107 protein-coding genes (2 of these 107 cut by a window edge) are annotated in these 114,540 nt (G+C 67.8%); 73 read left to right on the forward strand and 34 right to left on the reverse strand.

The window, feature by feature from the left end:
- Positions 1-566, reverse strand: partial view of a thioredoxin family protein gene (locus tag ACOGW9_RS14260; RefSeq protein ID WP_419912375.1) — the 5' portion only. 943 nt of this gene lie to the left of the window's left edge; the window shows 566 of its 1,509 coding nt (coding positions 1-566); it begins with the start codon at positions 564-566; the stop codon falls past the left edge of the window.
- A 48-nt stretch (positions 567-614) separates the two neighbouring features.
- Here ACOGW9_RS14260 and ACOGW9_RS14265 point away from each other — a divergent pair, with 48 nt between their 5' ends.
- Complete coding sequence (locus ACOGW9_RS14265) at positions 615-1,109, forward strand: flavin reductase family protein (protein WP_419912377.1); 495 nt, start codon at positions 615-617, stop codon at positions 1,107-1,109.
- A gap of 24 nt (positions 1,110-1,133) precedes the next feature.
- On the forward strand, positions 1,134-1,508 hold the full coding sequence (locus ACOGW9_RS14270) for a MauE/DoxX family redox-associated membrane protein (protein WP_419912379.1): 375 nt from the start codon (positions 1,134-1,136) through the stop codon (positions 1,506-1,508).
- Positions 1,509-1,542: 34 nt separating this feature from the next.
- Here ACOGW9_RS14270 and ACOGW9_RS14275 read toward each other — a convergent pair whose 3' ends face one another.
- A complete protein-coding gene (locus tag ACOGW9_RS14275) occupies positions 1,543-3,768 on the reverse strand; it encodes a S9 family peptidase (RefSeq protein WP_419912381.1) in 2,226 nt (741 codons plus the stop codon).
- 73 nt (positions 3,769-3,841) lie between these two features.
- On the opposite strand from ACOGW9_RS14275, the gene ACOGW9_RS14280 reads away from it, so the two are divergent.
- The 11 genes from ACOGW9_RS14280 (at position 3,842) to ACOGW9_RS14330 (ending at position 12,776) form a co-directional block, all read left to right on the forward strand.
- On the forward strand, positions 3,842-4,360 hold the full coding sequence (locus ACOGW9_RS14280; RefSeq protein WP_419912383.1) for a gamma carbonic anhydrase family protein: 519 nt from the start codon (positions 3,842-3,844) through the stop codon (positions 4,358-4,360).
- A 69-nt stretch (positions 4,361-4,429) separates the two neighbouring features.
- Complete coding sequence (locus tag ACOGW9_RS14285) at positions 4,430-5,335, forward strand: LLM class F420-dependent oxidoreductase (protein ID WP_419912385.1); 906 nt, start codon at positions 4,430-4,432, stop codon at positions 5,333-5,335.
- A gap of 57 nt (positions 5,336-5,392) precedes the next feature.
- Positions 5,393-6,805: a Fe-S cluster assembly protein SufB gene (gene sufB / locus ACOGW9_RS14290; RefSeq protein ID WP_419912387.1), complete on the forward strand. Its 1,413-nt coding sequence runs from the start codon at positions 5,393-5,395 to the stop codon at positions 6,803-6,805.
- Entirely contained in the window at positions 6,805-7,878 is a 1,074-nt protein-coding gene (locus tag ACOGW9_RS14295) for an HpcH/HpaI aldolase/citrate lyase family protein (protein ID WP_419912389.1), read from the forward strand. The genes sufB and ACOGW9_RS14295 overlap by 1 nt, the downstream gene beginning before the upstream one ends.
- Before the next feature lie 17 nt (positions 7,879-7,895).
- Positions 7,896-8,771: an HpcH/HpaI aldolase/citrate lyase family protein gene (locus tag ACOGW9_RS14300; protein WP_419912391.1), complete on the forward strand. Its 876-nt coding sequence runs from the start codon at positions 7,896-7,898 to the stop codon at positions 8,769-8,771.
- A gap of 14 nt (positions 8,772-8,785) precedes the next feature.
- Positions 8,786-9,199 carry a hypothetical protein gene (locus tag ACOGW9_RS14305; protein WP_419855739.1) on the forward strand — a complete coding sequence of 138 codons (414 nt, stop codon included), beginning with the start codon at positions 8,786-8,788 and terminating at the stop codon, positions 9,197-9,199.
- Positions 9,200-9,264: 65 nt separating this feature from the next.
- Positions 9,265-10,515 (forward strand): Fe-S cluster assembly protein SufD, encoded by a 1,251-nt coding sequence (sufD, locus tag ACOGW9_RS14310; RefSeq protein WP_419912393.1) that lies wholly within the window; start codon positions 9,265-9,267, stop codon positions 10,513-10,515.
- A gap of 57 nt (positions 10,516-10,572) precedes the next feature.
- Entirely contained in the window at positions 10,573-10,905 is a 333-nt protein-coding gene (locus ACOGW9_RS14315) for a non-heme iron oxygenase ferredoxin subunit (protein WP_419912396.1), read from the forward strand.
- Positions 10,902-11,801: a Fe-S cluster assembly ATPase SufC gene (sufC, locus tag ACOGW9_RS14320; protein ID WP_419912398.1), complete on the forward strand. Its 900-nt coding sequence runs from the start codon at positions 10,902-10,904 to the stop codon at positions 11,799-11,801. Before ACOGW9_RS14315 ends, sufC (ACOGW9_RS14320) begins: the two co-directional genes overlap by 4 nt.
- Before the next feature lie 113 nt (positions 11,802-11,914).
- Positions 11,915-12,211, forward strand: a complete 297-nt coding sequence (locus tag ACOGW9_RS14325) for a 4a-hydroxytetrahydrobiopterin dehydratase (RefSeq protein ID WP_419912400.1) — start codon at positions 11,915-11,917, stop codon at positions 12,209-12,211.
- A 10-nt stretch (positions 12,212-12,221) separates the two neighbouring features.
- Positions 12,222-12,776 carry an NUDIX domain-containing protein gene (locus ACOGW9_RS14330; RefSeq protein ID WP_419912402.1) on the forward strand — a complete coding sequence of 185 codons (555 nt, stop codon included), beginning with the start codon at positions 12,222-12,224 and terminating at the stop codon, positions 12,774-12,776.
- Between the two features lie 23 nt (positions 12,777-12,799).
- On the opposite strand, the gene ACOGW9_RS14335 is transcribed toward ACOGW9_RS14330, so the two are convergent.
- The 5 genes from ACOGW9_RS14335 to ACOGW9_RS14355 form a co-directional block, all read right to left on the reverse strand.
- On the reverse strand, positions 12,800-13,957 hold the full coding sequence (locus ACOGW9_RS14335) for a hypothetical protein (RefSeq protein ID WP_419912404.1): 1,158 nt from the start codon (positions 13,955-13,957) through the stop codon (positions 12,800-12,802).
- Positions 13,958-14,141: 184 nt separating this feature from the next.
- Positions 14,142-14,642, reverse strand: a complete 501-nt coding sequence (gene sufU, locus ACOGW9_RS14340; RefSeq protein WP_419912406.1) for a Fe-S cluster assembly sulfur transfer protein SufU — start codon at positions 14,640-14,642, stop codon at positions 14,142-14,144.
- Positions 14,643-14,672: 30 nt separating this feature from the next.
- Complete coding sequence (locus tag ACOGW9_RS14345) at positions 14,673-15,920, reverse strand: SufS family cysteine desulfurase (protein ID WP_419912408.1); 1,248 nt, start codon at positions 15,918-15,920, stop codon at positions 14,673-14,675.
- Positions 15,917-16,711: a Fe-S cluster assembly ATPase SufC gene (gene sufC / locus ACOGW9_RS14350; protein ID WP_419912410.1), complete on the reverse strand. Its 795-nt coding sequence runs from the start codon at positions 16,709-16,711 to the stop codon at positions 15,917-15,919. The genes ACOGW9_RS14345 and sufC (ACOGW9_RS14350) overlap by 4 nt, the downstream gene beginning before the upstream one ends.
- Positions 16,712-16,788: 77 nt before the next feature.
- On the reverse strand, positions 16,789-18,162 hold the full coding sequence (locus ACOGW9_RS14355; RefSeq protein WP_419912412.1) for a M20/M25/M40 family metallo-hydrolase: 1,374 nt from the start codon (positions 18,160-18,162) through the stop codon (positions 16,789-16,791).
- A 39-nt stretch (positions 18,163-18,201) separates the two neighbouring features.
- On the opposite strand from ACOGW9_RS14355, the gene ACOGW9_RS14360 reads away from it, so the two are divergent.
- From ACOGW9_RS14360 to ACOGW9_RS14370, 3 genes are read left to right on the forward strand one after another with little or no spacing between them, the layout of a single operon-like run.
- Entirely contained in the window at positions 18,202-19,647 is a 1,446-nt protein-coding gene (locus ACOGW9_RS14360) for an amidase (protein ID WP_419912414.1), read from the forward strand.
- A 60-nt stretch (positions 19,648-19,707) separates the two neighbouring features.
- Entirely contained in the window at positions 19,708-20,715 is a 1,008-nt protein-coding gene (locus tag ACOGW9_RS14365) for an ATP-binding cassette domain-containing protein (protein ID WP_419912416.1), read from the forward strand.
- The gene (locus ACOGW9_RS14370; RefSeq protein ID WP_419912418.1) at positions 20,712-21,557 is read left to right on the forward strand and encodes an ABC transporter permease; all 846 of its coding nucleotides are present in this window, start codon (positions 20,712-20,714) and stop codon (positions 21,555-21,557) included. Before ACOGW9_RS14365 ends, ACOGW9_RS14370 begins: the two co-directional genes overlap by 4 nt.
- Positions 21,558-21,577: 20 nt before the next feature.
- On the opposite strand, the gene ACOGW9_RS14375 is transcribed toward ACOGW9_RS14370, so the two are convergent.
- Positions 21,578-22,219 (reverse strand): MBL fold metallo-hydrolase, encoded by a 642-nt coding sequence (locus tag ACOGW9_RS14375; protein WP_419912420.1) that lies wholly within the window; start codon positions 22,217-22,219, stop codon positions 21,578-21,580.
- A gap of 30 nt (positions 22,220-22,249) precedes the next feature.
- Complete coding sequence (locus ACOGW9_RS14380) at positions 22,250-23,995, reverse strand: molybdopterin-dependent oxidoreductase (RefSeq protein WP_419912422.1); 1,746 nt, start codon at positions 23,993-23,995, stop codon at positions 22,250-22,252.
- A gap of 262 nt (positions 23,996-24,257) precedes the next feature.
- On the opposite strand from ACOGW9_RS14380, the gene ACOGW9_RS14385 reads away from it, so the two are divergent.
- From ACOGW9_RS14385 to ACOGW9_RS14400, 4 genes are all read left to right on the forward strand, one after another.
- A complete protein-coding gene (locus ACOGW9_RS14385) occupies positions 24,258-25,370 on the forward strand; it encodes an acyl-CoA dehydrogenase family protein (RefSeq protein ID WP_419912424.1) in 1,113 nt (370 codons plus the stop codon).
- Between the two features lie 66 nt (positions 25,371-25,436).
- A complete protein-coding gene (locus ACOGW9_RS14390) occupies positions 25,437-25,919 on the forward strand; it encodes a hypothetical protein (RefSeq protein ID WP_419912426.1) in 483 nt (160 codons plus the stop codon).
- 38 nt (positions 25,920-25,957) lie between these two features.
- On the forward strand, positions 25,958-26,179 hold the full coding sequence (locus ACOGW9_RS14395; protein ID WP_419912428.1) for a hypothetical protein: 222 nt from the start codon (positions 25,958-25,960) through the stop codon (positions 26,177-26,179).
- A gap of 62 nt (positions 26,180-26,241) precedes the next feature.
- Positions 26,242-27,006 (forward strand): alpha/beta hydrolase family protein, encoded by a 765-nt coding sequence (locus ACOGW9_RS14400; RefSeq protein WP_419912430.1) that lies wholly within the window; start codon positions 26,242-26,244, stop codon positions 27,004-27,006.
- Here the strand turns inward: ACOGW9_RS14400 and ACOGW9_RS14405 are convergent.
- Both ACOGW9_RS14405 and aceE read right to left on the reverse strand, forming a co-directional pair.
- The gene (locus tag ACOGW9_RS14405; RefSeq protein WP_419912432.1) at positions 27,003-27,485 is read right to left on the reverse strand and encodes a MaoC family dehydratase; all 483 of its coding nucleotides are present in this window, start codon (positions 27,483-27,485) and stop codon (positions 27,003-27,005) included. The genes ACOGW9_RS14400 and ACOGW9_RS14405 overlap by 4 nt on opposite strands.
- A 58-nt stretch (positions 27,486-27,543) precedes the next feature.
- Positions 27,544-30,246, reverse strand: coding sequence for a pyruvate dehydrogenase (acetyl-transferring), homodimeric type (gene aceE, locus ACOGW9_RS14410; protein ID WP_419912434.1), 2,703 nt, complete (start codon positions 30,244-30,246; stop codon positions 27,544-27,546).
- Positions 30,247-30,267: 21 nt separating this feature from the next.
- Between aceE and ACOGW9_RS14415 the strand changes: the two genes are divergently transcribed.
- A complete protein-coding gene (locus ACOGW9_RS14415) occupies positions 30,268-31,335 on the forward strand; it encodes an RNase H family protein (protein ID WP_419912437.1) in 1,068 nt (355 codons plus the stop codon).
- Positions 31,336-31,378: 43 nt separating this feature from the next.
- Here the strand turns inward: ACOGW9_RS14415 and ACOGW9_RS14420 are convergent, their stop codons facing one another.
- The 3 genes from ACOGW9_RS14420 to ACOGW9_RS14430 all read right to left on the reverse strand — a co-directional run bounded on the left by ACOGW9_RS14420 (position 31,379) and on the right by ACOGW9_RS14430 (position 32,469).
- On the reverse strand, positions 31,379-31,843 hold the full coding sequence (locus ACOGW9_RS14420) for an SRPBCC family protein (protein ID WP_419912439.1): 465 nt from the start codon (positions 31,841-31,843) through the stop codon (positions 31,379-31,381).
- Positions 31,844-31,851: 8 nt separating this feature from the next.
- Positions 31,852-32,082 carry a hypothetical protein gene (locus tag ACOGW9_RS14425; RefSeq protein ID WP_419912441.1) on the reverse strand — a complete coding sequence of 77 codons (231 nt, stop codon included), beginning with the start codon at positions 32,080-32,082 and terminating at the stop codon, positions 31,852-31,854.
- A 63-nt stretch (positions 32,083-32,145) separates the two neighbouring features.
- Positions 32,146-32,469: a hypothetical protein gene (locus ACOGW9_RS14430; protein ID WP_419912443.1), complete on the reverse strand. Its 324-nt coding sequence runs from the start codon at positions 32,467-32,469 to the stop codon at positions 32,146-32,148.
- A gap of 216 nt (positions 32,470-32,685) precedes the next feature.
- On the opposite strand from ACOGW9_RS14430, the gene lpdA reads away from it, so the two are divergent.
- Genes lpdA through ACOGW9_RS14450 form a run of 4 tightly spaced genes read left to right on the forward strand, consistent with a single transcriptional unit; the run spans position 32,686 to position 38,140 of the window.
- Entirely contained in the window at positions 32,686-34,149 is a 1,464-nt protein-coding gene (gene lpdA / locus ACOGW9_RS14435) for a dihydrolipoyl dehydrogenase (protein WP_419912445.1), read from the forward strand.
- A gap of 39 nt (positions 34,150-34,188) precedes the next feature.
- Positions 34,189-35,580, forward strand: coding sequence for a dihydrolipoamide acetyltransferase family protein (locus ACOGW9_RS14440; protein ID WP_419912446.1), 1,392 nt, complete (start codon positions 34,189-34,191; stop codon positions 35,578-35,580).
- A 14-nt stretch (positions 35,581-35,594) separates the two neighbouring features.
- On the forward strand, positions 35,595-37,256 hold the full coding sequence (gene lipA / locus ACOGW9_RS14445) for a lipoyl synthase (RefSeq protein ID WP_419912448.1): 1,662 nt from the start codon (positions 35,595-35,597) through the stop codon (positions 37,254-37,256).
- A 32-nt stretch (positions 37,257-37,288) separates the two neighbouring features.
- On the forward strand, positions 37,289-38,140 hold the full coding sequence (locus tag ACOGW9_RS14450) for a hypothetical protein (protein ID WP_419912450.1): 852 nt from the start codon (positions 37,289-37,291) through the stop codon (positions 38,138-38,140).
- A gap of 21 nt (positions 38,141-38,161) precedes the next feature.
- Here the strand turns inward: ACOGW9_RS14450 and ACOGW9_RS14455 are convergent, their stop codons facing one another.
- Complete coding sequence (locus ACOGW9_RS14455) at positions 38,162-39,010, reverse strand: enoyl-CoA hydratase/isomerase family protein (RefSeq protein WP_419912452.1); 849 nt, start codon at positions 39,008-39,010, stop codon at positions 38,162-38,164.
- A 137-nt stretch (positions 39,011-39,147) separates the two neighbouring features.
- Here ACOGW9_RS14455 and ACOGW9_RS14460 point away from each other — a divergent pair, with 137 nt between their 5' ends.
- From ACOGW9_RS14460 to ACOGW9_RS14485, 6 genes are all read left to right on the forward strand, one after another.
- On the forward strand, positions 39,148-40,533 hold the full coding sequence (locus ACOGW9_RS14460) for a 4-hydroxyphenylacetate 3-hydroxylase N-terminal domain-containing protein (RefSeq protein ID WP_419912454.1): 1,386 nt from the start codon (positions 39,148-39,150) through the stop codon (positions 40,531-40,533).
- 56 nt (positions 40,534-40,589) lie between these two features.
- Complete coding sequence (locus ACOGW9_RS14465; RefSeq protein ID WP_419912456.1) at positions 40,590-41,528, forward strand: ABC transporter ATP-binding protein; 939 nt, start codon at positions 40,590-40,592, stop codon at positions 41,526-41,528.
- Positions 41,525-42,475 (forward strand): hypothetical protein, encoded by a 951-nt coding sequence (locus tag ACOGW9_RS14470; RefSeq protein ID WP_419912458.1) that lies wholly within the window; start codon positions 41,525-41,527, stop codon positions 42,473-42,475. Before ACOGW9_RS14465 ends, ACOGW9_RS14470 begins: the two co-directional genes overlap by 4 nt.
- Positions 42,472-43,509, forward strand: a complete 1,038-nt coding sequence (locus ACOGW9_RS14475) for an ABC transporter ATP-binding protein (protein ID WP_419912460.1) — start codon at positions 42,472-42,474, stop codon at positions 43,507-43,509. The genes ACOGW9_RS14470 and ACOGW9_RS14475 overlap by 4 nt, the downstream gene beginning before the upstream one ends.
- Positions 43,506-44,306 carry an ABC transporter permease gene (locus tag ACOGW9_RS14480; RefSeq protein WP_419912462.1) on the forward strand — a complete coding sequence of 267 codons (801 nt, stop codon included), beginning with the start codon at positions 43,506-43,508 and terminating at the stop codon, positions 44,304-44,306. The genes ACOGW9_RS14475 and ACOGW9_RS14480 overlap by 4 nt, the downstream gene beginning before the upstream one ends.
- A gap of 124 nt (positions 44,307-44,430) precedes the next feature.
- Positions 44,431-45,429 (forward strand): glycosyltransferase family 2 protein, encoded by a 999-nt coding sequence (locus tag ACOGW9_RS14485; protein ID WP_419912464.1) that lies wholly within the window; start codon positions 44,431-44,433, stop codon positions 45,427-45,429.
- On the opposite strand, the gene ACOGW9_RS14490 is transcribed toward ACOGW9_RS14485, so the two are convergent.
- Entirely contained in the window at positions 45,426-47,189 is a 1,764-nt protein-coding gene (locus ACOGW9_RS14490) for an acetyl-CoA carboxylase biotin carboxylase subunit (protein ID WP_419912466.1), read from the reverse strand. The two genes, ACOGW9_RS14485 and ACOGW9_RS14490, sit on opposite strands and share 4 nt — an antisense overlap.
- A 142-nt stretch (positions 47,190-47,331) precedes the next feature.
- On the opposite strand from ACOGW9_RS14490, the gene ACOGW9_RS14495 reads away from it, so the two are divergent.
- Both ACOGW9_RS14495 and ACOGW9_RS14500 read left to right on the forward strand, forming a co-directional pair.
- Positions 47,332-48,204, forward strand: coding sequence for a biotin--[acetyl-CoA-carboxylase] ligase (locus tag ACOGW9_RS14495; RefSeq protein WP_419912468.1), 873 nt, complete (start codon positions 47,332-47,334; stop codon positions 48,202-48,204).
- Positions 48,205-48,333: 129 nt separating this feature from the next.
- The gene (locus ACOGW9_RS14500) at positions 48,334-49,833 is read left to right on the forward strand and encodes a leucyl aminopeptidase (RefSeq protein ID WP_419912470.1); all 1,500 of its coding nucleotides are present in this window, start codon (positions 48,334-48,336) and stop codon (positions 49,831-49,833) included.
- 47 nt (positions 49,834-49,880) lie between these two features.
- Here the strand turns inward: ACOGW9_RS14500 and ACOGW9_RS14505 are convergent, their stop codons facing one another.
- Positions 49,881-50,615: a hypothetical protein gene (locus ACOGW9_RS14505; RefSeq protein ID WP_419912472.1), complete on the reverse strand. Its 735-nt coding sequence runs from the start codon at positions 50,613-50,615 to the stop codon at positions 49,881-49,883.
- A gap of 162 nt (positions 50,616-50,777) precedes the next feature.
- On the opposite strand from ACOGW9_RS14505, the gene ACOGW9_RS14510 reads away from it, so the two are divergent.
- From ACOGW9_RS14510 to ACOGW9_RS14540, 7 genes are all read left to right on the forward strand, one after another.
- A complete protein-coding gene (locus tag ACOGW9_RS14510) occupies positions 50,778-51,575 on the forward strand; it encodes an SIR2 family NAD-dependent protein deacylase (RefSeq protein WP_419912474.1) in 798 nt (265 codons plus the stop codon).
- Between the two features lie 105 nt (positions 51,576-51,680).
- Positions 51,681-52,844: a molybdopterin-synthase adenylyltransferase MoeB gene (gene moeB / locus ACOGW9_RS14515; protein WP_419912476.1), complete on the forward strand. Its 1,164-nt coding sequence runs from the start codon at positions 51,681-51,683 to the stop codon at positions 52,842-52,844.
- 63 nt (positions 52,845-52,907) lie between these two features.
- The gene (locus tag ACOGW9_RS14520) at positions 52,908-54,275 is read left to right on the forward strand and encodes an FAD-dependent oxidoreductase (protein WP_419912478.1); all 1,368 of its coding nucleotides are present in this window, start codon (positions 52,908-52,910) and stop codon (positions 54,273-54,275) included.
- A complete protein-coding gene (locus ACOGW9_RS14525; RefSeq protein WP_419912480.1) occupies positions 54,272-55,876 on the forward strand; it encodes an LCP family protein in 1,605 nt (534 codons plus the stop codon). Before ACOGW9_RS14520 ends, ACOGW9_RS14525 begins: the two co-directional genes overlap by 4 nt.
- Positions 55,873-57,237, forward strand: a complete 1,365-nt coding sequence (locus ACOGW9_RS14530) for a UDP-glucose dehydrogenase family protein (protein WP_419912482.1) — start codon at positions 55,873-55,875, stop codon at positions 57,235-57,237. The genes ACOGW9_RS14525 and ACOGW9_RS14530 overlap by 4 nt, the downstream gene beginning before the upstream one ends.
- A 54-nt stretch (positions 57,238-57,291) precedes the next feature.
- Complete coding sequence (locus ACOGW9_RS14535) at positions 57,292-58,140, forward strand: hypothetical protein (RefSeq protein WP_419912484.1); 849 nt, start codon at positions 57,292-57,294, stop codon at positions 58,138-58,140.
- Positions 58,141-58,164: 24 nt separating this feature from the next.
- Positions 58,165-59,196, forward strand: a complete 1,032-nt coding sequence (locus tag ACOGW9_RS14540) for a sugar phosphate nucleotidyltransferase (RefSeq protein WP_419912486.1) — start codon at positions 58,165-58,167, stop codon at positions 59,194-59,196.
- A gap of 10 nt (positions 59,197-59,206) precedes the next feature.
- On the opposite strand, the gene cofE is transcribed toward ACOGW9_RS14540, so the two are convergent.
- From cofE to ACOGW9_RS14555, 3 genes are read right to left on the reverse strand one after another with little or no spacing between them, the layout of a single operon-like run.
- Complete coding sequence (gene cofE / locus ACOGW9_RS14545; protein ID WP_419912488.1) at positions 59,207-59,917, reverse strand: coenzyme F420-0:L-glutamate ligase; 711 nt, start codon at positions 59,915-59,917, stop codon at positions 59,207-59,209.
- Positions 59,918-59,933: 16 nt separating this feature from the next.
- Complete coding sequence (gene cofD, locus ACOGW9_RS14550; RefSeq protein WP_419912490.1) at positions 59,934-60,896, reverse strand: 2-phospho-L-lactate transferase; 963 nt, start codon at positions 60,894-60,896, stop codon at positions 59,934-59,936.
- Entirely contained in the window at positions 60,893-62,398 is a 1,506-nt protein-coding gene (locus ACOGW9_RS14555) for a cell wall-binding repeat-containing protein (protein WP_419912492.1), read from the reverse strand. The genes cofD and ACOGW9_RS14555 overlap by 4 nt, the downstream gene beginning before the upstream one ends.
- A gap of 141 nt (positions 62,399-62,539) precedes the next feature.
- Between ACOGW9_RS14555 and ACOGW9_RS14560 the strand changes: the two genes are divergently transcribed.
- From ACOGW9_RS14560 to ACOGW9_RS14580, 5 genes are all read left to right on the forward strand, one after another.
- Entirely contained in the window at positions 62,540-63,520 is a 981-nt protein-coding gene (locus tag ACOGW9_RS14560) for a GDP-mannose 4,6-dehydratase (RefSeq protein WP_419912494.1), read from the forward strand.
- A 140-nt stretch (positions 63,521-63,660) separates the two neighbouring features.
- Positions 63,661-65,832, forward strand: coding sequence for a SpoIID/LytB domain-containing protein (locus tag ACOGW9_RS14565; protein WP_419912496.1), 2,172 nt, complete (start codon positions 63,661-63,663; stop codon positions 65,830-65,832).
- Positions 65,833-65,840: 8 nt separating this feature from the next.
- Entirely contained in the window at positions 65,841-69,095 is a 3,255-nt protein-coding gene (locus ACOGW9_RS14570) for a glycosyltransferase family 2 protein (protein WP_419912498.1), read from the forward strand.
- Positions 69,092-70,792 (forward strand): hypothetical protein, encoded by a 1,701-nt coding sequence (locus ACOGW9_RS14575; RefSeq protein WP_419912500.1) that lies wholly within the window; start codon positions 69,092-69,094, stop codon positions 70,790-70,792. Before ACOGW9_RS14570 ends, ACOGW9_RS14575 begins: the two co-directional genes overlap by 4 nt.
- A gap of 7 nt (positions 70,793-70,799) precedes the next feature.
- The gene (locus ACOGW9_RS14580) at positions 70,800-71,213 is read left to right on the forward strand and encodes a hypothetical protein (protein ID WP_419912502.1); all 414 of its coding nucleotides are present in this window, start codon (positions 70,800-70,802) and stop codon (positions 71,211-71,213) included.
- Positions 71,214-71,228: 15 nt separating this feature from the next.
- Here the strand turns inward: ACOGW9_RS14580 and ftsH are convergent, their stop codons facing one another.
- A complete protein-coding gene (gene ftsH, locus ACOGW9_RS14585; protein ID WP_419912504.1) occupies positions 71,229-73,322 on the reverse strand; it encodes an ATP-dependent zinc metalloprotease FtsH in 2,094 nt (697 codons plus the stop codon).
- A gap of 76 nt (positions 73,323-73,398) precedes the next feature.
- On the opposite strand from ftsH, the gene ACOGW9_RS14590 reads away from it, so the two are divergent.
- Positions 73,399-76,716 carry a glycosyltransferase gene (locus tag ACOGW9_RS14590; RefSeq protein ID WP_419912506.1) on the forward strand — a complete coding sequence of 1,106 codons (3,318 nt, stop codon included), beginning with the start codon at positions 73,399-73,401 and terminating at the stop codon, positions 76,714-76,716.
- Between the two features lie 5 nt (positions 76,717-76,721).
- On the opposite strand, the gene ACOGW9_RS14595 is transcribed toward ACOGW9_RS14590, so the two are convergent.
- A complete protein-coding gene (locus ACOGW9_RS14595) occupies positions 76,722-78,302 on the reverse strand; it encodes a KamA family radical SAM protein (RefSeq protein ID WP_419912508.1) in 1,581 nt (526 codons plus the stop codon).
- A gap of 136 nt (positions 78,303-78,438) precedes the next feature.
- Between ACOGW9_RS14595 and manB the strand changes: the two genes are divergently transcribed.
- The 11 genes from manB to ACOGW9_RS14650 all read left to right on the forward strand — a co-directional run bounded on the left by manB (position 78,439) and on the right by ACOGW9_RS14650 (position 90,957).
- A complete protein-coding gene (manB, locus tag ACOGW9_RS14600; RefSeq protein WP_419912510.1) occupies positions 78,439-79,797 on the forward strand; it encodes a phosphomannomutase/phosphoglucomutase in 1,359 nt (452 codons plus the stop codon).
- A gap of 75 nt (positions 79,798-79,872) precedes the next feature.
- Positions 79,873-80,121, forward strand: a complete 249-nt coding sequence (locus ACOGW9_RS14605; protein WP_419913093.1) for a Trm112 family protein — start codon at positions 79,873-79,875, stop codon at positions 80,119-80,121.
- Positions 80,114-81,142: a bifunctional phosphoglucose/phosphomannose isomerase gene (locus ACOGW9_RS14610; RefSeq protein ID WP_419912512.1), complete on the forward strand. Its 1,029-nt coding sequence runs from the start codon at positions 80,114-80,116 to the stop codon at positions 81,140-81,142. Before ACOGW9_RS14605 ends, ACOGW9_RS14610 begins: the two co-directional genes overlap by 8 nt.
- A 39-nt stretch (positions 81,143-81,181) precedes the next feature.
- The gene (gene ahcY / locus ACOGW9_RS14615) at positions 81,182-82,648 is read left to right on the forward strand and encodes an adenosylhomocysteinase (protein WP_419912514.1); all 1,467 of its coding nucleotides are present in this window, start codon (positions 81,182-81,184) and stop codon (positions 82,646-82,648) included.
- Positions 82,649-82,793: 145 nt separating this feature from the next.
- Complete coding sequence (locus ACOGW9_RS14620) at positions 82,794-83,348, forward strand: ComF family protein (protein WP_419912516.1); 555 nt, start codon at positions 82,794-82,796, stop codon at positions 83,346-83,348.
- Between the two features lie 65 nt (positions 83,349-83,413).
- Complete coding sequence (gene hpf, locus ACOGW9_RS14625) at positions 83,414-84,013, forward strand: ribosome hibernation-promoting factor, HPF/YfiA family (RefSeq protein WP_419912518.1); 600 nt, start codon at positions 83,414-83,416, stop codon at positions 84,011-84,013.
- A gap of 84 nt (positions 84,014-84,097) precedes the next feature.
- The gene (gene secA, locus ACOGW9_RS14630) at positions 84,098-86,920 is read left to right on the forward strand and encodes a preprotein translocase subunit SecA (RefSeq protein WP_419912520.1); all 2,823 of its coding nucleotides are present in this window, start codon (positions 84,098-84,100) and stop codon (positions 86,918-86,920) included.
- Between the two features lie 138 nt (positions 86,921-87,058).
- Positions 87,059-88,186, forward strand: a complete 1,128-nt coding sequence (prfB, locus tag ACOGW9_RS14635; protein WP_419913095.1) for a peptide chain release factor 2 — start codon at positions 87,059-87,061, stop codon at positions 88,184-88,186.
- Positions 88,187-88,321: 135 nt separating this feature from the next.
- Entirely contained in the window at positions 88,322-89,059 is a 738-nt protein-coding gene (gene ftsE, locus ACOGW9_RS14640) for a cell division ATP-binding protein FtsE (protein ID WP_419912522.1), read from the forward strand.
- On the forward strand, positions 89,056-89,949 hold the full coding sequence (locus ACOGW9_RS14645) for a cell division protein FtsX (RefSeq protein ID WP_419912524.1): 894 nt from the start codon (positions 89,056-89,058) through the stop codon (positions 89,947-89,949). Before ftsE ends, ACOGW9_RS14645 begins: the two co-directional genes overlap by 4 nt.
- 108 nt (positions 89,950-90,057) lie before the next feature.
- Positions 90,058-90,957, forward strand: a complete 900-nt coding sequence (locus ACOGW9_RS14650) for a crotonase/enoyl-CoA hydratase family protein (RefSeq protein WP_419912526.1) — start codon at positions 90,058-90,060, stop codon at positions 90,955-90,957.
- Here the strand turns inward: ACOGW9_RS14650 and ACOGW9_RS14655 are convergent.
- Together ACOGW9_RS14655 and ACOGW9_RS14660 are read right to left on the reverse strand one after the other, a co-directional pair.
- Positions 90,950-92,212, reverse strand: a complete 1,263-nt coding sequence (locus ACOGW9_RS14655) for a CynX/NimT family MFS transporter (protein ID WP_419912528.1) — start codon at positions 92,210-92,212, stop codon at positions 90,950-90,952. The genes ACOGW9_RS14650 and ACOGW9_RS14655 overlap by 8 nt on opposite strands.
- 64 nt (positions 92,213-92,276) lie before the next feature.
- Positions 92,277-92,888, reverse strand: a complete 612-nt coding sequence (locus ACOGW9_RS14660) for an EthD domain-containing protein (protein ID WP_419912530.1) — start codon at positions 92,886-92,888, stop codon at positions 92,277-92,279.
- A gap of 40 nt (positions 92,889-92,928) precedes the next feature.
- On the opposite strand from ACOGW9_RS14660, the gene ACOGW9_RS14665 reads away from it, so the two are divergent.
- Entirely contained in the window at positions 92,929-93,273 is a 345-nt protein-coding gene (locus tag ACOGW9_RS14665) for a metallopeptidase family protein (RefSeq protein ID WP_419912532.1), read from the forward strand.
- Between the two features lie 96 nt (positions 93,274-93,369).
- On the opposite strand, the gene ACOGW9_RS14670 is transcribed toward ACOGW9_RS14665, so the two are convergent.
- Genes ACOGW9_RS14670 through thpR form a run of 4 tightly spaced genes read right to left on the reverse strand, consistent with a single transcriptional unit; the run spans position 93,370 to position 96,714 of the window.
- Positions 93,370-94,494 carry an acyl-CoA dehydrogenase family protein gene (locus ACOGW9_RS14670; protein WP_419912534.1) on the reverse strand — a complete coding sequence of 375 codons (1,125 nt, stop codon included), beginning with the start codon at positions 94,492-94,494 and terminating at the stop codon, positions 93,370-93,372.
- A gap of 12 nt (positions 94,495-94,506) precedes the next feature.
- Positions 94,507-95,631, reverse strand: coding sequence for an alpha/beta hydrolase family protein (locus ACOGW9_RS14675; RefSeq protein ID WP_419912536.1), 1,125 nt, complete (start codon positions 95,629-95,631; stop codon positions 94,507-94,509).
- 19 nt (positions 95,632-95,650) lie between these two features.
- On the reverse strand, positions 95,651-96,175 hold the full coding sequence (locus ACOGW9_RS14680) for a VOC family protein (protein ID WP_419912538.1): 525 nt from the start codon (positions 96,173-96,175) through the stop codon (positions 95,651-95,653).
- Positions 96,176-96,210: 35 nt separating this feature from the next.
- The gene (gene thpR, locus ACOGW9_RS14685; protein WP_419912540.1) at positions 96,211-96,714 is read right to left on the reverse strand and encodes an RNA 2',3'-cyclic phosphodiesterase; all 504 of its coding nucleotides are present in this window, start codon (positions 96,712-96,714) and stop codon (positions 96,211-96,213) included.
- A gap of 100 nt (positions 96,715-96,814) precedes the next feature.
- Between thpR and ACOGW9_RS14690 the strand changes: the two genes are divergently transcribed.
- A complete protein-coding gene (locus ACOGW9_RS14690) occupies positions 96,815-97,540 on the forward strand; it encodes a hypothetical protein (RefSeq protein ID WP_419912542.1) in 726 nt (241 codons plus the stop codon).
- A 114-nt stretch (positions 97,541-97,654) separates the two neighbouring features.
- Positions 97,655-97,834, forward strand: coding sequence for a hypothetical protein (locus ACOGW9_RS14695; protein WP_419912544.1), 180 nt, complete (start codon positions 97,655-97,657; stop codon positions 97,832-97,834).
- Between the two features lie 12 nt (positions 97,835-97,846).
- Here the strand turns inward: ACOGW9_RS14695 and ACOGW9_RS14700 are convergent, their stop codons facing one another.
- Complete coding sequence (locus ACOGW9_RS14700; RefSeq protein ID WP_419912546.1) at positions 97,847-98,626, reverse strand: indole-3-glycerol-phosphate synthase; 780 nt, start codon at positions 98,624-98,626, stop codon at positions 97,847-97,849.
- 262 nt (positions 98,627-98,888) lie between these two features.
- Between ACOGW9_RS14700 and ACOGW9_RS14705 the strand changes: the two genes are divergently transcribed.
- The 3 genes from ACOGW9_RS14705 to ACOGW9_RS14715 are packed head-to-tail and all read left to right on the forward strand — an operon-like array spanning position 98,889 to position 99,987.
- Positions 98,889-99,311, forward strand: a complete 423-nt coding sequence (locus ACOGW9_RS14705; RefSeq protein WP_419912548.1) for a hypothetical protein — start codon at positions 98,889-98,891, stop codon at positions 99,309-99,311.
- Entirely contained in the window at positions 99,308-99,673 is a 366-nt protein-coding gene (locus ACOGW9_RS14710; protein ID WP_419912550.1) for a DUF5615 family PIN-like protein, read from the forward strand. Before ACOGW9_RS14705 ends, ACOGW9_RS14710 begins: the two co-directional genes overlap by 4 nt.
- A gap of 59 nt (positions 99,674-99,732) precedes the next feature.
- Positions 99,733-99,987 (forward strand): hypothetical protein, encoded by a 255-nt coding sequence (locus ACOGW9_RS14715; RefSeq protein ID WP_419912552.1) that lies wholly within the window; start codon positions 99,733-99,735, stop codon positions 99,985-99,987.
- Positions 99,988-100,236: 249 nt separating this feature from the next.
- Here the strand turns inward: ACOGW9_RS14715 and ACOGW9_RS14720 are convergent, their stop codons facing one another.
- The gene (locus tag ACOGW9_RS14720; RefSeq protein WP_419912554.1) at positions 100,237-100,656 is read right to left on the reverse strand and encodes a cupin domain-containing protein; all 420 of its coding nucleotides are present in this window, start codon (positions 100,654-100,656) and stop codon (positions 100,237-100,239) included.
- Between the two features lie 90 nt (positions 100,657-100,746).
- On the opposite strand from ACOGW9_RS14720, the gene ACOGW9_RS14725 reads away from it, so the two are divergent.
- Entirely contained in the window at positions 100,747-101,217 is a 471-nt protein-coding gene (locus ACOGW9_RS14725; RefSeq protein ID WP_419912556.1) for a hypothetical protein, read from the forward strand.
- 16 nt (positions 101,218-101,233) lie between these two features.
- On the opposite strand, the gene ACOGW9_RS14730 is transcribed toward ACOGW9_RS14725, so the two are convergent.
- Positions 101,234-101,848, reverse strand: coding sequence for a PQ-loop domain-containing transporter (locus tag ACOGW9_RS14730; protein ID WP_419912558.1), 615 nt, complete (start codon positions 101,846-101,848; stop codon positions 101,234-101,236).
- Positions 101,849-102,045: 197 nt separating this feature from the next.
- Between ACOGW9_RS14730 and ACOGW9_RS14735 the strand changes: the two genes are divergently transcribed.
- The 3 genes from ACOGW9_RS14735 (at position 102,046) to ACOGW9_RS14745 (ending at position 105,683) form a co-directional block, all read left to right on the forward strand.
- Positions 102,046-103,362, forward strand: a complete 1,317-nt coding sequence (locus tag ACOGW9_RS14735) for an MFS transporter (protein WP_419912560.1) — start codon at positions 102,046-102,048, stop codon at positions 103,360-103,362.
- Between the two features lie 174 nt (positions 103,363-103,536).
- A complete protein-coding gene (locus tag ACOGW9_RS14740) occupies positions 103,537-104,736 on the forward strand; it encodes a glycine betaine ABC transporter substrate-binding protein (protein WP_419912562.1) in 1,200 nt (399 codons plus the stop codon).
- Between the two features lie 77 nt (positions 104,737-104,813).
- Positions 104,814-105,683, forward strand: coding sequence for a formate/nitrite transporter family protein (locus ACOGW9_RS14745; protein WP_419912564.1), 870 nt, complete (start codon positions 104,814-104,816; stop codon positions 105,681-105,683).
- A 28-nt stretch (positions 105,684-105,711) separates the two neighbouring features.
- Here ACOGW9_RS14745 and ACOGW9_RS14750 read toward each other — a convergent pair whose 3' ends face one another.
- Positions 105,712-106,173: a nitroreductase/quinone reductase family protein gene (locus tag ACOGW9_RS14750; RefSeq protein ID WP_419912566.1), complete on the reverse strand. Its 462-nt coding sequence runs from the start codon at positions 106,171-106,173 to the stop codon at positions 105,712-105,714.
- Positions 106,174-106,259: 86 nt separating this feature from the next.
- Between ACOGW9_RS14750 and ACOGW9_RS14755 the strand changes: the two genes are divergently transcribed.
- From ACOGW9_RS14755 to ACOGW9_RS14765, 3 genes are all read left to right on the forward strand, one after another.
- Entirely contained in the window at positions 106,260-106,496 is a 237-nt protein-coding gene (locus ACOGW9_RS14755; RefSeq protein ID WP_419912568.1) for a hypothetical protein, read from the forward strand.
- Positions 106,493-107,290: a HugZ family protein gene (locus ACOGW9_RS14760; protein ID WP_419912570.1), complete on the forward strand. Its 798-nt coding sequence runs from the start codon at positions 106,493-106,495 to the stop codon at positions 107,288-107,290. Before ACOGW9_RS14755 ends, ACOGW9_RS14760 begins: the two co-directional genes overlap by 4 nt.
- Positions 107,291-107,354: 64 nt before the next feature.
- A complete protein-coding gene (locus tag ACOGW9_RS14765) occupies positions 107,355-108,179 on the forward strand; it encodes a hypothetical protein (RefSeq protein WP_419912572.1) in 825 nt (274 codons plus the stop codon).
- A 92-nt stretch (positions 108,180-108,271) separates the two neighbouring features.
- Here the strand turns inward: ACOGW9_RS14765 and ACOGW9_RS14770 are convergent, their stop codons facing one another.
- A complete protein-coding gene (locus ACOGW9_RS14770; protein ID WP_419912574.1) occupies positions 108,272-109,297 on the reverse strand; it encodes a sterol desaturase family protein in 1,026 nt (341 codons plus the stop codon).
- A gap of 132 nt (positions 109,298-109,429) precedes the next feature.
- On the opposite strand from ACOGW9_RS14770, the gene ACOGW9_RS14775 reads away from it, so the two are divergent.
- Entirely contained in the window at positions 109,430-110,722 is a 1,293-nt protein-coding gene (locus tag ACOGW9_RS14775; protein ID WP_419912576.1) for a DUF3644 domain-containing protein, read from the forward strand.
- Positions 110,723-110,729: 7 nt separating this feature from the next.
- Here the strand turns inward: ACOGW9_RS14775 and ACOGW9_RS14780 are convergent, their stop codons facing one another.
- Positions 110,730-113,087, reverse strand: a complete 2,358-nt coding sequence (locus ACOGW9_RS14780) for an ATP-binding protein (RefSeq protein WP_419912578.1) — start codon at positions 113,085-113,087, stop codon at positions 110,730-110,732.
- A 195-nt stretch (positions 113,088-113,282) separates the two neighbouring features.
- On the opposite strand from ACOGW9_RS14780, the gene ACOGW9_RS14785 reads away from it, so the two are divergent.
- The gene (locus ACOGW9_RS14785) at positions 113,283-114,170 is read left to right on the forward strand and encodes an alpha/beta fold hydrolase (RefSeq protein WP_419913097.1); all 888 of its coding nucleotides are present in this window, start codon (positions 113,283-113,285) and stop codon (positions 114,168-114,170) included.
- A gap of 100 nt (positions 114,171-114,270) precedes the next feature.
- Positions 114,271-114,540, forward strand: partial view of a SagB/ThcOx family dehydrogenase gene (locus tag ACOGW9_RS14790; protein ID WP_419912580.1) — the start only. It continues 480 nt past the right edge of the window; 270 of the gene's 750 nt are visible here — the first part of the coding sequence; the start codon lies at positions 114,271-114,273; the stop codon falls past the right edge of the window.

A 114,540-nucleotide genomic window follows, 5' to 3' on the forward strand; every position in this document is an offset into this window, starting at 1 on the left:
GCCAGCATCGCTGCGACTCGCTCAACGGTCGGTGGCACCAGCGGCAGGCCGTCCGACCATCCCCGGTCGAACATCGCCTCGTGGAGGTCTTCCTGGCTGCCGAACTCGACGCGGCGAGCGCTCAGGCCCGAGCCGCCGAAGCGAGCCTCCAGGGCGTCGACGTGGGCCGGATCGACCGACAGCGAACCGCAGCCGGGACGATGTTCGGGCAGACCGGCACCCAAGCTGCCGAGTCCGCTGAACGATTCCCACTCGGGTCGCGACCAGCCGACGATGCGTCCGGTCTCGGCACCGTCGGCGAACCGCATCAGCGTCGGCACGGTCTCGATGTCGTGATGCCATGAGAAGCCAAGGTCGGCGTCGTGCACTCTGGCTGCGACCGCCTCGGGAAAGGCGGGATCGTCCTGGGTGAACACCGTCAGCGAGCCGCGGGATTCGATGTCTGCCAGCACCGGCCCGATGAGTTCGCACGTCGGGCAGTCCCGCTTCACGATGGCCACCAGACCGTCGCCTGGCACCTCCGCCACCGCGTTGTCGGCTTGGTTCTCGTCTGCGCTCGAAGCCATGGCGGGAGGCTACGTCGCGCACCTGGCGGCGTGTCTAGGGTTGGCGCCGTGACTGACGCGAGCGACCAGCCCTCCATAGACAGCAGGCTCTTTCGGGATGTGCTCGGGCACTTCCCGACCGGCGTCACCGCCGTCACCGCCGTGAACGAGGGTCGGCCGGTCGGCATGGCCATCGGTTCGTTCACTTCGGTGTCGCTCGAGCCGCCGCTCGTGGCGTTCCTGCCCACCAAGGACTCGTCGTCGTGGGGCGATATCCGTACAGCGGGCAGCTTCTGCGTGAACATCATGGCCCAGGACCAGATGGCCACTTGCGGCGTGATGGCCAGCCGGGCCGATGACAAGTTCGCCGACGTCGAGTGGCGGCCGGGACCGACCGGCGCCCCGATCATCGAGGGCTCGATCGCCTACATCGACTGCACGATCGAAGCCGTGTACGACGGCGGCGATCACGACATCGTCGTCGGGCGGGTGGTCGAGCTCGAAGTGCTCGACGCGAAGGATCCCCTGCTGTTCTGGAAGGGTGGCTACGGCACCTTTGCGTGACGTCCGGCTGATGAGCGGGCTGCGGTGATCGGCACCGTCGCACGCATCGCGCTGGGTGTGCTGTTCCTGGCGTCGGGCGCGCTGAAGCTGAGCGATCCGTCGTGGCCTGGCGCGGCCCGGGCGATGGGCGCTCCCCGGTGGACGGTCCCGTTGTTTGGCCCAGTCGAGATCGTGCTCGGGGCAGGCTTGGCGGCTGGCGTTGCCAAGCCGTGGCCGGCGTGGCTGGCGTTGATGCTGCTAGCGGCATTCAGCGCGGCACTGGCGCGGATGCTGCGACGCCCGCGTGAAGAGCGGCCCGCGTGTGCGTGCTTCGGCCGCTGGTCGGCGAAGCCTGTGGGCGCTAGCTCGCTGTTGCGCAACGGATTGCTGGAGGCACTTGCCGTGCTGGCGCTCTTCTAGGCCGCTCACGGCACCCGTGCCGTCTGCGCGTGGCTCACGCCACGCCGAGCACGTCGCAGATGAACGCCAGGATGAACGCTTCATCGCGCCAGGCGTCGTAGCGGCCTGAGGGTCCGCCATGGCCGGCACCCATCTCGGTGCGCAGCAGGATCGGCTTGGTCGAGGTGGTGGTCTCCCGTAGCTTGGCCACCCACTTTGCGGGCTCCCAGTACTGCACCCGCGGGTCGGTCAGGCCTGCAGTGACCAGCAGGGCAGGGTGGTCGGCCGCCTCGACGTTCTCGTACGGCGCATACGACCGGATCGTCTCGAACGCCACCGGGTCGTTCGGGTCGCCCCACTCGTCGTACTCGGTAACTGTCAGGGGGATGGCTGGGTCGAGCATTGTGTTCAGCACATCCACGAAGGGCACTTCGGCCACGATGCCGCAGAACAGCTCAGGATGGCGGTTCACCATTGCCCCCATCAGCAGGCCGCCGGCGCTGCCTCCCCGCGCGCAGATCCGCTGCGGGTCCGCCCATCTCTTCGAGGCCAGGTGCGCGGCGCAGGCGGCAAAGTCATCGAACGTGTTGTGCTTGCTGGCCAGCTTGCCGCCCTCGTACCAGGCCCGCCCCAACTCGCCGCCGCCGCGCACGTGAGCGATGGCAAACAGCACTCCGCGGTCCAGCAGCGACAGCCGGACCGTCGAGAACGACGCCGGCATGCCGATCTCGTAAGCCCCATAGCCGTACAGCAGGCAGGGCGCTGGCCAGCTGATTTCGCCCGGCTTCCACACCAGGCTGATCGGCACCGCCGTGCCGTCGGGCGCCGTGGCAGAGATGCGCTCGGTCGTGTAGGCGCTCAAGTCGACATCGCCGAGCACTGGCAGCTGGTCGAGCAACTCCCGCTCGCCGCTGTCGAGGTCCAGCTCGAAGATCGACGGCGGCGTCACCATCGAGGTGTAGCCGAAGCGGTAGCGCCGGGTGTCGAACTCGGCATTCGCCCCGCCGCCCGCCTCATAAACCGGCTCTGGCATCTCGATCTCAAATGCAGGGCCAAGCTCGCCCGGGTTCGCATCGCCGCGTCCGTCGGTGCCGGTACCTGAAGTGCCGACACCGGCACCGTTCGGGCTCAACCCGCTCGGCTGGGCATCGCGAGTGTCATGAACCCGCAGCCGGACCAGACCGTGCTGGCGCTCGTGAACAACCACGAAGTCCTGGAAGCAGTCCAAGCCGTCGATGCGGATGCCTTCGCGCGCGCCGATCAGCTCACGCCATGTATTGCCTTCGCCCGGGGTATCGCTTCTGGCCGGTTCGTCGTCGGTGTCAGGGGACTCGCCCGTAGCCGGTACATCGCTTGCACTGGGCACGGGGGCCTCGACCAGCCGGAAATCCAGCGCTCCGTCGTTGGTGACGATGAGCAGCCGCTCGCCCTGGTGATCGACGCCGTATTCGATGCCCTCGGTGCGTGCCCGCGCTACCAGCGGCTCGGCATCAGGCCGGTCGGCATCCACCAGGCGGTGCTCGGAGGTGATCTTCGACTGCGAGCCGATCACCACGAAGCGCTCGCTGCTGGTGGCCCCCACGCCCACCCAGAACCGCTCGTCGTCGTCCCGGTAGACCTCGACGTCGCCGGCGGGATCAGTGCTCACGACGTGGCGGATCACCCGGTTGGGACGCTGGGCGTCGTCGGTGCGAACGGCGAACAGCGTCGAGTTGTCGTTCGCCCACACCAACCCGTAGCTGAGCTCGCTCAGCCCGCACGTCGGTGCGGGTACGTCGGGGCCGTCCAGCACCTGGCCGGTCGCGATGTCGACGACCGTCAGCGTGTACTTCTCGTCGCCGTCGGTGTCGGTGGTGTAGGCGAGTAGGCGGTGATCGGGGCTGACCGCCAGGTCGCCCACGGCGAAGTACTCGTGGCCCTCGGCCAGCTCGTTCTCGTCGAGCAGCACCGTCTCGTCATCGTCGGTGCCGCCCCGGGGGCGCCGCACGTGGATGACGTACTGCAGGCCCTCCACCGTGCGGGCCCGGTACTCCCAGTCGTCCTTCGGCGTCGGCAGCGACTGGTGGGTCTCCTTGGTGCGAGCCTTGATCTCGCCGAAGATCTGCTCGCGCAGATCTGCCAGGTGAGCAGTCGCGGCTTCCGCATAGACATTCTCTGCCTCGAGGTACCCCCGCACCGCGGGGTCGTCCCGATCACGCAGCCAGTGCCAAGGATCGTCGGTCTCGGTGCCGTGAATCCGCCGCACATGCGGCCGCTGCGGTGCCACCGGAGCTTGCGTCATGGAGCTCGCACCGTAGCGCCCGAGCTGCGTCGATCACTCCGTCAATTCGGAGGCTGACCACTAGCGTGGCGGCGTGCCGATATACGCGCTTGGCGGCTACGAGCCCGACATCCATCCCGACGCCTTCGTGATGCCTGAGGCGATCATCATCGGGCGGGTGACGATCGGCCCGGAGGCGTCGATCTGGTCGGGCGCGGTGCTGCGCGGCGACGACAACGACATCTTCGTCGGCGGAGGAACTTCCATTCAGGACAACGCCGTGCTGCACGTGACCCCCGAATGGTCGACCACCGTGGGGGAGCGCTGCACCATCGGCCACCTGGCCCACATCGAGGGCGGCGTGGTGCACGACGAGGCCTTGGTGGGCACCGGCGCAATCGTGCTGCACGACGCCGAGATCGGCGAGCGAGCGCTGGTGGGCGCCGGGGCCGTCGTGCCGGGCGGCATGAAGGTCCCGCCGGGCACCATCGCGGTGGGCACGCCCGCCAAGGTCCGCGAAGGTGTCGACACCGAGCCGCTGATCATGCCCGGCGTGCAGAACTACCTCGACCGCCGCGTCCGCTACATGGGCGAACTCCGCCGCCTCGACTGATACCGCGCTTCGCTTCGCCCCGGTCGACACCCTGACGCGCCGCAAGCTGCGGCGGTAGCGTCACGACCCATGAGCATGGGAAGCATCGACTTGGGACGCATCGGCATCTGGACGGGGGTGCTCGACGCACTGCCGTCCGCGCAGGGCGTGGAGTTCGTGGCCGAGGCCGAAGAACTGGGCTACGGGGCGTTCTGGATCCCCGAGGCCGTCGGGCGTGACCCGTTCGTGGCCGCCGCCCGGCTGCTGGAGGGCACCAGCACCATCAAGATCGCCACCGGCATCGCCAACATCTACGCCCGCGACCCCATGACGATGGCCAACACCCTGCGCACCATCGACGAAGCCCACCCGGGACGCTTCCTGCTGGGCCTCGGCGTCAGCCACCACCATCTCGTCGAGTACATCCGCAAGCACGACTACTCCAAGCCGCTCAGCTACATGCGCGAGTACCTCGAGCGCATGGGCAAGGCCCGGTTCATGGCACACGGCCCCCAGGAGCTGCCCGAGATCGTGCTGGCGGCGCTCGGCCCGAAGATGCTCGAGCTGTCGGCCACCGCAACCGCCGGCGCCCACCCCTACTTCGTGCCGCCCGAGCACACGGCGGTAGCCCGCGACACCATGGGGCCCGACGCAGCGCTGTACCCCGAGCAGATGGCGATTCTCGACACGAACGCCGACTCGGCCCGTGCGCTGGCCCGCAAGAACATGGCGATCTACCTGGGCCTGCCGAACTACGCCAACAACCTGCTGCGGCTGGGCTTCACCCAGGCCGACATCGACGGCGGCCCCGACGGCGGACCGTCCGACAAGCTGGTCGACGCCATCGTGGCCTGGGGCACCGAAGACGACGTCAAGGCCCGTGTGGACGCCCACTTCGACGCCGGCGCCGACCACGTCTGCGTGCAGATCCTGGCCGACGACCCCCAAGCAGCTTTCGACGGCTGGCGACGCCTCGCCGCCGCCCTGCTGAATTGACCGCTCCGCCCCGCCACTGCACTCCGACCCCGACGGGGGCGGCGTTAGGCTGAGGTTGTGACTGACATCGCCGAGCCAACCGTCGGAATCGACCTCGGCAAGTACAAGCTGGGGTGGAGCGACGAGGAGGACTACGTCTTCAAGCCGCGCAAGGGCTTGGACGAAGAGATCATCCGCGAGATGTCGAGTCTCAAGAACGAGCCCCAGTGGATGCTCGACTTCCGCCTGCGGGCCTACAAGACCTTCCTGCGCAAGCCCATGCCCAACTGGGGCGGCGACATGTCGGAGATCTACTTCGACGACATCTACTACTACATCAAGCCCACCGAGGGTCAGGTCGACGCCTGGGAAGAGCTGCCCGACTCGGTCAAGGACACCTACGAGAAGCTGGGCATCCCCGAGGCCGAGCGCAAGTACCTCGCCGGGGTCACCGCCCAGTACGAGTCGGAAGTGGTGTACCACCGCAACCGGGAAGACCTCGAGGCCCAGGGCGTGCTGTTCAGCGACATGGACTCCGCCGTCAAGGACTACCCCGAGATCGTGCAGCGCTACTTCGGCACGATCATCCCCCCGGGCGACAACAAGTTCGCAGCGCTGAACTCGGCCGTGTGGTCGGGCGGGTCGTTCATCTACGTGCCGCCCGGCGTCGAGGTGGAGATGCCGCTGCAGGCCTACTTCCGCATCAACGCCGAGAACATGGGCCAGTTCGAGCGGACGCTGATCATCGCCGACGAAGGCGCCACGGTGCACTACATCGAGGGCTGCTCGGCGCCGGTGTACACCACCGACTCGCTGCACTCGGCCGTGGTCGAGCTGGTGGCACTGCCGGGCGGGCGCATCACCTACACCACCATCCAGAACTGGTCGAACAACGTGTTCAACCTGGTCACCAAGCGGGCCGCCGCCTACGACGAGGCCCACGTGGAATGGATCGACGGCAACATCGGTTCCCGGCTCACTATGAAGTACCCGGCCGTGTACCTGATGGGTCCCAAGGCCTCGGGCGAGGTGCTGTCGGTGGCGTACGCCGGCAACGGCCAGCACCAGGACGCCGGAGCCAAGATGGTGCACGCAGCGCCCGAGACCACCTCCAAGATCGTGTCGAAGTCGATCTCGAAGGACGGCGGGCGCACCACCTACCGCGGCCTCGTGCGGGTGGAAGACGGCATGAGCGGCTGCCGCAGCCACGTGCAGTGCGATGCGCTGCTGCTCGACCAGGACAGCCGCTCAGACACCTACCCGTACCAGGAGATCGGTTCACGAGACGCCGAGATCGGCCACGAGGCCACGGTGTCGAAGGTGGCCGACGAGCAGCTCTTCTACCTGATGAGCCGCGGCCTGTCGGCCGAGCAGGCCATGGGCATGGTGGTGAACGGCTTCATCGAGCCCGTGACGCGCACGCTGCCGATGGAGTACGCCGTCGAATGGAGCCGGCTGATCGAGCTTCAGATGGAGGGATCGATCGGCTGATGCGCAGTCCAAAAGACTTCTTCGCCCCGCTGGCGCTCGGGGCGCCTGCTCCGCTGCGCGAGATCCCCTTCCGGCCGGCTCGCATGATCCACTTCTTCGACCCGTCGAATGATCGGATGCGGGCCAAGGTGCCCGACATCGCCCCCACGGTGGACGTGTTGCTCGGCAACCTCGAAGACGCCGTGTCGGCCGACAGCAAGGACGCCGCCCGCGCCGGGTTGATCGAGGTAGGCAAGGCGTGGGAGCGCGGCCACACCCAGCTCTGGACCAGGGTGAACAGCCTCGACTCGCCGTGGTTTCTCGACGACGTGTGGGCGCTGTGCCACGAGATCGGCGACAAGCTCGACGTGATCATGGTGCCGAAGGTGGAGGGCCCGGAGGACATCCACTACGTGGACCGGTTGCTGGCTCAGCTTGAAGCCCGGGTGGGCATCGAGCAGCCGCTGCTGGTGCACGCGATCCTCGAGACCGCCCGCGGCGTGGCCAACGTGGAGTCGATCTGCCTGGCCAGCCCTCGCATGCAGGGCCTGTCGCTCGGGCCGGCCGACCTGGCTGCCGACCGTCGCATGAAGACCACCCGGGTGGGCGGTGGGCACCCCGGCTACCTGGTGCGCACTGATCCGGTGCCCGAGGGCGACGGCGCAGACGCAGGCGACATGGCACGCACTGCCTTCCAGCAGGACCTGTGGCACTACACGCTGGCGCGCATGGTGGACGCCTGCGGCACTGCCGGGATCCTGCCCTACTACGGGCCGTTCGGCGACATCGCCGACCCCGTCGGCTGCGAGGACCAATTCCGCAACGCCTATCTGCTGGGTTGCGTGGGCGCGTGGAGCCTGCACCCCAGCCAGATCGCCATTGCCAAGCGGGTCTTCAGCCCCGAGCCCGCCGAAGTGGCGTGGGCGCAACGGGTGGTGACCGAGATGGGCGACGGCACCGGCGCCGTGATGATCGACGGCAAGATGCAGGACGATGCCACGGTGAAGCAGTGCCGGGTGGTGCTGCAGCTCGCTCGTGACCTGTCGGCGGCCGATCCTGAGCTGGCCGCCGCCTACGGGCTCGAGACCGCCTGAGAAGGTCTGGACGCCATATGAGCGCTGCTGCCGCCAGCCCCCGTCCGCGCCGATCGGTGCTCTACATGCCGGCGGCGAACGCCCGGGCGCTGGAGAAGGCCAAGAGCATCGGCGCCGACGCACTCATCTTCGATCTCGAGGATGCGGTGGCGCCCGATGCCAAGGAAGCCGCCCGCGAGGGCGCGTGCGCCGCCGCATCATCGGGCGAATACGGCTACCGCGAGCTGACCATCCGCTGCAACGGGCTCGACACCCCGTGGGGTCGCGACGACATCAGGGCCGCGGGTGCAGCAGCTCCCTCGGCCGTCGTCATCCCCAAGGTGTCGAGCGCCGCACATCTCGCTGCCGTGTCCGATCTGCTGGACACCGCGGGCGCCCCCGACTCGGTGCGCATCTGGGCCATGATCGAGACACCTGCGGGCATCGCCCATGCCCGCGAGATCGCCGGCTTCGAGCGAACCGAAGCGGTCGTCATGGGCACCAACGACATGGCCAAGGAACTGCACGCCACCATCACGCCCGACCGGGCAGCGCTGGTGCCGCACCTCGCGACATGCTTGGTGGCTGCCCGGGAGGCCGGCGTCACCGCCCTCGACGGCGTCTACAACGACATTCGCGATGCCGACGGGTTCGCGGCCGTGTGCCGCCAAGGCGCCGACCTGGGCTTCGACGGCAAGACGCTCATCCACCCCAGCCAGGTCGACCCCGCCAACGGAGCCTTCTCGCCGAGCCTCGACGAGCTCGATTTCCACCGCCAGGTGATCGAGGCATTCGAGGCGGCGGTGGCAGATGGCCGTGGGGTGGTGACCGTAGACGGCAAGATGGTTGAGAATCTTCATGTTGACGAGGCTCGGCGGGCCATAGCGCTGGCCGAGGCGATTTCGCAGCGCTGAAGGAGGCGACTGCCATGCCGATGCGGACGAACTGTCGCCACTACGAGAGCCGGTCCTACCCCAACGGCGACACCGTGCGAAAGTGCAACCTCGACTTGGCCCCCGAGGCCCCGTGGCGCTGCCCCGAAGACTGTCCGTCGTATTCGCCTCGACGGCTTGACGCCGGCTGGCAGCACGGCTCGCTGGGTGTGCGTAACTTCGCCACCGAGCCCGAAAGCATCGGCGTGGATGAATCCATCGGCGACCTTCTCGACGCTGCCGAGGACATCCTGAACGAGGCCGGTCCGCGAATCCTCGAAGAGGTTGCCGCAGAGCAGTCCCGGCGCAAGGGCATCCGCATCAGGTCCAAGAATCGCAAGGCTGCCCGCAAGGCAAAGCGTGTGAAGCGTCGTGCGGACCGCGACGATCGCAAGGACGGCGAGGTCTGAGCACGGTTCGGAGCGGGCCGCTCCGGCCCGCTAGGCCCTGACGGGCCGCCGGTAGCCTCCGCAGCGTGTTCAGCCCCGACCTCGTCGACGCGCTCGACGGTTCCGACGCGTTGGCCAAGCGGCGCCGCGCGGCAGCGGATCGGGCAGTCGCGACGGGCCAGCCGTCGTTCACCGAAGAGGTGTGGCGCTACACCCCGATCGACGATCTCGACCCAGCGCGATATGCGTTTGCCGCGCCGGGCGGCGTTGCGGGGCCCGCTGGCTTGATGAGCGGCGTCGACGACGGCGCCGCAGCGGTCGTACACATCTCCAACGGAGCGGTCGTCGATGTGTCGGTGCGGGCCGACGGCGTCCGCGTCGACACGCTCGGCAACGGAGCCGACGACCTGATCGGCACGGTGGCGCCCGAGGGGCCGGATGTGTTCGGCGACTGGAACCTCGCGCTCGCCTCGGCTCCGGTGGTGGTCAGCATCGATCCGAATGCCGTGGTCACGGAACCGATCGTGGTGCACGTCCATACCGATGTCGAGGGGCTGGCATGGTTCCCGCGGCTTGTCGTGATGGCCGGCCGCACCAGCCAGGCCACGGTGATCGAGCATCACACCGGTGGTGACGCACTGGCGCTGATCAGCCCGTTGACCGAGCTGAGCGTGGGTGATGGTGCACACCTCGGTCACGTCACGGTGCAGGAGCTGGGCGAGGCCGCCTGGCAGATCGCCAACCTCTGCTCGGACGTCGGCCGCGACGCCAATTTGCGGATCGGTCATGTGGCGATGGGCGGCGACTACGCACGGGCCCGCATCGGAACCGACATGACCGGCCGGGGCGGCCACAGCGAGATCGACGCCGTGTACTTCGGCCGTGGCACCTCCACGCTCGACTTCCGCACGTTCCAGACCCACGTCGCGCCGCACACCACATCTGCCCTGCTGTTCAAGGGGGCGGTCGATGACTACGCCCGGGCCGTCTACACCGGGCTGATCCGCATCGAAGCCGACGCCTCGAACGTCATGGCCGATCAGACCAACCGGAACCTGAAGCTGTCCCCGAATGCGTGGGCTGAGTCGGTGCCGAACCTGGAGATCGAGAACAGCGACGTGCAGTGCAGCCACGCCTCGTCGATCGGTCCGGTCGACGCCGACCAGCGCTTCTACCTTGAGAGCCGGGGCGTGCCCACCGACGTGGCCGAGGCACTTGTGGTGCGCGGGTTCTTCGACGAAGTGCTCGATGCGCTGCCGTCTGAGCAGATCTCGGCATCGGTGCGCCAGCGCATCGACGAGCTGGTGTCCGACGCCGACTTCACGGCGGCGCTGTGATGAGCTCGACCGCCATGAAGGCGGTGCGATGAGCTCGACCGCCATGGAAGCGGTGCGATGAGCACAGCTGGCGATACCCGCACTGTCGTGCTGTGCCAGCGCGACGACGTGCCCGACGGCGAGGCCCGCCGCTTCGATGTCGACGATCACCGCATCGCGCTCGCACGCATCGGCGACGACTTCTACGCCATCGGTGACCAGTGCAGCCACCAGAACTACTCGCTGGCCGACGGCTGGGTGTGGCCCGACGAGTGCGCGCTGGAATGCCCCCAGCACTCGTCGAGCTTCGACCTGCGAACGGGCCGACCGAACTGCTTCCCCGCCACCCAGCCGGTGCCGGTGTATGAGATTCGCACTGGCGACGACGGCGTGGCGGTGGTGCTGCCATGAGCGCTCCGACCGCCCAGGCCGCGCACACGCTGCGCATCGAAGGACTGCACGCATCGGCGGGCGACACCGAGATCCTCCAAGGCGTGGATCTCGAAGTGTCCTCCGGACGAGTGCACGCGGTCATGGGGCCGAACGGCTCGGGCAAGAGCACGCTCGCGCACGTCGTGATGGGACGCCCCGGCTACGAGGTCACTGCCGGATCGGTCACCCTCGACGGCGTCGACGTGCTGAGCCTAGCGCCCTGGGAGCGGGCGCAGGCCGGGCTCTTCCTGGCCATGCAGCATCCGACCGAGGTGCCCGGCGTGTCGGCTGCCCAGGCACTGGCCGAGGCGCTTGCGCTGCGGGCCGGCGACGACAGCCCGAGTGCTGAGCATCTTGAGCGCACCCGCAGCCTGCTCGAAGCCGAGGCGGCCGCTGTCGGGCTGAAGGCCGAGCTGGTGGCGCGGCCGCTGAATGTCGACATGTCGGGCGGCGAGAAGAAGCGCAACGAGACCGTGCAGCTCGCCGTGCTGCAGCCCCGCATTGCCATCCTCGACGAGATCGACAGCGGCCTCGACATCGACGCGCTGCGCGCCTGCGCCAACCGCATCGAGGCCCTCACCGAGGCGGGCTTGGGCGTGCTGGCCATCACGCACTTCACCCGCGTGCTGGAGTACCTCCGGCCCGACGAGGTCCATGTGATCGTGGATGGCCGCATCGTCGACTCAGGCGGGCCCGAGCTGGCCGAGGCGCTTGAAGCGGACGGCTACACGCCCTACCTGCCCGAAGAGCCCGATGCCGGCGTGGCAGTGTCCATCGGCGGGCTCGGCAGCGCCCCGGCTGTAGGAACGGGGGCGTCTGCTCCGGACGATCCATTTGCCGATCCCTGGGCAGACCCGCTCGACGAGTTGGGCTGAGCGCAGCTGAGTATCGCTTGGCGCCTGCCCTCGACGACCGCGCATATTGATCTTTCGATGTACGCGCCGGTTGGTGTTGACTGGGCAAGGGGAAACCTGGGGAGGGTGATCCGATGGCACGAGAGCTGTTGACGCAGGACGAACTGAGCGAACTCGCCGCCGAGCTCGGAGCCTGGGAGGTGTCGGGCAGCGAGCTGCGCCGCACCCTCCGCTTCGGGAACTTCGTGGAGGCGTTCGGCTTCATGGCCGCCGCCGCATTGGTGGCCGAGAAGATGGACCACCACCCCAACTGGTCGAACGTGTACAGCACGGTGGAGGTCGCACTGAACACGCACGACCGCGGCGGCGTGACCGAGCTGGATGCCGCTCTGGCTCGTGCGATGGACGGCCTAGCAGGCGCCGCGGGCTGACCGCCACTCGATGCGACTGCCACGCCTCCAGCGGCGCGCCAAACCGGACCGCTCCGAGCGTCCGGCGCCCGCGCCCGTCGTGGAGGGAACGGTCGAGTCGAAACCGGGCGTGCGACGGATGCTGCACCAGCTCTTCGAGTTCTGGGTGCGGCTGCGACCTGCGAGAGTCACGCTCGGCGTGCGCGGTCTGGTCGTGGACCACAAGGGCCGCGTCTGCCTGGTGCGGCACACCTACCGGGACGGCTGGTTCCTGCCCGGCGGCGGCGTCAAGACCCGCGAGGCGCTGGTGGAGGCGGTGGCGCGGGAGCTGCGCGAGGAAACCGGCGTCGTCGTGGCCGAGACGCCCCAGAACGTGCTCGGCGTGTATTCCTCACGCCACGGCAACCGCAGCGACCACATCGTGGTGTTCGTGGTGACCGACTGGCGTGTCGAGGAGTCGGTCTCGCCCGAGATCGCCGAGGTGGCCTTCTTCCCACCCGGCGAACTGCCGCCCGGCACCACGCCGGGCACCTCACGCCGCATCTCCGAATGGATGACAGGAGTCCCCCCCGGCCACCGCTGGTAGCGCCGTTGGCCTCCGCCGGACTGCTAGAGGCGGGGGGTGCGGGGTGGGTGGCCCATGAGGATGCGGCCGTAGGCCTCAAGGGCCGGGTCGAGGGCCGTGATGGCGTGCATGTTGATGGCTTGCAGATCGGCTTGGAGGCGGCCGATCCGGTTGGAGTCGCGCACGCCGCGGCCTCCGGTGGCGAGGTAGAGCGTCTGGACGGCTTCGAGGCAGCGGCGGACGGCGTATGCGCAGTCGAGCCGGACCCTCGCCCGCAGCGACAGCTCCAGGGCCTCATCTTTGAGCGCAGCGTCGATGAGCAGCTCTGCAGTGCGGCGCATCAGCAGCTCGCCCTGGTCGACGAGCGCGTGGGCTTCGGCGAACTGGCGGTGTGTGAGCGGCCAGTCGGTCTGCAGCACGTCGACATGGCTGATGACCTTGCCGTCGACCTCTTCGGCGAATGCGGACAGTGACGCGCGTGCAGCGCCCAGGGCCGGCGGCACCAGCGCATAGGCCAGCGTCGGCATGAGCGAGCTGCGCTGGATCCAGCCGACGTTGCGGGCCATGCCAGGCGTTTCGCCTGACGCCAGCACGTCACCGCGGATGAACCGGTGCTCGGGTACAAATGCGTCCTTCACCACGAGGCTGCTGCTGCCGGTGGCCCGCAGCCCGTTGGCGTGCCAGTCGTCGAGCGCTGAGACATCCTCGGCCGGCAGCACGAACATGCCCGAGACCTGCCCGTCGCCGTCGGGGGATGGGAAGTGGCCTCCCAGGATGACCCAGCCGGCGTGATCGATGCCCGAGCCGAACGGCCAGAAGCCGCTCAGCATCCAGCCGCCGTCGACGGGGGTGGCGTCGCCCCGGTCGACCAGCACACCGGCCACGTAGATGTCGGGCCCGTTGCCGTAGATCTCTTCCTGGCACTCATCGGGCCAGTGGCCCACCAGCCAGGCGTGCGCGTTGCCGACGCATGAGTGCCACGCCGTTGACGGGCAGCCTTCAGCGAGCGCCGCATTCGCTTCGAGGTAGGTGATCCAATCGAGCTCCTGGCCGCCGTTGGCGCTCGGCTGGCCGATCGTCAGCAGCTCGGCGCCCCGCAGAGCGTCGATGACGTCGGGTTCCACCCGACGAGCCCACGGGTCGGCCGCCGCGCGCAGCCAGTTTCGGGGCGAGCTGGCGCGCCCGCTCGACGAGTTCGGCACGTCGGCCAGCCTCCTCAGCCACGGCAGACCACTGCAACAGAGGTTGTTCGGCTGCCTGATCGAGCCATAGGCCATGCCTTCCCTCGCGACCGGATTCGATATTCGTATCGGCCTAGCAAGTGTTGCCGATCAGATTGAGCCGATGCAGCGCAGCAGTCAGCGGATCAGCCGCAGCTTCCCGATGTCAACTTGCTTCGACCGTCTCGTCGAGGCCGGTGGCGAGCGCGTTCCAGCCGAGGGTGGCGCACTTGATGCGCACGGGGAACTTCACCACGCCCCGCAAGGCCTCCAGATCGCCTAGCCGCAGAGCGCCGTCGGTCGAGCCGTCTGACTCACCGGCTCCGTCGAGCGCTTCGCTGCCGTCGCCGCCGATCGATTCCTCGTGGATCGACATCATGGCCTTGAAGGACCGCGTCAGATCGCGGATCTCATCGATGGTCTTGCCGATCACCGCAGCGGACATCATCGACGCCGAGGCCTGGCTGATCGAGCAGCCGTACCCGCCGACACGCAGGTCGGTCACCACGTCGCCGTCCATCTCGAAGGTCAGCACCACCTCGTCGCCGCACAGCGGGTTGAAGCCCTCGCTGCGGCGTGCCGGCGGGCATTCGAGCTGGCCGCGATTGCGCGGGTTCCGGTAATGGTCGAGGATGATCTCCCGGTACAGATCTTCGAGCCCAGCCATTGGATCCTGTCTCGCCCCGGTCCGTTGCCTCTAGTGGCCGAACAGCGCGCCGACTTCATCGAGCGCCTCTGCCAGCGAATCTACGTCGGAAGTGTCGTTGTACACGTACAGCGAGGCCCGCGTCGTGGCGGAGACGCCGAGGCATCGCATGAGCGGTTTGGCGCAGTGGTGGCCGGCTCGCACGCACACGCCGCTCTGGTCGAGCACTTGGGAGATGTCGTGGGGGTGCACGTCGCGGTACACGAACGACAGCACGCCGCCGCGCTGCGCCGGCTCCGAAGGCCCGTGCACGGTGATGTCGTCGCCGTGGCGGTCGGTCAGCGTCCGAAGCGCGTACCCCGTGAGGCTCACCTCGTGGGCTCGTACCGCATCCATGCCCAGCCCCTCCAGGTATCTCACCGCTGCACCGAGGCCCACGATCTCGGCAATGGGCGGGGTGCCCGCCTCGAATTTGTGCGGCACCGTGTTGGGCCGGAAGCCTTCCTTGGTGACGTCGAGGATCATCTCGCCGCCGCCGAGGAACGGGGGCATGGCGTCGAGCAGCTCCATGCGAGCCCACAGCACGCCCACACCGGTCGGGCCGCACATCTTGTGCCCGGTGAACACCATGAAGTCGGCGCCCAGTTCCCCCACATCGGTGGGCAGGTGCGGCACGTACTGGCTGGCGTCCACGCTGAGCAGCGCACCGGCGTCGTGAGCGGCGGCGGCAAGGCGGGGGATCGGGTTGAGCGTGCCGAGCACGTTGCTCATGGCGGTGACCGACAGCAGCTTCGCCCCATCAAGCAGGCGGTCGAGGTCGGTGAGGTCCAAGCAGCCGTCGTGGGTGATGGGAATCCAGCGGATCTCGAAGCCTCGCTCGGCGGCCAGGATGTGCCACGGCACGATGTTGGCGTGGTGCTCCATCTCGGTGAGCACGATCGCGTCGGCCGGACCGAGGTTCGAGCCGCCCCACGAGCGGGCTACCAGGTTCATGGCCTCGGTGGCGTTCTTGGTGAACACGATCTCGTCCGCGCTGGGGGCCGAGATGAACCGGGCGACGTCTGCCCGAGCCTGCTCCATCTGCTCGGTCGCGGCGGCGGCGATCTCGTACGCGCCGCGATGGACGTTGGCGTTGACTGTGCGGTAGTAGTCGTCCATGGCGTCGAGCACGGCCGCCGGCTTCTGCGACGACGCCGCAGAGTCGAGATAGACAATCGGACGGCCGTGGACGCTGCGCTCGAGCAGCGGGAACTGTGCCTTCACTGCCCCGTCGATGTCGGGGCCGGCCCCGGCGCTCACGCTGCGGCCTTCTGCTCGAAGGGCTCGTATCCGTCGCGTTCCAGCTCGGCGGCGAGCTCCGGGCCGCCCGAGGCCACGATCTGCCCGTCGACCAGCACGTGGACGTAGTCGGGCTCGATCTCGCCCAGCAGGCGCTCGTAGTGGGTGATGAGCACCACGCCCATGTGCGGCCGCTCGGCACGGACCTGCTGCAGTCCGGTGGCCACCACCCGCAGCGCGTCGATGTCGAGGCCCGAATCGGTCTCGTCGAGCACGGCCACATCGGGCTCGAGCAGGGCGAGCTGCAGGATCTCGTTGCGCTTGCGCTCGCCGCCGCTGAAGCCCTCGTTGAGGTAGCGGTCCATGAACGACTCGTCCATGCCGAGCCGTGACATCCACTCGCCCATGGCGACGTAGATCTCGATGGCCGACACGTCTTCGCCCCGCCGTGCCGAGACCGCTTGGCGCAGGAAATTGCGCACCGACACGCCGGGAATGTGCTGCGGGTACTGGAACGCCAGGAACAGGCCGGCTTTGGAGCGGGCGTCGGGGTCCCACTCGGCCACGTCGTCGCCTCGGTAGCGGATCTCCCCGCCGGTCACCTCGTACTCCGGCGAGCCCAGGATCGTGGTGGCCAGCGTCGACTTGCCCGACCCGTTGGGGCCCATGATGGCGTGGCACTCGCCCGCGTGGACCACCAGATCTACGCCGCGCAGGATCTGCGGGCCGTCGACGGCCCGCACCCCCAAGTCGTCGATCTCGAAGAGCGGTGTACCGGATGCGGCGTCCGGCCCTGTGTTGGCCACTGCCATCAACCGCAGTGTATGGCTGGCCCCAAATGCCTCAACCGGCGCCGGGCCGTGGGCCCGTCAGTGCGTAGGTGCCGCCTTCAGCCCCAGAGGCTGTCGACCACGTCGAGCCACAGCTGGGTGGTAAGCGCCAGCGACTCGATGTCGATGCGCTCGTCGTTCCCGTGGAACCGGGCGCCGAAGTCGGCGCCGTCGAGTTCGGGGCTGAACAGGCCGGCGCCGTATGCGACCGCTCCCATGTCGCGATACACCCGGGAGTCGGTGAACCCGATGATGAGCTGCGGCGTCAGCCGGGCAGTCGGGAAGCGCCGCCCCACCGCCACCCCCAGCGCGTCCCACAGCGGGGTCTCGACCCGGCTCAGCGATGCCGGGTCGTTCATGATGATCTCCACCTCGACCTGGTCGGCCAGATCGCCAAGCGCCTCGTCGAGATGCGCCTGCACCTCCGCCGCGCCCTCGCCGGGCAGCGTTCGCACGTCCACCTCGATGTCGACGTGGTCGGGGATGACGTTGGTCTTCATGCCCGACGGCGCATCGAGGACGTTCGGCGAGAACGACGTGTGAGTGCACGAGTACAGGTGCGCTGCCGCCGATGCGCTCGGATGGGCGTCGAGCCAGTCCTCGATGAGGTGCTCGTCGAGCATGATGGCCTTGGTCTCGTCGTCGACGCCGAGCGTGTCGACCTGCTCGCGCCACAGCTCGTGGAACTTCGGCGGGGGCCGGTACTGCGAGATCCGGTGCACCACCGCGGCGGCCTTCACCAATGCGTTGTCCTGCCGAAACGGGCGTGAGCCGTGGCCGGGCACGCCTCGCACGCGCAGTCGCCGCCACGCCACACCCTTCTCGCCGATGTTCATGCCGATGAACGGGGCGTCGGGCGACCCCGAGTGCAGGCCGCCGTTCTCGGTCAGCACGTAGTCGGCGCCGATGACATCCCAGTGGTTCTCGGCCATCCAGCGAGCGCCGTAGTTCGAACCGGCTTCCTCGTCGGCACAGGCGAAATAGATGAGGTCGCCCTTGGGCCGGTAGCCGGTCAGGGCCAGGTGCCGCATTGCCACCGCCATCGAGGACGTGAGGTTGAGCATGTCGACGGCGCCGCGGCCCCAGACTTCGCCGTCAATGAGTTCGCCGCCGAAGGGGTCGCGACTCCAGCCGTCGCGATTCACCGGCACCACGTCGGTGTGGCCCATCAGGCAGAGAGTGGGAGCGTTCGGGTCGCTGCCCTCGATGCGGGTCACGAGCGACCGCCGGCCCGGCGCCGCGTCGAACACTTCGAGATCCAGTCCGGCGCCTTCGAGGTAGGCCTGAAGGGTGTCGGAGTTGCGGACTTCGCCGCCGGATTCGGGTGTGCCGTAGTTGACGCACTCGTTGCGGATGAGCGTCTGCAGCAGCTCGACGGTCTGGTTGGTGCGACGGTTCTCGTCGCTGGTCCCAGCAGTGAATGACCGGCTCATGGCCTGAAACTTACGCGGCGACTGTGGTCGAATGACCCGATGGACTCGGGCTCTGGGAATGATGCGGGCATCTGCGGGCTGCCTGCCACACAGATGGCGGCCATGCTGGCCGACGGAGAGATCTCGGCGCGAGAGCTGCTGGCGGCACATCTCGAGCGCATCGAGCAGGTCAACCCTGCCCTCAACGCCATTGTCACGTTCACACCGGAATTGGCGGCCGAGCGTGCGGCCGCTGCCGACGAAGCGCAGGCCCGAGGCGAGTCGCTGGGACTGCTGCACGGGCTGCCCGTGGCCCACAAAGACCTAGCGCTGACCGCCGGTGTGCGCACCACCATGGGCTCGCCGCTGTTCGCCGACTTCGTCCCCGACATCGATGCGCTGGTGGTGGAGCGTCAGCGCGAGGCCGGTGCCGTGATGGTGGGGAAAACCAACACGCCCGAGTTCGGCGCCGGTTCGCACACGTTCAACCCGGTGTTCGGCATCACGCGCAACCCCTACGACACCGGCAAGACCTGCGGCGGCTCCAGCGGGGGCGCAGCAGTGGCGCTGGCCGCCCGGATGCTGCCGCTGTGCGACGGGTCGGACCTGGGCGGCTCGCTGCGCAACCCGGCCGCGTTCTGCAACATCGTGGGCTTCCGGCCGTCGCCCGGACGGGTGCCGTCGACTACGGCGATGGATGCCTGGTTCCCGCTGGCGGTCGAGGGCCCGATGGGCCGGACGGTCGGCGACGTAGCGTTCTTCCTGCAGGCGCTGGCCGGCCCCGATGACCGCTCGCCGGTGTCGAACCAGGAGTCGCCGGACGTCTTCGCCGGCTCGCTGGAGCGAGACCTGCGCGGTGTGCGGGTGGCGTGGTCGCCTGACGCCGGCGGTCTCCCGGTCGACCCGGCGGTTCGGGCCGCGACGTCGAACGTGCCCGATGTGCTCGCCGACTTGGGCTGCGAGGTGGTCGAAGCCTGGCCCGACCTGACCGACGCCCCGCAAGTCTTCCAGGCCCGCAGGGCCTGGGTGATGGCGGTCGGCTTCGGCCAGCTGCTCGAACAGCACCGGGATCAGTTCAAAGAAACGCTCGCTTGGAACATCGACAAGGGCCTGCAGATGACCATCAGCGAGTACGCAGATGCCTGCCGTCGCCACTCCCAACTGTTCGCGGCCGTCGACGCCTTCATGTCGCCCGATGGCGACGGTTTCGAGTTTCTGGCGTGCCCGACGACCCAGGTGCCGCCGTTCGACGTCGAGGTCGAGTACCCCACCGAGATCGAAGGCGTCGAGTTCGAGACCTACATCGACTGGATGCGCTCGTGCAGCGACATCACGGTCACCACCCATCCCGCCATCTCGGTGCCGGCCGGTTTCACCGCCGACGGGCTGCCGGTCGGCCTGCAGCTCGTCGGTCGTCACCGCGCCGACCGCTCGGCGCTCGAGCTGGCCCACGCGTGGGAGTCGACCACCCGCCACATCGACGTCCTGCCACAGCTTCCCGGCTAGCGAACAAGCGGCCCGTAATTCCCGGGTCTCTGGCGCAGGCCGCTCGATAGCCTGCCGCCGGTGTCCGAATCGAATTCCATAGCGCCGGTAACGGCCATCGAAGCCTCCGGGCTGGTGCGCGACTTCGGGACCAAGCGGGCGGTGGACGGAGTGGATCTGCTGGTTCACCAGGGCGAGATCTTCGGCTTCCTGGGACCCAACGGCGCCGGCAAGAGCACGACGGTGCGCATGCTGTGCACGCTGCTGGCACCCACGGCCGGTTCAGCCCGGGTGGCCGGCTACGACGTGGCCAAGAACCCTGGCGAGGTCCGCGTCCGCATCGGTGTGGCTATGCAGGAGGCCGCCCTCGACGAGAAGCAGACCGGCCGCGAGATCCTCGACCTGCAGGCCCGCCTGTACGGGCTGCGCCCCGCCGACCGGGCCTCGTCCATCTCCCAGGCCATCGACCTTGCCGACATCGGCGACGCCATCGACGACCGTGTCAGCACGTACAGCGGGGGCATGAAGCGACGCCTCGACCTGGCGGCGTCGCTCATCCATGCACCTGAAGTGATCTTCCTCGACGAGCCCACCACCGGCCTCGACCCGGTGAGCCGTACGCAGGTCTGGGAGGAGGTGCGCCGACTGAACGGTGAGCTGGGCGTCACGGTGTTCTTGACTACGCAGTATCTGGAGGAAGCCGATGCGCTGGCGGACCGGATCGCGATCCTGGCCGACGGCCGGATCGTGGAGCAGGGAACGCCGGTCGAGCTGAAGCGAGGCGTCGGCGCCGACGTCATCGTGGTGGATCTCGAGCCCAGTGACATCAGCCGGGCCGCGGAGGTGGCGTCGTCGGTGCCGGGCGCGGACGATGTAACTGCCGGCCGGCTCGGCGTCACCATCGCGACATCCGACGGCGCCGGGCTCATCGGCGCTGTGGCAGTGGCGTTGGCGCGTGCCGATGTGCATCCGACCGCGCTGACGGTGCGCACGCCCACGCTCGACGACGTGTTCCTGCAGGCCACCGGGTACCGCATGGCCGTTGCCGAAGAAGCCGCCGCAGACGAAGCCACGAAGGGCACGCCATGACCGACACCACAGCCCCTGCGCTGACAGGCGGCGGACTCACCCGACGGGTCGGCTTTGTGACCGACATCGCCACCATTGCCCGGCGGGCGGTTCGCAGCGTGCTGCGGGAACCCGAGTTCGTAGGACCGGCGCTCATCATCCCGGTCTTCTTCTTCGTGGTGAACGTCGGTGCGCTTGAGCCGTTCGTGGAAGCGGGTGCTGCGGCCGGCGCAGGGGCCGGCCCGATGTCGGGCGGCGTGGCCGACTACCGGGCGTTCCAGCTGCCAGTGGCGATCATCTTCGCTGTGACAGGAATCTCACGCGCCAGCGTGCTCGTGATCGACATCCAGTCCGGCTATCTCGACCGCATGCTGGTGACGCCGATTCGACGGACCACCCTGCTGCTCGGCCTCATGGTGGCCGACATCGTGATGGCGCTGGGACTGGCGCTGTTCGTGATCGTCATGGGGCTTGCCTTCGGCGTGTGGTTCGAGACCGGAGTCTTGGGATTGGCGGTGTTCTTGCTGCTGTCGATTGCGTGGAGCCTTGCGTTCACCGGCTTCCCGTACACCGTGGCGCTGCGCACCGGGAACCCTGCTGCGGTGAACTCCGCGTTCCTGATCTTCTTTCCGTTCGCGTTCCTGACGCCGGCCTTCCTGCCCCGGGAGCTGATGTCGGGCTGGATGCGCGCTGTTGCAGCCTGGAACCCGGTCACCTACCTGCTCGAGGGCATGCGCACGATCCTGACGACGGGCTGGGACGGCGCTGCGCTTGCCAAGGGCGCGGCGGCAATCCTCGGGCTCGCCGTGGTCACGTTCTTCATGGCGTTCAGGTCGCTGGCGCGTCGAGTAGCCACGGGCTGAGCCCAGGTTTCAGACAGGCGCTACCAGCGGCGGTCGATCCACTCCTGCAGGTGGGGCGTCTCGATGCCGATCGTGGTGTCGAGGCCGTGGCCGGGCAGCACGATCGTGTCTGCGGGGAACGCCGAGAACATCCGGTCCTCGATGCTGCGGATGATCTGGTCGAAGTCGCCGCCGCCGCTGGTGGCGCCGGGCCCTCCCGGGAACAGCGTGTCGCCGGTGAACAGCAGCGGCGTGCCCTCCACGTGAAAGCTCATGGAGCCGGCAGTGTGGCCGGGGTTGTGAATGGTGCGGATGCGCAGCCGTCCCACCTCGATCACCGAGTCGTCTTCGAGGATGTAGTCGTAGCTGGGCAGCATCGTCGCGTCCTCGGCGGTGATGCCCACCTCGATGCCAGCGTCTCGCACCGCAGGCACGGCCTGGATGTGGTCCCAGTGGCCGTGGGTCTCCACCACCGTGACGACGCCGAGTTTCTGGCACACCTCCAGCAGCCGCTCGTGCTCGTTCGATGCGTCGATGAGCATCGCCTCGCCGGTCTCGGTACAACGGATGGTGAAGACGTTGTTGTCGAAGTCGTCGGGGAAGCCGTGGGGCAGGTTGCCCTCGAGCGGGCGCACGACGTGCTTGTGGACTTCGATACCGGTTGCGGACCAGTGCAGAGCCATGGCCGCATCCTAAGACGCGGCTAGTGCTGCTCAGGCGGCGTCCACGCGCACGGCGACGCGGTGCCAGCCTTCGGCCCCGTCGGGCCGTACGTCCTTGGGGCCTTCTGGCTGGGTCATACCGGTGCCGTCGATGGCCCGCACTTGCAGCGAATGCGTGCCTGAGGTGGGCGTCCAGGGGAGGTACCACTGCACCCAGCTCTCGTCGCCGAGCGCCTCGCCCAGATCGCACTGCTGCCACGGTCCGTCGTCGATGCGGACCTCGACGGCGCTGATGCCCCGCGTTGGCGCCCAGGCGATGCCGGCGATGGCAGTCTCGGTTCCCGCCACCGGACGGTCGCCGCTGCCCGGCACGTCGATCCGGCTCTGCGTCTTCATCGGCCCGCGCTTCGACCATCCCCGCGGCACCCAGTAGCCGTCGAAGGCGTCCCAGGTGGTCAGGTTGATCTCCTCGATCCACTTCACGGCCGACACGTAGCCGTACAGCCCCGCCACGATCAAGCGAGCGGGGAAGCCGTGCCTGGTCGGCAGCGGTTCGTCGTTCATGCCGACGGCCAGCAGGGCGTTGCGGCCGTCGTACAGCAGCGGGGTGGGGAACCCGGCGGTCCAGTCGTCCACCGAGCGGCCGACCACCTGGTCGGCCCCCGGCTGCACTCCCGCCCGCTCGAGCAGGTCCACCAGCGGCACGCCGGTCCAAACGGCATTGCCGACGAGGTTGCCGCCGACCCGGTTCGAGACGCACGACAGCGTGACGACGTGCTCCTGGAGGTCCATCGCCAGGATCTCGTCGAAGGTCAGCTCGTAGGGATTGTCGACCATGCCGGTGAAGCTGAGCTTCCAGTTGGCCGGGTCGACCTGCGGCACCGTCAGCGCTGTGTCGATCCGGTAGAACTCGTTGTTGGGCGTCACGTAGCTGGAGATGCCGACGACCTCGTCGAGCGTGTCGAGCGCAGCGACCTGGGTGGCAACGGAAGGCCCGGCCGTCGTGGTGGCGGTGGGCCCCGCAGCGGTAGCCGTGCCCGCAGCGGCGGTTGTCGACGGAGGCCTCGCCGCACCTAGATCGATGCCAGCCCGGGCCGTTTCCGCCGCTGAGGGACCGCGTACTCCCCGGCCCAGCGCGACGAGACCTACGGCTGCCACACCGGCTCCGCCGATGCCGAGCAAGAAGGCTCTGCGGCTGGCATCGGGAGCCGTCTCGGGCGTCGCCGCGACCCCAGGTTCAGGGATCGCTGGTGCTTGTGCGGCCGCGGCGCCGCGGGCGGGGGCGACTCGCAACAGCAGCCTCAGCGTGACGTAGCCGAGCGCAGCGGCAGCCAGGGCAACCACCCACGAGCCCACGAACGGGCTCATCGGGTTGCGCGCAGCGGTCCAGCCGCCGATCAGGCCGAACGCGGCGAATCCTGCGAACGGCACCCACCGGCGTCGTGGCGCCATGGCGCAGGCGCCGAGCAGGCCGCCGATGATCAGCGACACGCCGACGATGCCGATCGCCAGCACAGCCTTGTCCTTCTCGCCGAACAGTTCGATGCTCAGCTTCACCGCCCAGTCGGGCGAGTAGTCCACCAATGCCTCGCCGACGGCTACCACGAGCGACGGGATCGTGTCGACCAACCCGTCGATGAACTCACCGAACGCCAGTGCGACGGCGGCGCCAGCTACGCCTGCCAGCAGCCCTGCGATCGATCCGGGCCGGCGGACGAGCCGGCCGATGCCCCGGCCGCTCGTGGCCTCGGCATGGGGGGGCGCATCCGTCGTGGCCTCGTGGGAACTGTCGCTCATATCTGCCCGTTTCGCTGGAGATGTGGCATGCCGGCAGCTGAAGTCGTCTCAGCCTGTCGGTCGAGTTGGACGGGCACCGGCTGGGGGGTCGAACCGGTGTACCCCGGTGGGGGCTGCCCGTCACGAAAGCTAACGCTCGGCCCGCCTGCGGGGTTCCACACATTCCCATCTGCTGCGGATGAGCCGATTCTTCGTCTGGGTGATAGAACTTCGCCTGACTATTGCGCCGGTGCTCAGGCTGCATCGGCCCGGAGGGGTGTCCGTGAACTTTGCATTCACCGAGGAGCAGGAAGAGCTCCGCAACTTCGTTCGCTCGTTCCTGGAGGACAAGTCGTCCGAGGCCACCGTTCGGGAGCTGATGGAGACCGACGACGGCTACGACCCCGCGGTCTGGTCGCAGATGGCCGAGCAGCTCGGCTTGCAGGCGCTGATCATCCCCGAGGAGTACGGCGGCCAGGGCGCCAGCTACGTAGAGCTCGGCATCGTGCTCGAAGAGATGGGCCGCAGCCTGCTGTGCTCGCCCTACTTCTCGACCGTGGTGCTGGCCGGCAACGCGATCTTGCACTCGGGCAACGAGAAGGCCAAGGAAGAACTGCTCGAGGGCATCGCCTCGGGCGAGATCATCGCCACCCTGGCGCTGGCCGAGGCGAACGGCAGCTGGGATGCCGACGGCGTCGAGGTCGAGGCCTCCGACACGGGCGACTCGGCCACGATCAGCGGCGAGAAGATGTTCGTGACCGATGGCGGCACCGCGAACCTGTTCGTGGTGGCGGCGCGCTGCAACGGCGGCATCCATCTCTTCACGGTGGAGGGCGACGCGGCCGGACTCAGCCGCGAGAACCTCGCCACGATGGACCAGACCCGCAAGCAGGCCCGCATCACCTTCGACAACACGCCGGCCAAGCACCTGTGCGACACCGACAACTTCGCTTACATCGACAAGGTGCTCGACCTGGCCGCCGTGGCGCTCGCCAGCGAGCAGGTCGGCGGTGCGCAGTTCGTGCTCGACATGGCAGTGCAGTACGCCAAGGACCGGGTGCAGTTCGGCCGCCCGATCGGCTCGTTCCAAGCGATCAAGCACAAGTGCGCCGACATGCTGCTCGAGGTGGAGTCGGCCAAGTCGGCTGCCTACTACGCCGCTTGGTGCGCGTCGGAGATGAATGACGAGCTGCCGTCGGTGGCGTCGCTGGCCAAGGCCTATTGCTCTGAGGCCTACTTCCACTGCGCCGCAGAGAACATCCAGATCCACGGCGGTATCGGCTTCACCTGGGAGCACCCCGCCCACCTGTACTTCAAGCGCGCCAAGAGCTCCGAGCTGATCTTCGGCGATCCTGCGTACCACCGCGAGAAGCTGGCCCAGCGCATCGGCCTGTAGGCGTCTCGACAAGACTGAGGGGCGGCCGGTGCGCCGCTTCGCACATCGGCAGTCCGGGAGCTGCTCGTGATACTCGCGGTCCTCATCATCTCGCTGGTGATCGGCTTCGTCGTCGCTGCGGGCGTCGTGGGCTCACAGGCTCAGCTACTCGGCCGCCAGCGTCGCGAGCCCGTATGGCGGCTGGCTGAGGCCGCGGCGTACGTCAGCGACTTGCTGCCCTACGACATCGCCGCAGGTCTGAACGCCGAAGAGCTCGAAGTGCTCTTGCGTGCACATCTCAATCAGCTGCAGTTCGGGCTGCAGCCCTCCGCACACGACGAGAGCTCCCCGCAGTCTGATGCTGAGTCCGATGTGGGCGCCGATGCGGTGTCCGATGCTGGCGCTACATCGGTGCTCGAGGATCGTGCCTCGGTCACCGAGCTGTACCGCGCGCTGCGACGCGAAGGTCTCGAGGTCACCCTTGAGCAGGTCACCGCCGTCGGCGCGGCCCATCTGGAGTACCTGCAGCGCATCGGGGCCCTCGCCGCTGTGCGCCGCGACGGAGGCTGAGCCCCGCCGTGTCGCCGCCGGACGGCAGAATGAGAGCCATGGACATTCCGAGGGAGCTCGCCGGCTGCCGGTTCGTAGGCGACAAGCGCAGCCAGATCGTCTACGACATGGAATCCGAGCCCGCCGATCCGGCCGTGGCAGAACAGATCGCCGGTGCCGTAGCCGACATCGTGGCAGCGCAGTCCTACGCCACGTTCGGACCCGATGAGCTGCCCGAGGCACGCAACCGCGGCTACCGCCTGTCGCGGCTCTGCCGTTAGAACGTGACGGTGCGCCCCGTGACGGCGGCACGAGCGGCGTTCGGTCGACAACCCGCAGCGACGTGAGCACCGACGTCACCGAGACCACCATCGAGGGCAGCCCGGGGCTCGCAGCGATCCTGGTGCGCCCGAAGCGGCCTGTGCGCAGCGGGCCCGCAGTTGTGCTCTGCCACGGATTCCCGTCGATGCAGCGGCCCGGCGTGCCGAACCGCACCTACCAGCGCTTCGCCGAGCGCATCGCCGAGGCCCAAGGCTGGACGGTGCTCGCCGTGAGCATGCGCGGCTGTGGCGAGTCTCACGGCGATTTCTCGTTGCTCGGCTGGATCGATGACATCGGCCGTTCGGTCACCCATGTGCTCTCGCAGGGCTGCCGGGGCGTGTGGTTGGTGGGCTCGACGACCGGTGGCTCGGTGGCGATCCTGGCGGCCGCTCGCGATGCCCGGATTCGCGGCGTGGCGGCGATGGCCCCAAGGGCGGATTTCGACGACTGGGCGAGCGATCCCAAGGCGTTCCTGCAGCACTGCCGGAATGTGGGTGTCATCCGTTCAGACGGCTTTCCCCGCTCGACGGGTGCCTGGAATCGTGAGCTGAAGCAGAACCGGGCGATGGACGCTGTTGGAGAACTGGCCGACCGGCCGCTGCTGATCCTGCACGGCATCAATGACCGGCAGGTGCCCTACGAGGAGGCCCGCCACCTCGCCGCGGGGCATCCCAGCGCAGAGCTGCGCCTCATCGAGGGTGCCGATCACCGCATCCGCCACGACCCCCGAGCGGTGGCCATCCTGCTCGGCTGGCTCGAGCGCCAAGCAGCCGCCCAGTACGCCTAAGTCGCTGCGCTCTGGGTGGAGGGGTGGCGGGCGATCATCATGTTGGCCACTGAGCGCACGACCGTTGTGCGGTCCTGGTTGACCAGTTCGTGGGCCATCTTGACGATCCCGCGGTCGGGTTTGGACCGGCTCGGGATGACTTCCAGCACTTCGGCGACCAGCGTGAGGCGGTCGCCGGGACGCACGGGCGCCAGCCAGCGCAGCTCGTCGAGCCCCGGCGAGCCCATGCTGGACGGGCCGAGGAACTCGTCGTTCAGCAGCCGCATGACAATCGAACCGGTGTGCCAGCCCGAGGCGATCAGCCCGCCGAAGATCGACTCGCGCGCGGCGTCAGGATCGATGTGAAACGGCTGGGGGTCGAACTTGCGGCCGAACTCGATGATCTCGGCCTCGTCGATCGTCGTGGTTCCGAACGTGAAGCGCTCGCCGGCCTCGTAGTCGTCGAACCATCGCTGCGGGCAGGGGATGTCGCTGGGCACCGGGACATTCTGGCGACGCAAGCCGGACTTCACCGGACATGTCCGCCGCCCGCGAGGCTCAGTGCGCTGCTGAGGACCAGGGGTCGGCGCTGTCGGTGGCCAGGCCGTAACGCTTGATGGCCTCCGCGGCCGCCGTCGAGTCGATCTCTCCCAGCTCGGCCAGGCGCCACAGGACGGCGACCGTGATGTGCTCGGCGGTGGTCTCGAAGTGCTCCCGCAGGCGGCTGCGGGTATCGCTTCGTCCGAAGCCGTCGGTGCCCAGCGAGGTGTAATCGCGGCCGATCCAGCGGGACACCTGATCTGGCACGGCCCGCATGAAGTCGGTCACGGCGATGACGGGCCCGGTGCCGTCGGCCAGCTGGCGGGTGACGAAGGGAACCTGCTGGGGCTCGTCGGGATGCAGCGTGTTCCAGCGCTCGCACGACAGTGCTTCCTCGCGCAGCGCCTTGTACGAGGTGGCGCTCCACAGGTCGACGGCGACGTCATGCTCGGCGGCCAGCAAGTCAGTCGCAGCCCGGGCGGCACCCTGAGCCGACCCCGAGAACAGGATCGTCCCCCCGTGCGCGCGGCCAGGCGCTGCGGGCGCGTAGCGGTACAGCCCGGCCAGCAGGTCTTCGACAGCGAGATCATCGGGCTCGGGCGGCTGGATGTAGTTCTCGTTGTAGATCGTCAGGTAGTAGAAGATGTCCTCGCCCACGCCGTACATGCGCCGGATCCCGTCGCGCACGATCGCTGCGAGCTCGTACGCAAAGGCGGGGTCGTAGGCCTGGCACGGCGGCACGACCGAGGCCAGCAGCGGGGAATGCCCATCCTGGTGCTGCAGGCCCTCGCCCATCAGCGTCGTTCGGCCCGCGGTGGCGCCCATCAGGAATCCGCGCCCGCGCATGTCGGCCAGCGCCCAGATCATGTCGCCCACGCGCTGGAAGCCGAACATCGAATAGAAGGTGTAGAAGGGAACCATCGGCACGCCGCGGGTGGCATAGGACGTCGCGGCAGCGGTGAAGCTGGCCAGCGCGCCCGCCTCGGTGATGCCTTCTTCTAGGATCTGACCGTCGATGTGCTCGGTGTAGGACAGCAGCAGGTCGTGGTCGACCGGCTCATACAGCTGTCCCTGGCTGGCATAGATGCCGAGCTCACGGAACAGCGAGTCCATGCCGAACGTCCGGGCCTCGTCGGGGATGATCGGCACCACCCGATCGCCGAAACCCGGTTCGCGCGTCATCGCGCGCAGCATCCGGGTGAACGCCATGGTGGTGGACACCGCCATCTCGCCCGAACCCGTAGCGAACTCCTCGAACGGCTTCGAGCTCGGCATCGGCAACGCCTTGCGGCACCAGTTGCGAACACGCTTGGGCAACGGGCCGTTGAGCGCTTTGCGGCGAGCCATCAGGTACTCGTGCTCGGCGCTGCCCGGCTGGGGCCGGCAGTACGGCGGATCGTCGGGATCGAACTCGGCGTCGATCTCGGTATGGAGGCGGAGCCGGTCGCGGATCGTCATCAGCTGGGTGCGGTTCAGCTTCTTGATTTGGTGCGTGGCGTTGCGCGCCTCCAGATCGGGCCCCAGCGACCAGCCCTTCACCGTCTTGGTCAGGATGACCGTTGGGCTGCCCTCGTGCTCGACAGCCGCCTGATAGGCGGCGTAGAGCTTCTTGTAGTCGTGACCGCCGCGGGGCAGCGTCTGCAGGTCCTCGTCGGAGAGGTGCTGGACCATCTCGCGCAGCCGGGGATCGGGGCCGAAGAACCGCTCACGGATGTACTGCCCGCTCTCCACCGAGTAGCGCTGGTACTCGCCGTCGATGGTTTCGTTCATCTTGTTGAGCAGCACGCCGTCGCGGTCGCGCGCAAGCAGCTCGTCCCAGCGCCCGCCCCAGATCACCTTGATGACGTTCCAGCCCGAGCCGCGGAAGTTGGCTTCGAGCTCCTGGATGATCTTGCCGTTGCCTCGGACGGGCCCATCCAGCCGTTGCAGGTTGCAGTTGACGACGAAGATGAGGTTGTCGAGACGCTCCCGTGCGGCGAGATGCAGCGCCCCGAGCGTCTCGGGCTCGTCAGTCTCGCCGTCGCCTACGAAGCACCACACCTTCGATGCTGCGGTGTTGTCGATGCGACGGTTGTGCAGGTACCGGTTGAAGCGGGCGTGGTAGATGGCCATGATCGGCCCGAGTCCCATCGACACTGTCGGGAACTCCCAGAACTCGGGCATGAGACGGGGGTGGGGATACGACGACAGCCCGGTGCGGCCGATCTCGCGCCGGAAGTGCTCGAGGTCGGTGTCGTCGAGGCGGCCTTCGAGGTAGGCCCGTGCGTAGATGCCCGGCGCGGCATGGCCCTGGATGTAGATGTGATCGCCGGGCTCGCCGTCGTCCTTGCCGTGCCAGAAGTGGTTGAAGCCCACGTCGTACAGCGCCGCCGAGCTGGCGAACGTGGACAGGTGGCCGCCGATGCCGTCGGCCCAGGAGTTGGCGTGGGTCACCATCGCGACGGCGTTCCAGCGGATGAAGGCGCGCAGGCGTTTCTCGATCTCCTCGTCGCCGGGGAACCACGGCTCGTGCTCGGGAGCGATGGTGTTGATGTACGGCGTCGAGACGGTGGCGGGAAAGTCGACCTGCAGCTGACGGGCCTTGGACATGAGCCGCCGGATGAGAAAGCGCGCCCGGTTCTTGCCCCGCTCCTCGACGACTGCAGCGAATGACTGCAGCCAGTCGTCGGTCTCATCGGGGTCGATGTCGGGGATTTGCTCATGCAACCCGTCGAAGAGCATGGGTTCTAGTGTCGCACTTGGATGAGTCCACAACCGCACGCGACAGCGCGAGATGTCTTCACCGACGGGTCCTGCTTGGGAAACCCGGGTCCCGGCGGCTGGGCATTCGTGGTCGACGGCGGACCGTGGGAATGCGGCTACGAGCCCGCCACGACGAACCAGCGGATGGAGGTGACGGCCGCGGCTCGCGCTGTCGCAGCGCTGGACGGTCCATTGCGCGTCGTGAGTGATTCCACCTACGTGGTCAAGTGCTTCACCGACGAGTGGTGGAAGGGCTGGCACCGTCGCAACTGGCTGAACTCGAAGAAGGAACCCGTCGCCAACCGCGATCTGTGGGAGCCGTTCATCGATGCGGTAACAGCACGCGGCGATGTCACGTTCGCCTGGGTGAAGGGCCATGCCGGCCAGCGGCTGAATTCGGCCGCGGACGTCTTGGCCGTGCATGCGGCGGGCGCCGGCACGGGGCTGCGCGGCGATCGATTCGACGACGGCGTGCTCGATCAGCTCGCCGATCGGCGATCGATCCCGAGTGAACCCGCCGCCGGGGTGGCCCGCAGCGGCGCAAGCTCGGGCGATGGCCGCGAGATCAGCGGCCACGGCCTTGCCGTGCTGGGTCACCGGCCGCCCGAGATCGGCGGGTACAACGAGAACCCGACCTCTCGCAGGGTGCTGCGCCAGCTCAGCGACGTGCTGTCCGCCAAGCGTGAGATGCATCCCGATCTTGTGGTTGCCAGCGGCCTTGGTCTCGGGGCCGAGACGATGGGCGCTGAGGCTGCGCTTGCGGCGGGGGTGCCGTACGTCGTGGTGCTCGCCTTCGAGGGCATCGAAGCCCGCTGGCCCGCTCCGTCACGGCGCCGCTTTGCCGATCTGCGCCAGCAGGCAACTCAGGAATTCGTGCTGGCCTCGACGGCACCGGTCGATGGCGAGGCGTTCGGCAAGGCGATGCGCCGCCGCGACACCTGGTTTATGCGCAACTGCGACGAAGCAGTGCTGGTGCGGCGCGGCGACGACCGCACATTGGCGGACCTCCATCGGCGCCTCGAGGAGGCGTTCGACGGAGATGTCTGGGTGATCGAACCCGAGGACTGATCTCCGCCGGGGCACATTCGGGCACCCGCCGGGGAAGCACCGATCAGTCGGCTTCGTCGTCGGATGGGTTTTCGACCAGGGCGGCCAGCCGCTCGAGAGTCTTCTCCATATTCGTCACGTTCTTGCGGTGAGCCCCGATGAGTTCGACGCTGCGCGGCAGCTTCGCCGTTCCCCACTCGAAGGTCTCGCGCACGAGCGTGCCGCCGCCGTCCTGGGGCTCAAGCTCGTAGCGCCAGCGCTGTCCTTGCCAGTGCGCCCAGGCGATCAGGCGGTTGTCTTCGAATTCCAAGACGCGGTTCTTGACGGTGTAGGAGATTCCGACCTTGATGCGCATCGAGAACGTGCTGCCGAGCGTGAGCGGGGCGTTGCTGGTGGTCAGCTTGGCCAGTGTCCCCGAGCCGTCGATCTCGCGGTGGCGGCTGGGATCAGTCAGCACGGCGAAGATCTTCTCCGCAGGAGCGGCAATCAGCCGCTCGACGCTGACGCTGCGCTCTTTGGTGCGCTTCACGGCGGTGCCTACGCGGGGGACAGGGCGTCGGTCACGATGTCGGGCGGCGGAGTGCCGTCACCGCGCTTGACGCTGCCGTCGACTCGCACCAGCATCCACCTCGGCTGGTAGCTGTTGCCGAGCTGATCCCACAGATCGCCGTCTTCGTTGGAAACCTGTGGAATGTCGCCGAGTTGGTGCTTGGCGACGAATTCCCGGTAGGCGTCTTGGGAGTCGCCCCCAGGGACCCCGACGAGCACCAGATTGTCGCCGTGCTCTGCCTTCAGCGCTGCGACCGCAGGCGCTTCACGATTGCACGCCGGTCACCATGGCGCCCAGAACCACAGCAGGACGTCGTTTCCGGCGGTCGCAGTCAGATCGAACTGCTGCCCGTCGAGCAGCGCACCCTCCAGCAGCAGGATCTCGGCCCGGGTCTCCTGGGGGATCGGGGCAGTCGTCGCTGCAGGCTCGGCAGCCGCACCGGTGTCGGTGCCGCCGGAGGTAGTCGCGGGCACCTCGGCAGCAGGTGTCGTGGCCGCCGTGTCCCGAGACACGCTGACCTCGACGCTCCCGCAGCCGCTCACGAAGCCGAAGACGAGCAACGCCGCCGCTGCCGCGACAGCCGCCTGAGATCGCAGCTGTGTCACGGCGCGAGCCTAGCCGTGGGCCTATTTGGGATAGCGCGGGTTACATTCTGCGGGGTGAGCACTCGGGCGCTGCTCGGCTTGGCACTCGCCACCGGCATTGTCATCCTGGTGGCGTTCGCCGTCCGCGTGCTGACGTGGCCTTAGGCGCTGGTTGTCACGGCGGCCGGCCGCTCTCGGTGCAAACAGGCGGGCAGGGAGGCGTACCCTCGTCGCGCGATGGCAGATGAAGCGATGAACGGCGAGACAAGTGCCCCGGTTCGCTACGACCTCGTCGTGATCGGCGGAGGTCCCGCGGGCTACGGAGCGGCGCTGTATGGCGGGGCTGCGGGCATGAAGGTCGCGCTGGTGGAACGGGACCGGCTCGGCGGAACGTGCCTGCACCGCGGCTGCATCCCAGCGAAGGAACTGCTCGAGACCGCAGCCGTCTGGCGCACCGTCAGCGATGCATCCACCTTCGGCGTGAATGTCGCACCGCCGGAGCTGGACTTCGGCGTCTCGCAGGAACGCAAGCAGCGCATCGTGGACGGTCTCGAGACCGGTGTGGAGGGACTGCTTCGCCGCCGCAAGGTCACCGTCTTCGAGGGCACCGGCCGTCTGGTGGCCGACCGGTCCGTCGTAGTGGAAAGCGACGAGTCCGGCTCGCAGATCCTCGCCGGCGACCACGTTCTGCTCGCTGCGGGCTCGGTGCCGATCACGCTGCCCGGATTCGAGCGCGACTCCACGCTGGTCATGACCTCCGACGAGGTTTTGGCCCTCGACGAAGTACCCGGCCGCGTGGCGGTGATCGGCGGTGGGGCCATCGGATGCGAGTTCGCTTCGATGCTCGCCGATCTCGGCGCAGAGGTGACGGTGCTGGAGTACGCCTCCCAGATCGTCCCTGGGGTGGACACCGACATCGCCAAGGCATTGACGCGGGCGTTTTCCAAGCGGGGCATCAAGGTGCTTACCGGCTGCCGGGTCACCGGCCACACGCCGCTTGAGGGCGGCGGCACGACCGTGCAGTACACGACGGGCGGGTCGTCGGAGGGCGATGGCGAGGTGGCCGACGTGGAGGTGGACGCCGTTGTCGTCTCGGTGGGCCGCAGGCCCTACCCAGACCATCTCGGCCTTGACGACACCGAGGTCAAGGTGGACGAGCGTGGCTTCGTCGTTGCCGACGAGCGGTGCCGCACGTCGATGGCCGGTGTCTACGCGGTCGGAGATCTCATCAACACCCCGCAGCTTGCCCACGTCGGGTTCGCCGAGGCCATGGTGGCCGTGCAGGACATCTTGGGCGAGGAACCCGCCCCGGTGGACTACGCCAACGTGCCGTGGGCCATCTACTGCCATCCCGAGGTGGCCTTCGCGGGTCTGTCCGAGGCAGCGGCCCGCGAGGCGGGCTTCGATGTCGTTACCTCCAAGCACCGCTACAGCGGCAACTCGCGCGCCATGATCGTCAACGACACCGAGGGCTTGGTCAAGATCGTGGCCGAGCGCGAGGCCGACGGGACTGCCGGGCGCGTGCTGGGCGTTCACATGATGGGACCCTGGGTCACCGAGCAGCTCGGCCAGGGCTACCTGGCGGTCAACTGGGAGGCCACCGTCGCCGAGGTGGCCGCCTTGGTGCAACCGCATCCGACGCTCTCGGAGCTGTTCGGCGAAACCATGCTGTCGCTCACGGGACGAGGGCTGCACGGATGAGCGCAGGATCGGGCGCAGTACGCCAGACGGGGCAGCGGGATGACTGACCTGGTACTGCCCCAGCTCGGCGAGACAGTCACCGAGGGAACGATCACCCGCTGGTTCAAGGGTGTGGGCGACTCCATCGCTGTGGGCGAGATGCTCTATGAGGTCTCCACCGACAAGGTCGACAGCGAGGTGCCCTCGCCGATGGAGGGCGTCATCACCGAGATACGCGTCCCTGAAGGCGAGACGGTGGACGTCGGGACGGTGCTGGCGATCGTCGAGCTTGCCGAGGGCGCCGAAGCGCCGTCACCCGATGCGGTCATCCCGGTGCCCAGTGGCGCGCCGGCGGAACCGGCTGCTGCGCCTGCAGCCGCGCCGCCACCGGCCGATCCGCCCGCAGCGCCGGCCGCTGCTCCTGCGGCTGCTGCACGTGCCAACGGTGCCGCGAACGGGCCTGGAGCCGACCATGGCAGCCACTTGCTGTCGCCTGTCGTCCGACGCTTGGTGCGAGAGCACGGACTCGACCCCGCAGCGCTCGTGGGCACCGGCGTGGGCGGTCGCATCACGCGTTCGGACGTGCTCAACGCCATCGACGAGCGGCAGCGCTCCGCGGCCGCAACGGCGGCCGCCGCAACGCCGACCGGGCCGCCGGCCAGTGAACGCCCGTCGGCGCCCAGCCCGCCCGTGGTGCCGGCGCCCGTGGCGGCTGCCGCAGCAGCGGGATGGTCCGACGGCGATTCCCGGTTCGAGACCTTCAACAACATTCGACGCCGCACCGGCGAGCACATGGTGCACTCGGTTGCCACCTCGCCCCATGCGCTCACGATTGTCGAGGTCGACTACGAGAACGTCGAGCAGGTACGCCGTGCCCATCGCGAAGCGTGGCGGGCATCGGAGGGTTTCAGCCTCACCTACCTGCCCTTCATCGTGGCGGCCGTCACCGATGCGCTGGGTCACTGGCCCCGCCTGAACGCGTCCGTCGAAGAAGGCGGCCTGAGGCTCTGGCGGCGCCGCAATGTCGGTGTCGCGGTGGATCTCAGCTACGACGGCCTCATCGTGCCGGTGCTGCGCGATGCAGACTCGCTGAGCCTGCGTGGCGTCGCTCGCACCATGAACGAGCTGGCAGGGCGTGCACGGGAGAAGCGCCTGACGCCCGATGACATCACCGGCGGCACCTTCACGATCTCCAACAACGGCTCATTCGGCACCTACACCACCGCGGCAATCATCAACCAGCCCCAAGTCGCGGTGCTGTCGACCGACGGGGTCGCCCGCCGCCCGGTCGTGGTGACCGACCGATTCGGCAACGAGAGCATCGTGATTCACTCGGTGGGTCACCTGGCGATGGGCTGGGATCACCGGGCGTTCGATGGCAGCTACGCCGCCGGATTCCTGGGGCACGTCCGCCAGATGCTCGAACAGCACGACTGGGGAGCGGAGCTCTGAGGCTGGTGCCCCCGATGCTGCGAGTGCGCTGGCTGGGGCGGGTTCGCTACGCCGAGGCGCTTGACCTGCAACGACGGCTGTTCTCCGGCAGCAACGACAACTACCTCTTGCTGCTCGAACACGACCACGTGTTCACCGCGGGACCGAGCGCGGACGAGACCAACCTGCTGGTCGATCCTGCGGAGGTCGGTGCCGACTGCGTGCGCATCGACCGTGGCGGCGACTTCACCTATCACGGGCCTGGCCAGCTCGTCGGCTACCCGATCCTGACGCTGCCGGGACGCCGCGGCGGCGGCCTGGCCGAGACCGCGGCGTATGTGTGCGACCTCGAACAGGTGCTCATCGACGGGCTGGCCGACCTCGGCCTCGGCGGGTGCGGCAGGTTGCGTGGGTACCCGGGGGTGTGGACCGGCCTCGACGGCACGCCCCGCAAGCTCGCCGCCATCGGGGTGCGGCTCAGCCGCGGTCGCACCATGCACGGATTCGCGCTCAACGTCGACACGGATCTGTCGTGGTTCGAGCGCATCATTCCCTGCGGCATCACTGAGTACCGGCCCACATCGCTGCGGGCGGAGGGCTGCGCGGCGACGATGCGCGAGGTGGTCGACGCAGTGGCTCGGCACGCCGCGCAACGATGGGGCGGCGGGAATATCGAGCGGGCCGAGGTGGCGTGGCGGCACCGCACGTCAGACCTCAGTGCGTTCAGCCGTGGACTGGGTCCCGGCCCCGTCGAGGTAGCCCCGCCGCGCAGCCGGGCGCGGCTCAGCGAGGCGGGTGTGAATGGCGGCTTGCACCTCGCCGATCGGAAGCCGCCGTGGCTGCGCGCTCGCATGGATCTCAACGACGGCTACCTGCGACTGCGCCAGGTCATGCGGCGGCACGACCTCGTCACGGTGTGCGAGGAGGCGGGTTGTCCCAACATCTTCGAATGCTGGGGCGCGGGCACCGCGACGTTCATGCTCAATGGGGAGCGGTGCACGCGAGCGTGCGGCTTCTGTCTGGTCGACACCCGCCAGCCCGGCCCACTCGACCCGGGCGAGCCGCGCCGGGTTGCGGACGCGGTCGCCGAGATGGAGCTGGATCATGCGGTGGTCACCGCCGTGGCCCGGGACGATCTTCCCGATGGCGGGGCCGCCGCGTTTGCCGAGACCATCGCTGCCATCCGGGATCGGTCGCCGGGCACGACTATCGAGGTGCTCGTTCCCGACTTCGGCGGTGATGCCTCCTCGCTGCAGACCGTCCTCGACGCGAGCCCCGGCATTCTGAATCACAACATCGAGACCGTCGCCCGGCTGCAGCGGGCGGTGCGGCCCTCGGCGGGTTACGCCCGCAGCCTCGCCCTGCTGGCGCGCAGCGCTTCGGCGGGGCACGTCACCAAGTCGGGCATCATCGTCGGTATGGGCGAGGACGACGCAGAGGTCGATCTCACGCTGGCGGATTTGGCGGCCGTCGGCGTGAGCATTGTCACCATCGGCCAGTACCTGCGACCGACGAGCCACCACATTCCCGTCGCCCGCTGGGTATCGCCCGAGTCGTTCGAGCGTTGGCGGGAGGTGGGCACAGCGCTCGGCATCGACCATGTCGAGTCGAGCCCTCTCACCCGTTCGAGCTACCACGCCGCCGAGTCCGCCGCAGCCGTGGAGCTCAGCGCCCGCGTCCGCCCCGTCCCGGCGTAGCGCTTCCCCGATCAGCGAGAGGTAGCACGGCGATGGCTGAGGGCGCACCGGTGGATGTGGCGACGGTGATGTGCCAGTGGGCCGCAGGGGGGCTGGCGTACCTGTGGGTGACCACGCGCCGGCGGGAAGTCGGACTTGGCTACGGCTGGCTGCTGCGCTCGCTGTACGGGGTGATCGCCGCAGTCGGGGCTGTCACCGGCCTCGTGTTCCAGCCGAATGCCGTGCGTGACATGGCCTGCATTGCGATGGCGCTGTGCGCCGGTGCGACACTCGTGCGTTCGGCCGTGCCCAACGTGAACCAAGCAGAGTCCCAGGCGCCGACTGGCGACGCCGGCAGCGACCGCGGGGCGCCAGCTGAATCCTCCCCGAGGAGGACGATTGAGGGCTTCGACCCGCGCTGGGATCTCGCAGCGCCTCTCGTCGGACTGGTCGGGGTCATTGCTGCAGGACTCGGCGCGAGCGGCGACATCGCTCCGGCGCTCCACCTCGCGCGTGTCGTTGTCGGCGCTGCCTTCCTCGGTGTGGTGAGCGACTCGATGCTGCTTGGGCACTGGTACTTGGTGCAGCCGGGGTTGCGCCGTGAGCCGCTGCGCGAGCTCGTGCGGCATCTGGGCGCGGTCTGGCCGTTCGAGGTGGGCTTGCTGCTGGTGCCAACCGGCATGATCGCAGTGCTCAGCGGCTCGATCGACGACGGTTACGGCGGCCTGCTCGGATGGTTCTGGGTCGCCTGCGCGGTCACCACCGTGGCGCTCGCAGCCGTGGCGATGGCAGCGTTGCGAGAACGCCAGTACGCCGCCGTGATGGCCGCGACGGGGCTGCTCTACCTGGCAATCCTCACCGGCTTCGGCACCGACCTCGTCGCCCGCCTCACGCTCGCCGGCTAGACCCGTTCGGGGGTTGCGTCGTCAGGCGCCGGTCCATTCGGGCGGGCGCTTCTCGGCGAAGGCGCGGCCGCCCTCCTTGGCGTCGTCGCTGGCGGCTACGAGGCGGCGCAGCGACTCGCCCATGCGAACCGCCTCGGTCCAGCCCATGCGGGCGCTTCGCCAGGCGACTTCCTTGACGGCTCGCACGGCGAGGGGTGCGCCCTGGCAGAGCCGCTCGGCCAGCGTCCGGGCTTCGTCCAGCAGCGAGTCGTGCGGCACCACCTTCCACGCCAGGCCCATCTCGCGAGCCCGCTCGGCATCGACGTTGTCGCCGGTCAGCAGCAGCTCCATGGCGTTCGCCCAGCCGATCTTGGGTGGCATGCGCATCGAACCCACGATCGTCGGCACGCCGATCTTCACCTCCGGCATGCCGAAGATCGCCCGGTCCGAAGCGATCAGGAAATCCGCCACCAGCGCGCCGGTGAGGCCGTAGCCGATGCACGCCCCATTTACCGCCGCGATAGTGGGCTTCCACAGCTCCAAGCCGCTCTCGTAGCTGTTGACGGTCGGCGTCTCGAAGAATGTGCCCGACCAGATGCCTGCCGAGCCGCCGGTGCGGTCGCGCATATCGGCACCGGCGCAGAAGGCCCGGCCAGTGCCGGTCATGATCGCCACCCAGGCATCGGGGTCGTTGTAGAACTCCAGCCACGCGGCGTTCAGGCACGCTCGCATCTCGCCGTTGATGGCGTTGAGCGCTTCGGGCCGGTTGTAGGTGATGGTGGCGATGTGACCGTCGAGCTCGTAGGTCGCGGCGGCCGTCGGGGACGTGATGTCGGCCGGGGCAGACACCGCGCCCGGGTTGAGCGGGGAGGGAGCAGAAGCGTCGTCCATGGCCTCCGTTCTATCGCCCCACCCAGGGCGTTGCCCGCGGCACACGAGTCGCTCGGGCTCGCCCACGGCCAGAGAACTAGCGTGACTGCCGCCCGCGCCGCACGACGACGCACTCGGGACGAACGGGGGAACCCAGCATGCGCACCGGACAGCAGTACCGAGACTCGCTCGCAGACGGTCGTCTGACCTACTTCGAGGGCGAGAAGGTCGACGACCTCGAAAAGCACCCGATCCTGGGGCTCACCGTCGACGCCACGGCGAAGGCCTACGACCGCGTCTACGACCCGGCACCAGACGCCATGTCACCGCTGATGACCGTGCCGCGCAGCGCGGACGATCTGCGCGAGATGATCCCGCTGCTGCACTCAGCCGGGATGATGGCCCACGTCACCTACACCTCCATCCAGACGCTCAAGACCGCAGCCGGTCGGATGGTCGACACCAAGCCCGACTACATCGAGCGCATGGATGCCTTCATCGCTGAGTCCCAGGGCGACGACATCCGCATCACCCAGTGCATCACCGATGCCAAGGGCGATCGCAGCCGGCCACCGGCCCGGCAGGACGACCCTGACGCCTACGTGCGAGTGGTGGACCGCCAGCGCGACGGCGTCGTCATCCGCGGCGCCAAGCTGCACATCACCGGTGCCTCGTTCGGGCACGAGCTGCTCACCATCCCGACCAAGGCCATGAAGCCCGGCGAGGAGGACTGGTCGATCGGCTGCTCGGTGCCGGTGAATGCGCCCGGGGTGAAGATCATCAACACCACCTACGCCCCCCGCCACGAGGATCCCCGGGCGTTCCCGGTGTCGGGCGAGCACCACTATCCCGAAGGCTTCGTCATCTTCGACGACGTGTTCGTGCCCCACGAGCGCGTCTTCCTCGACGGCGAGACGCACTACGCCGCCGTGTTCGCGCATGCGCTGGGTTTGTGGGAACGCCTCGGCGGGCTGTCGGCCTTCGTGGAGGAAGCCGACCAGCTCGTCGGCCTGGCGCAGCTCGTGGCCGAAGCCAACGGCACCGCGGGCATCGGCCACGTCAAGGAGAAAATCTCCGAGTTGATCATCCACGCGACCCTCATCCGAGCGGCGCTGGAAGCGGCCATCGCCCACTGCTCGATCGGGCCTGAGGGCGCGGCGTTCCCCAATGAGCTCTACACCAACGCAGGCAAGTTCCAGGCGGCGGCGAACTACAGCGCGATGGTGCGCCACCTGCACGACATCGCCGGCGGTGCAGTGCTGACCTCGCCCGTGCCGGCCGACTTCGAGAACGCCGAGGTGGGCGCGCTCGCCCGCAAGTACATGTCGACCCGCAACGACGTCGACGGCGAGTACCGGGCCCGGTTGATGCACACCATCAGGGACCTCACGGCCGATTCCTACGGCGGGTGGAAGTTCGTGACCAACCTGCAGGCGGGCGGCGGCCTGTATGCCCAGCGCATCGTCACCCGCAAGCACTACGACCTCGACTCTGCCAAGCGCAAGGCGCTGGCCGTCGCCGGTCTCGCCGAAGCAGATCACTAGCCATTGGGTGCAGGGGGTTACCCGCTCCTGAGCGTCTGTGCCCCTAGGTTGAGCGCGTGAGCGACGCTGCCGAGACGGTGATTGCCTCGACGACGGCGCTGACGCAACGATTCGGATCGACTGTCGCGCTTGACGCGATCGATGTCCAGTTGCATCCGGGCGTAACCGGGTTGGTCGGCGCGAACGGGGCAGGCAAGACGACGTTGATCAATGCGCTGCTGGGGTTGCGCGCGCCGACCTCGGGTTCCTCGACGGTGCTCGGGCTCGATCCCCGCAGCCAGGGCCCCGCACTGCGGACCCGAGTCGGATTCGCTCCCGAACGAGACGTGCTGCCCGACGAGATGCGAGCCGTCGACTTTGTGCGCCACTTGGCACAGGTGCGCGGGCTGCCACGCAGCGAGGCGCGCACACGGGCCTCGGACAGCCTGTGGCTGGTGGGCCTGGGCGAGGAGCGGACCCGCACGCTCGGCACGATGTCGACCGGCCAGCGCCAGCGGGTCAAGCTCGCGCAGGCCATCGCGTCCGATCCCCAGCTCGTGCTGCTCGACGAGCCGACTTCGGGGCTCGACCCAACCCAGCGCAGCGAGATGCTCACGCTCATCGGCGAGATCAGCAACGAGCACTCGGTCAACGTGGTGCTCTCCTCGCACCTGCTCAACGAGGTCGAGAGCGTGTGCGACCACGTTGTGGCGCTAGATGCCGGCCGGCTGGTGGCGAGCGGGCCGCTCAGCGACCTCATCGGCGACGATGAAGGCGTCACCCTCGAACTCGTCGATGTCGCAGAGCCGGCTGGCTCGGTGGATGCCGTCGAGCGTGCATTGCGTGCTGCGGGGATCGCTCTCGAGCGCGTCGGCACGACGCTGCGACTCGGCGGCCTGGAGCGCGACGAGCTGTGCGACCGAGCTCGCGATGCGGTTGCCGATGCGGGCGCACGCATCCGGAGGCTCGAGACTCGCCGCCGCTCCTTGGCTGACCTGTTCGAGACGGCGGCATGAGCGAGTCGACGGAATCGACCCCCTCGGGCGTTGCGGCAGCCGACAGCGCTGCACAGATCCTCGATCAGCGCTACCGGCCTTACGACGGCGCCCGGCACGGTCTTGCCGGCGCCATGCGTGCGGTGATTGTCTCGTCGATGCGGTTCACCCTCGGGCTGGGACGTCCCGCCCGGCACAAGTTCCTGCCGTGGCTGGCAGTGGTAGTCGCCTTGGTGCCCGCAATCGTGTTCGTGGGCATCGCGACGGTGCTCGACATCGACCTGATCAGCGAGAACATTCTGCCCGAGTACCACGAGTACTACGGCTACATCCAGGCGGCGCTGTTCTTCTTCTGCGGGATCGTTGTGCCCGAGATCCTGGTGGCCGATCGCCGCAACGGGATGCTGCCGCTGTACCTGTCGACGCCGTTGCGGCTGTGGAGCTACCTGGCCTCGAAGGCTGCCGCGGTGACGGTGACACTGGCGGTCATCACCATGGGGCCGCTGCTGTTCCTGCTCGTCGCCTACACCGTGGAGGGATCGGGCCCCGCCGGGATCGGCGACTGGCTGACGGTGCTCGTGCGCATCCTGGGTTCTGGCATCGCCATCGCCGCCACGATGACCGCTGCCAGCCTGGCAATATCCAGCCTGACCGACCGCCGGGCCTTCGCTGTGATCGGCGTCATCCTGCTGCTGCTCGGCAGCTCTCTCGTCACGAGTTCGCTGGTGGAGACCGCCGAGCTGGACTCGCGCCTGTACGCGTTCAACCTCTTCGAGATCGGTGCCGCGCTCAAGGACCGGATCTACGGCATCGGCCCGCCGCTGCAGTTCGCGGGAGACGACGGTGCACCGGGACGACGCTTGAGCGAGTTGGCGACGTGGTTCGTGCTGAGCGCCAATGCCGCGTGGGTGCTGGCGGGAGGCGCGGTGGTCTGGTGGCGCTACCGGCGCATCGAGGCGACGCAGTGAGCCCCCGCCCGCGCCCGATGCCGGCGCCGGAACCCCCAGCCGGCTCGACGGCGGTCGGCGGGAGATATTCGGGCGGGCCGGCAGGCGAGGCGAACGGGGCCGGGGCACCCGATCTGCCCGCCGGCATGGTCGAGGTGCATGGCGTCTCGAAGATCTTCGGGGACGTGGTGGCCGTGTCGGATGTGACCTTCGCGGTGCGTTCGGGTGTCACCGCGCTGCTCGGACCCAACGGCGCGGGCAAGTCGACGCTGTTCCGCATGATGTGCGGGTTGACGTCGCCCTCCCGCGGATCGGTGCGCGTCCTGGGTGCAGACGCACGCCTGGACCGCGACGTGCGAGGCCGGATCGGGTTGTCGCCGCAGCAGGACGCCCTGTTCGACCGGCTTGATGCGCTCGATTTCGTGCACATCGCGGCCGAGACACATGGCGTCGCCGACCCCGTCGACGCTGCACGCTGGGCGCTGGAGCTCGTCGAACTGAATCCGGACGATCCGCGTCCGGTCTCGGGGTATTCGAAGGGCATGCGGCAGCGCACCAAGCTGGCCGCCGCACTCGTGCACAACCCTGACGTGCTCATCCTGGACGAGCCGCTGAACGGCCTCGATCCCCTCCAGCGGCGCCGCATGATCGACGTGCTCGAAGATCTGGGCGCACAGGGCCGTTGCGTGCTCGTGTCCTCCCATGTGCTCGAAGAGGTTGCTCTGCTGGGGTCGCGCATCCTGGTGATCGCCCAGGGCCGGCTCGTCGCCAGCGGCGACTACCGCGAACTGCGCGAGCTGATGGACGACCGTCCTCATCAGGTCAGCATCGAAGCCGACAAGCCTCGCAACCTAGCCGCGGCGCTGATGGAGTCGGGCACTGCCGTCGGCGTCCGTGTCGAGGAGAGCGCCGTCATCGCCGACACGCTGGACGTGGATCGGCTCGGCCGCGAGATCGCGCCCCTGGCCCGACGTCTCGACGCACGCCTGCGCACCGTGCTGCCGCTTGATGACGACCTCGAGTCGGTGTTCCGCTACCTGGTGGAACGGCGATGAGCACCCCGGCGGCCGCTGCAGCCTCAACGGCCGTGCGACGGCGCGTCGGCGCTGTGCGTGCGACAGTGCTCTGCTACCGGGTCCTGATCCGCCAGATCGTCTCGATGGGTCGCATCGCAGCGCTCGGCGCCCTGGGGACGACCATGATCGTCGTCGGCTGGGTGGTAGGCAGCTCGTCAAGCCGCAACGGAAGCAGCACTGCGGGAATGATCTTCGACGGCGCGAGCTACGCCGACGGATTCGGTCTGATCGTGATCGTGCCCATCGTGTCGCTGGTATTCGCTGCAGCCTCGCTGGGCGATTCGCGCGACGACGGCACGCTGGTGTACCTGTGGCTGCGTCCGATGGGCCGTGCCCCGCTCGCTGCTGCTGCCGCGTTGGCGTCGGTCACGGTGTCGCTGCCGCTGTGCGTCGTGCCCACGGTGCTGGGCGGCTGGCTCGCGACTGACTTCGTCGCCGGTTCGGGCCGAGTCGCTCTCGGATCGCTGGCCGCCGCGGCGCTGGGAACGATCGCGTACTCGTGCCTGTTCGTGCTGGTGGGCCTGCTGTTCCGCAAGGCCGTGCTGTGGGGGATCGCCTACGTCCTGCTGTGGGAGGGCTTGGCGGTGGGTCTGGGCGACTTTGCCGAGCGGCTGTCGCTGCGCGGCTATGCCCGCACGTTGCTCGCCCGCATCGCTGACGTCGACCTCGGCTTCACGACGTACCGGCTCGTCACCGCCGTCATCGTGCTGGCATGCGTGTCGGCGGTCAGCCTTGCGCTCGCCACCGTGCGACTCCGCCACATCGACGTCGACTGACTTGGCGCACGACACCCGGCGCTGAGTTCCCTTGTGCCGGGCGCACCCGACGCTGAGTTCTCTTGTGCCGGCTGTACCCGGCGCTGAGTTCTCTTGTGCCGGGCGCACCCGACACAATGTGCGGGTGCGCTTGGTGATCCAGATCCCCTGCCTCAACGAGGCTGACACCCTGGGACAGACCCTGAGCGATCTGCCGCGGCAGGTGGAGGGCTTCAGCGAGGTGCTGTGGCTGGTGATCGATGACGGCTCCACCGACGGCACGGTGGATGTGGCGTGGACGCACGGTGCCGACGCAGTGGTGAGCCTCACGCAGAACAAGGGGCTTGCCGTGGCGTTCGCCAGCGGTGTCGACGCGGCCCTGCGCATGGGTGCCGATGTGATCGTCAACACCGACGGCGACAACCAATACCACGCGGACGACATCAGCCGCCTGGTCGAGCCAATCGTGGCCGGCCGAGCCGATCTGGTGATCGGTTCGCGCGACATCCGCAATCACCCCGAGTTCTCGCCGCTCAAGAAGCGCCTGCAGCGACTCGGCTCGTGGACCGTGCGACAGGCCTCGGGCACCGACGTTGCCGATGTCACCTCGGGATTCCGTGCCTACAGCCGGGAAGCAGCGCTGGCGGCCAACGTTGTCTCGCGCTTCACCTACACGCTCGAAACGGTGATCCAGGCCGGCAAATCCGACTTGGCCGTCACTGATGTCGAGGTGAGGGTGAATCCCACCACCCGGCCGTCGCGCTTGTTCAAGTCCAAGCGCCAGTACGTGCGCAGGGCGGCCGGAACGATTGCCCGTGTTTATGCCATGCACGAACCGCTGCGGGTATTCGCGGTGCCGGCGGCGCTGTTTGCTGCGGTCGGCCTGTTCCTGTTCGGCCGTTTCGGCTGGTTCTGGGTGACTTCGGACGGCTCAGGTCACGTGCAGTCGCTCATCATCGGGGCGGTCGCGTTGCTGGTCGCGATGCAGCTGGTGATGCTGGGCGTGCTTGCGGACCTGCTGCGCGCCAACCGCGTCATCGCCGAGCGAACGCTTCGCCGTGTCCGAGCCATCGAACTCGATGTCGGCACGCTGAAGACGCGAGCGGCCGCGGATGAACCTCGGTCGCTCGAAGCGGACGTCTAGGAGATCACGACCACCACGTCGCCGGCGCCGACGGTGTCACCCGGTGCCACCTTGATATCGGTGACTGTCCCTGAGCGGTCAGCGTTGATGCTGTTCTCCATCTTCATGGCTTCGAGCACCACGACGCCCTCGCCTGCAGTGACCTCTTGGCCGACCTCCACGAGGATCTTCACGATCGTGCCCTGCATGGGCACGGTCACCTGGCCCGTACCGGCGCCTGCTGATGCGCCGCTGGCTGAGCGCCGCGGCCGTGTGACCGTTGCCGCCGAGTTCGCAGCGGGCGCCGACTCGGGCACCCATGCACTCACCGAGTACCGCTTGCCGTCGACCTCCACGACGACGTCGCGCCGGACGCGCGGTCCGGCCTCGCCGTCGAGCGATACCTCCGGCGCCGTGTCGGCCTTGCCGCTCACCCCGCTCAGATCGAGCCGCTCTTCGACCCACTTCGTGCTGTGGGTGCCGGCCTGGAAGTCGTCCGAGGCCATGATCGCCGCGTGCGCAGCAGCCGTCGTCGCGACACCGCCGACCTCGAGCTCGCCGAGCGCGCGCTGCATGCGGGCGATCGCAGTCGGGCGGTCCGAGCCCCACACCACGAGCTTGCCGATGAGGTTGTCGTAGAACTGGCTGACGGTGTCGCCCGCCTCGTACCCGCCGTCCCAGCGAATGCCGAAACCGTCGGGCACCCGCAGTGCGCTCAGCTCACCGGGTGAGGGCAGGAAGCGACCGCCGGCGGGATCCTCGGCGTTGATGCGGGCCTCGATGGCGTGGCCGACCGAGGAGATGTCGGATTGGCCGAACGACAGCGGCTCGCCCGCGGCCACCCGGATCTGCTCACGCACCAGGTCGATGCCGGTCACCATCTCAGTGACCGGGTGCTCCACCTGCAGGCGAGTGTTCATCTCGAGGTAGAAGAACTCGCCGTCCTGGTAGAGAAACTCCACGGTGCCCGCATTCGTGTAGTCGCAGCCGCGCGCCACCGACACCGCCGCCTCTCCCATGGCTGTGCGGACCTCGTCGTCGAGCGACGGCGCGGGGCTCTCCTCCACCAGCTTCTGGTGTCGGCGCTGGGCAGAGCAGTCGCGCTCGCCCAGCCAGACGGCATTGCCGTGGTGATCGGCGATGACCTGCATCTCGATGTGGCGCGGCCAGGTGAGGTAGCGCTCCATGTAGCACTCGCCCCGCCCGAAGAACGCCTCGGCTTCTCGCTGCGCGGATGACAGTGCTGCTTCGATCTCGTCGGGCCCGCTGACCACCTTCATGCCGCGGCCCCCGCCCCCGTAGGCCGCCTTGATGGCGATGGGGTAGCCGTGAGCGTCGCCGAAGGCTGCGACATCGTCGGTCGAGGTGATGACCTCGGTGGTGCCCGGCACGCCCGCGACGCCCGAGCGCTCAGCGGCGAGGCGCGCCGAGATCTTGTCGCCCATGACCTCGATGGCTTCGGGCGGCGGCCCCACGAACGTCACGCCCTTCGAGGTGATCGACCGGGCGAAGTCGGCATTCTCCGAGTAGAAGCCGTAGCCGGGATGCACCGCGTCAGCCCCGCTGCGCTCGATCACGTCGAGAATGGCCTCGGTGTTGAGGTAGCTCTCCGCGGCCGTCTGCCCGCCGAGCGCGTATGCCTCGTCAGCAAGCCGCACGTGCATCGCATTGCGGTCGAGTTCGCTGTAGACGGCGACGGTGCCGATGCCCAGCTCACGGCAGGCCCGGATGACGCGTACCGCGATCTCACCTCGGTTGGCAATGAGGAGCTTGCTGAACACGAATGAGTTCCTAACTGTCATGTCCCGCCGGAGGCGGCTGCCGGTGCTCGCCGACGCCACGCCGGTTGCGCCGACCCATATGCGACCGGCAGCGGGCAATTCTGTCGGCTGCCGTCCCGAGTGCCACCGTTACGCTCGGGGCGTGCCTCCGCAGCGCGACACCACGTCGACCGAATCAGCGCACTTCACGTCGGTCAGCGGCACCAGGTTTTCCAGCGTCGAGTGGTACGAAGAGATCGACTCGACCAACACCGAACTGCTCGAACGGGCGCGCCAGGGTGCACCTGAAGGAATGGTCCTCATCGCGGACCTGCAGACTGCCGGGCGCGGCAGGAGGGGACGCCGCTGGACCGCACCGCCGGGCACCTCGCTCATGATGTCGGTGCTCCTCCGGCCGCCCCCCGGTGTGCTGCCTCCGCCCCGTGCGGCGCTGGTGACGATGGCAGTTGCCCTTGCCGCAGTTGACGCATGCGAGCGCGTGAGCGGGGTGCGCCCGAGTCTCAAGTGGCCGAACGATCTTGTCATCGCCGGCACGGGACCCCGGGACCTCAAGCTGGCGGGCATCCTGGCGGAGTCTCTCAGCACAGAGGGGGAACTGACAGCGCTGGTCGTGGGCATGGGGCTCAACACCGGCTGGCCGGCCGTCCCAGACGAACTCGACGGCATCGCGACGAGCCTGAACCTCGTGTCCGGGGCACCCGTGGACCGGACGTTGCTGGCGCGCCTGGTCCTCGAGGGACTCGAGCAGCGGTATGGGGCCCTGTGCAGCGACGATCACGGTGCCGGCTTGGGCGCGGCATCCCTGCTTGCCGAGGCACGTCACAACTCGGCCACGCTCGGACGCCACGTGCGCATCTCTTTTGACGAGACATCCAACGGCGCATCCAACATCGGGGCGCTGGAGGGAGTCGCCAGCGACCTCGATGCGGAAGGCCGGCTGCTGGTGCGCGACGTTACGGGCCGTACCCACACCGTGTCGGTCGGGGACGTCGTCCACCTGCGGCCCACCTCGTAGTCGTCGGCCAACGTCGAGAACTGCCTGCGCCGGTCGGCGGCGTCGGGTAGAACCGCGCTGCGAGATGTTGAGCGCGTGCCCGCGCGTGACCGACGAACGACCCTGCCGACCTGACAGATGGAGGAAGCCGTGCCGTTGAGTACGTCCATTGACGCCTTTGAGGTGGTCACCGATCACGGTGATGCACCGCCGACCGCCGCCAGCGACCGGCCGGTTCGCAGCGATGCACTCGAGACGCTGGGCGCTGCGCCGAACTACCTCGCTGCGAGCGGCTTCGACGGCTCCGCTGGCACGACCGCGTTGATGGCCGGCCTCGCCGAGGCCGCAGACGACGCCCTGCCGATTGCGGTCGGGCTGGGATCGGACGATCTCGGGGCGGCAGACATCCGCTCTGCGGCAGCGAACCTGTGGCGCTCGGCGTCGAAGCTCGACTCGCTGACCTCGGCGCTGGCGGCGGTTGCCGCTGACGACCTCGGCGCCGATGTCGCGCTCAGCGCCGTGGTCGAGGGCATGCTGCTCGCCTCGTACCGCTTCGACGAGCACAAGGGCGAGCCGCCTGAGCCTGAGGCGCTCGAACGGATCGTGCTCCCGGCGCCCGACGGGACGGACGTGGCTGGCGCCTTGGCTCGAGCGGACGCTGTGGCCGGAGGGATCGCGCTCGCCCGCGATCTCGTCAACCAGCCGGCCGGCGCGCTCACCGCCACCGGCCTCGCCGAAGCAGCTATGGCAGCGATCGAGGCTGCCAGCGCCGACGGCGATCCCGCCGCGGGCACCGCATCGGTCGAGGTATGGGACCGCGAACGTCTCGAAGCGGAGCGATGCGGCGGGATGCTGGGCGTCAATGCAGGTTCGACTGAGCCCCCGGCGCTCATCCGGATGCGCTGGCAGCCGACCGCCACGCCACGCGCGACCGTTCACCTGGTTGGCAAGGGCATCACCTTCGACACCGGAGGGCTCAACCTCAAGACCTTCGAAGGCATGGAGTGGATGAAGATCGACATGGGCGGTGCCGCTGCAGTCATCGGGGCGATGAGCGCCATCGTTCGGCTCGCACCCGACATCGCAGTCACCGGCATCTGCTGCTGCACCGACAATCAGCCCGGACCGACAGCAACCAAGCCCGGGGACGTGCTGCACATCCGCAACGGCAAGACGGTCGAGGTGCTGAACACTGATGCCGAGGGCCGGCTCGTTCTCGCCGACGGTCTGTCGCTCTCCGTCGAAGAGGAACCCGACCTGGTCGTGGATCTTGCGACGCTCACGGGTGCCTGCATGGTGGCGCTGGGCGACAAGTACGGCGGGCTCATGGGCAATGACCCCGCGGCGATCGAACGCGCCCTGGCTGCCGCACGTGCCGCCGGAGAGCTGCTGTGGCACCTGCCACTGCCGCCCGAATACCGCGAGCAGCTCGATTCGCCGATCGCCGATCTGCGCAACATCGGCAAGAACCGCTACGGGGGCACGCTGCACGCAGGTCTGTTCCTGTCGGAGTTCGTCGGCGACACGCCGTGGGTGCACTTCGACATCGCTGGACCCGTGCGCACCGACGCCGATGCCGGCGAACTGTCCAAGGGCGCTTCCGGATTCGGCGTGCGGACGCTGGTCGAGCTGGTCTGCGGCTGGCACTAGCCGCAACCGGTCTCGCTCGGGCGGGTGACGAGCACCGTCGGCGGCGCCTAACGCGACACCCGCCGGCCCGAGCGAGGCCCCACGCAGTGCTTCGCCCACGCCCAGGCGGTTGCCTCGTTCGCCGCCGTCGGCGGCAATCCCATCATCACGAGCCGCTCCGCTGATTCGTGCAAGCCGTTGCCGAGCATCAGCATGCAGGTCGCCAACAGCCGGATCTCGCCGACGGAGAAGTGGGCGTCACTGTCGGTTCGGGTCCACAGACCGATTTCGCTTCGCAGCTCGCGAGGCATGCGCACATAGAGCTGGTGGGGCACGGGAGGCACCCGCCGGCGCACCTGCAGCACCGCGTCGTCGTCGAAGTACGCCAGGTCGAACATGCGGCATCGATCGACCGTCCTGATGAACGTGCTCTGGCGACCCCCGCGATGCTGCAGGCCGAGCCGCCGGGCGGTGAATTCGAGATCGAGCTGCAGGTCGTCGTGCGGCCCGAGTTCGTCGAATTCGCGTGCAAGCAGCCGCAGCAGCCACACCGCGCTCGGACCGAGGACCGTGAGCCAGAACCGCTCCACGTACACCGAGCGCGGATCGTGACCGGTGCGGCGCAGCACTGGGTCGTCCCAGGGGCGCACCTGCAGGGCCTGCAGGCGCTCGTCGGGCCAGTCGTCGAGGGCAGATGCACTCAGTGGCTTGCCGGTGCCGCCGACGAGTCGCAGAGCGGCCGGCGCAGCGTCGTCAGACCTGAGCGGAGGCGAGGGAATCGTCGGCATCTGGTCAGCTGGCACAGGGATCTCCTTCGCAGTGTTCCGCCTCGTTCGGCCGCAGTCGGCATGTGAACGCGGATTCATTCTGTGTATATCAGGAAATACTAATACATCATGAAATATATCGTAAATTACATAACATCAGTCAATTCCGGTACCGTGCCATCGGCCAGACTGTGAGACATGAACACAGGGGCCGATTCGGGTTCCGGGATCGATGACGACGTGCGGACGGTGGCCGGGTGGATCGACGAGGCTCGTGCGATCACCGTGCTGACCGGTGCGGGGATCTCAACCGACTCGGGCATCCCGGACTTTCGCGGGCCCAATGGCGTGTGGACGAAGAACCCCGCAGCCGAGAAGCAGGCGACGCTGCAGAACTACCTCGCCGATCCAGAAGTACGTGTGCTCGCATGGCGCGCCCGCATGGACCATCGATCATGGGGAGCCGAACCCAACGACGGGCATCGGGCCCTGGTGCAGCTCGAGCGTCGGCGCAAGCTGGTATCGCTGCTCACCCAGAACGTGGACGGACTACATCACGACGCCGGTTCCGACCCCGAGAAGATCGTGGAGGTGCACGGCACCATCCGCGAGGTGGCGTGCTTGGAGTGCGACTACCGCGATGACATGGGCGTAGTGCTCGACCGGGTGCGGCTCGGCGAGGACGACCCGCCGTGCCCCGTTTGCGGCGGGATCCTCAAGAGCGCCACGATCAGCTTCGGACAGCAGCTCGTGGCGCGCGATCTGATGCGGGCCCAGATTGCTGCGGAGAACTGCGACCTGATGCTGGCTGTCGGCACGACGCTGGCCGTGTATCCCATCGCTGCGGTGGTGCCAGCGGCGAAGTCGGCCGGAGCGCGCATCGTGATCGTCAACGCTGAGCCGACCGAGATGGACCACCTGGCCGACACGGTGCTCCGCCGGTCGATCTCGGAGGTTCTGCCGCAGATCTGCGGCGGCGTCGGGCGCCTCGCGTGACGCGTGACCAATTCCCGACCGGCTAGGTAGGATTTAGGGCCCGGGCCTGATCGATTGATCGGGTCGCAGCGAACGCGACGCCAAGCGACGAACAGGGAGGCCCAGATGCCCTCGTTCCGCGAACTGCTGACTGCAACCAAGCGAGAGATCACCGAGATCGACACGGCGACTGCCGCCGAATGGATAGCCGAGGGCTCGCCCGTCGTGCTTGACGTGCGGGAGCCCGACGAGTACGAGCAGGGCGCGCTCGCGGACGCAATCCACATCCCGCGCGGGCACTTGGAGGCCCAAATCGAGAACCGCGTGCCCGATCACGACGCGGAGATCATCATCTACTGCGCTGGCGGGGTCCGTTCGGCCTTCGCTGCCAAGACGCTCGCCGAGCTCGGCTATCCCAACTCGGTCTCGATGGACGGCGGATTCGGTCGCTGGAAGGACGAAGGCCGCCCGTGGTCGACCCCGGCATCGCTCGGCCCCGAACAGCGCAACCGCTACCAGCGCCACTTGCTGCTGCCCGAGGTGGGCGAGGCAGGCCAGCTCAAGCTGCTCGAGGCCAAGGTGCTCATGCTGGGCGCCGGCGGGCTCGGCTCGCCCGCGGCGCTGTACCTGGCGGCGGCCGGGGTCGGCACCATCGGCATCATCGACATGGACGTCGTGGACGAGTCCAATCTGCAGCGCCAGATTCTCCATAACGTCGACCGGGTGGGCGATCGCAAAGTCGACTCGGCCAAGAAGACGCTCACGTCGATCAATCCCGACATCGACGTGGTGACGTACGACACCAGGCTTGGCGCCGACAACGTGCTCGACATCCTGTCCGGATGGGATGTCGTCGTGGACGGTGCCGACAACTTCCCGAGCCGGTACTTGCTCAACGATGCATCGGTGAAGCTGGGCATCCCGGTCGTGCACGGCTCGATCTTCCGCTTCGAGGGACAGGTCACTGTTTTTGATCCACTCAACGGTCCGACCTACCGCGACTACCTGCCCGAGCCCCCACCCGCTGAGCTCGCCCCGTCGTGCGCCGAGGCCGGCGTGCTGGGGGTGCTTCCGGGAATCGTCGGTTCGATCCAGGCGCTCGAGACGATCAAGCTGATCCTGGGCATCGGCGATTCGCTGTCGGGTCGCATCATCGCGTTCGACTCGCTCGAGATGACCTTCCGCGAGTTCCGGCTGCGGCCCGACCCCGCCAATGAGGTGACCTACGACAACCGCGAGCGCATCGGAGTCGCCGAGCTCGACGGGCTCTGCAGCCCCACCCTGAACTGAGCCCGCCAACAGCGCCGGCCGCGACGACAGAGGGGCTGGGGGCCACAGGTACGCTGCCCAGTCATGGCCCAAAAGCGCTTCGTCGTGATTGGCGGTGGCCCGGCGGGTCACTCGGCAGCCACCTACGCGGCGCGCTACGGCGCGGAGGTGACGCTCATCGAGCGTGACATCGTCGGCGGGTCCGCCCATCTTCGTGACTGCGTGCCCTCCAAGACCATGATCGCCACGGGCTCTGCGCTCAGCTTCGCCGGGCACCTGGACGAACTGGGCCTAGCCAACGTGTCCACCTCCGTCGACACCCCGCACCTGCGCCAGCGCATCGGCGACATCGAGGATCGGCTGGCCGATGTCGCCCGGCAGATGCTGGTCAGCCAAGGCGTTCAGATCCTCAAGGGCACGGGCCGGCTGCTCGGGCCGAACGAGGTCTGTGCCGACACCCCCGATGGGGCAATCGAACTGTCCGCTGATGTGATCGTGCTGTCGACCGGCAGCCGCCCCCGCATTCCGGACTGGGCGCCGATCGACGGCGAGCGCATTCTCACGACCCGTGACGCCTACCCGCCCGCAGAGCTGCCGGCACACCTGGTGGTGGTGGGCTCCGGGGTGACGGGCGTGGAGTTCGTGCACATGTTCACCTCGCTGGGTTCGAAGGTCACCTTGATCGTGAGCCGCCAGCAGGTGCTGCCGCACAAGGACCCCGAAGCCGCGGCGGTGCTCGAGCAGACGTTCGGCGATCTTGGCGTCGACATGCTCAAGGGAGCGCGTGCGACGAGCATCGAGCGGCACGGAGACGAAGTCGAGGTGGTCTGCAGCGACGGTCGGACCGTGCGCGCATCGCACGCCCTGCTCGCCATCGGTTCGATACCCAACAGCGACGGGCTGGGCCTGGACAACACCGATGTCCATGTCGACGGTGAGGGGTTCGTGCAGGTCGATCACAACCTGTGCTCGTCGGTGCCGAGCATCTACGCAGCCGGCGACCTGTCGGGCAAGCTGCCGCTCTCGTCGGTGGCGGCCATGCAAGGGCGCAAGATCGTCGAGCACGCGATGGGTTTGCACGAGACTCGCCCGCACCGACATCTCGACTATGACAAGGCCGCCTCAGCCATCTTCACCGAGCCTGAGATCGCCGATGTCGGCCTCGCCGAAGCCGAGGCGTTCGCGACGGGGCGCAAGATCCGCGTCACCAAGGTGCCCTTCGGCGCGAACGCCAAGGCACTGATCGAGGAGAACCCCCGGGGCTTCGTGAAGATTGTCTCGGATCCGCTGACCGGTCAGGTGCTGGGCGGCTCCATCGTGGGCCGCCACGCCGCCGAGCTGATCTCGGTGGTGGCTCTTGCCGTCAGCGCGAATCTGCGAGTCCAGGACATCGCCGAGAGCTTGTTCGTGTACCCGTCGTTGAGCGAGGCCCTCTCCGAGGCAGCTGAGTGAGTCAGCGCAGCTGGCGGACTCGCCTCATTCTTGTCTCGCTAGCGGTGCTGACCTTCGTCGGGGCGGCGGCGACCGGCGTGTCGGCGTACGTGCTGGTGCAGCTCGGGCGGATCGAACGACACGAGCTGGCCGGTGTCCTGACGTCGGCACCGCAGCGGCCAGTGACCGCAGCGGACGTTCTGTTCGACCAGCCGATCACCATGGCAGCAGTCTCCGACAGCTCGGCGGGTGCGGGCGGCGCTGGCAGTGATGGGTTGGACCGGCCGGGCGACGGCGTCGCGCCGGTCCCACCCGCCGATGTCGCCTCGGATCTGGCACGCGCAGCGGACGCACCCGATGGCGAACCGGCGCTGCCGGGGGGCCCAGCCGGCGAGAACTACTTGCTCGTCGGCACCGACAGCACCCTGGGCCTCGCTTCCGACGATCCGCTGCGCGCCGGCCACTCCGACGACAACCGGCTGGCGGACGTGATCATGGTGATCCGCCTGCGCGATGACGGCACCGCGGCGATGATGTCCATCCCGCGGGATCTGGCGGCAGAGATAGCCGGCACGAGCGAAATCGCCGGTGACGGCGTCATCGCCAAGATCAACAGCGCCTACAACCGCGATCGCACCACGGCGGGACGCGCGGCCCGCCTGATCGACACCGTCGAGGAGAACCTCGACATCACCCTGCAGCACTTCGTGGAGGTGGACTTCCAAGCGTTCCTGCGCATGGTGGATGCAATCGGCGGCGTCACGATGACCTTTGACCGGCCTTTGCGTGACCAGCCGAAGGAGAACGCAACCGATCCGACGGACAGCCGGAGCGGGTTCTTCACCAGCGCGGGCACCCATCTCCTCGACGGCAGGCAGGCGCTTGCGTACGTTCGCAGCCGCCATCTCGAAGAGCAGCTGGCTGACGGCACCTGGCAGCAGCACGGCGCCTGGAATGATCTCGCCCGCGCCGACCGCCAGCGTCAGTTCATGCGCACCGCCGCCTCGCAGGTCTCGCCCGCGTTGGGGGCCAATCCGATCAACCTGCTCGCCGTGCTGGACATCGCGGCCGACCACCTGTCCACGTCCGACACGCTGAGCATCACCAACGACGGCCGCAGGCTTGCGGAGAGATTTGCTGACGTCGATGTCGGCACCGATGTCGAGGACTACAAGCTGAAGGTGGTCGACGTTCATGATCCGGTGCGCTGGTCGCTCGGGCTCGATCCGCAGCGCGCCGAGCACAACCAGCGCGTGCTGGACGTGTTCCGGGGCATCGGCTGGGATGACATCGTCGAGGCGCGCGTACGGGTCCAGGTCACCGGCACCCAGCGCCACCGGATCGCCGCCGAGCTGAGCGAGATCGGCTTCGTCGCGGAGGCTGCAGAGTCGTTGCCGCCCGGTGTCGAGGCGCCTCCCGGGAGCACCGTCATCTATCTGAACCCAGGTGGCCGCCTCCCCGCAGGACTGCTCGCCAGCCACCTGGTGCCTGTGCCAGAATTCGCCGGCCATGACGACCTCGACACCACCACGGTGATCCTGCACGTCGGCGGAGATCCGCCTCGCATCGATCCCGGCTACCGCAGAGTCGACGTCCCGTCCGCAGCCGAACTCGCGCCATGACCAGCGCTGCGGGCGGACATCGAATCCTCGTCGTCGGCGCCGGGTATGTCGGGCTGACCACCGCCGCGTGCTTCGCCCACCTCGGCCACGACGTCATCTGCGCTGACATCGACCGGGCGAAGGTGGCGTCGCTGTCTGCCGGCGTCGTGCAGATTCGCGAGGACGATCTCGAACGGCTGGTGAGCGAGGGCATTGCACAGCGGCGGCTGAGGTTCGTGATCTCGGCGGCTGCGGTCGCAGCGACCTGCGACTTCGTGTTCCTGTGCGTGCCGACTCCCCTGCGCGCCGATGGCGAGACCGAGTTGAGCTATCTCATGTCGGCGCTCGATTCGGTGGCGACCAACTTGCGGCCTGGCGCCGTGGTCGTCACCAAGTCCACGGTGCCCGTCGGCACTGCACCCAAGATCGGCGCGGCGCTGGGACGCACCGATGTGGCGCTGGCGTCGAATCCGGAGTTCCTGCGGGAAGGTTCGGCGGTAGCTGATTTTCTGGCACCGGACCGGATCGTCATCGGTGCCGAGGATCACGCGGTCGCGCGGCGAGTCGCGGCGCTCTACAAGAGCGTCGACGCACCGCTGATCCTGTGCGATCCCACCTCGGCCGAGACGGTCAAGTACGCGGCAAATGCGTTCCTGGCCGCCAAGGTCTCGTTCGTGAACGCGCTGGCCGCGGTGTGCGAGGCCGTCGACGCAGATGTCGACTCGGTGCTTGAGGGCGTGGGCACCGACCATCGCATCGGCTCGGCATACCTGCAGCCTGGTCCCGGCTGGGGAGGCTCGTGCTTGCCCAAAGACACCCGGGCACTGGTGGGGGTCGCGAGCGACGCTGGCTATGTGTTCGACCTGCTCGAGGGCGTCATCGCGGTGAACGAGCAGCAGCTCGACCGGGTGGTGGCCAAGGTCGCGCGCGCCGCGCATGGAGGCACCAGCAGCGAGCGGGTCGAATCGGCGAGCGAAGAGCTGGATCTGGACGGCATCGCGGTGGCCCTGCTGGGACTCACCTTCAAGGCCGGCACCGATGACCTGCGCGGCTCTCCCGCGATCAGGGTGGCCGAGCGGCTGCGCGATGGCGGTGCGCACCTCGTGGCGTACGACCCCGCGCTGGGCGGCAACCTCGACGAGCGTCCTGATCTTGAAGCCCAGCTTCCCGACGGCCTCCTTCTCAGCAACTCCGCGCTCGAGGCCGTGCGAGGCACCCATGTTGCCGTCGTGCTTACCGAGTGGCCCGAGTTCGGCGCCCTCGACTGGGCGCGAGCTGCCGGCGAGATGGCGACCGCTCGGATCGTCGACGCCCGCAACATGCTCGACCCCGACAAGCTGCGAGCAGCTGGATTCTTCTACGAGGGGCTCGGCCGGCGCTGAGCGCTGGCGCATCGGACCCAGCCGGCGCTGCGCGCCGGTAGCTTGTCGGCCCGTATGGCGAGATCAGCCGCAGCCAAGAAGGTTGCCAAAGCTGCGAGCGCGGGCGGAGCCGGCAAGGGCTTCGGGGCGCGGCGAAATCTCCTGTTTCCCGCGGCGATGCTGCTCGTCGTCGCCCTGGGCGTCGTGCTGATCCTGTTTGCACGCTCCGAGCGGGCATCCAACGCTCCGGCAGGCCCGCCACGGCTCGGCGATCACTGGCATTCGCTCTATGCGATCTACGACTGTGACGACTTCATTGTCGACGTCTACCCCAACGATGTCGACGACCAGTCCGGCATCCACACCCACGGCGACGGGCTGATCCACATCCATCCGTTCCACACCGGTGTCACGGGCCAGTTCGCCACCGTCGGGGCGTTCATGCGTGAGATCGAGGTCCAATTCGACGATTCGAAGATCGAGCTGCCCGATGGCACGGTCCTCGACGAGTCGGGCGACGGCTGCGCCTCGCCGGATCCCAGCAGCGACGATCCCGCTATCGCCGAGCCGGGTGCGGAGCTGCGGGTCATGCGCTGGGAAACGCTGCAGGCCGAGAAGGCGCTGGCGTTCACCGACAACCTGCGAGATGTGCGCTTCCTGGGGGACGGCCAGATCTTCGTGTTCGCGTTCGTCCATCCCAGCGTCGACAACGCCGACGTGCCGCGACCCAGCGATGCGTTCCTGCGCTCGTACCTGAATCTGCCGCCGGAGGATCAGCCCCTCATCGACGATGTGCAGCTCGAGGAGGGGCCGGTATTGGGCGGTCCCGATGAGAACGAGCCGGCGCCTGCCGACCTCCCGGTGACCTCCGAGCCGGCCGAGGGCGAGTCCGGGTCCGGCGACGAGACTGACTCGGGAGCCTGAGGGCCGGCCCGGGGCGCCTCCACCATGAAGGCGATCTTGCTGCTGGGCGGCTTCGGCACCCGGCTGCGCCCGCTGACCGACGACATCCCCAAGCAGATGCTGCCGGTGTGCGGGCGCCCGATGATCGAGTGGGTCTGCGAGCACCTTGCACGTCACGGCGTGTCCGAGGTGGTGCTGTCGCTGGGCTACCGAGCCGATGCGTTCACCGGCGCCTACCGGCGGGGCCGCATCGGGCCGCTCGATTACGAGGTGGCAGTCGAGCCGGAACCTCGTGGCACTGCGGGGGCCGTGCGGTTTGCTGCGGAGGCCACGGGCATCGACGGATCATTCCTGGTGCTGAATGGCGATGTGCTGACCGATCTCGACATCGGGGCGTTGGTGAGATTCCATGCGGAGTCCGGCGCCGAGGCCACGATCGCACTCCAGCCGGTTGCAGACCCGACGCCCTTCGGCCTCGTGGTTGCCGACGAATCGGGCCGAGTGCTGTCGTTCTCGGAGAAGCCCGATCCCGATGCGATGCTTCCAGGCGGACCGCGCAGCGAATGGCCCACGATCAGCGCAGGCACGTACGTGCTGACGCCTGCCGTGGTGGATCGCATCGCTCCAGATCGTGCAGTCTCGATCGAGCGAGAGGTCTTCTCCCACATCGCCGCGGACGGGAGGCTGGCGGCGCTGGTCTCAGACTCCTACTGGCTCGATACAGGCACCCCGCAGCAGTACCTGACGGCCAATATCGACATCCTCGAGGGCCGTCGAGCGGCCGTCAAGGTGACGGACAGCGCCACCGAACTCTCCGCCGGCGTCCATTCAGACGCTCGCATCCGGACTTCGGTCATCGGCAGCGGGTGTGTGATCGGGTCTGATGCCGTCGTACAGCGATCCGTGCTGGGGGGGGGCTGCCGCATCGAACCGGGAGCGGTCGTGTGCGATTCGGTGCTCGGCTCGGACGTCACGGTCGGGGCGGCGGCGATGCTCACCGAGTGCTCGGTGGTCGGCGCCGGTCAGCATGTGGCTCCGGGCGCGCGCCTGCGTGCCATGCGCCAACCGGCCGCCTGAGCGTGAGGCGCTAGCGGAAGAGGTCCTCCGCGGGGTCGCGGATGATCTCCGAGCGCACCGAGGCTCGCCGCAGCCAGCTCGCGTCCAAGCCCCGCACGATGGCGACCGGCACGCCCCGTGCTTTGCCGCACACCAGGTCGGCCGCCGAGGCGATCTCGTCCGCGATGCACACCTCGGTCACCATCAGCTCACGGCCGAGCGCATCTTCGGTGCCCTTCAGATCGACCACCGCTGCGACGCCAGCGCACCCGATGGCCACGTCGGTGACGCCGCGCCGCCACGGCCGGCCGAAGGTGTCGGAGATGATCACCCCGACGGTGCGTCCCGACAGCGCCCGGATGCGGTCGCGGATCTTGTTGGCGGAGCGGTCGCTGTCGTCGGGCAGCAGTGCTGCATGACCCCGCTCGACATTGGAGAGGTCAATGCCCGCGTTCGCGCAGATGAACCCGTGCTTGGTCTCGCTGATGATGAGGTCGCCGCGGCGGCGCAGGATGCGGACCGACTCCCGCTCGACGAGGGGCTTGTGCGACAGCGGGTCGTCTGGGTCGATCTGTTCCATGGCGCCCTCGGCCTTGGAGACGATCTTCTGGGTCACCACCAGCACGTCGCCATCTTGCAGACCGGCAGGTGACGCCTCGCAGGCACTCCAGACGACGGCGCCGAGATCGTCGCCGTGGGCGATCTCGCCGATGCCCTCCACGGGAAGCAGTTCGACAGTCATGCGGTGCTCGTTTCTGTCAGGGTCCGTTCACGGCTTCGAGCGTCGTACGAGCCAGCGCGGCGGCCCGCTCTGGGCTGCTCATGATGGAGTCGGTGACCACGGGTGTCATCCCAGCAGCGGCCACGGCCGGAGCGAGGTCACGATCAGCATTGTCGATCACCAATGTGCTGGCGAATCCGACATACAGCCGCGCGATTCCGACGACGCTGGGCTCGTGGCCCAGCTCGCGCATCATCGCCCCGGCTGGTCCCTTGATTGATGTGCCGCCCACGATCGGCGACACGGCGACGGCGCTGTCGCGACGGCGGGCCAGCGTCTCGCGCACTTCCGGCACATCGACGACCGGTCCGATCGAGACGAACGGATTGGACGGCGCAATCACGACGACATCTGCGGTGCTCAGCGCGTCGAGCACACCGGGTGCCGGCTGAGCAGCGTCGATGCCTGCGAATCGGACAGCGCGCACCGCGATGCCGTGACGCTGTGCGACGAAGTAGTCCTGGAAGTCGATCTCGGGAGCGTCCGTGGGCTCCGCAGGAGTGATGCGAGTCTGGATCGGATGGTCGCTGACCGGCAGCAGCCTCAGCTCGAGCCCGAAGCTGGCGGCAATCTCGCCGGTCACCTCCGACAGCGTCGCACCCTCGCTGCGGCGCTGGGTGCGGAATAGGTGCAGCGCCAGGTCCAGATCGCCGAGCTGGAACCAGTCCTGCCCGCCGAGCCGCCCGAGTTCGGTGAGCACCCGCCAGGTCTCCCCGGCTCGCCCCCAGCCGGTCTCGGTGTTGATCTGTTCGGCGAGCGTGTAGGTCACCGTGTCGAGGTCGGGGCTGATGTGCAGGCCGTGCAGCGTGAAGTCGTCGCCCACATTCACAATCGCGGTCACATCTGCGGCGCGATGCACACGCAGCAGGCCGCGCAGGAACCGGGCCGCTCCGACGCCGCCGGCCAGCACCGCAACGGTTCCGGAGCTGGCGGCGTTCATGTCGTGGCAGTCCCGGGCGGGCAGTCCTGTCCCGCTGTGTTGGGGGACTGCCCTGCGAAGAGCGATGCGGCGGTGACAACGTGATTGCGGCCGGCGCTGCCTGGCGGGGACGGCGCGGCAACCGCCGCTGCATCCGACGGGGTCGCGAAGCTGCTGGGGCTCCATCGCTCGTAACCGCTTCCGTCGGCTCGCACCTGCACCTCGTACAGCGCAGTGTTCTGCAGCCCCGAGATGGTTCTGGGCGAGCTGACATTGCGCATTGTGATCCACTGCCCCCCGACGGCGCGGTACCTGATCCGGTAGCCGGATGGGTCGCGACTGCCGACCGTGACGGGAGCCCTCCAGCGGATCTCGAGGGCGCCGTTGAGCGGTTCTACGGTCACCTCACGCGGAACCCCGGGTGCGTCGCTGCGGGGGTCGCACTCTCGGTCCAGGCCCCTCAGCGCATCGGCTGCCGCCGCAGCTGCGGAATCGGACACTGCTGCAGGGCCGCCGAAGATCGTGAGCTGCACGGTGCCGGCATCGGGCACCGGGCCGGCCAGGAACCTGCGGGTCGCATCGGGCAGAATCGGCTCAGTCAGGAGCAGAGGTGCCCGTCGCAGGCCCAGCAGCGCGCCGCCGACCAGCGCGTCAGGGAATCTCCGGCCGTCTGCAAGGCCGAATTCGTCCGATCCGTAGCAGCGATCGGCGAGCTCGTCGGCGATCTCTGCGGCGGTCTCGAAGCGGTCCTGTCCCCAGAGGCGCTGGACCTTGATGCCCAAACTGGACAGCTCAGACTCGACTGAGTCAGCGATCGCCGCCGTGCCGCCGGCGATCACCACCTGTTCGATCGAGTAGTCGACGACGAAGCTCTCGACAGCCGTCGGCAGCCGGTCGCGCTCGGTGAGCAGCACGGGATGGGGCCCAGAAAAGGCGAGCGGCGACAGTGCGAGGGCATCGGCGAACTTCTCCCCGGTTGCCAGCAGGGCGGTGCGGCGCCCGTCCCCGCAGTAGTCACCGATCTCGCGGGCGTCGATCTCGCGGGCGATGTTGACGACGGTCCGGTAGCGATCAGTACCCTCCAGCCGCTCGGGCCTGCCGCTGATCAAGCGGTTCAGCTCGTCTGCGACCTCGTCGGCAATGGCGCTGGAGCCGCCGGCGATGATGATGTCGTCGATCCCGTGCCGCTCGATGAAGCTGCGGGTTGCCCGATGCAGCTCGTCGGGCGGCGACAGCAGGATCGGTGCGTTGCGCACGCGTGCTAGCGGCGTGGCTGCGAGCGCGTCCGCGAAGGTCTCCCCGGAAGCCACGATGGCTGTGTCGATAGGTCCAGCAGCAGATGCGAACTCCTCTGCGATCTCCGCTGCTGTCTCGTAGCGGTCAGCCCCCCAGAGCCGATCCGATTCGACACGAGATGCAGCTCCCGCAGCGTTCCCGATGCCCACGATCGCGGTCGCGGCCAGCAGCAGCGCCGTCACCGCCCGCAGCGGGCGAACCCAGCCGTAATGCGGGCGGCGTGCCATCCGCGGCACCGTACCGGAACCCACCGTCAATGCGGGTGAGGCCTGCCGCGATGCTCGCGACTTCACAGGCCCAACAGTGACCCGTACCCTGATCTGAGCCCCTGCGCGCCTGCCTTGCGACCCTCGAACCGGAGCCGACCTGTGCCGACGGCCCTCATCACCGGAATCACCGGCCAGGACGGCCAGTACCTAGCGGAGCACCTCCACGGCGAGGGATACCGGGTGGTCGGGCTGATCACGGGTCAGCGCAATCCGCGCTCGGAGACGATGGCGACCGACCTGCCCTATGTCGAGCTCGTGCCGGGCGACTTGGCCGACCTCGCGTCGCTCATCGCTGCGCTCGAGTACACCCAGCCCGACGAGGTGTACAACCTCGGTGCCATCAGCTTCGTGGCGCTGTCGTTCAAGCAGCCCGAGCTGACTGCGAACGTCACGGGCCTCGGCGTGCTGCGCCTGCTCGAAGCGATTCGACTCGTCGGGGGCATCGACAACCCCATCCGCTTCTACCAGGCCTCCTCTAGCGAGATGTTCGGCAAGGTGCGAGAAACGCCGCAGAGCGAGCTGACGCCGCTGCATCCGCGCAGCCCCTACGGCTCAGCCAAGGTGTTCGGGCACAACACCACCGTGAACTACCGCGAGAGCTACGGGCTGTACGCCTGCAGCGGCATCCTGTTCAACCACGAGTCGCCCCGGCGCGGCCTCGAGTTCGTGACCCGCAAGGTCACCAACGCGGTAGCCCGCATCAAGCTCGGGCTGCAAGACGAGGTGGCCCTCGGGAACCTCGACGCCAAGCGCGACTGGGGTTTCGCGGGCGACTACGTGCGGGCGATGCATCTCATGCTGCGCCAGCCTGAGCCCGACGACTACGTCATCGCGACGGGACAGACGCACGCTGTGCGCGATTTCGTGCAGCTCGCCTTCGCGGCGGCCGGCATCGACGACTGGGAGCGCTACGTGCGGATCGATCCCCGCTTCTTCCGGCCTGCCGAGGTGGACCTGCTCGTCGGCGATGCGTCCAAGGCTGCCCGGGTGCTGGGATGGGTGCCCCGGATGTCCTTTGAAGAGCTGGTGACGACCATGGTCACCAGCGACATCGAGATCGAGCAGCGCAAGCTCACGTGACGACTCCGATGCCCCCATGCTGCCCGGGGGGCAGCGGATGGCGCTGGCGCGGGCCGGTGCACAGCCGTGCTGTACACCGCGTGATATCCGACGGGCACCACCCGCCGGCCGGTACCACTACAGGGGTGCGGGAACTCCCGATGTTTCGTCGCGCAACAGCGACGTTGCGCCGGCTCGCCGGCGTGGCCGTTGCCGCTGCGGTGGCGGCGGGATCCTTGGCGTTCGCCGTGCCGCCCGCAGGCGCCCAGACCGCAGAGCTGGCCCCCAATGTGATTGTCGTAGAGGGCCGGGGCTTCGGGCACGGCAACGGCCTCAGCCAGTGGGGTGCGCTGGGCTACGCGGTGGACCATCGCTGGAGCAGCGATCAGATCGTCGAGCACTACTACAGCAACACCACCCAGTCCTCTGTCAGCAATCCCGACGTCTGGGTGCACCTCACAGGCAATGACCGCAAAGACCTGCTGGTCACGTCGGCGTCAGCTTTCGCCGTGGCGGGGCAGCAGTTCGATGGCGGCGACATCGTGCGGATCGGCGTCAGCTCCGGCGATTTCTGGGTGCGCTCCGATGCCGGCTGCGGGCGCCGCGGCGAACCAGTGACCGACCGGCTCTCCGCGTCGAGCCGCCGCGGAGACCGGTACGTCGAAGCTGTCCCGTCAAACAGCGATTACGCCGTGGACGACCAGTCACAGCTCCTGGTGATGATCTACTGCGACGGCAGCGACACCGCAGTGGAGTCGAGGCGGGTTGCCTACCGGGGCGTTCTCGGCGTCGTCGATCAGAACGGCCCGTTCTCCTTCAACCGGGTCCCGCTGGAGCAGTATCTGCGCGGAGTCGTGCCCAACGAGAGCCGTCCGCATTGGGGTGCTGAGGGTGAGGGGCGCGGCCTTGCCGCGCTTGAGGCCCAAGCAATCGCAGCGCGCTCGTACGTGCTCTCGCTGGCGGCCTCGCGTGCGAGCAGCGGAAGCCAGGGGCGGTTCACCGACACGTGCGACACCGCGAGATGTCAGGTGTATTTCGGCGCTGCCCGCGACGGGAACGCGCTCGATCACGGGACGCGGTACATCCACACCAACACCGCGATCCGGAACACGGCGGGCCATGTTCGCGTCCATGACGACGGATCGATTGCCTTCGCCGAATTCCACGCGTCGAGCGGCGGCTGGACGGCCGGGCTCGACGAGGGCTCCCGATTCCCCGGCGTCCAGGATCTCGGCGACTCGACCGTCGGCAATTCCAATCACGCCTGGGAGTTCCGCATCAGCAGATCGGACATCGAGGCGGCCTACCCGAGCATCGGCAGCCTCGTCTGCATCGAGGTCACCCACCGCAACGGCAACGGCGCGTGGGGCGGGAGGACCCGAGGCATGCGCATCGTGGGAACCGACGGAGTCGAGAACTTCGACGGCTACTCCGGCGTCGAGAACGGGCAGTGGAACCGCTGGGCACGCGATCCGTTCCGCAAGAGATTCGCCCTGCGGTCTGACTGGTACCGCTTCCCCCAGTTCCCCGACGGCCAGCCCTGCGAGCAGCCTGCCCCTGGCACCCTGGATCCGCCGTCAGACACAGACAGCCCTGGCCTATGGGTGCTGAAGTCCGACGGCACCGTCTTCGCTGACGGGTCGGCACAGCATCTGGGCAACGGAATCCTGCCGTCGTCGGACCGGTTCACGGCGATGGCTGCGCATCCGGGCGGGGACGGCTACTGGCTCGCGACCTCCGGCGGCGATGTCCAGCCTTTCGGCGACGCCGACTATCACGGGAACGCGGTCGGTGCGGCGGGGGCCGAGTCTGTCGTCGCGATGGCTGCGCATCCGGGCGGAGACGGCTACTGGCTCGCGACCGGCCAAGGCAACGTGTTCGCCTTCGGCGCAGCCGGGCACTGGGGAGCGATAGCGCACCTGCGCCTGGCTGCGGATGTCGTCGACGTCGAGTCTTCGCCCAGCGGCGACGGCTACTGGCTGGCGCTCGAGGACGGACGTGTCCTCGCGTTCGGCGACGCGCGAGATCTCGGCTGCGGGCCGCTGCTGCGCTCTGGCATGGTCGGCATCGGTCTCGTGGCCACGCCTGACGGCGATGGCTACTGGCTGGCTGGCGCCGACACGGCCGTGCATGCCATCGGGGCCGCAGACCACCATGGCGATCGCGCTGGCCGCCAGAACCGACTGCCCGCAGTGGGATTTGCTGCCACCGCCAGCGGCAACGGCTACTGGCTGGTGTGGAGCGACGGCACCAGCTTCAACCGTGGAGACGCGCCCGACTACCGCACCTCACGTGCTGGATCCGGCGTCGTCGCTGCTGAATCGGTCCGGTAGGCGAGCGCGTGAGCCATGACATCGTCATGAACGAGCCCGCCTCGACAGACGTACCGCTGCCGGACACATCCGAGCCCACCACGCTGGCGCCCCCGCCGGCGGTCGCAGCCATCGTCACGGCCTCGTCTCGATGGTCCGACACGGAGGCCACCTTGGGTGCCCTGGCAGCCCAGGATTACCCCCGCTTGGCCGTCCTAGTGCTGTGCGACGCGGAGGGTCCCCAGGGCAGTCGTGTCCGCGAGGTGCTTCCCACCGCTGCGGTCGCGAACCAGATGTCGTCCCGCCCCGATGAGCGCCGGGGCTCGCACCGGCGTCGCTCCGGATCGCTCAACAACCGGGGCGCGTCACTGGTGCGGGGGGCCGACTACCTGCTGTTCCTGACCGCTGGCGTCGTGCTGACGCCTGATGCTGTCGGCGTCCTCATCGACGACGCCGAGAACGCCCCGGGCAGGGTCGTCGGTGTCGCTGGACCGAAGCTGCTCGACGCCGACGACGGCATGACGCTGCGCGATCTCGGTGGTACGGCGGATCGTCTCGGCGTGAGGATCCCTGCCGCGAGCCAAGGCGAAGTTGACCAGGCCCAGCACGACGAGGCACGGGACCTGTTCGTGGCGCCGACGCAGGCGATGCTGGTCCGGGCGGATGTGTTCGCGATCGTCGGCGGGTTCGATCCTCACCTCGACGGCGACGGCGCGGCCGTCGATTTGTGCTGGCGGATCCAGCTCGCTGGGTCGCGCGTGCGCATTGTGCCGGCGGCAACCGGGCTGGTGCAGTCCACGCCGTCAGCGTCAGCGTTCGGCCCCTCGGCTCGCCAGCACGAACATCGGGCCCGGCTTCGCACGATGCTGAAGTGCTACGGCTGGGTGCATCTGGTGCCCGCGGTGCTGCTCGCGGCGGTGCTGGCACTGGGCGAGGTGCTCTTCGCGGCGCTGCGCGGGCGGTTCGCCCAGGCATCTGACGTGGCGCTGGCCTGGGCATGGAATGCCCGGCGCCTTCCGGGCACATTTGCCTTGCGGGGTGCCGCGAAGCGCTACCGGCGCGTGCGTGATGCCGACCTGCGCCGATTGCAGCAGGGCGGCTCGATCCGGGTCGCCGACTGGTTCCGCTACCGCCTCAGCCCCGAAGGCGGATTGGCAGCGCGCACCACCATCGACGAGAGCATCCTCGGCACCTGGCGGCGCAATGCGCACCGGACGGTGTGGGTGGTGTGGGTGCTCCTGATCGGCGGGATCGCCTTCGGTTCTCGCCATCTGCTGACCGGCGGCATCCCCGCATATGGCCAGTTCGCGCACTTCGCCGATGCTCCGACGATGCTCAGCGCCTATCTCGACGGCTGGCGTGTCGCTGCGGTGGGAGACGCCGGGATCGGTCATCCCGCGATGGGTCTCCTGGGCATCGGCGGGATCATCGTGCTCGGCGCGGTCGGGCTGCTGCGTCACATCGCTGTGTGGGGGCTGCTGCTGGCAGGCCTCGCCGGCATGTGGAAGCTCTGCGCACCGTCGAACAGTCGCAATGGCCGGCTGGTCGCCCTCGCGCTCTATGCCGCATGCCCGCTGCCCTACAACGCGGTGGCCAACGGGCGCTGGGACGTGCTGCTTGCGTACGGCGTCGCGCCCGCGATAGTGCTGATGGTCAGCCGGCTGATGGGTGCGGTGGCGGTCGGATCCTCCGGTGACGGCAGCCGGCGTTCGACAGCGGCCCGTGTCGCGTCGCTTGGACTGTTGTTCGCCGTCGCCGCGGCATTCGAACCGTTCATCGTGGTGCTCGGGCTGGGCGCCGCGGCGGTGCTGGCGGTCACCGAGACCACCTGGCGGGCGACAAGCCGGTCGTCGCTGGCGACACCGTGGCTCGGGCTGCTGCTGGTCTTCGCGGCAGCGGCGCTCGCCGTGGCGGCACACCTTCCTTGGCTGATCGAATTCGGTTCGCTGCGGGTGTTCTTGGATGTTTCCGGGGGCAGCTCGACAGTCTCGCCACCTGCGTCGCTCGCAGAGCTCCTGCGATTCCAGACGGGGCCGCTGGGCGATCTGCCGCTGGGCTGGGGCATGGTTGGGGCCGCAGCGGTGCCGCTGCTCGTCGGGCGCTCGAGCCGGCTGTGGTGGGCGGCTCGGGGCTGGATGGTGGGCCTCGCAGGATTCGCAGGGGCGTGGGCACTCGTCACCGGCTGGGCCGACGACCTGCTGGCGGAGATTCCGATCGGAGACTCGCTGGCTGAGGTCTCGCTGGTGCTCGGCGCTGTAGGGCTGTGCTGGGCGGCCGCAGCCGGTCCACCGGTGCTGGCGGCGTCCGGCGGCGACACGTCGCCGCGTGTTCGCAGCGCGATGGTGCTCATCAGCGGCCTCGCCGTGGGCGCGATGGCGCTGCCCACGGCGTGGGCGGCGGTCGACGGAGACTGGTCGGCGCCGCGCTTCGACCACCGTGTGCCGTTGGCGTTGATCGATGATCGAGATGTCGGGCCCGATTACCGCGTGCTCTGGATCGGCGACTCCGACGTCTTGCCGCTGCGCGGATCGGAGCTGGGCATCGACGGCCTCGCCGCAGGCACGTCGGTTCGCGGCTTTCCTGATGTCCGCCATCAATGGGCGTCGCCCCCCACGCCGGGAAATGAGCGCCTGCTGGACGCTGTGAGGGTGGGGTTGGCCGGCGACACCCTGCGCATGGGGCGGCTGCTCGGATCGTTCGGCATCCGTTACGTCGTCCTGGTCGAGCGTTCGGGTCCGTCGTACTCAGCAGGTTGGGAACGGCCGGTCGATCCGGCGGTCGCTGAGGCGTTGGCCTCGCAGATCGACTTACGCCCTCTCGCGGTCGATCCATCGGTGCAAGTGTTCCGCAACGAGGCGTGGTGGTCGTCGCGGGCGCAGTTTTCCCAGCCGATCCCGACCGGCTTCGCAGTCGATCAGACCGATCTGGTGGTCAGCGATCTGAGCGACGCCATCGGCGTGCTCACCGACTACCGGTCGCCGACGGTGCAACTCGGGCATGTGGGTACCGGCCCATTGCTCGTCGCTGAGGGGTTCGATCCGGGCTGGAGACTCCAGGTCGACAGCACGGAGGTCTCACCGACGCTCGCGCAGGGCTGGGCGATGCGATTCGATCCGCCCCACGCCGGCCAGGCTGAGCTGAGCTACGAGCGCTCTGCTGCGGTCACCGACAGGCTGTGGGCTCAAGCACTGATCTGGCTGTCGATCGGGTGGGTGGCCATCGGCCAGCCGACGCCACTCGCCGACCGCGTGACGGCGGCATTCGGGAAGTTGCGGCGGCGATGAGGATTCTGCGGTGGCTGCCGAGGTTGTTGATCCCGCTGGCAGTGGCCGCGGCGCTGCTCGTCGACGCGCGTGTCGATCGCACTCCTGCTGAGGCGGCGGCTCTCAATGATGAGGTGCCGACGCAGATCGAAGTGCCGGCACCGTCTGCGTTGACCTCGAGCTGGTTCTGCCCGGTCGTGGGAATGCGCGTCATCTCGCCTGGGTTTGGCGAGATCACAACCGAGCTGCTGCTCACCAACATGACTGGCACATCGGTGTCGGTCTCGGTCGAGTTGCGCGGTCGCACCACGGGCCGCCAGTTCGTGACGGCGGACGTGGCGCCGCTGAGCACCGGCGTGGTGAACATCGCCGATTACGCGCGTGACGAGATCGTCGGCGCCCTGGTGGAGGCCTCCTCGGGCGGTCTGGCAGTGACGCGCAGGTTCTCCTCCCCGCTCGGGATCGACGAAGCCCGCTGCTCGAGCGTGCTCGCAGCCAACTGGTATGTGCCTGTTGGCGACACCCAAGCCGATGCGCTCGGGGTGATCGCGATCATGAATCCGCTGCCGCGCGATGCAATCGTCGACATCACATTTGCCACCGAGGCCGAATTCGGGCCCTTCGTCGTGCCAGAGCTGACGGGGGTGGTGATTCCGGCGTGGAGTTCTGTCGCCTTCGACCTCGGCCAGCATGCGCGCCGGCGTGATGTCGTGGCTGCGTCGGTTCAGGCGCGGACCGGTCGCATAGCGGCTGACTCATTCGCGATCTACGACGGCAGCGTCGGCAGGCGCGGCTTTGCCGCGGAGTTGGCGTCGGTCAGCCTCAGCGAAACGTGGCTCGTGCCGGCAGCGGGCATCGACGGCGAGACTCAGCTGAGCGTTCGGGTGTTCAATCCCACCGACGAGGTGGCCCAAGTCGTCGCGGAGTTGGCGGTCGCCGGTGCCGAGAGCGACCGCGTGGCTTTCGCCATTGCTGCCCACGATGTGCTCGAGCTGACGGTCGAGCCGCCCAGCGACCGGGCGCCCGGGCTCGACTCCCTGCTGGCGCCCGCCGGAGTCCCGCTGGGCATCTCGGTGACCGGGCAGAACGACGTGCCCTTTGTCGTATGGGCGGAGACCTTGGTCGGCTCTGCGGCGAACCCGCTGACGGACATCCCGGTCGCTTCGGCTCCTGCCGAGGACACCACCGAACCTGCCGACGATCCATCCCTCACCCCATCCGTCACCGTCGTGGCCCAGCCGGACGTGTCGCCCGACACCTCATCTGAGGCTGCCAGCGCTCTCTCGGACGGTTCCGGACCGCAGGACAACTCAGACGATCCTGAGATTGCCGTCGCCGAGGTGCTCCCGCCGGTGCTCGCAGCACGGTCGGGTCTGGCCTCGGTGCCGGGCATCGGGGTGGAGCGCGAGCGCTGGCTCGTGGTGGCGCCCGCTGAGCCCGGCGTCGAGACTTTCCTGACCATCGTGAGAGCTCCGCCGCAGCCGGCTGGCGAGGGTGAGTCCCCCGATGAGGGGGAGGGTGATCGTCGGGTCGTCATCGGGACGTTGCATCGCGAGACGGTCGCGGTGGTCGATGTGCCGGCGTCGGGTGTGGTGACGCACCGGCTGACGAGCGGTACGACCCGCATCGTGGTGTCCGACGTCCCGTTCGCCGTGTTGCTGTGGCAATCCCGATCCGGCGGCGCCGGCCTCAGCGTGGCCCATCCGGTGGGATGGTGAGACCCTGATGGAACGCTTCGCAATAGCCGCGGTGCTTGTTGTCATCGCGCTCGCGGTCGCCTTCGTTGCCCAGCGCCGCAGGGGTGCTGCCGCCAGCGGGGTGCCGCATTCGAGCGTGCCTGCCTCGGTCGATCTCGGGTCGTTGGGCATCGATGCAGGCCCGGCAATCGTGGTCTTCACCGAGGAGACATGCCGGACGTGCGCGGCCGCGATCGCGGTGGTACGCGGACCGGCTGGCGCGGGCCTGCCGGTCACCGAGGTCCCCTTCGCCGACGAGCGCGAGCTGCATCGCCGCCACGGCATCGACACGGTGCCCACGACAGTGGTCGCAGATCCCGACGGCAATGTCGTCGACGGCTGGATCGGTCGCGTGGAACTGTCCGCGCTGGCTGCTGCGCTCGCGCAGGTCAGGAACCGCTGAGGGCGTCGTCGAGGATCAGTCCGCGACCTGGGGCGGACTCGCCGCTTGCTCGATGATCGGCACGTCCCGTGCGGGCTCAGCCTCGGCATCAGGCTCGGACGTGGAGTCCGCCTCGACAGATTCCTCGGTGTCGTCGAGCCTCCCATTGCCGGCCGCCGAGGACTCCGCGGCTTCGGGATCGGCGACGAGGGTCGCTATCTGGGAGCCCGTGATCGTCTCGTGCTCAAGCAGCGCGGCCGCGATCCGGTCGAGCGCTCCGCGGTGCTCGACGAGGGCGCGCCGAGCCCGGTCCTGTTGGGTCCGCAGGATCCGTTCGACTTCCTCGTCGATGACACGAGCAGTCTCGTCGGAGTAGTCGCGCCCCGAGACGAGATCCTCGCCGAGGAACACCTGGGCGTGAGATCCCCACGCCATCGGCCCCACCCGGTCGCTCATGCCCCACTCCGACACCATCTTGCGAGCCAGCTCGGTGCCTTGGACAAGGTCGTTCGCGGCGCCGGTGGAGGTCACGCCGAAGACGGTCTCCTCAGCCATGCGCCCGCCGAAGAGCACCGCAAGCCGGTCTTCGATGTACTCCTGGCTGTACGCGTGGCGTTCCTCGGGCAGCTGCATAGTGACGCCCAGGGCCTGGCCGGTCGGCAGGATCGTCACCTTGTGGACCGGGTCGGCATGGGGGAACAGCGTGGCGATCAACGCGTGACCGCCCTCGTGGTAGGCCGTGACCTCCCGCTCGCGTTCGGTCAGGGCGACCGATTCGCGGCGCTGACCCATCAGCACCCGGTCGCGCGCCGCCTCGAAATCGGTCAAGCCGATCGATTCCGAGTCTCGCCGGACGGCGTGCAGGGCCGCCTCGTTGACGAGGTTCGCCAAGTCGGCACCGCTCATGCCCGGGGTGCCCTTGGCCAAGGCTTCGAACTGCACGTCGTCGTCGGTCTTCTTGTCCTTGGAATGGACCGCCAAAATGGCCAGTCGCTCGGAGTACTCGGGCAACGGGACCACCACCTGGCGATCGAACCGGCCCGGCCGCAGCAGGGCCGGATCCAAGATGTCTGGTCGGTTCGTGGCAGCCATCATCACGATGCCGCCGGTCTCCTCGAAGCCGTCCATCTCGGCCAGCATCTGGTTGAGCGTCTGCTCGCGCTCGTCGTGGCCGCCGCCCAGCCCGGCGCCCCGCTTGCGGCCGATCGAGTCGATCTCGTCGATGAAGATGATCGCCCGACCCAGCTTGCGAGCGCTCTGGAACAGGTCGCGCACCCGGCTGGCGCCGACACCCACGAACATCTCCATGAAGTCCGAGCCGGTCACCGACAGGAACGGCACACCCGCCTCGCCGGCCACCGCCCTGGCGATGAGTGTCTTGCCGGTGCCCGGCGGGCCTACCAGCAGCACCCCCTTGGGCACCTTGGCGCCGATCGCCGTGAAGCGTTCGGGGGTTCTCAGGAAGTCGACGACTTCGGTGATCTCCTGCTTGACGCCGTCGTAGCCGGCTATGTCGTCGAACTTGGTCGAGGGACGCTCGGTGGTGTAGGTCTTGGCCTTGCTCCGGCCGATCGACATGATCCCCGACATCTGGCCCTGCGCCCGCCGCTGCATCCACCAGAACAGCAAGAAGATCAGGCCGAACGGCAGCAGGAACGGCAGCAGGCTGACGAGCAGGTTGGGCCGGTCGGTATGGAACTCGATCGTCACCTCGCGCTCTCGCAACAAGGCCAGATCGGTCTCGGGAAGCTCTACTGGCCCCTCGGAGGAGAACCGGGTGCCGTCGGTGTACTCGCCGGTGATCGCGCCGGTGCCGTTGGTGACCGTGACGCTGCTCACGGTCCCCGAGGACACCTCGGCGATGAGTGCGCTGTAGTCGATGGGCTCGCCACCGTCGTTCCGCAGGATCCCGGGCAGGAACATCACCGACAGCAGCACCATGGCGAGCAGCCAGATGGACCAGCGGGGCCAGCGCTCGCCACGCCGCCGTGTTCCAGGGCCCGACGGCGCAGGATTCTGGTGTCTCGATCGATCATCGAGGTTGTCGTGAGCGGGCGCGTCCGGAGGCTCGCTGGCTCGGGGCTTGCGTGCTCGGGAGCGCTCCTCGCCGGAGGGCACCTCGGATGCCATGGGTTCATGCTATGGCGGCGTCGTCGCTTCCCATAGCCGCGCGAATCCGCTCTGGGCACAGCACTAACCTGCGCTGGTGGCCGCACTGACCATGCGCCCCTCGCGCAGGGGGGCAGCACTGGCGGCGTCGGTAGAAGCTGCAGTGGTCGTGGCGAGCTGCGTGGCTGTCTTTCTGTGGCTCCATCCGGCCGAGATCTTCTCGGCTGCGACGCCCACCGGCGGGGACATGGGCGCCCACGTGTGGGGACCTTCGTTCCTCAAAGACGAGCTTCTGCCATCGGGCTCGCTGCGCGGCTGGACGACCGAGTGGTACGCGGGCATGCCCGCCATGCAGTTCTACATGGTGGTGCCCTACCTATTGATCGTGGCAGCGGACGTGGTGCTGCCCTCGGGTGTCGCCTTCAAGCTGGTGGCCATCAGCGGCGTCGTCTCGATGCCCGCAGCCGCGTGGCTGATGGGCCGGCTGGCGGGCTGGGCGCAGCCGCTGCGGATGCTGCTGCCGGTAGCGGGGCTGCTGTTCGTCTTCGACGTGAACTTCACGATCTACGGCGGGAACGCCGCATCCACCTTGGCGGGGGAGTTCGCGTTCTCGATCGCGCTGTCGGCGACGCTGGTGTACCTCGGGATGCTGTGGCGCTCGCTCGAGCGGGGCACCGGCCGTGCCCGGACGAGCTTGGTGTTGGCGTTCGTCGCGCTCTGCCATCCGATACCGCTCGCGTTCGCAGTCGCAGCCAGCGTCGCAATGGTGGCGGTGCGCGGCCTGCACACGCTGCCGGATCGCATCGGCCGGGTGCCGGCGATCGGCGTGTCGATGGCAGCAACCATGCTGTGGGTCGCCGTGTGGAACATCACCGAGGCACCGCTGTGGCGTCTCGCAGTGCCTGCTGCGGCGGTCGCCGCCCTCGCGCTGGCGGAGTGGCGCAGGTCTTGGCACGCGCTCGTCATCGGGGTGATCGGCGGAGCTGTGTCGGCGTTCTGGACGGTGCCGTTCGCAGCCCGCCGGGCATTCATGAATGACATGGGCTGGGAGCGGCTCACCTCGGTGCGGGAGCACTTGTTCTTCACCGACGAGATCGGCGGAGAGGGCACCTTTCACAGCATCACCTGGCTGCTGGTGCTCGCCGGCGTGGGTGCAGTGGTGGGTCTTGCCCGCTGGTACCGCCCGGCGATGACGTGGACGGTGATCGCGTTCACCATGGCCATGGGATTCGTCCACTGGCCCCAGCACCGCCTGTGGAACGCACGCATCCTGCCGTTCTGGTACCTGGCTCTGTACCTGCTGGCGGCAATGGGTCTGTGGCTCATCATCGCAGGACGGACACGCCGGCGGTCTGCGCCCGATCAGGCGGATGAGTCGCGACCTGCGGTCGTGCCGTGGATACGGACGGCGATTCCGGTCGTAGCGCTGATCGCAGCTCTGGGCCTGCTGCTGTTGCGCTTCGGTCAGCTCCCAGGTGGCAGTCGCGACGCCGGTGGGGCCTACCGCTGGGGTCCCCTCACGGTGTCCTCGGAGGACCGCAACTTTGTGTCGGGATGGGCACGCTGGAATTTCCGCGGCTACGAGGGACACCCGAACTATCCCGAGTACTACGACTTCGTCGCGGTGATGGACGAGGTCGGCCAGCAGCACGGCTGCGGGCGATTGCTGTGGGAATATGACCGCGACATCGTGGGCGCGTACGGCACGCCGATGGCTCCGATGCTGCTGCCGCAATGGACCGACAGCTGCATCGCCTCGATGGAAGGGCTCTACTTCGAGTCGTCGCCGACTGTGCCGTTCCATTTCCTTGTGCAGTCGGAACTGTCGGCGGCGCCATCACGCCCCATGCGTGGCCTGCCATACAGCGCCTTGGACTTCGGGCTCGGCGTTCCGCACCTGCAGATGTCGGGAGTGCGCTACTACGCAGCGTTCAGCGCTGAGGCCATCGCCGCGGCGAACAGCTCGACCGGCTTGGAGCACATTGCCTCTTCGGGACCGTGGAGGATCTACTTCGTGGTCAACAGCGACGTGGTGTCGCCGCTGCGCTTCGAGCCCGCCGTCGCCGAGGGCGTGTCCCACGCTGGACGAGCCTGGACCGATCCAGCGGTGATCTGGTTCAACGACCCAGCGGCGTGGGACGTGCCCATCGCCGCAGACGGCCCGCCGCACTGGTCTCGGGTGACGCTGCTGCCGCCTCCCAATCCTGACGGTGCTCCGCCAGCTTCATTGACGCGGTTTAGCGCAGCCCCGAGACGCGCGCTGGCACCTGTGGAGATCAGTGACCCCCACATCGGCCAGGATCGGCTGTCGTTCTCGGTCGACGAGCCCGGCGTGCCGGTGCTCGTCAAGATGTCCTACTTCCCGAACTGGTCAGTCGACGGCGCCGATGGCCCCTATCGCGTCACGCCGAATTGGATGGTGGTGATCCCCACCGGTCCCGACGTCGAGCTCACCTACGGCGCCACCGCGGTCGAGTATCTCGCGTGGCTGACGACGCTCATCGGGCTCGCGGCGCTGGCGCTCGTTGCCGTCCGGCCACCGGCACGATTCGAGAGCCGCTTGGCCGCCGAGACTCGACGCGCAGCACAGCTCGAGGCAGCAACTGCGCAGCTCGACGCGGGCGACGGCCCGTACCCAGCAGACACCGGGCGCGTACAGCCAGCCGTGTCGGTGGTGCTGCCGGCCTATCAGGCTGCACACCTGGTGGGTTCGGCGGTGGCACAGGTCAGCGCCGCCCTGCGCGACAACCCCGCCACCGGCGGCGACCTCGAGATCGTTGTGGTCGACGACGGGTCCACTGACGGCACCGCGGAGGCGGCTCGGCGCGCCGGTGCCGATGTCGTCGTTGCCGAGGTTGCGAATCGCGGCAAGGGCGCTGCGGTGCGGGCGGGCATGCTGGCGGCCAGCGGGCGGCTCCGGCTGTTCACTGATGTCGATCTGGCCTATCCGCCCGGTCAGCTCAACTCGCTCATCGATGTGTTGGAAGCCGGTGCCGACGTCGCACTCGGCAGCCGGCGTCATGCCGAAGCCCGCACGATCACTCCCGCGCCCGCAGCGAGAGCGTTCGCGAGTCGCCTGTTCAACGCGTTCACACGGGTCGTGCTGCTCCGCCGCTATCGCGACACCCAATGCGGCTTCAAGGGCTTCACTGCAGAGGCTGCGCAGACGATCTTCGGGCGCTGCGTCATCGACGGATTCGCTTTCGATGTCGAGGTGCTGTACCTCGTCGAGCATCTCGGTCTGACGGCGGCCGAGGTCCCCGTGGCGGTCGACCACACTGCGGACACCACGGTCCGCCTCGCAGCACAGTCGCTGAGGGTGGTTGTCGACATCTGGCGCATCCGCCACCGCGCCGGAGCCGGCGCGTACGACGCCGAACCCGCGCCGTCGAACGCTGAAGCCAGCCAGGCGTGAGCCGGTCAGGCCTCCTGGGCGTCGCGCACGGCGGGCTCTGGGGTGCCGCTGGCGGGGCTCTTGGGATGCGGCCGACGATCGGTGCCCCCGACGACGGCCATGAGCGGCGCAGGCCTCGCCGTCGGGGCAGACCGGCCGTCGCGGACGCCGTGGTGCCGTGAGCGCGAGCGCGGGATGGCGACGCCGCTCGGACGCTGCTGGCTGAAGAGGCCGGCTTCGTCTGCCAGCACCCGGTCTTCGTACTCGTCGAACCAGAGGGCTTCGGGGTTCCGGCCGACGATCGTCACCTTGCCCCGGTCGGGGGCGTGGGCCGGGTTGCGCAGCACCTTGAAGATCACAACGCCGTTCTCGGCTCCCCGCAGCCCCGCGATCGGACCGTCGGTCACTGCAGAGACTTCCGTCTTGCCCTTGTAGTGCACGATGGTCAGCCGCGCATGCGACTCCACGCCCGACAGGCCGCGCTGCGAGTCATTGAGCAGCTGCCACGCCCGCTCGATCGGCACGTTGAACGCCTTATAGGCCACGATGTTGCGCCCGCAGAAGAAGTAGTGGTTCTCGACGCCGACGCCCTTGAGCGTCCGCTGCAGGATCCGCAGAGCGTCGGGGTCGTCGTTGACGCCGGCAATGATCGGTGTCTGGTTCTCGACGCTGATCCAGCCGCGCGCGACAAGCGCGTCAAGGGCCTGACGCGTGTTCGCACGCCAGCGCAGGAAACCCTTGTCGTCCGCAATGTAGCTGCCGTCGGCATCCTTGACGAGGAACTCGTCGGGATGGTTGAAGTGGATCATGAATCGCATCGCGACATCCGGATAGACCTCGTGAAAGCGATCGATCATCGCAAAGAACGCATCGTCGAAGCGATCGGGGTAGAACGCCAGCTCCTTGGTGCCGACACGGATGGCTTCGGTGCCGGCCTCCGCCAGCGATGTGAACCAAGCAGCCAGCTTGGAATTGGGCAGCACCATCGGATCGCCGCCGGAGAGAAGGATCTCTCTCAGCTTCGGTCGACCGGTCTCGGGGTGCGTACCGCCATTGGCAGCGACTGCTTCGTTATGCGACCGGATGTAATCAGTTATCTCCAGAACGTTCGCAAGGCCCTTCTTCTTGAGCGTGCCGTCAGCACGTTCGATTTCCTTGCGGCCGATGAGTTCTTCCCTATAGCAGAAGCGGCAATGTGCTGAACATGTCGAAATGACATACAGCAAACCCATCTCATACTTGTGCAGAAGTCCTTCGATTGGGCTGTAGTCCAATTGATTCGCAGGATCCGGATCCCCCTCCAAGTCCACTGTTTCATCCGGCGATGCCTTCACAAGTTTTTGTAGTGCCGAACTTGACGTCGCCATATCAAAATAATGACGCGTCAATTTGACTGGCATTCGCGCTTCAACATCGCGCTCAGTACCGCGTAATTCCTCTAAGTCTGCGAGTTCTTGTGAGGTATAGAAACTCTTGAATTCGTCGGGTGCAGAGCCACTCATGAAGGGCTCGAGACCATTGACAATCTGGCGGTCGTATCTGGGGTTCTCGACCGCATCAAGAACCAATTGTTCCCGTTCTGTTGGCTGGTATTTGCTCTTGCTCATCACACCTCTCGCTTGCTTCAGGCAGGTTCGTATCCCACTCTCTGCAACCACCATAGGGAGAAGCGGGCGCGAATTGCAAGGGCGTTGCCGCAGAACGCCGCGCACTACTGCGCGGTCCTTTAGGCTTTGCAGGCTTATGGAGGCACGCATCGATCCTGTATCTGCCGATGTCTTGGCGGGCATTGTCAAGGCATATGACATACGTGGGATTTGCCCGGAGGAGTTGGGCCCGTCCACCGCGCGAGCGCTCGGCTTTGCGTTCGCCGAGTGGTCAGGTGCCGCGTGCATCGCGCTCGGCCGCGACATGCGTCCGAGCGGCATCGAGCTGGCGGAATCGTTCGCGGACGGCGTGCAGTCGGCCGGGGTCGACGTCATCGATCTCGGGCTCGCTTCGACGGACCTGCTCTACTTCGCTTCCGGCCGCCTCGACGTGCCGGGGGCAATGCTGACGGCCTCGCACAACCCGGCGGAATACAACGGCATCAAGCTGTGCGGACCTGGCGCTGCGCCAGTGGGTGCCGACAGCGGCCTCGCCGAGATCGCTCAGCGAGCAGCGGCCGGCAGCGTCGTAGGCGATGCCCGGGGACGGCGCACCCGACGCGACCTGCTCGACACGTTTGCGCATCACGTCCGTTCGTTTGTCGATATCGAGAGCTTGGCGCCCCTGCGCGTCGTGGCAGACACGGCCAACGGCATGGGCGGTCATGTCGTGCCGGCGGTCTTCGAGCCGCTGCCCTTCGAGGTCGAGCTGCTCTACGGCGAGCTCGACGGCACGTTTCCCAACCACCCCGCCGACCCCATCCGGCCCGAGAATCTCGTCGATCTGAGCGAGCGAGTGCTGGTCACCGGCGCAGAGGTCGGCCTCGCATTCGACGGCGACGCCGACCGCGTCTTCCTAGTCGACGAGCGGGGCCGCCCCGTGACCGGGTCGATGCTCACCGCGCTGGTCGCGCAGGCCATGCTGCGACGTCACGGGCCTGGGCCGATCCTGCACAACCTCATCTGCTCTCGGGCTGTTCCCGAGGTCATCGTCGAATCCGGCGGCCAGCCCGTGCGCACTCGGGTGGGCCACAGCTACATCAAGGCCGAGATGGCCCGCACCGGTGCCACGTTCGGCGGCGAGCACAGCGGCCATTACTACTTTGCCGACAACTACCGGGCCGATTCCGGTCTCATCGCTGCGCTCATCGCCCTCGAGACGCTGAGCAGTGCCGCTGTGCCCTTGTCTGCACTGCTCGCGCCGCTCGACCGCTATGCCTCATCGGGTGAGATCAACACCCGCGTTGCCAATGTCGATGAGGTGCTCCGCCGCACTGCGGCGCACTTCGCCGAGCTGCCGCAGGACTGGCTGGACGGATTGACCGTGGACGGGGGCGACTGGTGGTTCAACTTGCGGCCGTCCAACACCGAGCCGTTGCTCCGCTTGAATCTCGAGGCTCCTGACGCCGCAGCGGTGGCGCAGCGAGTGAGCGAGATCAACACGCTGCTGGCATGATCAGATCCGCAGCCGTCGTCGGCGCGCGGCTGTTCGAGGTCTCAGGAGGCGTGCGTGGGTCTTGATCCGGTGCTCATGGAGATACTGGCGTGTCCGGCAGACAAGGGACCGCTGTACTGCGTCGATGAGGCCGACCTGCTGTACAACCCACGCCTTGGTCGGGCCTACCGGATCGACGGCGGCATTCCCGTGCTGCTGATCGACGAGGCCGCCGAGGTGGATCCCTCCACAGCGGCGACGTACGACGCGCGCATCGCGAACGGCGAGCTCAGCCCGACCTTCGTGCCCACTGCTCATCCAGGCCCGAGACAGACCAGTGACTGACTCGATGGGAATGGCGGCTGCGGTCGACTCCCTCCCTGAGCAGCTCGAAGCAGCGCTCGCCGCCGCGTCGGCAGTGCCAGGACCGACCCCCGGCGAGCCGATCGCCGGTGTCGTCGCATTGGGCATGGGCGGGTCGGGCGTTGCCGGCGACATCGTGGCTGCGCTGGCGTCGCTTCAGATGTCGGTGCCGGTGACTGTTGCCAAGGGCTACGAGTGCCCCGCGTTCGTCCGCCCGTCGACGCTGGTGATCGCGGTGTCGTTCAGCGGAAACACCGAAGAGACGCTCGAGGCAGTCACGGCCGCCCACCAGGCCGGGGCTTCGATCATCGCCGTCACCTCGGGTGGGCGGCTGGGCGAGCTGGCCCGCCAGTGGGACGTCCCGCTGTACGAGGTCGACGGCACCATCCCGATGCCCAGAGCAGCGGTGGGAGCCATCTCAGTTGCTCCGCTGGTCGCGCTGGAGAGGGTCGGGCTGTTGAGCGGGGTCTCCGACTGGGTCACCGCAGCGGTTCAGCAGCTCCGCGTGCGCCGGGCCGTTGAGCCCCGCAGCGATCTGGACGAGCTGGTGCGTGCCGTCGGCGCAGGGGACATGGTGCCGGTCTTCTATGGCGCCGGTGCGCTCGGCATGGTTGCGGCGGGTCGCGCCAAGGCCCAGGTCAACGAGAACGTCAAGATGCCCGCCTACGCCAGCGCCATGCCCGAGCTGTGCCACAACGAGCTGGCCGGATGGGACCTCGTCGGCTCACCCAGCAGCGGCTCGCCGCTCGCGGTCGTCGCGCTGCGACACGACTTCGAGCATCCGCAGATACAGCGTCGCTACGACTTCACACGAGGCGTCCTCGCAGGCGGGCGCGTCGGCGTGCCGTACTGCGAGCTGCGCGCCGCCGGCGACGGTGCGTTGGCGCAGCTGTTCGATCTCATCTACCAGGTCGACGTGCTGAGCCTCCGCTTCGCCTCGGCAGCCCAGCGCGACCCCGGCCCGATCCCGCTGCTCGAAGAGCTGAAGGCATTCCTTGCCTGAGACGGCAGGCTGTCGGCCGACTCCAAGCGAGGTGATCCCATGACCCCCCCGTCGCGCCTGATCGATGATTTCGAGGTGGCCGATCTGAGCCTGGCGGCTGCAGGACGGCTCCAGATCGAGCTGGCCGAGACCGAGATGCCCGGGCTCATGGCCCTGCGTGCGCAGCACATGGACTCCCGGCCGCTGGCAGGAGCGCGCATCACGGGTTCCCTGCATATGACGGTGCAGACCGCTGTGCTCATCGAAACGCTGGTCGACCTGGGCGCGCAGGTGCGCTGGGCGTCCTGCAACATCTTCTCCACCCAGGATGAGGCCGCGGCGGCCGTCGTGGTGGGGCGCGATGGCACCGTGGACAGCCCGCAAGGCGTGCCCGTGTTCGCATGGAAGGGCGAGACGCTCGCCGAATACTGGCGTTGCAATTTCCGTGCGCTTCGTTGGCCCGATGGGCCCGGCCCCACGCTGATCGTCGATGACGGCGGCGACGCCACGCTGATGGTTCACCTCGGGGCTCGTTACGAATCTCAGGGCAGCGTGCCGAGCCTGCCAGTCGACGGCCCCGATGCGGCATCGCCCGACGAGGCGGCGGTGCACGAGCTGCTCGACGAGATCCAGCGCACCGAACCCGGCCTGTGGACCGAGATCTCGGCGGGTCTGCGAGGTGTCTCCGAGGAAACCACCACCGGCGTCAACCGGCTCTACGAGATGGCAGCACGCGGGGAGCTGACCTTCCCGGCCTACAGCGTCAACGACTCGGTGACGAAGTCGAAGTTCGACAATCTCTACGGCTGCCGGCATTCCCTGATCGACGGCATCAACCGGGCCACCGACGTGATGCTGGGCGGCAAGGTGGCCTTCGTGGCGGGTTACGGCGACGTCGGCAAGGGGTGCGCGCAGGCGCTGCGCGGCCAAGGCTGCCGGGTCATCGTCTCGGAGATCGACCCGATCAACGCGCTGCAGGCCGCCATGGAGGGCTTCGAGGTGGATCGGCTCGAGAACGTGCTCGACTTCGCCGACATCTACGTCACCGCGACGGGCAATCGCGACATCATCTCGGCCGAGCACATGTCGGCCATGAAGCACCAGGCGGTCGTGGCCAACATCGGGCACTTCGACAACGAGATCGACATGGCGGGGCTGGCCGCGATGTCCGATGTCCGGCGCCGTTCGATCAAGCCGCAGGTGGACGAGTTCGTGTTCCCCAGCGGGAACTCGGTGATCGTGCTGGCTGAAGGTCGCTTGGTGAACCTCGGTTGTGCGACCGGGCATCCGAGCTTCGTCATGTCGATGAGCTTCACGAACCAGGTGCTCGCCCAGCTCGAGTTGCACGCACATGCAGAGGAGCTGGAGGCAGATGTTCACGTGTTGCCCAAGCGGCTGGACGAGGAAGTGGCTCGGCTGCATCTCGACCGGCTTGGCGCGAAGCTCACCCGGTTGACGCCGGGGCAAGCCTCTTATCTCGGTCTCGACGCCGACGGTCCCTACAAGGCGGACCGCTACCGCTACTAGCGGAATTAATCGCTTCAGCGGTCCGCAGGGCCGCACCTATGGTCGGCCCGTGCTGTTCGAGGTGCGATGCGCCGGCTGTGGGCTGTTGGGCTGGTGTCCCTGTGCTGCGTGCATAGAAGCACTGGAGGCACCCGAGCCAGCCTCGGTGCCCGGTGCAGACTCGGTCGCGCTGCTGTTCTCCCATTCGGGGGTCGGGCGCGAGTTCATCCATGCGCTCAAGTACCGCGGCGAGCGCGCGATCGCCAGGTGGCTGGGAGACTCGCTCGCGCTCACCCACCTGGGCGTGACAGCGTCGGCTTCGCCGGTGCGGATTGACACTGCGTCGGCGAAGCCGATGCAGATTGACACAGTCACCTGGGCACCGACGACGGCAGCTCATCGACGGGACCGCGGATTCGACCAAGCAGAGACACTGGCGCGTGCCACCGCCAGGGCGCTGCGGGTACGTCCTGCGCGCCTGCTGCGACGGATCGGTTCCGGTGCGCAGTCGGGCACCGGACGGTCAGCGAGGCTGTCTGGACCCCGCTTCGCAGGCCGTTCGAGCGCAGTGGGTCGCCGGGTATTGCTCGTCGACGATGTGCTCACGACCGGGGCCACGCTGCGGGCGGCGGCCGCTGCGCTGGAGGGTGCCGGTGCTGCCGCCGTCCATGTGGCAGCGTGTGCACGACGGGGTCGCGACCGCGTCCCCGCAGGTGCCTAACATGGCACTCCCTTTGTTCCGAGCGGCGCCGACCGAGCCGAGCAGCCGCTCAGAAAGCTGAGGCGATGCAGATCACCATCACGGGTCGAAAAGTTCAGGTTCCCGACGATGTGCGGGCTGCGGTAGAGCGGAAGATCGGGGCCTTGGACCGGTTCGTAGGTGGGCTGGATCGAGCCGAAGTGGTGTTCCGCGAGGAGAAGAATCCACGCATCACCGAGCGCGAGCAGGTGGAGGTCACCTTGCTCGGCCATGGCCATCATGTGCGGGCCTCGGTCGCCGGGGTCGATCAGCATCAAGCGGTCGATCTCGCAGTCGGCAAGCTCGGCAAGCAGCTGCGCAAGCTGAAGACCCGCGTCGTGCGCCGGCACCGTCCCAACCTGCACCGCGACGAGGTGCACCATCCGCTGGCCCGCCTCGAGAACGACCTCGTGAACGGCGAGGCGGCGCCACAGCCGGCGCCGGGTCCCGATGACCCCGGGTGGGTGCCGCGCATCGTGCGCCGCAAGACGTTCGACCTCGAGCTGATGGATCCCACCGAGGCGGTGACCCGCATGCAGCTGCTCGATCACGAGTTCTTCCTATTCGTGAACGCCGACAGCGGCATGCCCAGCGTGGTGTACCTGCGCTCGGACGGCGATGCGGGCCTCATCGAGATCGACGCCTGAAGCTGCGCCTGCGCCCCCGAGCGCCCATCGATGCGGCCCGAGAATCTCGGCTACTGGCGCGAACCCCAGCGGTAGCCTGCGAAGGTGGCTCTGTTTCAGCGCGTGCTCCGTGCCGGGGAAGGCAAGAAGCTGCGCCTGCTGGAGGCGCTGGTTCCCGAGGTCAATGCGGTCGAGCCAGACATCGAGCGACTCTCCGACGACGAACTGCGGTCCCGCACCGGTGACTTCCGCGCCGAGCTCGACCGTGGCGCCGACCTGAACGACGTCCTGGTAGACGCCTTCGCGGTGACCCGCGAGGCGGCCCGCCGGGTCATCGGTCAGCGTCACTACGACGTGCAGATCATCGGCGGGGCGGCGCTGCACTTCGGATGGGTCGCCGAGATGCGCACCGGCGAGGGCAAGACGCTTGTCTCGACGCTTCCTGTGTACCTCAATGCGCTGAGCGGCAAGGGTGTGCACGTTGTCACCGTGAACGACTACCTGGCGGCGCGCGATGCCGAGTGGATGGGCCGCATCCACCGGTTCCTGGGCCTCGAGGTGGGGCTGGTGGTGCCCGGGCCCTACGACGCCTCCCACAAGCGCCGCCAGTACGCGGCGGACATCACCTACGGCACCAACAACGAGTTCGGCTTCGACTACCTGCGCGACAACATGGCGCCCAACCGGGAGTCCCAGACCCAGCGCGGGCACAACTTCTGCATCGTGGACGAAGTCGACTCGATCCTCATCGACGAGGCACGCACGCCGCTGATCATCAGCGGGCGGGTCGCCGACGCGGCGAAGCTCTACCAGCAGTTCGCCCGCATCGCGGCGACGATGACCCGAGACGTCGACTACGAGGTCGAGGAAGACAAGCGCAACGTGGCGGTGCTCGAGCCGGGCATCAGCAAGGTCGAGCGAGCGCTCAACATCGACAACCTCTACGACCAGGTCTCGGCCAACCTCGTCCACCAGATGAACGCAGCGCTGCGGGCCAAGGAGCTGTACCGGCGCGACAAGGACTACGTCGTCTCCCACGGCGAGGTGAAGATCGTCGACGAGTTCACCGGCCGCATCCTGGAAGGGCGGCGCTGGAGCGAGGGTCTCCACCAGGCGGTCGAGGCCAAGGAAGGGGTGGCGATCAAGGAGGAGAACCAGACGCTCGCCACCATCACGCTGCAGAACTACTTCCGCCTCTACGACAAGCTCGCCGGCATGACCGGCACGGCCACCACCGAGGCCGCCGAGTTCAGCGGCACCTACGGACTTGACGTAGTGCCGGTGCCGACCCACCTGCCCGTGGCGCGCGACGACCAGGGCGACCTGATCTACAAGACCACCGAAGCCAAGCTCGAAGCAGTCGTCGATGACCTCGCCGAGCGCATCAGCTCGGGCCAGCCCACCCTCGTCGGCACCGTCAGCGTCGAGAATTCCGAGAAGCTGTCAGCGGCACTCGAGCGGCGCGGCATCGACCACAGCGTGCTCAACGCCAAGGAGCACACACGCGAGGCCGAGATCATCGCCCAGGCGGGACGGCTGGGCTCGGTGACGGTGGCCACCAACATGGCCGGACGCGGCGTCGACATCCTGCTCGGCGGCAATCCCGAAGGCCTGGCCCGGCGCGACCTGCTGCGCGAGAAGCTGGATCCCGACGATCCCGACAACGCCGCCGATCTGATGCGCCGCGTCGAGCGCTACGAACCCGAGTGCCGGGCCGAGGGCGACGAGGTGCGCAAGCTGGGCGGGCTGTACGTGCTCGGCACCGAGCGCCACGAGTCGCGCCGCATCGACAACCAGCTGCGAGGCCGCTCGGGACGTCAGGGCGACCCAGGCGAGAGCCGGTTCTACCTCTCGCTCGAGGATGACCTGATGCGCCTGTTCGCAACCGGGGCGGTCAACTGGGTGATGGATCGCACGCTGCCCGACGACGTGCCGCTCGAGGCGAAGATGGTCACCAAGGCCATCGAGCGTGCCCAGAACACGGTCGAGCAGAAGAACGCCGAGGTCCGCAAGAACGTCCTCAAGTACGACGAGGTGATGAACGAACAGCGCAAGGTGATCTACGCGCGCCGCGAGCAGATCCTCGGTGGTGACGACCTTCGTGCCGAGTCGCTGGGATACCTCCGTGAGGCTGCCGAGGCGGCGGTCGCGGACCATTGCGACAGCGACGAGATCACCGAGTGGGATCTCGACGGGCTGCTGGCCACGGTCCGCACCTACTGGCCCAGCGAGCTGACCGATGCCGAGTTGTCGGGAGATGCGCAGTCGGGTGACGGCCAGCGAGGCTGGAGCTTCGACGATGTCGTCGATCTGGTGTGCGCCGACGGCGAGCGTCACTACGAGGCGCGCGAGGCCGAGATCGGTCCCGACGCGATGCGCGAGGTCGAGCGGCAGGTGATGCTGCGACTCATCGACCAGCGATGGCGTGAGCACCTCGCCGACATGGACCACCTGCGCGAGGGCATCCACCTTCGAGGGATCGGCCAGAAGGACCCGGTCGCCGAATGGCAGCGTGAAGGATTCGACATGTTCGGGGCGATGCTCGAGCGGGTGTACCGCGACTTCGTCACCTACGTCATGCACGTACAGGTCACGCCCGCTCCGATCGACAGCGAGTCGGCCACCGGTGGGGCAGCCCCGCCGGCCGGAGCGTCACGGTCGAGGGCGGCTGGCGGCACAGCCCAGACAACCGACGTGCAGTACTCGGCGCCGGACCTCACGCCCGCCACCGTCGGAGCCGGCAACGGCGCATCGGCTGCCGGCCCCGCGCCGTCGGCGCCGCGGGGCCCCTCCGGGCCGTCGCAGTCGCGCCGGATTGCAGCAGCGTCGACTGGCACCGTGGTCAAGTCGGCCCAGGAGAAGCTGGGCCGCAACGATCCTTGCCATTGCGGATCGGGCCGCAAGTTCAAGCACTGCTGCGGACGCTAGGAGGCTGAGCCGAATGGCGAAGCCGTGGCCCGAGCGGCCCGTGAGCCCGTTCCTCTCGAGAATTGGGAACAAGAGCGGAAAGCAACAAGTGACGCGACGAGAAGATCCTGCTGCGGGGACATTGCGATGAGCCGATCCTTGAGCGATCTCGCCGACGCGCTGGCGGACCTGGATCGGCGCGTGGGCGAGGCGCATCACTACCTCGGGATCGACGAGGCGCGCACCGCTGCGAACAGGCTGGAGACCGAGGCATCGGAGCCATCGCTGTGGGATGACCCCGACCGGGCCCGCGCGGTCACCACCCGGCTGTCGCGTGTGCGTGACGACATCGATCGCTGGCACCGGGCGCGCGTCGAAGTGGACGATGCCACCGCACTCGTGGAGCTGGCGACTGAAGAGGACGATGCCGAGCTGCTGCCCGAGATCGGCGAGGCGGTCGAAGCAGCAGAACGCAGGCTCGCCGAGATCGAGCTGATGGCGCTGTTCAGCGGCGAGCACGACGAGAACGACGCGGTGTGCGAGATCAACTCGGGTGCCGGGGGCACGGATGCCTGCGACTGGGCCGAGATGCTGCTGCGGATGTACCAGCGCTGGGCCGAGCGCAACGACTTCACCGTCGAGCTGACCGAGGCCACCGACGGCGGAGAGGCCGGCATCAGCTCGGCCACCTTTCTCGTCAAGGGGCGGCACGCGTTCGGCTTCCTCGCAGCAGAACGGGGTGTGCACCGGCTGGTGCGCATCTCGCCGTTCGACGCGCAATCCCGGCGCCACACCGCGTTCGCCTCGCTGAAGGTGGTGCCGTTCTTCGACGAGGTGTCCGACGAGGTGCCCATCGACGAGGGCGACCTGCGCATCGACACCTATCGCTCCTCAGGCGCCGGCGGTCAGCACGTGAACGTCACCGACTCTGCGGTGCGCATCACACACCTGCCCACGGGCATCGTGGTGGCCTGCCAGAACGAGCGCAGCCAGCATCAGAACAAGGATCGTGCGATGCAGATGCTGGCGGCCAAGCTGGCCGACCTGCAACGGACCGAACGCGAGGCTGAGGTTGCCGCGCTGGCGGGCGAGCAGCGCGACGTGGCGTGGGGCAGCCAGATCCGCTCCTATGTGCTGCACCCCTACCAGCAGGTCAAGGATCTGCGGACCGGCATGGAGATCGGCAACGTGGACGCCGTGCTCGATGGCGACCTCGACGGCCTGATGGAGGCATACCTGCGCTGGCAACGCTCCCAGCAAATCCCCGACGGCGTGGCCCCACGCTGAGCGAACAAGAGCGATAGCGGGGCGCTCACGGGGTGCCCGAGAACCGCGGCACCGCTGGCGTACCGTGGGAAGCGATTTGATGATGTCGGCGCGGGACGGGCCGGACGCACCCCGCCGCACGACCTGAAGGCGCGCATGATCCGCTTCGACAACGTCACGAAGATCTACAAGGGCGAGACGCGAGCGGTCAATGATGTGTCGCTCAACATCACCAAGGGCGAGTTCGTGTTCTTGGTGGGACCGTCGGGCTCGGGCAAGTCCACGATGCTGCGCCTGATGACCTGCGAGGAGAAGGCCACGACGGGCAACATCCACGTGGCCGGCAAGGACCTGTCCAAGCTCAACAGCTGGCGCGTGCCGTACTTGCGGCGCAACATCGGGTCGGTCTTCCAGGACTTCAAGCTGCTGCCCAACAAGACCGTGTACGAGAACGTGGCCTTCGCCCTCGAAGTGATCGGCCGTCCTGACGGCGTCATCCGCACGCAGGTGCCTGCCATCTTGGAATTGGTCGGGCTGCAGGACAAGCAGCGGCGGTTTCCCGATGAGCTGTCCGGCGGTGAGCAGCAGCGGGTGAGCGTGGCGCGGGCCTTCGTGAACCGGCCGCTCATCCTGCTCGCCGATGAGCCCACCGGGAACCTCGACCCCGACACTTCCGAAGAGCTGACGTCACTGCTGGACCGCATCAACCGCACCGGCACGACCGTGGTGATGGCCACCCACGACCAGACGATCGTGAATCGCATGCGTCGCCGGGTGGTCGCCCTGCGGCACGGCGAGCTCGTGCGCGACGAGCAGCGCGGTGCCTACGGCGGCGAGCCTGAGCACGGGACAGCACCGGCCGACGCCGTGCCGCGTGATGGGACCGGCTCGTGAGCCGCATCCGCTACTTCGCGCGCGAGACGTGGGCCAACATCCGGCGCAATCTCACACTGACCTTCGCCGCGATCCTGACCGTTGCGGTCGGCGTGATGCTGGTCGGCATGGGGCTGATGGCGGGTTACGCCAGCGGCAACGCGCTCGACCGCTGGGAGGGCGGCGTCCAGTTCGAAGTGTTCATGGACCCCCAGATCGATCCGAGCCAGATCGACGCGCTCGGCCTGGAGCTCGAGACTCACCCAGAGATCGACCGCATCGAGTTCTTCAGCTCCGAGGAGGCCTACGGGCTGGTGTCCCAGCAGATGGCCGACCAGCCCGAGTTGCTGGCCCAAGTGTCGCCCGAGGCGCTGCCGCCGTCGTACCGGGTGGTGCCGCGCTCGGTCGAAGCCGAGCTGATCGAGTCGCTGGCGGCGCAGTTCCGCCAACGGCCCGGAGTGATGTCGGTCCAGACTGGCCGTGAAGAAGTTGACGCCATCCGCACCTGGTTCACGTCGTTTCAGGGCATCGTGCTGCTGCTGTCGATCGTGCTGGCGGGTGCAAGCGTGATGCTGATCTTCAACTCGATCCGGGTGGCGATGTTCGCCCGCCGCCGTGAGATCGAGGTCATGAAGCTGGTCGGGGCCACCAACAGCTTCATCCGGTTCCCGTTCATGCTCGAAGGCATGCTGCACGGGCTCGCCGGCGGGATCATCGGGGCGATCGCGGCCGGGGTGTTGCGCGGCCACGTCGAGGGGCTGTTCTCGAGGTCCGACATCTTGGCGTTCTTCAGGTCGTTCGTGGTGACGTCCAGCCAATTCACCACCGTGGTCTTCGTCACGGTGATCGCCGGCGTGCTGGTCGGGATGCTGGGCTCTGCGTTCGCTGCGAGTCGCTTCCTGGACGTGTAGCACGGCCCGAGAGCACTGGCCGCTCGACGTAGAGAGTGGCTGGGCGTGTAGAAAAGCCGCCGATACCGCCGTCCGCCGCGTCGGGCGGCCACTGACTGAGGGGGCGTTGTGCCGGAGTTCGAGACGATCCTGTACGAGGTTGACGACCGCGTCGCCACCATCACGCTGAATCGCCCCGAGCGCCTCAACGCGTTCAACAGCCAGATGCTGCGTGATGTGATGGACGCCATCGACCTCGTCGACGCCGACGACGACGTGCGGGCGGTGATCTTCACCGGCGCCGGGCGTGGTTACTGCGCCGGGGCTGACCTGAGCGGCGGTGCCGACACGTTCGACTTCGACAGCCAATCAGATGAGCGGAAGGCTGAGCGAGCCTCTGAGCGGGGCGAGGGCGGCGACTTGGCGTGGATGCGCGACGGCGGCGGGCTGCTCACGCTGCGCCTGTACGAGTGCAACAAGCCGCTGATTGCGGCGATCAACGGCCCCGCAGTCGGCGTGGGCGTCACGATGACGCTGCCCATGGACATCCGGCTGGCTTCCACCAAGGCCCGCATCGGCTTCGTGTTCGCCCGCCGGGGCGTGGTGCCCGAGGCCTGCTCGTCGTACTTTCTGCCGCGAGTCGTGGGGTTGTCACGGGCGTTGGAGTGGTGCTTCAGTGGCCGTGTCTTCGACGCAGACGAGGCTCTCGAAGGCGGGCTGGTGCGCAGCCTGCACGAGCCGGATGATCTGCTGCCGACTGCCCGGGCCATCGCGGCGGAGATCGCCGAGAACACCTCGGCCATCTCGGTGACGGTGATCCGCCACATGCTGTGGCGCATGCTCGCCGCCGACCATCCGATGGAGGCCCACAAGATCGATTCCCGGGGGATCTTCCACCTCGGTCGCGGTGCGGATGCGCACGAAGGCGTTGCATCGTTCCTCGAGAAGCGGCCGCCGGAATTCTCGCTGCGCCCCACCCAGGATCTGCCCGAGTACTTCCCCTGGTGGGACGAGCCCGAATTCAGCTAGAGGCTGATGGGTCGTCGCCCCAGCCGGTGAGCAGGATGCCTGCGACGCAGGCGGCGACGGCGAGCCCGAAGGCCGGGCCGAAGCTGTCGAACCAGTCGGCTGTTGCACCGCCGAGTTGCGGTCCGGCCGCCAAGCCGAGGCCGAACACGATCGTGGCAACCCCGTAGGCGGCGCCGAACTCATCGCCGGAAAGGCTGTCGCTGACCCGGGCAGCGATCGAGGCGATGATGCCGGTGAACGCCGTGCCGAAGATGAATGCCGACACCCACGCCAGCGCCTGCCCGCCCACTTCGAGCAGGGGGTACGCGGTCATGAAGATGATGGAGATCATCGACACGCAGAACCCGATGGTGACCGTGCGCCGCCTGCCGAGGCGGTCCGCCGAGCGTCCGAAGATCGGCCCGCCGGCGATGCTGCCGATGCCGATCGACGAGAAGGCAATGGCAGCGTCCCGCGCGTCGAAGAGGTCGGTGTAGCCCTCGAGGTGGTCCACGATGAAGGTGAGCACCGTCGTGACGACGAATGCGTGCAGCGTGTAGGCGGTGATGAGCTGACCCGCTCGGGGAACCTTGGCGAGAGCGGCGCGGGCACCCCCGAAGCCGGTGCGACCAGGTGTGCGTGACCACTTGCGCACGGCGATGGCGAGGGCGATCAATATGGCAGCACCGATGACGAGTTCGACCCGGTATACGTTGCGCGGGTGGCTGAGATCGGCCGCGGTCAGCACAGTCTCGCCAGTCTCGGTGCCGTCGGGCCGGCTCAGGAGCGCGTCGATAGCCGCCGCGGCGACCATGCCGCTGCCCACACCGCCTGTCATCCAGCCGGCCGCGGCGCCGCGACGCTCGGGTCCCAGCAGCTCCGCTGCGAGCCCGGGAGTGCCCACCCATACACCAGCCGCGCAGAATCCCGTCAAAGCCAGTGCGAAGGCCGCGACGCCCACGTTCGGGCTCCAGGCCAGCAGGGCTAAGCCGGCCACGTTGCCAGCGAGGCCGATCCGCACGGCACCGCTCAGGCCGGTGCGTCCGACCGTCAGTGCAACCACCAGCGAGCCCACCACGTACAGCAGCAGATTCAGCGAGCCGAGCGCGCCGGCGACGGTGTTGGACAGGCTGAACCCGTCGCGCAGGTCAGCGAACAGCAGCGAATAGGTGAAGCGGCCGAACGACTGCGACACCGCCGCTGCCCCCGCCAGCGTCAGCAGCGTGGCGATCCGGCGTGCGCGGCTGAACCCTTCGCTATGCGGCGCGGCAGTCACGGTGAGTGCGCTTGCTGGCTCATGGCGCGGGCGGACGGAATGTCGTTTGCGGGACGCGAGCGAATCAGTCGTGCGGCCAGGTCACCGCTGGCAGCGGGGGACGCTGGCGGTAGATCGTCTCCGTGGTGACCACACGCCGCGGCGAACGCTGGGTGTCGGCGAACTTCGCGACATCGGCCAGGATGACCTCCCGATCGTGATCGTCGCCGAAGAAGCGCTCACGCATGTCATCGAGTGAAGCGAATGAGACCAAGGCGAAGCCGTCATAGGACGGTCCGTTGAGGGTGCCGACGACGCTGAGCTGGGTGTAGTCCCACATGCCGGGGTGATGTCGCAGCGCGAGCGGAGCGTGGGTATCACGCCAGTGGCTGTCCCCCTGCGAGTGGGTCAATGCAGGGTGGTGAACCATCGGGAAGATGGCAGTCAGGCCCGGAGAGGGCGTGCCTGGGTCGGACTCCAGGGGGCGCTCGCGGATGATGCGCGAGAACGCCAGGTAGGTGCCCACCGTCGCGGCCGGCGCGAGGGCGTCGGGCGCATCGGTCATCGCTCGCACCAGCGTGCGGAAGGGGAGCTCACGACGTTCGTCAGGATCTGCTGCGTAACACACGCCCCCGACACTCGCCGCTGCCTCCGCGGCGGCATCCGGATCATTTCCCGTGACGACGAGCTCGTGCATGCCCGCAACCTAGAGGATGCGCAGGGGGCAGGATGGAGTCGTGCTCGAGATGGACGAGGCCGCGTTTGCCGACCTGGTGGAACAAGCACTCGAAGACATTCCGGACGCGCTGCGCTCGCTCATGGACAACGTGGCCATCTTCGTGGAGGACCGCGGGGACGATCCGGACATGCTCGGCGTCTACGAGGGCATCCCGCTGACCGAGCGTCACGACTACGGCGGGCTGGCGATGCCCGACAGCATCGTCATCTACCGGCTGCCCATCCTGGAGATGTGCGAGACGCCCGACGATGTGGTGGAAGAGGTGCTGGTGACTGTGGTGCACGAGGTCGCCCACCACTTCGGCATCGACGACGACCGGCTGCACGAACTCGGCTGGGACTGACTCCAATCCAGCTTGCTTGCTAGGGCAGCGCCCCCGGTGCGCCCGGATGCGGCCAAGCGGTCGCAGTCGGCCGCGCCATCACGTCCGGCCGCGTGGTCACACGCGGCCGAGGCCAAGATCCAGCCGGCCCCGGGCAACGTTGGCCGCTAGCACCTCGGTGGGTCCCTCTGCCAGCCTCTGTGCGCGCACGCGTCGCAAGATGCTGGCGAGCGGGTGGTTGTCCACGAGCGCAGTGCCCCCGACTAGCTGCACGGCGTCGTCACAGATTCGGCTGAGTGTCTCGGTGGCCAGCGACTTGGCAGCCATCACTTCGTTGACGGCGTTCTCGCCGGCATCGAGCAGGCGCGCCGTGCGGTAGAGCGCGCTGCGAGCCGCGTAGACGTCGATCCGCATACCTCCTAGCGTCACCCGCTCCAGATCGGTGCCGACTCGCGCCGGTTCCTCAGTGGAGCCGTGCCGCCCCGCCCGCTCGACCAGCGTCTGCTCCACGAGGTCGATCGCGAATCGACACTGGCCGATGCACTCGGCTGCGATCGCCATGCGCGTGGCGTTGATCTGGCTCATCGCGCGCCGGAGACCGCGCCCAGCCTCGCCGATGACGTGGCTCGCAGGAACGCGCACATCGCTGAACGTGAATGCAGCATGGTGGCTGCCGTCGAGGGTGCCGAATCGTTGCTTGAGCGTCACGCCGGCCCGGTCGGTCTCGATGAGCACCATCGCCGGGCCGACCCCGTCGACCTCGACTAGTGCGTTGATGAAGTCGGAGTTCGCGCCCCCCGTCACGTATGACTTCGCTCCGTTGACCACCAAGTCGTCGCCGTCACGCCGAGCCCAGGTGTGGCGCGGGGCGTCGGCCGGCTCGGTGAACCCGAAACCGCTGCGGATCTCACCGGCGAGATACGGCAGCAAGAACTGGCTGCGCAGCGGCTCGCCGACATCGGCGAGCACGCCCGGCGACGGCCCGAAGACACCCGGCAGGTGACCCACATTGCGGCTGCCGAGCGTGTCACGCACGACGGCCAGCGCCAGAGCGCCGGCCTCGGTGCCGCCTACCGACATCGGCTGGGTCATGCCGAACACACCGGCCGCCTTGGATGCCTCCCGCGCCGCCGCCCCGATGTCGCTCTCATCGACCCGGCCCGACAGAGCTGCAAGCTCGTCGGCCAGCAGCTCGGCGGTGCGCAGCACCTCGGCGTGCTCGGTATCCAAGTAATCGGGCATCGATCGCGCCTTCTAGCCCGTGTGGCTGCGGACCCAGTCGGTGATGAGGTCGGCCGCTTCGGTCCGCGCACCGGCGGGTTCGGTCAGGTAGTGGTCGCCGGAGATGGAGTGCGCTGGGACGTCCGGTGCGCCGGGCCGGCCGCGCAGCGCGTTGACGATCTTGGCGGTGTCGGAGGAGAAGATGCCGGTATCGGCATCGGCGTCGATGACGATCGCCGGAAGATCGATGTGCTGCGCCTGGTCGGTGCTGCACTGCGAGTCGGCGAGGCTCCACATCGACAGCCAAGTCCGCAGCGAACTCACCGTCCCGACGCCGAAAATTCCGTAGTTGGCCCGGCGCGGATCGCCGAGGTAGCAGCCGGGCACGGTGCGTTGGCTGGGGTCGATCGAACCGTCGAGCATGCGCAGGTCCGCCCAGAGTCGCGGCACCACGAACAGACGCTCGCGGTGCCCTGCCGCTGCGAGCCGGTCCAGCTCGCTTTTGCACCAGGCGGTGATGCGTTCGTTGCGGGCCCGCTGTGCACGCCGGTACGCCGCGATGAAATCAGCGCCGAACGGCGGCTGGCGGTCGGGGGAGAACGGGTCGAGGGCCGGATCGATGCTGAGCGGATCGTTCTCGTCGGTGACCGACGGGTCCATCCAGTTGGTCAGCACTTCGGCGCGACCGGTGTGCGCCACGATCGAGACGTACAGGTCGCCTCCCGCCAGATCCTCGATCGCCGGGTGCAAGCCTCGCCGGCTGTACTCCGGAACCAGATTGGGCGCCGTGGCCTGTGCCTGGTAGGTGGCCATGAGCGAGCCGCCACCGCTGTTGCCCAGCAGCACCACGCAGTCGACGCCCTGGCTGCGCAGCCAGCGGACACCAGCGTCGATGTCGGCCAGCGCCAGATCGGCCAGGAAGTAGGGCTCGGCACCCCGGAAGCGGGTGTTCCAGCCGAGAAAGCCCAGACCCCGCTCGGCGATGTAGCTGGCCAGGTAGTGCTCGCTGAAGTCGATGTTGTAGTGGGTCGCTATGAGCGCGGTGCGCGGCTCGTGTCCATCGGGCCGGTGGTAGACGCCTTGGCAGGGATGCCCGCCCACGCCGGACCGGGGTGCGCTGGCGCTCGTCAGCGCGACGAATTCGCGGGTTGTGCCCATCTGTCGGCCGGCCCGCAGCTCAGGCCGTTGCGTCGGCGGGGATGGGGGAGCGCATCACTTCCAGCGCTTCGGCGGGATCGGGCTGGATGCCGGTGGTGTCCCGGCAGAGCTCCACCATGATCCCGTTGGGGTCCACGAAGTAGAGCGAGTGGCACCAGCCATGGTCCACCTCCATCAGAGGCTCGATGTCTGCGGCTGCCATGCGCTCGCGGGCTGCCTCTTGTTGCTCTGGCGTCGCCCGAACGGCGACGTGATTGACCCACACCGGCAGCCCCACCGTTGCGCTGAGGTCGGTGCTGTAGTCGGATTGCTCGCCCATGTTCTGGATGAAGAAGAAGGCGATGCACTCGCCGTCGCCGATGTCGTAGAAGACGTGCTTGATGTGGCCAGTCGGCCCGCCGTCGGGGTGCGGGCGCTCGGCCTGCTCGGCGTGCACCAGCGGGAACCCCATCAAGTCCTCGTAGAAGCGGTGGGTCGCCTCGAGATCCCGTGTTGCGTAGGCGACGTGGTGAAGTCCCATGGCTCCCCCTGCTGCGGTGTTCACCGCAAGGTTCTCACATCCGGCTGCGCCGCTTCGCCTCACGGACCGGGCCCGGCGTTCTCGTGGAGCGGGAACTTCGCAACATCGAGGTACTCGCCCCACGGCGCTGACTCGACCAGGCTGATCTCGTCGACCTCGAACGTCTCACCCAGGCGTGGCCACTCGACCGACGGCTGCCGCTTGCGGAATCTGGCAACGGTGAGGTGCCCCACGAAAGGGTGATCCGGCGGCTGGTCGCCGATGTAGCGAGTGCAGTCGATGACGGACTGGGCGAGTTCGTCGACGCCGGCAGCCGGAAGCATGAGCACGCCCCGACCAAGTCGTTCAGGCGCCGGGCCGAGCGTCGCCCGCGCCACCCCGAATGAGGCCGCCTCCAACGTGCTCAGGGCCTCGTCTTGGTCGCATTCACCGAGGAATCTCAGCGTGATATGCAGCCGGTGGGGCTTGGTCCAGCTGACGCCTGGCTTGGATGGCCGTGGCAGCGCCGCCAACTCGTCGATCACGGAGGGAGGCGGCCACACGGCGACGAACAGGCGCGGCACGGCACGAACCTAGCGGCGCGTCTCCGCCATGCCGGAGACACTCGGCGCCAGGCTCGATGCCGCTTGTGAGCCAGCGCGGAGGCGGGTTACGCTCGGTCGCGTGATGCTGGTACTGCGCCGAGCGGTTCTGGTCGCGGCCTCGTGCGTCGCGGGTGTGGGCCTGCTGGCCAGTTGCAGCAGCGACAGCGACGAGACATCACAGACGGTGGCTGCCAGCACGGCCGCACCAGCGCTCGCGACGACCGAGCAGCCTGCGAGTCCGACCACGGCACCGGTCGATCCCGCTGATCAGCCCGCCGACGAGGCTGGCGCTGATGCCACGGACCAGGCCACGGCGGACGACGCTGGCGACACTGCCGCGAAGCAGCAGGACGAGGCTGAGGATCAGCCCGGCAGTGCCGCCGAACCGTCGGCGGACGACGAGTCCGATGATGTCGGCAGCGGGGGAGCACAGGACGCTGCCGCGACCACCGACGACGACGACGCCCAAGCATCGGGAACCGACGCTGGCGGTGGCTCATCGCAAGAGGCCGAGTTGGACGATGAGCAGGCCGCCGAGCCGGAGGTCGACAACGGCCAACAGGCCGAAGAAGACGGCGAGGCCAAAGAGGCTGGGGAAGCTGAGGAGTCTGAAGAGGCCGGGACAGCCGGCGAGGTCGAGGAGGAAAAGGAAGACGACGCCGAGGAGGCGGTCTCCGAACCTGATCCGACCGAGAACAGGCCCAAGGTGCTGGCGCTGGCCGTCCCGCAACTCGACGGCACGACCCTCGATATCAGCGCATTTGCCGGCCGCGACGTGCTGGTGTGGTTCTGGGCACCGTGGTGACCGAATTGCCGGCGGGAAGCGCCTGCGGTCGCAGCGCTGAAGACACTGCACGGAGACAACTTGGCCCTCGTCAGCGTCGGGGGGCATGACACCACAACGGCCATCGCAAGCTTCGTGAGCTCCTACGGACTCGGTCACCTGCCCAACCTGCCCGATACCGAGAATCAGCTCGCCAGGACGCTCGGCGTCAGCTATCACCCCCGCTGGCTGCTGCTCCGTGCCGACGGAACAGAGCAGGCGGGCGGCGGCGCGATCCCCGACGCCGTCGTGACCGACGCCCTCACCCCCGGCTGACCAAGAGAGCAGTTAGCTGGACCTGGCCTCGATCCGTAGTTCGTAGAGTCGCTGTTCCGGATCGTCAGCCGTCACAAGTTCCTCGCCGATAAGCGCTGCATCGTAGCCAGCCTCAGCGATGGCGCTCATCGACGTGCCATCGCGAACTCCGATGCCTGAGGCAGCTACCAACAGAATTTGTTCGTCGATGCCCTCGAAACAGCTGCTAATCCGCACCGCCTTGTTGGGGTCGACTGTGTACTCCTTCGACTGAGGAAGATCTCGCTGATTGACAGCGATCATGTAGGCGCCGAGATCAACGGCGAGTTGGAATTCGTCTTCGTCACGTACTTCGGTGAGAACGTCGATACCGAGCGAGAGGGCGTGGTCCTGCATTTCGAGCAACTGTGATGGATCGATTTCGGCGAGGATCACCAGCATCGCATCGGCGCCCATCGCGGCGCTCTCTCGCACATCGTCGAGTGAGCGCAGGAAGTCCTTCCGAAGTACTGGCACATCGGCGGCGGCCTTTGCCGCCCGAAGATCGTCAGGTGAGCCGCCAAATCGTTCACCTTCGGTCAGGATCGACAGGCAGGTAGCACCGCCACGTTGGTATCGAACCGCGAGATCGCCCGCATCTAGGTCTGGGTTCATGGGTCCGCGAGATGGCGATCGGCGCTTGATCTCGGCGATCACCGATAGGCCTGCCTCTCGCAGCGCGGAGGCAAACCGATGCCCCTGCACCGACGGGCGCGTGGCTACTGCAATTCCGGTCGCCGACGCTCCGCCAGCGACCGCGATGTCAACTGCCATTAGGAAGGACTAGTCCCATCACAATCGACTCACTCCCAACCTGGACGACTGCTACTAGTGAATGGGTCGTGACTATAGGCCGTTCGATGGTGCCATGACGACCCTGTAAGGGGCTCCTCGCAGCTGAAGCATACGCCGACTCCTCGGCATTGCAGAACCAACCGGGGTCGACCCCGAATGCCGCCGGTGGCGGTCGCGCTTGGAGGCGCGGCGGAGCTTCCGCCGATGCGACATCGCCACCACATATGACTACGCTGTAGTCATGCCAGTTGTATCGGTTCGGATTTCCGACAACGAGTTGTACAGCCGGCTTCGGCAGAACGCACGACGTCACAGCCAGGGGATCTCGACGCTCGCTGAGCGTCTGATCGACGAGGGCTTGCGGATGCAGACCCATCCGGCGGTGATGTTTCGGGACGGCCCACGGGGCCGCCGTGCAGCGCTCGCAGCCGGGCCGGAGGTCGTCGATGTCGTCGGGGCGCTCATCGGAGGCGATGTGCCTGTCGACCAGCGACGAGCACGAGCGGCAGACCTGCTCAACATCAGTCCGGCCGCCGTCGACGCGGCCCTCGCGTACTACGCAGAATTCACCGACGAAGTTAACGCGGAGATCGCCGAACGAGCTCGGGCAGCCAAGGAAGCCGAGGCCGCTTGGGCTCGCCAGCGGGCATTGCTTGAAGCGTGAAGCTGCTGCTCGACGAAATGCATGCGCCGAGCGTCGCAGCTGCACTCCTTGATGCAGGGCATGACGTTGTAGCCGTGGCCGCGGACCCCTCGCTCCGTGGGTGCAGCGATACCAGCCTGCTGCAGTACGCAATGGAGTCTGGCCGGGCACTGGTGACTGAGAACGTCGGCGATTTCTCGGTGCTGGTGAAGCGGCACGTGGCGGCTGGAGAGTCGCACCCAGGCATCATCCTCACAAATCCCGCCCGTTTCAACCGGGCCTCGCTGGCCTATCCGGGAAATCTGATAGCCGCGCTCGCTGCCTTTCTCGCCGACCCGCCTGTAGGTGGCGATTCGTGGACGTGGTGGCTTCAGCGCGCTTGAAGGCACGTACGGCAAAAATCACTTGGAGGATGGGAAATCAATGAAATAACTTGAAATATATGGAAGATGAGCAAATGAACGATGACGGCGGCGAGCTGCAGCGCCGTCAGCTCCGTGCGGCTGGCGTGCTGGTTGCTTCCAATGCACGCCTGCGGCCGACGACCACGATGGTCGCCGAAGACGAGACGGGCGCCACAGTCGCCGTCGCCACCCTGCTGCTCGACGTAACCCGCCCAGATTGCATCGACCGGGTCGTGAGCTGGATGCGCGACACCGCCACCCTCCTCGAAACCCTCCAAGAACTCGAACGCTGATCTCTTGACGGTTCAGTGATTCGGTCGGACCTACCTTCGTTCCCAGCCGGTTAGCGTTCGTACGATGCAGGAACGAGAGGGCAAACCTGATCGAGGGGACATCACGCGTCGGCTGAATGCGCTGTATGCACAGGAGCCCTCAGGTCTTGATCCGGTTCTGCGAACCTTGCAGGCGCGTGCGCTCGCGGACGTCGAGTTTGACGCTGACGCCGCCGTCGATCGGTCGGTTCACGACACCTAGCGCTTCGACTAGTCCGGGTTGGGGGCTTGGAGCTTGCTGTGCTCGGAGAGGCTTCTGTGCTGCGTTGTTGGCCCTGGGGTTGCGAATAGCAGGCGTCCCGGTTCGTTGACGACGAGCCGGTGCCACACGCCGCGGGGCACGACACACATGCGGCCGTGCTCGAGAGTTGCGGACTCGGTTGTGCCGCTGTGGTCGAGGATGATCTCCATCGAGCCGGACAGCCCCACCAAGACTTCATCGCCGCCCGAGTGCATCTCCCAGTGGCTGTCCTGTCCTAGCTGAACCACTCCGGTCAGGCGCCCGTCGAGGTTGCGCTCGGCGAGTGATTGCCAGAAATCAGGCGCCGTGGCGTCGAGCCGCATGGCGTCGCCGTCTGGCGTGAGGTGCAGGAAGGTCTGCTGGGGATCCAGTGACGCGTGCTCAGTCACAGCGAGGATCTTTGCACCAATCTGCGGCTTGTTGTGATTGCCCGGTGGGGCGCAGATTGGCAGGGCGAGGGGCGCGGTAGCGTCGTCGCGGTGCTGCGGGAATTGCGTGAGCTGCCGAGGGCTGTGTGGCCGCGAGCCGTGGTGTACGGGGCCATCGCCGCGGTGCTCATCGGGATCCCGTCAGACCTGATCGACACGCCAATCTTCGGTCGGCCCATCGATGCTCGGTGGCTCGACTGGGTGATCTTGGCGATCACCTCGGCACTGATCGGCCTGATCTTCGCGATCCGGCCTCCGTCGAGCGCTGAGACAGGCACCGAAGCGGCCGTTGAGCGGCAGGGAACGACCACCTTGTGGGGTGGGCTGGTCTCATTCCTCGCCGTCGGCTGCCCGGTGTGCAATCAGGCGGTCGTGGCACTCGTGGGCATCTCAGGGGCGCTGTCCTGGTGGGCGCCGGTGCAGCCCATCGTGGGGCTGGCCGCCGTCGCGCTCCTGGTGTGGACGCTGCGCAAGCGGCTGCGCACCTACCGAACTGTCGCCTGCCTGATTCCCACGGCGTAGAGCATCGAGCGCCCGGTCAGTCGGGCGACGCAAGCTCGGTTCGGATCCGGTGACGAGTAATCCACAGTCGCAGGAGTATGAGCGCTGCGAGCAGGAACGCCGTGCTTCCGTAAACCATGATCGGTACCGCTTCCACGAGCACCCCGTAGTAGCCCCACAAGATGCCTTCGCCTGCCGTCAGCACCCAGGTGAGCGGGGCCACGCCGACCGGCGCGTACGACCGCCACGCGGCCCACACAGACGGTCCGAGGTACAAGCCGTTCGACAGGCCGAGCACAGTGCCCAAGACCGTCCAGCCCGCGACAAGCTGCAAACCCACCGATGCCACCCCCACGGCAATGCCGGCAATGACAGCGATGCGCACGTCGGCGCCATTGCGCCACAGCAGGAACAGCACGAGGCCGAAGCTGATGACGGCAGCGAGCACCGCCGGAATGGTGACCCAGAATTCCTCCGCGATCACATACGCGGTCCAGCCGATGTTGATCACCATGCCGATCGCCGCCCAAGCTGGCGAGGCGCCCTCGGTCCGCTTCAGGCGCACCAGACGCACCACTTGGGGCACGACTTGCATGAACGTCACCGCCGTCGCAACGACGGCCACCAGGTTCGCGAACTGTTCCTGACTCACGGCACGCGCTGCCGATCTCGCACGACGATTCGCCGTGAGGGCTGCCGCCGACAGCCTGGGCGCACCGCGACCATCTCGAAAGTGTCGCACCCCGCAACGATTCGCAGAGCGCCGACTGGCCCGGCGAGGTCTGCAGGCGAGAAGAACTCAGCGCCGTCACGTGCGACCGGCGCGATTTCGGGGTTGCATGGTCATTCGTGACCGACCTCGGCAATGGAGCGCAGGCCCGTCAGCGCAGGTTGACCGGGGCCGCCGCGGTGGTGCTGATGGCGCTGATTGCCGCGGTCGCCCAGTCATTCGGGCGGTTCACCTACGGCGTGCTGCTGCCTGCAGTCCGCGACGACCTCGGCTTGTCGAACACGGTGGCCGGGTCGCTCGTAACCGTCAACATGGCGGCGTACCTGGTGGGCAGTCTCATCGTGGCTGCGGCATCGAGCCGGTTCCGGCTGCTGTCGGTGATGCGGGTCGGTGTGGTGGTCGCGATTATCGGCCAAGCGCTCGCGACCGTCTCGCCGGGACCGCTCGTGCTAGGTGCGGGCTTGTTCGCTCAAGGTCTGGGCGGCGCCCTGACGTGGATCCCCGCCCCGGTGATCACCGCCGACGCGATCGCCCCCGAACGGCGCGGCCTGGCCGTCGGCTTTCTCGGCGCAGGCATGGGGCTCGGCGTCGTCTTCGCCGGCCAGCTCTCCGGCTTTGTTCGCTCGACGATGGGGGACTCGTCGTGGCGGACCGTCTACTTCGTGCAGCTCATCATCGGTGCCGTTCTGGCGGTCGTGGTGCTGCTCGCCATCGGCCACCGCCAAGCGCGTCTGGCATCACGGACAGGCCTCGGCGGGTTCGGCGCGCTGCGGCGCGTGCCCGGCTGGGCGCCGCTGGTCTCCGCGTTCTTCGTGTTCGGCCTGCTGTACCTGCTGGTCATCTCGTTCCTCACCACGCGGCTGGAAGACGACAGCGGCTGGACGAGCGCCCAAGCGTCGCTCGCGTTCACGCTCGTCGGGCTGGCGATGATCTTCGGGGGGCCGTTGTTCATCGCGTTGTCGGAGCGCATCGGAGCCCGAACGACGCTCGCCATCTCATTCGCAGGCTGGGCGGTGGTCACCACGCTGATGCTGCCGGGATGGCTCGCGCCGACGCTGGCGCTGTCGGTGGCAGTTGGCCTGCTGTTCGCATCGATGCCGTCGGTGCTGACCGCCTATGTCGTCAACAACACCAGCACCGACGACTACGGACCGGCGTTCGCAGCGGTCACTTTCTCGTTTGGGATCGCCCAGATGATCTCGCCGCAGCTCGGAGGCTTCATCGCCGACACGGCGGGCTCATTCACGCCGGTGTTCCTGCTCTCGGCGTCGTTGGCAGTGGTCGGCATGTTCGCCTCGTTCGGCCTGCCGCGCCGCAACCGGCCGGGCTTCCCGGCGGTGCCCGCTCCCGGGCCCACCGCAACGCCGCAGCCCGACTGGCGCTACATCAACATGACCTACACCGTCACGCCCCAGGGCCGGCCCACGGCCCGATGAACCGTTGACACCACCGCCTGCTGCTGCGACTGACACTGCCGTGGCGCGGTCCAGTTCACACCTGCGAGCGGTGTCCGTGGAGCGTGCGGCGCTGACCTATCGTCCTGTTGCAGACCGGGGTTGTATGGATACCGACGGTCGGGATCGGCCGTTGCGCCTGCAAGGAAGCGCATCATGTTGAAGCTGCGGGGTTTCAGGTTCGCGTCGCTGTTGGTGATTGCCGCAATTGTCTGTGCTGCGTGCACGGGCGGCGACGGCGGCGACACCACGACGGTTCCCGAGACCCCCGCGCTGACCGATACTGCGCCGCCCGATACTGCGCCGCCCGATGAAGTGTCGGCGACGCCAGGCGACGGCATCAGCGTGACCATGGGTCGGGCCAACTGGAACAGCGGATACTTCCAGGCCGAGATCTTCCGCCAACTGCTCGGTGAACTGGGCTATGACGTGTCCGATCCCGCAGAGCTGGAGCTCGGTCCCAATGCCGCCTATGTGGCTCTGGCTGAGGGACAGATGGACTTCTGGGCCAATAGCTGGTACCCGCTTCACGATTCGTGGCTCGCAGGCGAACTGCCCGACGGCTCCCTCGTGGGACACCACCTCACCGTCGTCGGCGAGCAGATGATCGCCGGCGGCATTCAGGGATTCCTGGTCACCAAGTCATTCGCCGACGAGTACGGCGTGTACACGATGGACGAGCTGAACCGCAACGCCGATGCTCTTGCCGCGTTCGACGCGACCGATCCGGTACCCGGCAACGGTGTGGCGGACATCTTCGGATGCGCCGAGTCGTGGACGTGCGACAACATCATCGAATCGCAGATCGCATTCTCAGGTTGGGACAACATCGTCCAGACGATCGCCGGGTACGACGCGATGTTCGCCCAAGCCGTCGACGCTGCCAACGAGAACCTGCCCATGGTGATCTACATGTGGACTCCTTCGGCATACATCACCATGCTCCGCCCGGGCGACAACGTGTACTGGCTCGGTGTCGAGTCGGTACTGGACGACTCGAATCCCACCGGCTTCGAGGGCGGCGAGGCGCATGACCAGCGGGGTGCCGACGGCACCGGCGGATATGCGGCAATCGGCGCGGACCTCTGCCCTGCAGCGGCGGACACTGACGACGGGCTGTGCCCGATCGGCTGGGTCGCAGCCGACATCCTGGTGACAGCCAACACCGAATTTCTCGGGGCCAACCCTGCCGCGGAAGCACTCTTCGAGGTCGTGCGGTTGCCGGTGATCGAAGTGTCTCAGGCCAACGTGGCACAAGACGAGGGCACGGTTGCGGCTGACTTGGCTACTGCGTGGATTGCCGACAACCGCACCACCGTTGACGCGTGGCTTGGCGCCGCCCGGGCCGCCTCGTAGGCCAACCCGTCGAGCGGTCGCACCGCTGGCGCGTTCTCAACAGGACCAGGGCGTGGCACGAACTAGCGTCCACTTTGATGTCTGGTCCGAGCGGGCCTCGTGTGCCGACCGGCAATCCGGTCGTGCCGTTGACGCCGTCGGACATTGCTACGCAGGTGTCGCACCTGGCCATACGCCGGGCGGCGCTGAGCTTCGGATCGATGTCTGTGCTGGCCGCGATGGCGGGCGTGTTCGTAGCGCTCGGCGCCATGCTGACCAACACCATCGCGGCATCGTCGAACCTCGGCCTCGGTCCCACCCGGCTCCTGATGGGCATCGGATTGTCGACGGGGCTGTTTCTGGTGGTGATCACCGGCGCGGAGCTGTTCACCGGCAACAACCTCATGGTGATCGGGCTGCTGGACCACCAGATCACCGTCCGCCAGCTCATCCGGAACTGGATCTCGGTGTACTTGGGCAACTTCGCCGGCGCATTGGCCGTGGTGCTGGTGGTGTTCTGGTCGCGCTGGTGGGAGATCGCCGATTTCTCGTTCGGCGCCGCAGCGCTCACCAACGCACACGCCAAGATCGATCTCGGGCTCGGCACCGTGTTCGCCCGGGGGATTCTCGCGAACGTGTTCGTGTGCCTGGCGCTGTGGCTGGCCACGGCGGGCCGCTCGCTCATCGACAAGCTGGTCGCCGTGGTGCTGCCGATCTCGGCGTTCGTGGCCGGCGGCTTCGAGCACAGCGTGGCCGACATGTACTTCGTGCCGATCGGCATGCTGGTCTCGGGTCAACCTGAGGTCGCCGAGGCAGCGCAGCTCTCAAGCGCCCAGCTGGACGGCCTGAACGGGGCGTGGTTCGCCGGCTTCCTGGCGATCGTGACGCTGGGCAACGTGGTCGGCGGCGTCGCGGTGTCACTTGCCAACTGGTTCGTGCACCTGCGCAGGATCCCGACCGTCGGCTGAGCCTTCGCCAATCTCGGCTTGGGTGCGCTCAGCTGCCTCTGGCTTCGGTCTCCTCGGCGGGCTCGAGCATGACGATGGGGAATTCGCGGTCAGTCCTCGCCTGGAATCGGAGGTAGTGGTCGTCCCTGGCGGTCACTTGCTCCCACAGCTCGGCGCGCTCGTCGCCTTCGGTCAAGCGGGCAGTCATCGGCCGGATGCCCGCGCGGTTGCGAACTCTTACCGACGGGTTGTCAAGCATGTTCAAGAACCATGCCGGGTGCTTCGAGTCGCCCCCGCGCGAGCCGATGACGACGACGGCGCCATTCCGCTCTGCGACCGCAGACAGCAGCGTGGTGCGGGGTTCACCGCTGCGCCGGCCCGTCATGGTCACTTCGATGATCGGCGTTCCCTTGTGGATCCAGCCGATGCGACCGCCGCTGCAGCGGATCGCCGTTCGGTTCGCCCAGTTCGCAAGCTTGAAGGTGAAATCAGACCACACGTTCACTGCCACACCGCCATTCTCGCCGATCCGCAGCCCTGAGGAAGGGGCGCGCCATACGCTGAGTCCATGTCCCTCGCGGACATGATGAGGCCCGAATGGCAATGATCTTGACAGTCACCTTCTACGGGTGCCTCCTCGGAGGCGTGTTGGCGATTGCGGCCGCAATTGTCTTTGCGGAGCAACGCGTGAGCGCGCTGTGGCTGTCGACGATGCTGCTGCTGGTCGCGAGCGTGCTCGCCATCGGTTCGATCGGTATCTTCCTGCTCGTCGTGCCAATCTTCACCGGACTCGCAGCAGTGACCCAGAGTCGACAAAGAGACCGAACGTCATGACACGTCCTGCCTCCCATGGCGGCGGCGAGGCCGGCCCCCCGATCGCAGGCGATCCCTCATCGTTTCCATCCGACGCGGAGTTGTCACGGACACTGGTAGCAGCCACCAGGATCGCCAGCCTCTCGACGCTGACCGCCGATGGATTTCCATACGGCAGCGTCGTCTCTTACGCTGCTGACGACGCCGGTGCGCCGGTCATCCTCATCTCAGAAATGGCCGAGCACACTGTCAATGCCCGCGGCGATGACCGGGCGAGCATGCTGATCGTCGACGGTGCCGGCGACGGCGACCCTCTGGGCCGAGCTCGGCTGACGCTTGTCGGCCGCTTGGAGGTGCTCGACGACCCCGGCGCACTGCGCGACCGCTACCTCGAGACCCACCCCTACGCGGCCTACTACGCGGACTTCACCGACTTCGCGTTCTGGCGCCTCGATGTCACACAGTGCCGCTACGTGGGCGGTTTCGGACACATGAGCTGGGTCACCGCCGACGGCTACCGCGACGCCGCGGTCGATCCGCTGTGGGAGGCCGCCGCAGGGATCATCGAGCACATGAACGACGACCACGCCGACGCCAACCTGATGTATGCGCAGGTCCAGGCCGGCCTCGACGATGCCACCGATGCGGCCATGGTGGGGATCGACCGCTACGGGCTCACCCTGCGTGTCACGACCCCGGCAGGACCGCGGATGGCACGTGTGCCCTACGGCGAACCGCTCACCGCGTCCGATCAAGCGCAGGCAGCCGTCATCGAGTTGCTAAAGGAAGCTCGGGCCCAACGCGGTCAAGCCTGACAACACCCCGCGGTCCGCAGCCGGGTGACAAAGCTCGAAATCAGCGCGCTGTACTGTTGGCCGCGTGTCGTCACAAACCGAAACGGTCACTGTGGCCGAGCTCAAGGAACTGCTCGCCGAACCGGCTGCTCGCATAGAGCTTCACGACGCCATTCATGACGAGACGATCCGGACAATCGAAGCTCTCCGCGATGCCGATTGCCAGGGCTACGACGAGTGCGTGCGGGCCTACGAGGCTGCATCGGCCAACCTGATCGAACTGCTGGTCACCGGCGCCTATTTCTCGAATTGCGCGGACCACGACAAGGCCTGGGCTCACGCTGTGCGCCTGCTGGCCAACCGGATTCCTTTCGCGGGCTCAGCCGATGGAACTGAGATCAACCTGCAGCACCAAGTCACGCTGCTGGCGATCTACGCGGTCGCCTTCGGCGCTGCCGCTGCCGATCGGCTCGACCCGCTCGCGCGGATCATCGGGACGGTGCACGCCGAGGACGACGGCAGGGTCGGGCGGGTCACGTATCTGGTCAACTGCGAGCGGCTCAAGCGAGCGGACGAAGCGCCGATCCAGGCATCGCTGCGCTTGTGGATGACACTGCGGTCGATCACCGACGAGTTCGTACCCAAGACCACCGAGGACGCCCTTTTCGACGCCTTGCTCGACGAGATCGAGTACCTGCTCGGCGTGACCCACGGGCGCGACACCGCCGAGGGAACCGGCCCGGTGGGGTACGGGGCGATCCAAGTGCTCGCCACCCGCGTGGCACCCGATCGTCTCGTGCGGCGCAACCTGGATCTGCTCATCGCGCACGACGCCTTCCAAAGCGTCGACGAGTTCTACATCTGCCGCGAGCGCTACAACAAGCGGTACGCCGCCGAAGCACGGGTCTGAACCCATCGCTCGACTCGCGCCCGGCGGAATTGGGTCCGGACGTCCCGCCCTTGTGGTGGAAGCGACTGCTTAGTGCGACGCACTGTGCTGGCTCAGCGCGACGCGCTGTGCCGGCGCCGAGCGTGACGGGCCTTCGCCCGCTCGCGCATCCGAGCGTGGGCCTCGGGTGTGCCGTCGTGGAATGTGCCGAACAGCTTGTCGAGCGGAACGGGCCTGTTGCCGTAGTTGCACTCGAAGTAGCGATGATGAAGGTGATGGAAGTAGTCGCCGCCGGCCATAGTGGGCCCCTCGCGCTTGCCGAGCTCGAATCGCTCGAACCCCGAGTGGGACATCGCCGTTGCGACGCTGTTGGACAGCAGCGTCAGGATCACGATGTAGGGGTGGGCCGGCACCACCCACCACAGCACGAACATGCTGAGGTACATCATGTGCTCGACGGGGTGCATCGACAGGCCGCTCCACGGCCCGGTGTTCACGTTGCGATGGTGCAGGTAGTGGACGTGTGCGTACACCCAGCGCATGTGCAGCACGCGGTGGATGAAGTAGAAGTGGGTCACCGACCACAGCGAGGTCGGCACCGCGAGTGCTGAGAGGTACAGCCACGCAGAACCCCACTCCACCTGCGGAATCCAGCCGTTGGCGTAGAACCACATGGTGAGTGACTCGTAGATCGTCCACACCCCGCAGCCGCTGACGAGGCACCAGAACATGTTGTCGCGGGTCTGGTTGTTCCACAGGAAGGCCCGGTTGGTCGTGCTGAGCCATTGGCGGTTGTACTTGAAGCGCTGCTGCTGGACCTGCCGGATGTACAGCAGAACATGCAGGGTCCCGGCCACGGCCGTGAACATGGCGACGTTTCGCAGGTAGATCTCCAGCACCCATCGCGGGCTCAGACTGGACATGCGCTCCATTGCGGGCGTGAAGAAGTTCCACGCCAGCGCCGACATCCCCACCCAGAGCATTCCTTGCGGCCACATCATCGAGATGATGTTCCGCAGCGTTCCGAGCGGTCGCGGCGGCCAATTCAGAATCGGCGACACGCTGATGGGCAGATCAGGCTCGAAACCCTTGGCGTCGGTGTCCGATGGGACGCCGTCGGGCGCCTGCGTGTCCGCCATGAGAGCGCCGTCCTCTCCGCTCGGTCCAGCCCTCGTCACCTCAGCGGCAGAATACCCCGCACTCCGAAGCGCTCCGTCGTCCCTCGCCGGTCCCAGGGACGACGGTGGGCGACCGCAGCGGTACGGTGCTGCATGGCCGAGCCGCCCAGCGACGACGACGTCGAGCTCGCACTCAAGCTGCTCGACCTGTGGGACAACGGCAGGGGCATCTCCAAGAGCGAGCTGGAGCGTCGCACTTGGGAGGACGGCTCGTCGCACGGCCGCCGTTTCGACCGGTTCATGCGGCGCACGCTGCAGATCGAGACGACGGGGCGTGCTCGCCAGACCGACCTCATCGAAGACCTCCAAACTCAGGTGCGGTCGCTGGGCGCGCAGCCGGCGGGCACCCCCGCCACTGAGTGGGAGACTCAGCTGCAGCAGGCCCGCGCATCCTGCCTGGAAGCGCTGAGAGTCTGGAACGATCCGCTCAGCTCGTTCCGCACGGGCGCGTTCTCGCTGCTGTTCGTGACGGCGTGGAACAGCCTGTCGCTGGCGGTGCTGCAGCGCGGCGGCGAGGAGTGGCGCAAGCTCGACTTCGACGGTCAGCCCACGCTGTTCGACGGGGTGGAGCAGTCGCTCGACACGCTCGACCTCATCGGCCGGGCGTTCGGGGGTTCTCCTTATCGCGGCACACGCGAGAACGTGGCTCGCTGGGTTGAGCTTCGCAACGCCACCGCCCACCGGCACCTGCCAGGACTGGACGTCACGGTCATCCCGTTCGCGCAAGCCGGGCTGCTGAACTTCGAGAACGCATTGACCAGCGAGTTCGGTTCCGAGTACTCGCTTGCGGACAACCTGTCGGTGCCGCTGCAGCTGTCGGGCTTTCGTGACCCCGGCGTGCTCGCTTCTGCCCGCAAGCTCCATGCATCGCTCCCGCTCGATGTGCAGGCGCTGCTGGGCCGCGCCGAAGCGGTGCCCGACGAGGTGCTGAACGACCCCACGTACATGATCCGGGTGGCGTTCGTGCCGGTGCCTAGATCGTCGGCCAACAATCCCGACGCCGTGGCCTACTTCGTGCGGCCCGGCGAGGTGCCTGCCGAGCTGGCCGATGCCCTCGATCAGTTCGTGGTGCTCAGCCGCCCGGTGGCGCGCCACGGCTTCAGGCCGTCCGACGTAGTCGGCGAGGTGCGTCGCCGCACGGGCCTGAAGTTCACGACCGCGATGCACGCCGAGGCGTGCCGCAAGCTCGGCGTGCGTCCCCCGAAAGGCCAGAACGACCGCACCATGAACCTCAACTACGCCGAGTACCTGACCAGCTACAAGAGCTACCTCTACACCCAGGCATGGATCGACCGGCTCGTCGCCGAGTTCGCAGAGCCGCAGCGGTTCGCCGATCTTACCGGCGCTATTGCGTCAGCGGCGATGACCAGCCGTGGCGTGAGATGACTGATTGCTACGGCGCGGCGGCCCGGTAGCCGACGCCCGGCACGGTGAGGATGTAGGTGGGGTTCCTGGCGTTGTCGCCGAGCTTCGAGCGCAGGTCCTTGACAAAGGTGCGCACGCGCTGCGCGTCGCCGCTGGCATCGTCGCCCCAGACGAGATCGAGGAGCTGTTCGTAGCTGAGTGCCCGGCCGGCGTTGATGCACAGTTCCGAGAGCAGCTTGTACTCGGTTGGGGTGAGATTCAACGCTTGCCCGGCGACCGTGACGGTCCGGGTCAGGAAATCGACGGTGAGGTCGGCCATCCGGTACGTCTCGACATGCTGCGATTGCGCTCGACGGCGCAGGGCAGCGCCGATGCGGGCCAGCAGTTCGGTCGGCGAGAAAGGCTTGACGAGATAGTCGGCGGCGCCCATCTCGAATGCTCTCTCTACGAAGTGGTCGTCGTCCCGACCAGAAACGAAGATGAGCGGCGCCTCCAAGATCTTGGGATGACGCCTGACGAGCTCGAATCCGTCGACGCCGGGCAGCACCACGTCGAGCAGCACGAGATGGGGCGTCTCGGCTTCGAACAGGCTCTCGACCTCGCCGGGATCGCTGGTGACGACCGGCGTGTAGCCGGCCCGTGCGAGCGTGCTGCGGACGAAGCGCAGCGCCTGGGGATCGTCATCGATGACGAGTATCCGCTCGACCTTTGTCCCCGCCCGGCTGCTGTCACTGACGCCTGCATCGGTCAGGATTGCTGCGACCGGCGGCTCGTCGACGGCGGGCACGGTGAAGGTGAACTGCGCGCCGCTGCCGTTGCCCGCGCTGTGAGCCCAGATCCGGCCGCCATGAGCCTCCACGATGCCCTTGCAGATGGCCAGCCCCAGCCCGTAGCCGCTGGTGGCGCTCTCGGTTTCGTCGGGGAGCCGGCGCGAGAACTTGGTGAACAGCAGCGGCAGTTGCTCGGCAGCGATGCCGGATCCCTCGTCGGTCACCGAGATTGCCACGTGGGTGTCGTCCAATACCGCTGACACGCTGATGGTCGACCAGTCGCGGGAGTAGGCCGCAGCGTTCACGAACAGGTTGTGCAGCACCTGGATGATCCGCTGCCCGTCGCACCACACACGCGGCAGGATTGGCGCCGGCTCGACCTTGACATTGTGCTGATAACCGCCGCTGAGGAATGTGTTCTTGGCCTGCTCGATAATCGACTCCAGGCTCCCCGGCGTCGGATTCACCGACAGCGTTCCCGCCTCGATGCGCGTCATATCCAGCAAGTCGTTGATCAGACCCCGCATGTGATCGGCTTGCTCTTCGACGATGCGGAAGAACTGGCGAACCTCTGCGGGATCGGGGGGCACCAGCGAGCTGCGCACGGTGGCCGCTGAGCCCTTGATGGACGTCAGCGGCGCACGCAGTTCGTGGCTCACCATCGCCAGGAACTCAGCTCGAAGCCGTTCCAAGTCCTCCAGGGGCGAGATGTCCTGCAGCGTCGCAATCACCGTTACCAGCTCGCCGTCGTCGGAACGGATCGGCGTGGCATTGACCAGTGTGGTCACCTCGCTGCCATCAGGACGCACGATCACCAGCTCTTCGGCGTGCACCGTCTCGCCGCCTTGCAGGGCCGCCCTGAATGGCAGATCCTCGAATGCGATCGCGGAACCGTCCATCCGCTTGAACGCCAAGCGCTCGACGCTCGCGACCGAGAACTCTCGCTGGTCGGGACCGACGCGGAGCAGGCGACGCGCCTCTTGGTTGACCATCACCGCCTGCTTCGAGGCGGTATCCATCACCAGCACGCCCACTGGAGAGGTGTTCACCAGGGCTTCGAGATCAGCCTTTGCCCGCTGCTCGTCGCCGTAGCGGCGGGCGTTGGTGAGCGCCTTCGCTGCTTGGCTGGCGAACATCTGCAGGATCTCCTCGTCCTCAGGTGTGAACTCGGAGTTGTCGTGCTTCTCGCCGATGTACAGCGTGCCCACCTGGCCGTCGCGAACCATGATCTGTGCAGTGAGGAAGGCGCCGATCTGCGGCTGGAATCCGCTGAACCCCGCAGATTCGGCATGGGCCACAAAGTCGGTGATCCGCAGCGGGTCGCGCAAGCCGCTGAGGTAGCGGAACAGCTCGATGCCGGCGTCATACTCCACGATCAACTGCTTCTCTTCCTCGGATACTCCCGAGAACAACAGGTCCTGCAGCTCTCCTGCGTCGTCGACCGTGGTGATGGCTGCGTAGCGGGCCCCTGTCAGCGATCGGGCGCTGTCTGCCACCGCCTGCAGCACCGTGTCGAGGTCGAGGTCCTCGCTGATTCGCAGAATCGCTTCGGTCAGCCCCGACAGGCGCGAGCGAAGCATCGCGTTCTCTGCACTCAAGCGGTCGATGTCAGCCAACTTGGCACCCTTCAAGCCCATCAGTGGTGTCCCGAGAGGCAAATGCGCACCGGAAACGTCTGATAATGCAGCATATGACTCAGATAATGCGGCATATGACACTGAGTGCTCAATGAACCTCCGCGAGTGCGTATGGCGGTGGTTGCTGCGCTTGGTGCATCCTGATGGCGGGCGAGCGGAGGTGACGTCGTGCCGATGATCCAAGGAGACGGGGTCGAGCTGTACGCGGAGGAATCCGGCGCTGGGCATCCCATCGTGTGGCTGCACGAGTTCGCCGCCGACTACCGCACGTGGGAGGGACAGATCCGGCGGTTCAGCCGCAGCCATCGATGCATCGCCTACAACGCCCGCGGCTATCCGCCGTCGGAGGTGCCCGAGAGCGATGCGGCGTACACGTTCGAGCGGGAGCGGGACGACTTGCGGGCCGTCCTCGACAGCCTCGGCATCGAGCGCGCTCACATCGTCGGCCTCAGCATGGGTGCGTATACCGGGCTGATGTTCGCCTTGCGGTATCCCGAGCGGGTCACGTCGTTGCTGTTCGCCAGCGGCGGGTCTGGCGCGTTCGGCGACACCCGCGAAGCGTTCCTGGCCGAGGTCCGTGCGGCTGCCGAGGCGATGATGAACGAAGGGATGGAGGTGGCAGCGGAGCGGCTGGCTGTCGGCGCCACCCGTGTCCAGCTTCAGAACAAGGACCCCAGGGGTTGGGAGGAGTTCAAGCAGTACCTGGCGGAGCATTCGGCGGTCGGCTCCGGGCTGACCATGCGCAACTTCCAGGCCGGGCGCCCGTCGCTGTACGACTTCGAATCCGAGCTGCGCCAGCTCGACGTTCCCGTGCTGCTGGCCGTCGGCGACGAGGACGATCCGGTCATCGAGACGAACGTCTTCCTCAAGCGGGTGCTGCCGCGGGCCGGCCTGTGGATCGCGCCCCGCACCGGCCACGGGATGAACCTGGAGGAGCCTGCTGCGTTCAACCAGATGGCGGCGGACTTCTTCAGCGCAGTAGAAGCCGGTCAGTGGACCCGCCGTGACCCACGCGCCGATCCCGCCCACTCTTCGCTCGGCGGTGCCCGCTCCGCGAGCTGAGCCGTCGAATGTCGTGACGCGCCGATGGCCGGGCGCGTGGAAGGCCCCTTCGGGGACGTGACAGACTCGCTGATAATCGGCGTGATCGCAGGAGCGAAGCGTGGACGATGAAGGTCTGAACGTCGCCAGGGCACTCGAGGAGACGATCCAGCGGGAGGCTGCCGAGGCCGAAGCGGCGAATCCGCCGGACAACCCGCCAGATTCGTGGGTCCGCAAGAACGTCAAGTCCTATCCGGGTGCGGAGAAGCAGCAGCTGCCCCACCCTGTGCCGGCCCCCATGTCAGTCGGCGACGTGTTGTCTCGCCGTCGCTCCTGCCGGAGTTTCTCGGGCGAAGCAGTGCCGCTCACGGCGCTGGCTTCTGCGTTGGGA

The organism is Candidatus Poriferisodalis sp., assembly GCF_965203655.1.
Lineage (GTDB): Bacteria > Actinomycetota > Acidimicrobiia > Acidimicrobiales > Poriferisodalaceae > Poriferisodalis.

Excerpts from the sequence above, each read along its gene's own strand:
- ACOGW9_RS14275 (WP_419912381.1), bottom strand. The coding sequence starts at position 3,768 with ATGACGCAAGCTCCGGTGGCACCGCAGCGGCCGCATGTGCGGCGGATT.
- ACOGW9_RS14285 (WP_419912385.1), top strand. The coding sequence starts at position 4,430 with ATGAGCATGGGAAGCATCGACTTGGGACGCATCGGCATCTGGACGGGG.
- ACOGW9_RS14295 (WP_419912389.1), top strand. The coding sequence starts at position 6,805 with ATGCGCAGTCCAAAAGACTTCTTCGCCCCGCTGGCGCTCGGGGCGCCT.
- ACOGW9_RS14300 (WP_419912391.1), top strand. The coding sequence starts at position 7,896 with ATGAGCGCTGCTGCCGCCAGCCCCCGTCCGCGCCGATCGGTGCTCTAC.
- ACOGW9_RS14305 (WP_419855739.1), top strand. The coding sequence starts at position 8,786 with ATGCCGATGCGGACGAACTGTCGCCACTACGAGAGCCGGTCCTACCCC.
- ACOGW9_RS14315 (WP_419912396.1), top strand. The coding sequence starts at position 10,573 with ATGAGCACAGCTGGCGATACCCGCACTGTCGTGCTGTGCCAGCGCGAC.
- sufC (WP_419912398.1), top strand. The coding sequence starts at position 10,902 with ATGAGCGCTCCGACCGCCCAGGCCGCGCACACGCTGCGCATCGAAGGA.
- ACOGW9_RS14325 (WP_419912400.1), top strand. The coding sequence starts at position 11,915 with ATGGCACGAGAGCTGTTGACGCAGGACGAACTGAGCGAACTCGCCGCC.
- ACOGW9_RS14330 (WP_419912402.1), top strand. The coding sequence starts at position 12,222 with ATGCGACTGCCACGCCTCCAGCGGCGCGCCAAACCGGACCGCTCCGAG.
- sufU (WP_419912406.1), bottom strand. The coding sequence starts at position 14,642 with ATGGCTGGGCTCGAAGATCTGTACCGGGAGATCATCCTCGACCATTAC.
- sufC (WP_419912410.1), bottom strand. The coding sequence starts at position 16,711 with ATGGCAGTGGCCAACACAGGGCCGGACGCCGCATCCGGTACACCGCTC.
- ACOGW9_RS14355 (WP_419912412.1), bottom strand. The coding sequence starts at position 18,162 with ATGAGCCGGTCATTCACTGCTGGGACCAGCGACGAGAACCGTCGCACC.
- ACOGW9_RS14360 (WP_419912414.1), top strand. The coding sequence starts at position 18,202 with ATGGACTCGGGCTCTGGGAATGATGCGGGCATCTGCGGGCTGCCTGCC.
- ACOGW9_RS14370 (WP_419912418.1), top strand. The coding sequence starts at position 20,712 with ATGACCGACACCACAGCCCCTGCGCTGACAGGCGGCGGACTCACCCGA.
- ACOGW9_RS14375 (WP_419912420.1), bottom strand. The coding sequence starts at position 22,219 with ATGGCTCTGCACTGGTCCGCAACCGGTATCGAAGTCCACAAGCACGTC.
- ACOGW9_RS14380 (WP_419912422.1), bottom strand. The coding sequence starts at position 23,995 with ATGAGCGACAGTTCCCACGAGGCCACGACGGATGCGCCCCCCCATGCC.
- ACOGW9_RS14395 (WP_419912428.1), top strand. The coding sequence starts at position 25,958 with ATGGACATTCCGAGGGAGCTCGCCGGCTGCCGGTTCGTAGGCGACAAG.
- aceE (WP_419912434.1), bottom strand. The coding sequence starts at position 30,246 with ATGCTCTTCGACGGGTTGCATGAGCAAATCCCCGACATCGACCCCGAT.
- ACOGW9_RS14415 (WP_419912437.1), top strand. The coding sequence starts at position 30,268 with ATGAGTCCACAACCGCACGCGACAGCGCGAGATGTCTTCACCGACGGG.
- lpdA (WP_419912445.1), top strand. The coding sequence starts at position 32,686 with ATGGCAGATGAAGCGATGAACGGCGAGACAAGTGCCCCGGTTCGCTAC.
- ACOGW9_RS14440 (WP_419912446.1), top strand. The coding sequence starts at position 34,189 with ATGACTGACCTGGTACTGCCCCAGCTCGGCGAGACAGTCACCGAGGGA.
- lipA (WP_419912448.1), top strand. The coding sequence starts at position 35,595 with ATGCTGCGAGTGCGCTGGCTGGGGCGGGTTCGCTACGCCGAGGCGCTT.
- ACOGW9_RS14450 (WP_419912450.1), top strand. The coding sequence starts at position 37,289 with ATGGCTGAGGGCGCACCGGTGGATGTGGCGACGGTGATGTGCCAGTGG.
- ACOGW9_RS14455 (WP_419912452.1), bottom strand. The coding sequence starts at position 39,010 with ATGGACGACGCTTCTGCTCCCTCCCCGCTCAACCCGGGCGCGGTGTCT.
- ACOGW9_RS14460 (WP_419912454.1), top strand. The coding sequence starts at position 39,148 with ATGCGCACCGGACAGCAGTACCGAGACTCGCTCGCAGACGGTCGTCTG.
- ACOGW9_RS14470 (WP_419912458.1), top strand. The coding sequence starts at position 41,525 with ATGAGCGAGTCGACGGAATCGACCCCCTCGGGCGTTGCGGCAGCCGAC.
- ACOGW9_RS14480 (WP_419912462.1), top strand. The coding sequence starts at position 43,506 with ATGAGCACCCCGGCGGCCGCTGCAGCCTCAACGGCCGTGCGACGGCGC.
- ACOGW9_RS14510 (WP_419912474.1), top strand. The coding sequence starts at position 50,778 with ATGAACACAGGGGCCGATTCGGGTTCCGGGATCGATGACGACGTGCGG.
- moeB (WP_419912476.1), top strand. The coding sequence starts at position 51,681 with ATGCCCTCGTTCCGCGAACTGCTGACTGCAACCAAGCGAGAGATCACC.
- ACOGW9_RS14520 (WP_419912478.1), top strand. The coding sequence starts at position 52,908 with ATGGCCCAAAAGCGCTTCGTCGTGATTGGCGGTGGCCCGGCGGGTCAC.
- ACOGW9_RS14530 (WP_419912482.1), top strand. The coding sequence starts at position 55,873 with ATGACCAGCGCTGCGGGCGGACATCGAATCCTCGTCGTCGGCGCCGGG.
- ACOGW9_RS14535 (WP_419912484.1), top strand. The coding sequence starts at position 57,292 with ATGGCGAGATCAGCCGCAGCCAAGAAGGTTGCCAAAGCTGCGAGCGCG.
- ACOGW9_RS14540 (WP_419912486.1), top strand. The coding sequence starts at position 58,165 with ATGAAGGCGATCTTGCTGCTGGGCGGCTTCGGCACCCGGCTGCGCCCG.
- cofE (WP_419912488.1), bottom strand. The coding sequence starts at position 59,917 with ATGACTGTCGAACTGCTTCCCGTGGAGGGCATCGGCGAGATCGCCCAC.
- cofD (WP_419912490.1), bottom strand. The coding sequence starts at position 60,896 with ATGAACGCCGCCAGCTCCGGAACCGTTGCGGTGCTGGCCGGCGGCGTC.
- ACOGW9_RS14555 (WP_419912492.1), bottom strand. The coding sequence starts at position 62,398 with ATGGCACGCCGCCCGCATTACGGCTGGGTTCGCCCGCTGCGGGCGGTG.
- ACOGW9_RS14565 (WP_419912496.1), top strand. The coding sequence starts at position 63,661 with ATGTTTCGTCGCGCAACAGCGACGTTGCGCCGGCTCGCCGGCGTGGCC.
- ACOGW9_RS14575 (WP_419912500.1), top strand. The coding sequence starts at position 69,092 with ATGAGGATTCTGCGGTGGCTGCCGAGGTTGTTGATCCCGCTGGCAGTG.
- ACOGW9_RS14580 (WP_419912502.1), top strand. The coding sequence starts at position 70,800 with ATGGAACGCTTCGCAATAGCCGCGGTGCTTGTTGTCATCGCGCTCGCG.
- ftsH (WP_419912504.1), bottom strand. The coding sequence starts at position 73,322 with ATGGCATCCGAGGTGCCCTCCGGCGAGGAGCGCTCCCGAGCACGCAAG.
- ACOGW9_RS14595 (WP_419912508.1), bottom strand. The coding sequence starts at position 78,302 with ATGAGCAAGAGCAAATACCAGCCAACAGAACGGGAACAATTGGTTCTT.
- manB (WP_419912510.1), top strand. The coding sequence starts at position 78,439 with ATGGAGGCACGCATCGATCCTGTATCTGCCGATGTCTTGGCGGGCATT.
- ACOGW9_RS14605 (WP_419913093.1), top strand. The coding sequence starts at position 79,873 with ATGGAGATACTGGCGTGTCCGGCAGACAAGGGACCGCTGTACTGCGTC.
- ahcY (WP_419912514.1), top strand. The coding sequence starts at position 81,182 with ATGACCCCCCCGTCGCGCCTGATCGATGATTTCGAGGTGGCCGATCTG.
- hpf (WP_419912518.1), top strand. The coding sequence starts at position 83,414 with ATGCAGATCACCATCACGGGTCGAAAAGTTCAGGTTCCCGACGATGTG.
- ftsE (WP_419912522.1), top strand. The coding sequence starts at position 88,322 with ATGATCCGCTTCGACAACGTCACGAAGATCTACAAGGGCGAGACGCGA.
- ACOGW9_RS14660 (WP_419912530.1), bottom strand. The coding sequence starts at position 92,888 with ATGCACGAGCTCGTCGTCACGGGAAATGATCCGGATGCCGCCGCGGAG.
- ACOGW9_RS14670 (WP_419912534.1), bottom strand. The coding sequence starts at position 94,494 with ATGCCCGATTACTTGGATACCGAGCACGCCGAGGTGCTGCGCACCGCC.
- ACOGW9_RS14675 (WP_419912536.1), bottom strand. The coding sequence starts at position 95,631 with ATGGGCACAACCCGCGAATTCGTCGCGCTGACGAGCGCCAGCGCACCC.
- ACOGW9_RS14700 (WP_419912546.1), bottom strand. The coding sequence starts at position 98,626 with ATGGCAGTTGACATCGCGGTCGCTGGCGGAGCGTCGGCGACCGGAATT.
- ACOGW9_RS14705 (WP_419912548.1), top strand. The coding sequence starts at position 98,889 with ATGCCAGTTGTATCGGTTCGGATTTCCGACAACGAGTTGTACAGCCGG.
- ACOGW9_RS14715 (WP_419912552.1), top strand. The coding sequence starts at position 99,733 with ATGGAAGATGAGCAAATGAACGATGACGGCGGCGAGCTGCAGCGCCGT.
- ACOGW9_RS14740 (WP_419912562.1), top strand. The coding sequence starts at position 103,537 with ATGTTGAAGCTGCGGGGTTTCAGGTTCGCGTCGCTGTTGGTGATTGCC.
- ACOGW9_RS14745 (WP_419912564.1), top strand. The coding sequence starts at position 104,814 with ATGTCTGGTCCGAGCGGGCCTCGTGTGCCGACCGGCAATCCGGTCGTG.
- ACOGW9_RS14755 (WP_419912568.1), top strand. The coding sequence starts at position 106,260 with ATGGCAATGATCTTGACAGTCACCTTCTACGGGTGCCTCCTCGGAGGC.
- ACOGW9_RS14760 (WP_419912570.1), top strand. The coding sequence starts at position 106,493 with ATGACACGTCCTGCCTCCCATGGCGGCGGCGAGGCCGGCCCCCCGATC.
- ACOGW9_RS14770 (WP_419912574.1), bottom strand. The coding sequence starts at position 109,297 with ATGGCGGACACGCAGGCGCCCGACGGCGTCCCATCGGACACCGACGCC.
- ACOGW9_RS14775 (WP_419912576.1), top strand. The coding sequence starts at position 109,430 with ATGGCCGAGCCGCCCAGCGACGACGACGTCGAGCTCGCACTCAAGCTG.
- ACOGW9_RS14785 (WP_419913097.1), top strand. The coding sequence starts at position 113,283 with ATGATCCAAGGAGACGGGGTCGAGCTGTACGCGGAGGAATCCGGCGCT.